The organism is Streptomyces canus, from assembly GCF_041435015.1.
GTDB classification, from domain to species: Bacteria; Actinomycetota; Actinomycetes; order Streptomycetales; family Streptomycetaceae; genus Streptomyces; species Streptomyces canus_G.
Genome location: NZ_CP107989.1, coordinates 10,102,753 through 10,218,095 on the forward strand (window position 1 = coordinate 10,102,753; position 115,343 = coordinate 10,218,095).

General features: G+C 69.2%; 97 protein-coding genes and 7 pseudogenes (2 of these 104 only partly in view). 58 read left to right on the forward strand and 46 right to left on the reverse strand.

The window, feature by feature from the left end:
* The 3 genes from OG841_RS46055 to OG841_RS46065 all read right to left on the reverse strand — a co-directional run.
* A protein-coding gene (locus tag OG841_RS46055) for a hypothetical protein (RefSeq protein ID WP_328635881.1) crosses the window boundary here: on the reverse strand, nt 1-36 show its start. The gene continues 504 nt to the left of window position 1, outside the view; 36 of the gene's 540 nt are visible here — the first part of the coding sequence; it begins with the start codon at nt 34-36; its stop codon lies beyond the left edge, outside the window.
* Between the two features lie 185 nt (nt 37-221).
* Complete coding sequence (locus tag OG841_RS46060) at nt 222-965, reverse strand: transposase (protein ID WP_371571022.1); 744 nt, start codon at nt 963-965, stop codon at nt 222-224.
* 207 nt (nt 966-1,172) lie between these two features.
* Entirely contained in the window at nt 1,173-1,676 is a 504-nt protein-coding gene (locus OG841_RS46065) for a GNAT family N-acetyltransferase (RefSeq protein ID WP_328635880.1), read from the reverse strand.
* A 248-nt stretch (nt 1,677-1,924) separates the two neighbouring features.
* Here OG841_RS46065 and OG841_RS46070 point away from each other — a divergent pair, with 248 nt between their 5' ends.
* Together OG841_RS46070 and OG841_RS46075 are read left to right on the forward strand one after the other, a co-directional pair.
* Nucleotides 1,925-2,785 carry an alpha/beta fold hydrolase gene (locus tag OG841_RS46070; RefSeq protein ID WP_371570280.1) on the forward strand — a complete coding sequence of 287 codons (861 nt, stop codon included), beginning with the start codon at nt 1,925-1,927 and terminating at the stop codon, nt 2,783-2,785.
* 180 nt (nt 2,786-2,965) lie between these two features.
* A pseudogene (locus tag OG841_RS46075) lies at nt 2,966-3,166 on the forward strand (NF041680 family putative transposase); the annotation flags it as partial.
* 436 nt (nt 3,167-3,602) lie between these two features.
* Here the strand turns inward: OG841_RS46075 and OG841_RS46080 are convergent.
* Complete coding sequence (locus OG841_RS46080; RefSeq protein ID WP_371570283.1) at nt 3,603-5,183, reverse strand: glycoside hydrolase family 43 protein; 1,581 nt, start codon at nt 5,181-5,183, stop codon at nt 3,603-3,605.
* A gap of 460 nt (nt 5,184-5,643) precedes the next feature.
* Entirely contained in the window at nt 5,644-7,644 is a 2,001-nt protein-coding gene (locus tag OG841_RS46085; protein ID WP_371570286.1) for an RICIN domain-containing protein, read from the reverse strand.
* Nucleotides 7,645-8,266: 622 nt separating this feature from the next.
* Between OG841_RS46085 and OG841_RS46090 the strand changes: the two genes are divergently transcribed.
* Entirely contained in the window at nt 8,267-8,620 is a 354-nt protein-coding gene (locus OG841_RS46090; RefSeq protein WP_371570289.1) for a transposase, read from the forward strand.
* An 82-nt stretch (nt 8,621-8,702) separates the two neighbouring features.
* Here OG841_RS46090 and OG841_RS46095 read toward each other — a convergent pair whose 3' ends face one another.
* Entirely contained in the window at nt 8,703-9,224 is a 522-nt protein-coding gene (locus tag OG841_RS46095; protein WP_365122932.1) for a hypothetical protein, read from the reverse strand.
* An 821-nt stretch (nt 9,225-10,045) separates the two neighbouring features.
* On the opposite strand from OG841_RS46095, the gene OG841_RS46100 reads away from it, so the two are divergent.
* From OG841_RS46100 to OG841_RS46115, 4 genes are all read left to right on the forward strand, one after another.
* On the forward strand, nt 10,046-12,070 hold the full coding sequence (locus OG841_RS46100; RefSeq protein ID WP_371570292.1) for a hypothetical protein: 2,025 nt from the start codon (nt 10,046-10,048) through the stop codon (nt 12,068-12,070).
* Between the two features lie 5 nt (nt 12,071-12,075).
* Complete coding sequence (locus OG841_RS46105; protein ID WP_328635873.1) at nt 12,076-13,713, forward strand: amino acid ABC transporter substrate-binding protein; 1,638 nt, start codon at nt 12,076-12,078, stop codon at nt 13,711-13,713.
* Between the two features lie 647 nt (nt 13,714-14,360).
* Nucleotides 14,361-17,585, forward strand: coding sequence for an FtsX-like permease family protein (locus tag OG841_RS46110; protein WP_371570294.1), 3,225 nt, complete (start codon nt 14,361-14,363; stop codon nt 17,583-17,585).
* Nucleotides 17,586-17,620: 35 nt separating this feature from the next.
* The gene (locus tag OG841_RS46115) at nt 17,621-20,455 is read left to right on the forward strand and encodes a hypothetical protein (RefSeq protein ID WP_371570297.1); all 2,835 of its coding nucleotides are present in this window, start codon (nt 17,621-17,623) and stop codon (nt 20,453-20,455) included.
* Between the two features lie 13 nt (nt 20,456-20,468).
* Here the strand turns inward: OG841_RS46115 and OG841_RS46120 are convergent, their stop codons facing one another.
* From OG841_RS46120 to OG841_RS46130, 3 genes are all read right to left on the reverse strand, one after another.
* Complete coding sequence (locus OG841_RS46120) at nt 20,469-21,437, reverse strand: ABC transporter ATP-binding protein (protein ID WP_371570300.1); 969 nt, start codon at nt 21,435-21,437, stop codon at nt 20,469-20,471.
* Nucleotides 21,438-21,924: 487 nt separating this feature from the next.
* Nucleotides 21,925-22,086, reverse strand: a complete 162-nt coding sequence (locus tag OG841_RS46125; RefSeq protein ID WP_328635869.1) for a hypothetical protein — start codon at nt 22,084-22,086, stop codon at nt 21,925-21,927.
* Nucleotides 22,087-22,127: 41 nt separating this feature from the next.
* Entirely contained in the window at nt 22,128-25,931 is a 3,804-nt protein-coding gene (locus tag OG841_RS46130; protein WP_371570303.1) for a family 78 glycoside hydrolase catalytic domain, read from the reverse strand.
* 487 nt (nt 25,932-26,418) lie between these two features.
* On the opposite strand from OG841_RS46130, the gene OG841_RS46135 reads away from it, so the two are divergent.
* Entirely contained in the window at nt 26,419-26,745 is a 327-nt protein-coding gene (locus tag OG841_RS46135; RefSeq protein WP_328635867.1) for a hypothetical protein, read from the forward strand.
* 56 nt (nt 26,746-26,801) lie between these two features.
* Here the strand turns inward: OG841_RS46135 and OG841_RS46140 are convergent, their stop codons facing one another.
* Both OG841_RS46140 and OG841_RS46145 read right to left on the reverse strand, forming a co-directional pair.
* Complete coding sequence (locus OG841_RS46140) at nt 26,802-26,963, reverse strand: hypothetical protein (protein WP_328635866.1); 162 nt, start codon at nt 26,961-26,963, stop codon at nt 26,802-26,804.
* A 38-nt stretch (nt 26,964-27,001) separates the two neighbouring features.
* Nucleotides 27,002-27,331 (reverse strand): hypothetical protein, encoded by a 330-nt coding sequence (locus tag OG841_RS46145; RefSeq protein ID WP_328635865.1) that lies wholly within the window; start codon nt 27,329-27,331, stop codon nt 27,002-27,004.
* A 272-nt stretch (nt 27,332-27,603) separates the two neighbouring features.
* On the opposite strand from OG841_RS46145, the gene OG841_RS46150 reads away from it, so the two are divergent.
* Together OG841_RS46150 and OG841_RS46155 are read left to right on the forward strand one after the other, a co-directional pair.
* Nucleotides 27,604-28,428, forward strand: a complete 825-nt coding sequence (locus OG841_RS46150) for a helix-turn-helix transcriptional regulator (RefSeq protein ID WP_328635864.1) — start codon at nt 27,604-27,606, stop codon at nt 28,426-28,428.
* A 465-nt stretch (nt 28,429-28,893) separates the two neighbouring features.
* Nucleotides 28,894-29,808, forward strand: a complete 915-nt coding sequence (locus OG841_RS46155; protein ID WP_365123608.1) for an NADP-dependent oxidoreductase — start codon at nt 28,894-28,896, stop codon at nt 29,806-29,808.
* 33 nt (nt 29,809-29,841) lie between these two features.
* Here OG841_RS46155 and OG841_RS46160 read toward each other — a convergent pair whose 3' ends face one another.
* Nucleotides 29,842-30,579: a TetR/AcrR family transcriptional regulator gene (locus tag OG841_RS46160; RefSeq protein ID WP_365123605.1), complete on the reverse strand. Its 738-nt coding sequence runs from the start codon at nt 30,577-30,579 to the stop codon at nt 29,842-29,844.
* Nucleotides 30,580-30,620: 41 nt separating this feature from the next.
* Here OG841_RS46160 and OG841_RS46165 point away from each other — a divergent pair, with 41 nt between their 5' ends.
* The 11 genes from OG841_RS46165 to OG841_RS46215 all read left to right on the forward strand — a co-directional run bounded on the left by OG841_RS46165 (nt 30,621) and on the right by OG841_RS46215 (nt 41,882).
* Entirely contained in the window at nt 30,621-31,265 is a 645-nt protein-coding gene (locus OG841_RS46165; protein WP_328635861.1) for an isochorismatase family protein, read from the forward strand.
* Between the two features lie 165 nt (nt 31,266-31,430).
* A complete protein-coding gene (locus tag OG841_RS46170) occupies nt 31,431-32,183 on the forward strand; it encodes an SDR family NAD(P)-dependent oxidoreductase (RefSeq protein WP_371570310.1) in 753 nt (250 codons plus the stop codon).
* Between the two features lie 47 nt (nt 32,184-32,230).
* Nucleotides 32,231-33,580 carry an FAD-binding oxidoreductase gene (locus OG841_RS46175; protein WP_371570313.1) on the forward strand — a complete coding sequence of 450 codons (1,350 nt, stop codon included), beginning with the start codon at nt 32,231-32,233 and terminating at the stop codon, nt 33,578-33,580.
* Nucleotides 33,581-33,601: 21 nt separating this feature from the next.
* Nucleotides 33,602-34,696 carry a hypothetical protein gene (locus OG841_RS46180; protein WP_328635858.1) on the forward strand — a complete coding sequence of 365 codons (1,095 nt, stop codon included), beginning with the start codon at nt 33,602-33,604 and terminating at the stop codon, nt 34,694-34,696.
* 50 nt (nt 34,697-34,746) lie between these two features.
* A complete protein-coding gene (locus OG841_RS46185; RefSeq protein WP_328635857.1) occupies nt 34,747-35,919 on the forward strand; it encodes a DUF5624 domain-containing protein in 1,173 nt (390 codons plus the stop codon).
* Between the two features lie 61 nt (nt 35,920-35,980).
* Nucleotides 35,981-36,841, forward strand: a complete 861-nt coding sequence (locus OG841_RS46190; RefSeq protein ID WP_328635856.1) for an alpha/beta fold hydrolase — start codon at nt 35,981-35,983, stop codon at nt 36,839-36,841.
* A gap of 312 nt (nt 36,842-37,153) precedes the next feature.
* A complete protein-coding gene (locus OG841_RS46195; protein WP_328635855.1) occupies nt 37,154-37,618 on the forward strand; it encodes a cupin domain-containing protein in 465 nt (154 codons plus the stop codon).
* 163 nt (nt 37,619-37,781) lie between these two features.
* The gene (locus tag OG841_RS46200) at nt 37,782-38,660 is read left to right on the forward strand and encodes an LLM class flavin-dependent oxidoreductase (RefSeq protein WP_328635854.1); all 879 of its coding nucleotides are present in this window, start codon (nt 37,782-37,784) and stop codon (nt 38,658-38,660) included.
* A gap of 487 nt (nt 38,661-39,147) precedes the next feature.
* On the forward strand, nt 39,148-40,092 hold the full coding sequence (locus tag OG841_RS46205; protein WP_328635853.1) for an NADP-dependent oxidoreductase: 945 nt from the start codon (nt 39,148-39,150) through the stop codon (nt 40,090-40,092).
* A 32-nt stretch (nt 40,093-40,124) separates the two neighbouring features.
* On the forward strand, nt 40,125-41,075 hold the full coding sequence (locus OG841_RS46210) for an alpha/beta hydrolase (protein ID WP_328635852.1): 951 nt from the start codon (nt 40,125-40,127) through the stop codon (nt 41,073-41,075).
* A 231-nt stretch (nt 41,076-41,306) separates the two neighbouring features.
* Complete coding sequence (locus OG841_RS46215) at nt 41,307-41,882, forward strand: SRPBCC family protein (RefSeq protein WP_328635851.1); 576 nt, start codon at nt 41,307-41,309, stop codon at nt 41,880-41,882.
* A gap of 123 nt (nt 41,883-42,005) precedes the next feature.
* Here the strand turns inward: OG841_RS46215 and OG841_RS46220 are convergent.
* The 4 genes and pseudogenes from OG841_RS46220 to OG841_RS46235 all read right to left on the reverse strand — a co-directional run.
* Nucleotides 42,006-42,751, reverse strand: a pseudogene (locus OG841_RS46220) (IS256 family transposase); the annotation flags it as partial.
* Nucleotides 42,748-43,212 carry a hypothetical protein gene (locus OG841_RS46225; RefSeq protein WP_328635850.1) on the reverse strand — a complete coding sequence of 155 codons (465 nt, stop codon included), beginning with the start codon at nt 43,210-43,212 and terminating at the stop codon, nt 42,748-42,750. The pseudogene OG841_RS46220 and the gene OG841_RS46225, both read right to left, overlap by 4 nt.
* A 127-nt stretch (nt 43,213-43,339) precedes the next feature.
* Nucleotides 43,340-43,465 (reverse strand): hypothetical protein, encoded by a 126-nt coding sequence (locus OG841_RS46230; RefSeq protein WP_328635849.1) that lies wholly within the window; start codon nt 43,463-43,465, stop codon nt 43,340-43,342.
* A 205-nt stretch (nt 43,466-43,670) separates the two neighbouring features.
* Nucleotides 43,671-43,796 (reverse strand): hypothetical protein, encoded by a 126-nt coding sequence (locus tag OG841_RS46235; RefSeq protein WP_328635848.1) that lies wholly within the window; start codon nt 43,794-43,796, stop codon nt 43,671-43,673.
* A 44-nt stretch (nt 43,797-43,840) separates the two neighbouring features.
* On the opposite strand from OG841_RS46235, the gene OG841_RS46240 reads away from it, so the two are divergent.
* Nucleotides 43,841-44,068, forward strand: coding sequence for a hypothetical protein (locus tag OG841_RS46240; RefSeq protein ID WP_328635847.1), 228 nt, complete (start codon nt 43,841-43,843; stop codon nt 44,066-44,068).
* Between the two features lie 546 nt (nt 44,069-44,614).
* Here the strand turns inward: OG841_RS46240 and OG841_RS46245 are convergent.
* Complete coding sequence (locus tag OG841_RS46245) at nt 44,615-44,740, reverse strand: hypothetical protein (protein ID WP_328635846.1); 126 nt, start codon at nt 44,738-44,740, stop codon at nt 44,615-44,617.
* 223 nt (nt 44,741-44,963) lie between these two features.
* Here OG841_RS46245 and OG841_RS46250 point away from each other — a divergent pair, with 223 nt between their 5' ends.
* On the forward strand, nt 44,964-46,148 hold the full coding sequence (locus OG841_RS46250) for a type III polyketide synthase (protein ID WP_365123813.1): 1,185 nt from the start codon (nt 44,964-44,966) through the stop codon (nt 46,146-46,148).
* A gap of 163 nt (nt 46,149-46,311) precedes the next feature.
* On the opposite strand, the gene OG841_RS46255 is transcribed toward OG841_RS46250, so the two are convergent.
* Nucleotides 46,312-48,474 (reverse strand): ATP-binding SpoIIE family protein phosphatase, encoded by a 2,163-nt coding sequence (locus OG841_RS46255; protein WP_371570321.1) that lies wholly within the window; start codon nt 48,472-48,474, stop codon nt 46,312-46,314.
* 228 nt (nt 48,475-48,702) lie between these two features.
* Here OG841_RS46255 and OG841_RS46260 point away from each other — a divergent pair.
* Together OG841_RS46260 and OG841_RS46265 are read left to right on the forward strand one after the other, a co-directional pair.
* Nucleotides 48,703-49,065 (forward strand): annotated as a pseudogene (locus OG841_RS46260) (hypothetical protein); the annotation flags it as partial.
* Nucleotides 49,066-49,192: 127 nt separating this feature from the next.
* Nucleotides 49,193-49,528, forward strand: coding sequence for a 3-oxoacyl-[acyl-carrier-protein] synthase III C-terminal domain-containing protein (locus tag OG841_RS46265; protein ID WP_328635843.1), 336 nt, complete (start codon nt 49,193-49,195; stop codon nt 49,526-49,528).
* Between the two features lie 268 nt (nt 49,529-49,796).
* Here the strand turns inward: OG841_RS46265 and OG841_RS46270 are convergent, their stop codons facing one another.
* Nucleotides 49,797-50,108 (reverse strand): hypothetical protein, encoded by a 312-nt coding sequence (locus OG841_RS46270; protein WP_371570325.1) that lies wholly within the window; start codon nt 50,106-50,108, stop codon nt 49,797-49,799.
* A gap of 56 nt (nt 50,109-50,164) precedes the next feature.
* Here OG841_RS46270 and OG841_RS46275 point away from each other — a divergent pair, with 56 nt between their 5' ends.
* From OG841_RS46275 to OG841_RS46290, 4 genes are all read left to right on the forward strand, one after another.
* The gene (locus OG841_RS46275; RefSeq protein ID WP_328635842.1) at nt 50,165-50,602 is read left to right on the forward strand and encodes a glutaredoxin domain-containing protein; all 438 of its coding nucleotides are present in this window, start codon (nt 50,165-50,167) and stop codon (nt 50,600-50,602) included.
* 174 nt (nt 50,603-50,776) lie between these two features.
* On the forward strand, nt 50,777-52,795 hold the full coding sequence (gene fxsT, locus OG841_RS46280; protein WP_365123817.1) for an FxSxx-COOH system tetratricopeptide repeat protein: 2,019 nt from the start codon (nt 50,777-50,779) through the stop codon (nt 52,793-52,795).
* A gap of 804 nt (nt 52,796-53,599) precedes the next feature.
* Nucleotides 53,600-54,406: an SDR family oxidoreductase gene (locus tag OG841_RS46285; RefSeq protein WP_328635840.1), complete on the forward strand. Its 807-nt coding sequence runs from the start codon at nt 53,600-53,602 to the stop codon at nt 54,404-54,406.
* Between the two features lie 36 nt (nt 54,407-54,442).
* On the forward strand, nt 54,443-55,327 hold the full coding sequence (locus OG841_RS46290) for a helix-turn-helix transcriptional regulator (RefSeq protein ID WP_365123819.1): 885 nt from the start codon (nt 54,443-54,445) through the stop codon (nt 55,325-55,327).
* Between the two features lie 350 nt (nt 55,328-55,677).
* On the opposite strand, the gene OG841_RS46295 is transcribed toward OG841_RS46290, so the two are convergent.
* The 3 genes and pseudogenes from OG841_RS46295 to OG841_RS46305 all read right to left on the reverse strand — a co-directional run.
* The gene (locus OG841_RS46295; protein ID WP_328635839.1) at nt 55,678-55,878 is read right to left on the reverse strand and encodes a helix-turn-helix domain-containing protein; all 201 of its coding nucleotides are present in this window, start codon (nt 55,876-55,878) and stop codon (nt 55,678-55,680) included.
* Between the two features lie 117 nt (nt 55,879-55,995).
* Nucleotides 55,996-56,559: a dihydrofolate reductase family protein gene (locus tag OG841_RS46300; RefSeq protein WP_365123346.1), complete on the reverse strand. Its 564-nt coding sequence runs from the start codon at nt 56,557-56,559 to the stop codon at nt 55,996-55,998.
* Nucleotides 56,560-56,592: 33 nt separating this feature from the next.
* Nucleotides 56,593-57,036, reverse strand: a pseudogene (locus OG841_RS46305) (transposase); the annotation flags it as partial.
* Nucleotides 57,037-57,096: 60 nt separating this feature from the next.
* Here OG841_RS46305 and OG841_RS48680 point away from each other — a divergent pair.
* Nucleotides 57,097-57,697, forward strand: a pseudogene (locus tag OG841_RS48680) (helix-turn-helix domain-containing protein); the annotation flags it as partial.
* On the opposite strand, the pseudogene OG841_RS46315 reads toward OG841_RS48680, so the two are convergent.
* From OG841_RS46315 to OG841_RS46330, 4 genes and pseudogenes are all read right to left on the reverse strand, one after another.
* A pseudogene (locus tag OG841_RS46315) lies at nt 57,617-58,153 on the reverse strand (alcohol dehydrogenase catalytic domain-containing protein); the annotation flags it as partial. The pseudogenes OG841_RS48680 and OG841_RS46315 overlap by 81 nt on opposite strands.
* A 115-nt stretch (nt 58,154-58,268) precedes the next feature.
* Complete coding sequence (locus OG841_RS46320; RefSeq protein ID WP_365123349.1) at nt 58,269-59,186, reverse strand: amidohydrolase family protein; 918 nt, start codon at nt 59,184-59,186, stop codon at nt 58,269-58,271.
* A gap of 33 nt (nt 59,187-59,219) precedes the next feature.
* Nucleotides 59,220-59,564 (reverse strand): L-rhamnose mutarotase, encoded by a 345-nt coding sequence (locus OG841_RS46325; RefSeq protein ID WP_328635835.1) that lies wholly within the window; start codon nt 59,562-59,564, stop codon nt 59,220-59,222.
* Complete coding sequence (locus OG841_RS46330) at nt 59,561-61,246, reverse strand: hypothetical protein (RefSeq protein WP_371570333.1); 1,686 nt, start codon at nt 61,244-61,246, stop codon at nt 59,561-59,563. Before OG841_RS46330 ends, OG841_RS46325 begins: the two co-directional genes overlap by 4 nt.
* A gap of 81 nt (nt 61,247-61,327) precedes the next feature.
* Between OG841_RS46330 and OG841_RS46335 the strand changes: the two genes are divergently transcribed.
* The gene (locus tag OG841_RS46335; RefSeq protein WP_328635833.1) at nt 61,328-62,149 is read left to right on the forward strand and encodes a hypothetical protein; all 822 of its coding nucleotides are present in this window, start codon (nt 61,328-61,330) and stop codon (nt 62,147-62,149) included.
* A gap of 538 nt (nt 62,150-62,687) precedes the next feature.
* Here the strand turns inward: OG841_RS46335 and OG841_RS46340 are convergent.
* The 4 genes from OG841_RS46340 to OG841_RS46355 form a co-directional block, all read right to left on the reverse strand.
* The gene (locus OG841_RS46340; protein ID WP_365123354.1) at nt 62,688-65,330 is read right to left on the reverse strand and encodes a family 78 glycoside hydrolase catalytic domain; all 2,643 of its coding nucleotides are present in this window, start codon (nt 65,328-65,330) and stop codon (nt 62,688-62,690) included.
* 110 nt (nt 65,331-65,440) lie between these two features.
* Nucleotides 65,441-66,367, reverse strand: a complete 927-nt coding sequence (locus tag OG841_RS46345) for an alpha/beta hydrolase (RefSeq protein WP_328635831.1) — start codon at nt 66,365-66,367, stop codon at nt 65,441-65,443.
* Between the two features lie 94 nt (nt 66,368-66,461).
* The gene (locus tag OG841_RS46350; protein WP_328635830.1) at nt 66,462-68,885 is read right to left on the reverse strand and encodes a glycoside hydrolase family 3 C-terminal domain-containing protein; all 2,424 of its coding nucleotides are present in this window, start codon (nt 68,883-68,885) and stop codon (nt 66,462-66,464) included.
* A 277-nt stretch (nt 68,886-69,162) separates the two neighbouring features.
* Complete coding sequence (locus tag OG841_RS46355; RefSeq protein WP_328635829.1) at nt 69,163-69,738, reverse strand: TetR/AcrR family transcriptional regulator; 576 nt, start codon at nt 69,736-69,738, stop codon at nt 69,163-69,165.
* A gap of 395 nt (nt 69,739-70,133) precedes the next feature.
* Between OG841_RS46355 and OG841_RS46360 the strand changes: the two genes are divergently transcribed.
* From OG841_RS46360 to OG841_RS46455, 20 genes are all read left to right on the forward strand, one after another.
* Nucleotides 70,134-72,281: an acetate--CoA ligase family protein gene (locus OG841_RS46360; protein ID WP_328635828.1), complete on the forward strand. Its 2,148-nt coding sequence runs from the start codon at nt 70,134-70,136 to the stop codon at nt 72,279-72,281.
* On the forward strand, nt 72,274-72,825 hold the full coding sequence (locus OG841_RS46365; protein ID WP_328635827.1) for a hypothetical protein: 552 nt from the start codon (nt 72,274-72,276) through the stop codon (nt 72,823-72,825). Before OG841_RS46360 ends, OG841_RS46365 begins: the two co-directional genes overlap by 8 nt.
* On the forward strand, nt 72,818-74,302 hold the full coding sequence (locus OG841_RS46370; RefSeq protein WP_328635826.1) for an amidase: 1,485 nt from the start codon (nt 72,818-72,820) through the stop codon (nt 74,300-74,302). Before OG841_RS46365 ends, OG841_RS46370 begins: the two co-directional genes overlap by 8 nt.
* Nucleotides 74,303-74,316: 14 nt before the next feature.
* Nucleotides 74,317-76,002 (forward strand): ABC transporter substrate-binding protein, encoded by a 1,686-nt coding sequence (locus tag OG841_RS46375; RefSeq protein WP_328635825.1) that lies wholly within the window; start codon nt 74,317-74,319, stop codon nt 76,000-76,002.
* 94 nt (nt 76,003-76,096) lie between these two features.
* Entirely contained in the window at nt 76,097-77,095 is a 999-nt protein-coding gene (locus OG841_RS46380) for an ABC transporter permease (protein WP_328635824.1), read from the forward strand.
* Nucleotides 77,092-77,958: an ABC transporter permease gene (locus tag OG841_RS46385; RefSeq protein WP_328635823.1), complete on the forward strand. Its 867-nt coding sequence runs from the start codon at nt 77,092-77,094 to the stop codon at nt 77,956-77,958. Before OG841_RS46380 ends, OG841_RS46385 begins: the two co-directional genes overlap by 4 nt.
* Entirely contained in the window at nt 77,955-79,007 is a 1,053-nt protein-coding gene (locus OG841_RS46390) for an ABC transporter ATP-binding protein (RefSeq protein WP_328635822.1), read from the forward strand. Before OG841_RS46385 ends, OG841_RS46390 begins: the two co-directional genes overlap by 4 nt.
* Nucleotides 79,004-79,855: an ATP-binding cassette domain-containing protein gene (locus tag OG841_RS46395; protein WP_328635821.1), complete on the forward strand. Its 852-nt coding sequence runs from the start codon at nt 79,004-79,006 to the stop codon at nt 79,853-79,855. Before OG841_RS46390 ends, OG841_RS46395 begins: the two co-directional genes overlap by 4 nt.
* Nucleotides 79,856-80,101: 246 nt before the next feature.
* The gene (locus tag OG841_RS46400) at nt 80,102-81,289 is read left to right on the forward strand and encodes a lipase (protein ID WP_328635820.1); all 1,188 of its coding nucleotides are present in this window, start codon (nt 80,102-80,104) and stop codon (nt 81,287-81,289) included.
* Between the two features lie 173 nt (nt 81,290-81,462).
* Nucleotides 81,463-83,142: a CocE/NonD family hydrolase gene (locus OG841_RS46405; RefSeq protein WP_328635819.1), complete on the forward strand. Its 1,680-nt coding sequence runs from the start codon at nt 81,463-81,465 to the stop codon at nt 83,140-83,142.
* A 63-nt stretch (nt 83,143-83,205) separates the two neighbouring features.
* Entirely contained in the window at nt 83,206-84,777 is a 1,572-nt protein-coding gene (locus OG841_RS46410; RefSeq protein ID WP_328635818.1) for an MOSC domain-containing protein, read from the forward strand.
* 35 nt (nt 84,778-84,812) lie between these two features.
* Nucleotides 84,813-85,145, forward strand: a complete 333-nt coding sequence (locus tag OG841_RS46415) for a cupin domain-containing protein (RefSeq protein WP_328643422.1) — start codon at nt 84,813-84,815, stop codon at nt 85,143-85,145.
* A 383-nt stretch (nt 85,146-85,528) separates the two neighbouring features.
* Complete coding sequence (locus OG841_RS46420; protein ID WP_328635817.1) at nt 85,529-86,017, forward strand: hypothetical protein; 489 nt, start codon at nt 85,529-85,531, stop codon at nt 86,015-86,017.
* 5 nt (nt 86,018-86,022) lie between these two features.
* The gene (locus OG841_RS46425; protein WP_328635816.1) at nt 86,023-86,538 is read left to right on the forward strand and encodes a DUF6262 family protein; all 516 of its coding nucleotides are present in this window, start codon (nt 86,023-86,025) and stop codon (nt 86,536-86,538) included.
* 770 nt (nt 86,539-87,308) lie between these two features.
* Nucleotides 87,309-88,316: a LacI family DNA-binding transcriptional regulator gene (locus OG841_RS46430; protein WP_328635815.1), complete on the forward strand. Its 1,008-nt coding sequence runs from the start codon at nt 87,309-87,311 to the stop codon at nt 88,314-88,316.
* A gap of 387 nt (nt 88,317-88,703) precedes the next feature.
* On the forward strand, nt 88,704-90,002 hold the full coding sequence (locus OG841_RS46435; RefSeq protein WP_328635814.1) for an extracellular solute-binding protein: 1,299 nt from the start codon (nt 88,704-88,706) through the stop codon (nt 90,000-90,002).
* Nucleotides 90,003-90,035: 33 nt separating this feature from the next.
* Nucleotides 90,036-91,022 (forward strand): carbohydrate ABC transporter permease, encoded by a 987-nt coding sequence (locus OG841_RS46440; protein ID WP_371570347.1) that lies wholly within the window; start codon nt 90,036-90,038, stop codon nt 91,020-91,022.
* A gap of 6 nt (nt 91,023-91,028) precedes the next feature.
* On the forward strand, nt 91,029-91,916 hold the full coding sequence (locus tag OG841_RS46445) for a carbohydrate ABC transporter permease (protein WP_328635812.1): 888 nt from the start codon (nt 91,029-91,031) through the stop codon (nt 91,914-91,916).
* Between the two features lie 186 nt (nt 91,917-92,102).
* On the forward strand, nt 92,103-94,400 hold the full coding sequence (locus OG841_RS46450; protein ID WP_328643421.1) for a glycoside hydrolase family 3 N-terminal domain-containing protein: 2,298 nt from the start codon (nt 92,103-92,105) through the stop codon (nt 94,398-94,400).
* A 122-nt stretch (nt 94,401-94,522) separates the two neighbouring features.
* Nucleotides 94,523-95,995, forward strand: coding sequence for a glycoside hydrolase family 32 protein (locus OG841_RS46455; RefSeq protein WP_328635811.1), 1,473 nt, complete (start codon nt 94,523-94,525; stop codon nt 95,993-95,995).
* 62 nt (nt 95,996-96,057) lie between these two features.
* Here OG841_RS46455 and OG841_RS48685 read toward each other — a convergent pair whose 3' ends face one another.
* Both OG841_RS48685 and OG841_RS48690 read right to left on the reverse strand, forming a co-directional pair.
* Nucleotides 96,058-96,207, reverse strand: coding sequence for a hypothetical protein (locus tag OG841_RS48685; RefSeq protein WP_419184345.1), 150 nt, complete (start codon nt 96,205-96,207; stop codon nt 96,058-96,060).
* A 27-nt stretch (nt 96,208-96,234) separates the two neighbouring features.
* Nucleotides 96,235-96,686 (reverse strand): annotated as a pseudogene (locus OG841_RS48690) (IS630 family transposase); the annotation flags it as partial.
* A gap of 669 nt (nt 96,687-97,355) precedes the next feature.
* Here OG841_RS48690 and OG841_RS46465 point away from each other — a divergent pair.
* On the forward strand, nt 97,356-97,871 hold the full coding sequence (locus OG841_RS46465) for a winged helix-turn-helix domain-containing protein (RefSeq protein WP_371570351.1): 516 nt from the start codon (nt 97,356-97,358) through the stop codon (nt 97,869-97,871).
* Nucleotides 97,868-98,458 carry a transposase gene (locus OG841_RS46470; protein ID WP_328635809.1) on the forward strand — a complete coding sequence of 197 codons (591 nt, stop codon included), beginning with the start codon at nt 97,868-97,870 and terminating at the stop codon, nt 98,456-98,458. Before OG841_RS46465 ends, OG841_RS46470 begins: the two co-directional genes overlap by 4 nt.
* Nucleotides 98,459-98,555: 97 nt before the next feature.
* On the opposite strand, the gene OG841_RS46475 is transcribed toward OG841_RS46470, so the two are convergent.
* The 5 genes from OG841_RS46475 to OG841_RS46495 all read right to left on the reverse strand — a co-directional run bounded on the left by OG841_RS46475 (nt 98,556) and on the right by OG841_RS46495 (nt 102,899).
* Nucleotides 98,556-99,314: a DUF2182 domain-containing protein gene (locus OG841_RS46475; RefSeq protein ID WP_328635808.1), complete on the reverse strand. Its 759-nt coding sequence runs from the start codon at nt 99,312-99,314 to the stop codon at nt 98,556-98,558.
* Entirely contained in the window at nt 99,311-99,925 is a 615-nt protein-coding gene (locus OG841_RS46480) for a DUF1326 domain-containing protein (protein WP_328635807.1), read from the reverse strand. Before OG841_RS46480 ends, OG841_RS46475 begins: the two co-directional genes overlap by 4 nt.
* A 237-nt stretch (nt 99,926-100,162) precedes the next feature.
* The gene (locus tag OG841_RS46485) at nt 100,163-100,708 is read right to left on the reverse strand and encodes a substrate-binding domain-containing protein (protein ID WP_328635806.1); all 546 of its coding nucleotides are present in this window, start codon (nt 100,706-100,708) and stop codon (nt 100,163-100,165) included.
* Between the two features lie 63 nt (nt 100,709-100,771).
* Complete coding sequence (locus tag OG841_RS46490; protein ID WP_328635805.1) at nt 100,772-101,329, reverse strand: LacI family DNA-binding transcriptional regulator; 558 nt, start codon at nt 101,327-101,329, stop codon at nt 100,772-100,774.
* A gap of 43 nt (nt 101,330-101,372) precedes the next feature.
* On the reverse strand, nt 101,373-102,899 hold the full coding sequence (locus OG841_RS46495; RefSeq protein ID WP_328635804.1) for an alpha-N-arabinofuranosidase: 1,527 nt from the start codon (nt 102,897-102,899) through the stop codon (nt 101,373-101,375).
* A gap of 364 nt (nt 102,900-103,263) precedes the next feature.
* Here OG841_RS46495 and OG841_RS46500 point away from each other — a divergent pair, with 364 nt between their 5' ends.
* A complete protein-coding gene (locus tag OG841_RS46500) occupies nt 103,264-103,458 on the forward strand; it encodes a beta-galactosidase (RefSeq protein ID WP_328635803.1) in 195 nt (64 codons plus the stop codon).
* 1,213 nt (nt 103,459-104,671) lie between these two features.
* On the opposite strand, the gene OG841_RS46505 is transcribed toward OG841_RS46500, so the two are convergent.
* Together OG841_RS46505 and OG841_RS46510 are read right to left on the reverse strand one after the other, a co-directional pair.
* Nucleotides 104,672-105,385, reverse strand: coding sequence for a SecDF P1 head subdomain-containing protein (locus OG841_RS46505; protein ID WP_328635802.1), 714 nt, complete (start codon nt 105,383-105,385; stop codon nt 104,672-104,674).
* Nucleotides 105,382-105,930, reverse strand: coding sequence for a SigE family RNA polymerase sigma factor (locus OG841_RS46510; protein WP_328635801.1), 549 nt, complete (start codon nt 105,928-105,930; stop codon nt 105,382-105,384). The genes OG841_RS46505 and OG841_RS46510 overlap by 4 nt, the downstream gene beginning before the upstream one ends.
* Nucleotides 105,931-106,148: 218 nt before the next feature.
* Here OG841_RS46510 and OG841_RS46515 point away from each other — a divergent pair, with 218 nt between their 5' ends.
* The 3 genes from OG841_RS46515 (at nt 106,149) to OG841_RS46525 (ending at nt 106,905) form a co-directional block, all read left to right on the forward strand.
* Entirely contained in the window at nt 106,149-106,307 is a 159-nt protein-coding gene (locus tag OG841_RS46515) for a hypothetical protein (protein ID WP_328635800.1), read from the forward strand.
* A 21-nt stretch (nt 106,308-106,328) separates the two neighbouring features.
* Complete coding sequence (locus OG841_RS46520; RefSeq protein ID WP_328635799.1) at nt 106,329-106,595, forward strand: alpha/beta hydrolase; 267 nt, start codon at nt 106,329-106,331, stop codon at nt 106,593-106,595.
* A 112-nt stretch (nt 106,596-106,707) separates the two neighbouring features.
* Nucleotides 106,708-106,905, forward strand: a complete 198-nt coding sequence (locus OG841_RS46525) for a hypothetical protein (RefSeq protein WP_328635798.1) — start codon at nt 106,708-106,710, stop codon at nt 106,903-106,905.
* A 527-nt stretch (nt 106,906-107,432) separates the two neighbouring features.
* Here the strand turns inward: OG841_RS46525 and OG841_RS46530 are convergent.
* Nucleotides 107,433-108,290 (reverse strand): GAF and ANTAR domain-containing protein, encoded by an 858-nt coding sequence (locus OG841_RS46530; RefSeq protein ID WP_328635797.1) that lies wholly within the window; start codon nt 108,288-108,290, stop codon nt 107,433-107,435.
* 810 nt (nt 108,291-109,100) lie between these two features.
* Here OG841_RS46530 and OG841_RS46535 point away from each other — a divergent pair.
* A complete protein-coding gene (locus OG841_RS46535) occupies nt 109,101-109,637 on the forward strand; it encodes a hypothetical protein (RefSeq protein ID WP_328635796.1) in 537 nt (178 codons plus the stop codon).
* Here the strand turns inward: OG841_RS46535 and OG841_RS46540 are convergent.
* From OG841_RS46540 to OG841_RS46565, 6 genes are all read right to left on the reverse strand, one after another.
* Nucleotides 109,594-110,511, reverse strand: coding sequence for an IS5 family transposase (locus OG841_RS46540; protein WP_328635795.1), 918 nt, complete (start codon nt 110,509-110,511; stop codon nt 109,594-109,596). The genes OG841_RS46535 and OG841_RS46540 overlap by 44 nt on opposite strands.
* 550 nt (nt 110,512-111,061) lie before the next feature.
* The gene (locus tag OG841_RS46545) at nt 111,062-111,202 is read right to left on the reverse strand and encodes a hypothetical protein (RefSeq protein ID WP_328635794.1); all 141 of its coding nucleotides are present in this window, start codon (nt 111,200-111,202) and stop codon (nt 111,062-111,064) included.
* A gap of 175 nt (nt 111,203-111,377) precedes the next feature.
* Nucleotides 111,378-113,438 carry an alpha-L-fucosidase gene (locus tag OG841_RS46550; protein WP_371570362.1) on the reverse strand — a complete coding sequence of 687 codons (2,061 nt, stop codon included), beginning with the start codon at nt 113,436-113,438 and terminating at the stop codon, nt 111,378-111,380.
* 320 nt (nt 113,439-113,758) lie between these two features.
* Nucleotides 113,759-114,151: a LutC/YkgG family protein gene (locus tag OG841_RS46555; RefSeq protein WP_371570364.1), complete on the reverse strand. Its 393-nt coding sequence runs from the start codon at nt 114,149-114,151 to the stop codon at nt 113,759-113,761.
* 98 nt (nt 114,152-114,249) lie between these two features.
* A complete protein-coding gene (locus OG841_RS46560; protein WP_328635791.1) occupies nt 114,250-114,870 on the reverse strand; it encodes a GH32 C-terminal domain-containing protein in 621 nt (206 codons plus the stop codon).
* 118 nt (nt 114,871-114,988) lie between these two features.
* A protein-coding gene (locus tag OG841_RS46565) for a TetR/AcrR family transcriptional regulator (RefSeq protein ID WP_328635790.1) crosses the window boundary here: on the reverse strand, nt 114,989-115,343 show its 3' portion. 272 nt of this gene lie beyond the right edge of the window; 355 of the gene's 627 nt are visible here — the last part of the coding sequence; the start codon falls outside the window, past its right edge; its stop codon occupies nt 114,989-114,991.

Sequence of the window (115,343 nt, forward strand, 5' to 3'; positions counted from 1 at the left end):
TTCGCCCTCGTCCACCTCGAACCAGTCGTCGTTCATGGCCGAATATTACGGCGAGGCCGAGAGCACCGTAGCTCCGGTCCGCACCACCGAGTCCCTCACCCGGCAGGCGGTCGCAGCTGCATGAACGCAGTCTGTCCGTCAGGTTCTGAGGCCGGGTAAGGGGCACAGACGCCTTCGGCAGGCGCAGGCCGGTGTCAGCTACAAGACGGGGGCGCTTGGTTTCACCCACCTGAACTGGTCAGTGAAACCTGGAAGCCGTATCTCAACCGAACCCGATCCGTTGAATTCTGCTGGTCAGGCATGGTGTGGCTCGGAATGAGAGAGGCATCCGGCGTCTTGTTTCCGCTCCGCGAGCGAAGGGTGCGCGATGGCGTCGGTGCGGGGAATGCTGGAGGAGCGGGAGACAGCGGCCCGTATACGGGTGGAAGGGCTACGGGAGGAAGCCGCTCGGCTGGCTGAGGTGTTGGAGGCCGCCGAGATCGGGCTGGCCAGCGGGTGATCGCGCGGGAAGAGCTGGTCGAAGCCCTGGCAGCCTCGGTTGCCGAGACCACCGCAGGGACCCAGGCCGAGGAGAAAGCGGTGCTGTCGCTCGCGCCGGCGCCAGGGCTCGACGGTGCCGCCCTGGCGGGAAGGGCTGCCGGTGACGGTTCTGGCGCCGGACCATCAGCGCATTCTGGGCGTGTGGGAACCGCGGCGATCCACGGGTCACGGACCGTGCCGCGCAGCCGGTCGTGGAACTCGGCGATCAGCCCGTGCTCGCGCCAGCGGCGGAAGAAGGTGTAGACCCGGGCCCATGCGGGGAAGTCGGCGGGCACGGCCCGCAATGAGATCCCGCCCGCGACCAGGTAGCGGATCGCGTCCAACTGCTGCCGGTGGCAGTAGCCCTCGGGCCGTCCACCCCGCCCCTGGAACCAGGCCGGCACCGGCAGCAACGGCCGGCCGGCCACCCACTCCGCGTCCGTCATGTCCGACGGACACTCGCGCACCCGGTCCGGATGGTCGGCCGTGTTGCCGTACACGTGCGCAAGGCAATCGCACGACACGGCGGGCGAGTTGAAGTCAACGTGCTCGGGCACGTACCGCCCTGCTTTCACGCGCGGATACCGCCGCAGTCACCCGATCGAGACTCCCGTTCGATCGACAGCCTTCGAGATCGGTACGGGCACAACCACTTACGTGTCGGGATGCTCCGGCAGGGCGAGCCAGTCCGACCAGGAGATCTCGCGGCCGAGGAAGCGCGGCTGCTCGAAGGGCCAGTCGGCGACGATCCACTGCGGCACCAGCGCGTCGAGGGCCTGCTCGACCTTGCTGCCCACCAGCTCGTCCACTACCCACCAGGAGATCTCGCCGTCCGCGTCGGCCCTCTCCGGTGGGTCGATGTAGACACAGCCGAGCAGAGCTGTCTCCGCCGCGTCGAACAGCGCGTAGTTGAAGGACTGGTGTGCGGCGATCTCCTTCTCGTGCCGCAACAGGTCGGCCTGGTCGGCCTCGTAGGTCATGGTGGCCGCGGGCCAGCCCCAGGCCGGGCCGAAGATGGTCCACAGCCGCTCGCGCGAACCCATCACAGCCGGATAGTCGAGCGGGGTGTCCGCCTCCCGGATCGGCCGCAGGTGATGACCACCGCCCGGCAGCGGTACCAGGACGGGGTGGACGAAGTCATCGGGAAGCCAGCTCATGGAGCCCGACCGTAGCAGCGCGCGGCCGTCCGCTCCCCTGGATTTTCCCCGCATACCGCCAGGCCCTGCTCTCATGCCGGGCAGGCGAGCGCGATCCCCGCAACTACCGGGCTTTTCTCGGACTGGCACCCGCCCTGTTTTGCTACAAAACGACGCGCCCGCCTCACCACGTAGGACACGGTCTTAGCACGCTCTTTAACCTTTGGCGGAGCCTCAATGACACCGGTAGGTTCTCCGCGGTGACCTTGATGGAGACGCAGGGCCTCGCGTCGATGACCGACGAGGCGCAGTTACGTTGGATGGCGTTGGGCGACACGACTCGGCAGCCGCCGGTGGTCATGCTCCACGGCGGTCCGGGGCTGCCGGACTATCTGGGCGATGTCGCCCCCATGGTCGCGGACCTCGCGCCCGTGTACCGATACGACCAGCGTGGCACAGGCCAATCCCCGTGGCAGGGCCGCCATTCCTTCGCCCGGCATGTCGACGATCTCGCCGAGCTGCTCGACGCATGGGACGTTCCCAAGGCCGTGCTGATCGGGCACTCCTACGGCACTGATCTGGCGAGCCGGTTCTGTCTGACACATCCTGACCGGGTTGCCGCGATGCTGCTGATGTGCGGGCCGTTCGTCGGTGATTGGCGTACCGGGGACCGAGCGGAGCGCGGACGCCGCATGTCCGCAGCCCAGCAGGAGCAGCTCCGCGCGTTGGAGGAGTTGCCGCACCGCACGGAGGAGCAGGAAGTCGAGCTGCTCACCCTGGCCTGGTTCACCGACCACGCCGATCCCGAACGCGGGTGGCACTGGGCAGCGCAGGGTGCCCGGCGGCGTCGCCCCATCAACTGGGCGATGAACAGCGAGCTCGGCAAGGAAGGCCGCGCGGACCCGCTCGATGAACATCTTGCCGAGCTCCGCGCATGCCTGCCCGCGCGGGCGGAGCTCCTCGGTGGAGCCGACGACCCCCGTCCTGTGGCGGCGCTTGAAGTACTCGCACTCAGGCTCGACATTCCGCTGACCCGGGTCGACGACGCCGGGCACGAGCCCTGGTTGGAGCAGCCCAACACCATGCGGGCGCACCTTCGGCGCTTCGTGCAACGCACGGTGGGCTCATAGGGCTTCGACCGGATTGCCGGCCGGCCTCATCCCCGGCTGTCGGCATCGCGGCAGGGCTGGCGTCGAAATGGTCCTCGAACCAGGCCGCTCACCTGGGTGTTCGCCGGACACCGAGGCGGCCTTCATCTGATCATGTGCTCCGACCAAGGACACACATGAGCACGACGAAGGCCGTTGAAGGTGAGTTTGCTGCCTGATCATGTTCCAGGGGAGGCGTTCGCGAAAGCGTCACGCTTCCGGGAGGGTTTACTCGACTGCCCGACCACGCGGGGGGACGAACTGTTCGACCTCGCCGACGCGTTGCTGCGCGCGGGCGGACCGGTGACGGCGCCGGTCGACCTGACGCTGGTGGCTGAGCACCCGCGCGGACACGGCGCGATGTAGGCATGTCCGTGTCGGCGAGTTGGGATCGTTGTTGTCGCTCGTTCTTGTGGTCGTCGTGACGCGAGCGGGAGCATGGTGCGCGAGGCGCGCAGCGCGGGGGCGCCTGGGCCCCCGTTGAGTTTGTTCCGCTTTTGACGGGCGCCATCGGTGTGGTGGCGGTGGCCAGGCCGCGAGTGCGGTCTCGTACTCGGCGGGACTGCGGTAGCCGAGGCTGCTGTGCAGTCGGTGCAAGGTGTACCAGCCCTATGGTGGCGAAGAACGACCCGGCCGCTGCCGTCCGCGAGAGCGTCGCCAGCCCGCGGGCCCTGGAGGAGCGCGCCGCGCGGGTGCCGCTGGACGAGCTGCGCGAGCGCAGTTCCGGCACGACGCGATGGCCGTGCAACGCATCGTGCGCACCGCGCTGTTCGGCTGGGGGCCGGACTGCATCGGATGGTCAGGGCGTGCTCAACTCGAAGCGTTCCACCAGCACTTCGCCGCCGAGGGCCTGGGTGGCGTGGTTGAAGACGGCGAAGCGGTAGCCCAGGAAGAACTCCCACGCGTTGGTCATGGTGAAGGCGGGGCCGAGCGGGGTGAAGGTGGTGCCGTCGGTGCTGTAGGAGAACGTCGCCTGGCGGCCCGATTCCGGGCTGATGTCGGCGGTGGCGCGCAGCCAGACGCGGCTGCCGGACGCGGGGAGGTCGGCGCGGGCCTGCTCGGTGCCGGTGCCGGTGGTGTTCCAGCTGGCGTCCATGGTCAGGCCGTCGAACATCACCAGCCTGCTGACGCCGTTTTGCCGCGTGACGCCGATCCAGGCGGAGGAGTCGCGCAGCATCGCCAGCCCGGCCCGGTCGCCGTCCGCCATCCCGGAGCAGTCGAGCACGACGGTCGCGGTGGAGGCGGGACCCTGGATGCGGCGGGTGAGGGTGTTACGGGCGTTGTAGAGGTCGTCGGTGACGGTGGCGGTCCTGAGGGTAAGCCCGTTGTCGACGGTGAACGCGGCGGTGTCGGGGTTGTGGTTCCACTCCCAGTACGGCGCCAGCGCCGTCCCCTCGAAGGTGTCGGAGCCGGTCATCGGCGGGAGCGGGTGCGGGGTGACCGGGTAGGGGTATGTCTCGCCCCACGCGCCGTCGACGAGCTGGAGCTCGGGCCAGCCCTCGGCGTCCCAGGTGACCGGGGCCAGGGCGGGGACGCGGCCGCCGGGATAGGCGTCGATGAAGCCCATGTAGTACCAGTCGCCGTTCGGGGTGTCGACCAGCGCGCCCTGGTGCGGCACGCCGCCGCCAGGGATCGGGCGGGGCAGGTCCCACAGCACCTCCCGCATCTCGTACGGGCCGAAGGGGCCTGAGGTGGACTGCCAGATGTACTGCCCGGCGGTGCCGTCGGCCGGGCGGGTGACGAAGATGTAGTAGTTCCCGTTGATCTTGTAGAAGCGGGAGCCCTCCATCAGGCCGAACTCGTCGGGCTTGGTGAGCACGTGCTCGGACCTGACCTCGGTGCGCATGTCCGGGGCGAGCTGCGCGACGTGGATCTCGTTCGCGCCGTACGCCACGTACGGGGTGTCGTCGTCGAAGAGCAGCCCCGCGTCGTAGTAGATGCTGCCGATCTCGGCGTGCCGGGTCCAGGGGCCCGCCGCGTCGGTGGCGCTGTATACGTACGACCGCTGGAAGCCGATCTGGCCCAGCCAGTAGAAGGTCTTGTCGCTGGGGCGGTAGCGCATCGAGGACGCCCAGATGCCCTGGACGTACGCCCGTCCGCCGTTGAGGTCGTATGCGTCGCCGAAGTCGAGGACCGGCACCGAGTGGCCGATGAACTCCCAGTTGACCAGGTCGTAGGAGCGCAGGACGGGCGCGCCCGGCGAGTAGTGCATGGTCGAGCCGGTGTAGTAGTACGTGTCGCCGACGCGGATGACCTCGAGGTCGGCGAAGTCCTGCCAGATCACCGGGTTGGTGAACTGCTCCTGCTGGGCCGTCGTGGCCGCCGCCGCGCGCATCGCCGGCAGTGTGGCGCCCGCGACCAGGCCGGCGGTGGCCGCCATGACTCTCCGGCGGCTGTGGGGGTGTTGGAGCCAGGACATGCGAGATCAGCTTCCTCACGTGTGGGGGACCGAGAGCGAAGTTCGAGATATCGGACATCATTCTGACTGTCGAACGGGAATATAGGAGGAGGCAGAAGGGGTGTCAACACCGGGCGATCAGCGGGTGGTTGGCGGCTCGCCCAGCCAGGGACATGGGCAAAAGTGGCCGCACGGTCGGACTGCGGAAATCGAACGCGGTGCTGACCCGCACCGCGAAAGAGCAGCCCTCGCCCGTCATGGTGAGAGCACGAGACCCCGGCCCTCTGCGGCCGGGGTCTCTCTGTGCTCTGTCACCCGGTCCGACGGCGGATGTCGTGATCTTCAGGGTCCGGACTCCCAGACCATGGACGACCTGCGCACGTGACCGGCGAGGGCGATGCCGTGCCCTCGCCGGTCATGCGTCACGCTCCTTCCGTGGACGTCAGTTGAGGGTCCACTTCTGGTTGTTCTGGCCGTTGCAGGTCCACAGGATCAGCTTGGTGCCGTTGGCGGTCGCCGCGTTCGAGGCGTCCAGGCACAGGCCCGACAGGTTGTTGGTGATGGTGCCGCCCGAGTTGACGGTCCATTTCTGGTTGGTGCCGCCGGTGCAGTCCCAGATGATGACCTTCGTGCCATTGACGGTGCCCTGGTTGTCGGCGTCAAGGCACTTGTTGCCGTAGACGACGAGTTCACCGCGCGAGGTCTGGGTGAAGGTCTCGTTGCGTCCGCCGGAGCAGTCCCAGATCTGTGCCTGAGTGCCGTTGGCGATGGTGTTCTTGTCAATGTCCGCGCAGCGGTTGGAGGCGGAGCCGACCAGGGCGACACCGTCGGTGCCGGGGATGCTCTGGACGCGGACGGCGTCGATGTCGGGTGCGGTGCCGGCGGAGACGGTGGCGAACTTGACCGTGTTCGCGCCCTTGGCCAGGTGCGCCAGTACGGAGACCGTCCGGTACGTGGTGGCCGAGCCGGTCGGCGGGAAGGCCACGACGTACTTGTACTGGCCGTTGACCTGGACGGTGGCCTTGCGGGTGGTGGTGCCGCCGTTGGCGTAGGTGATGTCCACCAGCTTGGTGCCCGCCGTGGTGGCGGTGACGCCGCTGAACGTCGGGGTGGTGGCGGTGGTGGTGTCCTCGAAGGTGGAGCCGGAGGCCTCGGTGCCGGAGACGGTCAGGAGTACCGCGTCGTTGGCGGGGACGGAGGTGGTGTAACCGGTGGCGGACGTTCCGGCATCGGTGCGGGTCCAGGCGTTGCGTACGGTGGCGGAGGCGGTGGTCAGACCGAGGTCGGCCCAGCGGACGGTGAGGTTCGCGGCGGAGCCGGTGCGGTTGAACAGCATCACCGCGCGCTTGCCGGTGCCGGACAGCACCTTGCCGTACACCTGCAGGCCCGGGGTGTCCTCGGCGACCTTGACGCCCTGGAGGCCGCGTGGGTCCTGGTCGATGGCGAGGACCTCGGGGTTGGTGAAGATGTCCCGGGTCTCCGTGGTCATCGTGGCCAGGTTGTTGCCGGCCAGGAGTGGAGCGCCCAGGATCGACCACAGGCTCATGTGGAGCCGGTTCTGTGCGGCGCTGAGGCCGTTGATACCGACCATGAGCATGTCGGGGTCGTTGGTGTAGCCGGTGTGCTGGGCCGCGGGCTGCTGGGCCTTGTCGAAGTTGGCGTACATGTTCGTCAGGCTTGGCGTCTGCCGGTAGAGCAGCACGTCGGAGCTGGTGCGCCACAGGTCGCCGTAGCCGGTCGCCCAGTTCCAGGGCAGTCCGGTGCCCCACTCGCAGAACGACAGCACCAGCTTGCGGCCGGTGACGGCGCTCGCCGCCTCGTTGGCGGCGGCGATCTGCTTGTACTGAGTCTCCTGGTCCAGGCCCTCCTTGTCGCCGCCGCACCAGTCGATCTTGACGTAGTCGAAGCCCCAGCGCTGGAAGGTCTCCAGGTCCTGCTGGTAGTGGCCCTCCATGCCGGTGTTGGGCGCGGCAGGGCGAGTGGTGGGGAAGTAGTAGCCGCAGCCCTGCTTGCCTGCGTCGGTGTAGATACCCGCCTTGAGGCCCTTGCCGTGGATGTAGTCGGCGATGGCCGACATGCCGCCGGGCCACAGGTTCTCGTCGACGACGATGTTGCCGTTCGCGTCGCGGGCGCCCTGCCACCAGCCGTCGTCGAGGTTGACGTACTTGTAACCGGCGGCCGCCATGCCGGAGGAGACCAGGGCGTCGGCCTGCTGCTTGATGACGGTGGAGTCGATGCTGCTGAAGAAGGTGTTCCAGGACGCCCAGCCCATCGGCGGCGGGGTGACACCTGTCTGGCTGGTGCTCACGGCGGCCGGTTCGGCGGACAGGGCTGCAGACGGCTCCGCCCGGTCGAGGCTCGCCAGACCGGCGACGGCGAGGCCGACGGCGAGGACCTGCGCGGTGACGCGTCGTATCCATCTGCGTGCAGGGGTGGGGGACATGCGGCTCTCCAGGGGAAGGGAGGGCTGACGGTCAGGTGCGGCCGGTCAGGGACATGCCTGCGCCATCGCCCGTCGCGTCCGGAATATCGGACCGAGGTTGGGAAGGCGATGAGAAAAGTACGAGGTAAGGCGACGAGTGGTCAATGTTTCTGTCGTTTCCCGTTTGATTTTGTGTGACTCCCCTTCCCGGTGGGGTCGGAGCTCTGGCGTGGTCGTGTTGGACTGGTCGAGATGCGCGATCGAATCCGTGAGCCCGGGGCGGCAAGGGGGGGGGCCACTGACAGGACCACGGTGTCCAACCGGTTCAAAGACCTGCCGACGGGATGTGTCGGGCCCACCGGAGATGCGTGGGCCCGGTGATCCCGTTTAGCGTGAACTGGCTGGCGATCGTCAGCCGCATGCGGTGAACACACTGGAGTACCGATGGCTCTGCCCGCATGGCTCACCGCCGCCCTGGGACAACACCCCGATCACCTCACCGAGGACGATCCGAACCGCGCGGTTGAAAGCCACGTGCCCGAGAGCGTCGACCTGACGGGAAGAAGGATTTCTCCCCGGACGCCGACGGGGGCAAGAAGGAACTCGCCAAGGACGTGTCCGCCAGGCCGACACCGCCGGCGGCATGGTCATCGGCGTCGACGACGGCCATCAGGGCCACGCCCAATCCGCGTCGCGGAGCGAGCAGCAGCCCCGGGAATGGCTCTCGCGTTACTCGCTGCGGGCCGCCATCGAAAGCACGATCAGCGAGTTCGTCAACGGTCACGGCATGCGGCAGCGCCGCTACCGCAGCGAAGAGAAGGCCCACGTCCAGCACGTTCTGACCGCCATCGCGGTCAACCTCGAACGCATCGGCGTCCACTTGCCGCCAGCACCTGCCCGGCAGCCCCGGAACCCAACCGCACTTCAGGGCTTCTTCGACTGGCAGCGCATCCCCCGCCCGCGGTACTGGCGCGTCGCCACTCACCCCGCGGGCTGAGGCGATCGTTCTCAAGGTGGTGCTCACCAACTTGCACCGGACTGTGCCCGAGCCGAAGCTGGCGAAGGAGCAGCACCCACCGTCAGTTCGTCAAATCTCCATGATCACTGGACAGGCCCGCTGCAGCCGCCCAGAAGAAGACGTGCCCGCACCTGGGGGACGGCATTCGCGAGCGTTCGGCGAGGACGTTCAGCGCACGGCGCACTTCTGCGCTCAGTTGGAAAAGCCGACGGCTGTACGGCCCATCCCTGTAGGTGTACAGCCGGAAGACCTTGACGGCCAGTTCGTCGCGGCCGTCGGCGAAGGTGTCCGGGAGCCCGGCGAGCAGCTCGAAGTCGCGTTTACGGGTTGCGGCGTCAGCCACCGAGCTCAAAGGCAGGACGTCAAATTCTGCGGCAGACACGGAAGTATCGACGGCGACGGCATGGGCGGCGAGGGCCACGAAGACCTCGATCAGTCGCTCGCCTTCCACGACGTCGATACCCCAGGCACCCAGGCGCTCATGACGACGGGCCCGGCGCCATTCCTCCTCGTCCACCACCGGCAGCAGGAGCCGACCCAGGTGCGCGCAACGACGCCACAGCATGTCGTGATCGGAGGTCACGGTCGACTCCCTGGAGCGAGAACACATGGGGGCCGAGGCTCAGCCCGCGCGGCGCAGGCCCTCCAACTTCCCACTGCGCACAGTTCACGTACAGAGCGGAAGGCAAGATCCCCGACAGCGTCAGGCACTTGATGTCCGAGGCCACTGTGGCTGCGTTCACGGAGGATGCGAGCTGGTAGACGGTGGTCCTGCACGGGCCGTGGACGGTCAGGCGTAACGGGTTCTCACCGGGATGAGCACCGATGATGCGGGCGAGTTCCTTCACGGTTCGCTCGTTGATGCGGTGATAGGGCAGCGCCAACTGCACCACATGCGCGCCGGCACCCTGGCTGACGACGACTGGACCCGCCTGGGCCGCCGCATTCCGGACGTCAGCGCTCTGCGCGTTCGACAGCCCGCAGCAGACGGCGCGATCTTGGGCAGAGCGTTCCCATCGCCGGACGCGATGGAAGCCGAGACTCCGTCACCTACGACGTCATGCCGAGCGCCGACCCCACGTGGCCGTTTTCATACCCTCCGGGCCTCCTGCCCATCGGCCCCCACCGCGCGCCATGAAGCAACGACATGAGACATCTGAATCCCCGCCACCAACTTCCCTTCACATAACAGCCGTTGTCCTGGCTGAAGGTCCCGTGTTCCACTAATCTCCATCCACCACTTCGATCACCCGCTCCCGGGCGGGAGAACATCCACGGGGGAGATGCGTGTATGAGGACTTGGGTTTCGAGAAACTCCTCGACGCGGACGGTTTCTTCGCACGCCTGTTAGGGCGCTCGCCAACGGGTGCCGCCTGTAAGGCGTTGTTCGGCCCTGACCTGCCCGTGGTGCTACTCACCGGCGGTCCGGGGATGGGCAAGGGGCGGCTGCTGCGGGCGGTGCACAACCGTTTCGCCCGCCACGTGCCGGTGATCCATCTGGACTGCGCCTCACCGGTGTACGCGGACCAGGCCAGGCCGGAGCCCGGTGCCCGCTCGGCGGTGACCGAGGCCCTTGTCGAAGCCGCCCTGCTGCTGCACACCTGGCGGGGAACGGGAGGCGCGTTCACCTTCCCTCGGTTCTTCGCAGGCTTGGCGGTGATCGCGACCGGCGTCGCCGACGGCACCCCTGCGGCGATCAGGACAGAGGTCGAGCGGTACGAGGAGCTGCTCCATCCGCCGCGCCTGCGCGGTCTGGGAGTACGCGACTTCTGGCGCAGCGTGCTCCTCGGGGCCGTACGGAAAATGCTGGAGGTCCTGGCCGGACAGACCATCGGCTCGTATGGAGCCGCCGCGCTCACAGCGCTGCTCGACGCCCTCTTCGAGCGCGTCACGCCCCGGGGCGAGGCGGAACTGACCCGGATCTACGGCGAGTATCCCGGCGCGGCCGGCCAGCCCAAGCACGGGCTGCGCAGGCTCGCCACCGACTTCCAGGCGGCCGGCGAGCGGCGGGAGGACGCGGAGCGCTTCCTGTTCCGGGCGCTGCGCGAGGATCTGGAGGCGGCGTACGGCGGTCTGGGGGGCTGGCTGGGCCGGGTCGGCCGCCCGGGACTGCTGCTGGACCACGCAGAAGAACCGCTGGGCGAGCGGCTGTTGCGCGCCGTACTCACCGACCGCCGGGACGGGCAGCGCGACCGCGTGGTGATCGTAGGCACGGCACGCCGGGCGGACGGCGGCGAATTCCTGCACGGGGGTCTGCCACCGAGGGAGGTCGCAGCGTTCCGGCCCGCTGACGGGGTGCCGGCCACCTGGTCCCGCCGCAGGGACCGAGAGGAGGACCGGGGCCCGCTGTCCGCCGGGGTGCTCATACTGCGGATGCCTTTCCTCACCGGCGACCAGCTCCGCAAAGCGACCGAGCGCATACAGCTGGGCGCGGAGCGGGAGGGCGGTGCGCACCGCCGGCGTATCACCGCCGCCGTGGCCCAACTGAGCGGCGGACGGCCGCACACGGTGATCCGGCTGGCCACCGCTGCCGCCGACCACCGGATGGAGACGGACGCCAACGACCGGGCCATCCTGGACGCGGGGCTGCACCACCCGGACGGCGCCCCCGAGCGGCCGGTGACGGACGTACTGCTTCAGGAGCTGATCCTCGGCCAACTGCCGGTGCGGCTGCCGGACGAGCACCATGACCAGTGGCTCGATCTCCTCACCCATCTGTCGGTGGCGCACGACCCGGAGTGCGCGGACGTCCTGCTGCGCCAACACCAGGCGGGCCGTGTCCTGCGCCTGACGGCACATGAGGTCGCGCGGCTGCTCAACGACACCGGGTGGCCCAGCTGCGAGCGGCACTTCATCGGGGACTTCGGCCTGCGCCAGCTGCTGGTGCACCGGCTGTACGGGCTGTCGCGCGACGGAGCCGCCTGGTACACCGACCACCATCTGCTGTGCGCCCACTATGCCGTGGGTGCGCCGAGCGGCGGTGCGTTCCATTCGGTGACCACCCACCAGATGAACCACCACCTTGTCTCCGGCGGCATCGACGACGTGGTACGCCACCTCACCGCCACCCTCCCCGGCCGCTCCCGGCAGTGGTGCGGGGAACTACTGGAGATCGCCCAGGCGCCGTATCCGGGCGGGGCGGACGAGCGCCGCAAGCGCGCCCAGGGTCTGGTACAGGTCGACGGACCACCACTGCGCCGCACCGTCGACCAACTTCTGCACGCCGTATGGCTGTGCGAGGAACGCACCAGACCGACCGGGGGTGAAATGGCCCGCACGCTGGAGCAGTTGCTGCGGCAACTGTCGACCATGGACTTCGACGGCGCCGGAGAACTCGGCCCGATAGCCACCGAATGGAGCCAACTGGCCGCGAACGAGCAGCCGTTGCTCCGCTGCGACTGCACCGATCAGCTCGGCCGGAGGAGGTGACGGGGATGCCCGGCTGGATACCCAGGTGGAACAGACTGCCCAGGTGGGGAAAGATCCTCTACGCGCTGGCGGGCGTGGCGGTGCTCGTGGCCGCCGGCGTATTCGGCGTTCCCGCCCTCCAGAAGCCGGACACCTGCCACCACGGTGTCGAGAAGATCGGCGGCGAGTGCATCGGCGTCGACGGCGCGGGCTACGACTTCGGCACACCGGAGATCAGCGCCGTGGCCAAAGCCATCTCGGAGGAGAACAAGAGGATCGCGAACCAGCCCCATGTCACCGTGGCGATGATGCTTCCGCTCCATTCGGACACGGCGGGGCTGAGGCGGCAGATGCGCAGCGATCTCCAGGGCGCGTATCTGGGACAGCGACAGGCCAACTCGGGCATGGGCCAAGTACCCAGGATCCGGCTGATGCTGGCCAATCCCGGGCTGAACTACGGCCATCAGGACAAGATCGTGAGCGCACTGCTCGACATGGCCGAATCCGACAAGGACAAGCTGCGAGCGGTCACGGGCTTCAACCTCACCCTCGACGCCACCGAGAAGGCCGTGGAACGTCTGACGGAGAACGGTGTCCCGGTGCTCGCCTCCCGGATCAGCGGAGACGGGATCGCGAACGTCGAGGGAAAGAAGCAACGATTCCCCGGCCTGGCCCGGATCATCCCCACCAACGGCAACGCGGCCGAGGCCCTGGCCAACTTCAACGGCGAGCGGGGCCGGGAGGACGCCAGGACGGTGCTGGTCTACGACGACCGCCCGGACGCCTACGTCCAGTCGCTGGCGAGCGCCTTCCATGGGATCAAGGAAACGGGTCCAGCCGGTCCCGACGATATGCCCTTCACATCCCCAGGCATCGACGAGGCCGGCTCGACCGGCAGCCAGTTCGAGCAGATCGCCAACAACATCTGCGGTTCCACGGCCGACACGGTCTACTTCGCAGGGCGCACGCTGCACCTGCGGATCTTCGCGCTCACGCTCGCCAGGCAGACCTGCGCGAACCGGCACTTCACCCTGGTCAGCGGCTCCGACGCCGCCTCGCTGCGGCAGGCCATGTCTGAAAGGGACTGGGCGCAGTTGCGCGGCGAGGACGGCGCGGCGAAGGTGACGGTCCAGTACGCCGCCCCTGCGCACCCGGCCGCCTGGGACACCGAACTGGCCGCCTGGACCAAGCAGTGGAAGGAGACCCACCACCGCGAGCCCACCGCGAACGAACTCCCGCAGTACCTCACGGAGCCCAAAGCGGCCCTGGACGGGCTCAGCGACCTGATCAAGAGCACGAGCAAGGCGGGCACGGACCTCGGCTCCACCCCGAACCTGGAGGACTCCCGCACCATGCTCGTCTACGACGGCCTCGTGACCATCGGCACCGCTCTGCACGCGGTACAGGGCAACGACGCCGAGCAGGCGCCCAGCCTCGCGGACGTCCGCCAGGAGTGGTCGAAACTCCAGTCGGTGCACCGGGTGCGGGGCACGAGTGGCCTGATCTGCCTGACCAGCGGCGGGAATCCGTACGACAAGCCGGTCGCGGTGGTCGAACTGAACCCGGGCCAGGGCGTGCGCGGCACACTGAAGTTCGTCGGTCTGGGCTGGCCCACCGGCAAGGAACAGCCGAAGAACTGCGTCATCCCGAGCGGCACTTCCTGAGGGACGTCCTCAAGGAGATCAACGACCGGCACTTCGGGGCCACGCCACCCAGCCGCGGCAAGGACGTCGCCACCGGGGTGCTCGTCACCCGGGCGGAAGCCACAGACGGCGCGATCATCCCCTTGCGGATCACCGTCCGCAACGTCTGCCCGACCTGCGGTGGGAGTTACTCGCTCCGCTCATACCGCAGGCTGCGACTGGCCGGCCGCGGGCGTCGGACCGGCAGGTCATTGGCGTGCCGGGTGCGCCGTCCCGCGCCGCCGTGTCGGGCCCCGTGTCCTACCCCTGTTCCTCCCCGCAGCTCGTCCCCCGCGGGCCTCGGCCCGATCGTCCCGGCTCGCCCGTCCACGCTCCCAAGGGGACAACGGTGTCGCGGCGACCGCCTGTCCGGCGGGGGAGCCGGGGGCGGGCGTCCGAGGCATCATCAGGAGGCGATCAGCGATTCTTGTGTGGTTGCGGGGACGCCTGGTAGGAATGTGACGCGCCGTCACCGTCACATGTTCGATTCTGCGGGGGTTCATGTGGTCGCCACGGCCTTACCGTCTTCGCCGCGGCGACGCCCGGGAGCTCCGCGCCCGGCTCGGCGGCGGCTTCCCGCCGTTGTCAGGCGGGCCACGCGGCACGGGCTGGTGCTGGGCGCTGTCGCGGTGACCGTGCTGCTGTGTGCGACGGCGCTGGCCGCGCTCGCGGCGCTGGCCGGGAGTTCGGTGCAGGCCGGGGCCGTACGGCGGCTGGCCGCCGACCTCGACGCGCAGGTGGACGTCAGCGCGTCCTTCCGGGCCGGGGGAATGGCCGCCGCCGATCGAGATGTGCGGGCCGCAGCCGAGCGGGTGTTCGCGGGGGTGCCACAGCGGACCTATGTGGGTCTGCTGGGCGTGTCGCCGGTCTCGGTGACAGGGATTGACGGGGTGGCCGGCCCGCCGCGCGGGCCTGGGAGCAGTGGGCTGCACCCGGTCGCGGTGCAGGACGGGGGCAGGTTCGGACAGTTGGTCGCCGGGCGGTGGCCCGCCGGCACGGCCGACGCCCCGGCCGACGCGTTCACCTCGCTCCCCGATGTCCGGGTGGCCACCGGATCCACCGCCCCGGTCGACGCGGCGGTGCCCGAGGTGTTGGCCAAGCGCCTGGACATCAAACCCGGTACCGGTCTTCAGGTGCAGGACGCCTTCGGGCGCGCCATGACCTTGCGGATCACCGGTGTCTTCCGGGCGAGTGGTGCCGTCGGGTTCTGGCCCGCCATGGCCGGTGACCTGGCCCGGGGCCAAACCGCCGACCAGCGTTTGCTGGTGGTGTCGGCGTCGGCCCTCAACGGCAGTGCCGTTCTGAACGGACAGCTGACGGCCCACTGGAGTGTGCAGCCGGACTTCTCCCCTATCGACGCGGACAGCCTCCCCGGGCTGCACGACCGGCTGCGTGCCTTCTCCGGCAGCCAGAGCCGCGTGTCGGTGTTCCGCGGGCGGCAGCCGTCACTGGACGACCTGAGGGTGGCCTCCGGCCTGCCGGACGCGATCGACGACCTGACGGTTCCGGTGGTGGCGGCCCGGTCCTCGCTGTACCTGCCGAGCGTGATGCTGGCGGCCCTCGCCCTGGCCACCCTGGTGCTGGCCGCCCGTCAGTTGACGGTGCGTCGGCGCGATGAGCTGGCCCTCCAGCGGGCCAGAGGCGCCGGCACCCTGCGGTTGCTGCGCGGGGCGGCGGCCGAGTGGGCGCTCACCGGCGTCCCGGCCGCCGTCGCCGCGCCCTTCCTGGCCGGACTGCTGCACCCCGGCAGCCGCGGTACCGGCGCGTGGGCGGCGGTGGGTCTGACCCTGCTGGTGCACGCCGCGGCGGTGCTGCTGCCCGTACTGCCGTCGCCGCGGACACTGCCGGCCCGCGGCGCACGGGCCGCCGCCGCGCAGCGGCTCGGCGCCGACCTGGCGCTGGCGGCGGTGGCCGTCCTGGGGTATCTGGAGTTACGGCGGCACCACTCACTGCTCGCCGGCCTGGGCAGTGGCAGCGCGTCAGCGGACCCGGTGCTGGTCCTGGTGCCGGCCCTGGTGGCGGGCACCGGAGCGCTCCTGCTGCTTCGACTGCTGCCGCTGACCTCTCTCCTGCTGGACGCGTTCGGCCGTCGCAGCCGGGGACTGGTCCTCGCGCTGGCCGGGTGGCAGTTGAGCCGACGAGCCGCCCGCAACGCGGGACCGGTGTCGCTGATGTGTCTGGCCGTGTCGGTGAGCGCCTTCGCCACCACCGCGCTTGCCTGCTTGGGCGGCCTGGCGTCCGCGGAGGCCGCGTTCACCGTCGGCGCCGACGTGCGGATCTCCCCGTCCGCAGCCGACAGTTACCCATCCTCCGCACTGGCCACCGCTTATCGCGCACTGCCCGCGGTGACCGCCGTGACACCGGTGACACGGTCGACGGTGAACCTGCCCGGCGGCGCCACCGAAGACCTGGTGGGCACCATCGGCGGGCCCGCCCCGCGCACCCCGTCACCGGACGTCTTCGGGATACGGCTCCCCGGGCGTCCGACCGCGCTGCTGCTGGACGAGCGGCTGAGCAGTGACGGCAGCCGGGCGGGGCCCAGCCTGGTCCTGACCGTGCAGGACGCGACCGGCCTCGTCAGCACCGTGACGACACCTCTGCCCGCCGCCGACGGAGCCAGGCACACCATCGTGGTCCCCCTTCATGTGGCGCTGAGTGGCGGCCATCCGCGGGAGTATCCGCTGACGGTGACCGCCGTCAGCGTCCTGCCGCAGCCGAACGTACGTCCCGCACGACTGGACCTGGAACTGATCCGGGTGGGCGCGCGCGGCACCGCCGACGCCTGGGGCCCCCGACTGCCCGGTGGGCAGGTCTGGGGCAATGGCACGGACCACGCCTCCGACTCCACCGCGGGGGCGTGCGAAGGAAAGTCGACCGGCGGCTACGAACTCGGCACTCCCGGGGTGTGCTCCATCAGCTCCGGCGGCTCCGAGGTGCTCCGGACCACCATCAGCACCGGCATCCGGGCCTCTCAGGCCGTCGATGACGCCTTTGGTGGCGACCTGCCCGACAGCGACTACGCCACCCGGCCCGGCAGCCAGGTGCGACTCGTGGCGGGCCCGGCCGGCCGGCCGGGCCCGCTGCCGGTGCGCGCCGACGCCCCGACGTTGCGCGATGCGCGCCTGGGCGTGGGCAGCACCACCACGCTCGATCTGGGCGGCGCCCGGATCATCGCCAAGGTGGTGGGCCGGGTCGACTCGCTGCCCGGACTGGGCCGCGGACAGGGGCATCTGATCGCCGACCAGCGCCAACTCGCCACCGCGATGACGCGGGCCGGTGCAGACCAGGAGGATCCCGCGTTCTGGTGGCTCAGCAGCACCGACAGCGCGCGCACGGCCTCCGCCGCCGAGGCGCAGCCCGCGCTGGGCCGCGTCACCACCACGGCGGGTACCGCCGCTTCCCTGCAGGCCGACCCGTTCCGCAGCGGGCTGCGCCGGGTGCTGGAACTGGTCCGGTATCTGGCCCCCGGTTTCGCGGTCATCGCCTTCACCGTGCACGCGGTGGTCTCCACCCGGCAGCGCCGCAAGGAGTTCGCCCTGCTGCGGGCCATCGGCGTCCGTGCCGGAAGCCTGTCCGCGCTGCTGGGCGCCGAGCAACTGGGTCTGGCGCTGTTCGCGATGGTCCCGGGAGCGCTGATGGGCATGGCCCTGGCGTCGGCGGTGCTGCCACTGGTCACCGTGGACGACAGCGGACAAACCCCCTATCCACCGCTGCCGCTGGTCATCCCCTGGGGCACGGTGGCGCTCACCGCGGTGGCGACCGCTGCTGCCATCAGCGCGGTCGTGCTGGCGCTGGCCCGGCTGCTGTCCCGAGTGGACCTGGCGCGTGTGCTGCGAGCAGGGGAGGACCGTTGAGACTGACGGCCGGACAGGACCGGAAAGGGCGGACGGTGACGCGAACCGTCGGCGCGGGCGCAGCGGTGACGCGGCGCCTGATACGCAAGGAGACCCGCGGCGATCTGCCGCTGCTGGCCTGCCTGGCGGTGGTCGTCCTGGGGCTGACAGCGCTCTGCGCGTGGGTCCCCGCCTTCGCGGGCGGTCAGGAGGACCAGGCACTGCGCCGGCGTGTCGACGCCTCGCAGGCCCAAGCGCCCCTGATCAGCCTGAGCACCACTCCTGAGGTCTTCGACACCGTGCCGCCCGCCATGGACGCGGCCGGCCTGCTCGACGCCGGCCGCACCCTCACCGAGCAGCTCAGCGGCCCCGCCGCGCGGCAGGTGACCGTCACCGGTGGCAGCTACGACTACGACAAGGCGTCCCTGATCTCACCGCGGTCGCCGGGGCCGGCGAACACCAGCACCCAACTGCAGGTCAGCTATCTGCCGTCCGCGCGTGCCCATCTGCACTACGTCAACGGCCATGCGCCGGCCGACCACACACCGCCGGGCACCGCGCCCCAGATCGGACTGTCGCAGGCCACCGCACAGGCGCTCGGCGTCCGGGCCGGCAGCCGGCTGACCCTCGAGTTCGCGAAGACGCTCGGGGTACAGAACGCACCGCCCCGCGCGGGGCTGCTGGTGAGCGGCGTCTACCGCACCACGGCCGCGACCGACGGCTTCTGGTCGGGCCGCGAGACGCTCGACCAGCCCTCCCGCTACCCGGCCGAGCACTCCGCCGGCACCGTGCTCGCCGTCCGCGGCCTCGTCGGCCTCGACGCGGCCGACCTGCTGGCCGGCGCCGGGGTGGGTGGCCCCCGGGTGACCTGGCAGTTGCGCGCCAACCTGTCCGGAGCGGCGCTCGACCAGGCCCGCGCATTGACCGGTCCGCTGTCCCACTACAGCGCGGACCTCAGCGACTCCCTGTGCCAGGGAGTCGACACGACCACCGGCGACCTCAGCTGCCATGTCGGCGGCCAGGCCACCGGGGACCTTCTGGTGATCGACTCCCTGACGCCCCTGCTCGCCGACTTCACCGCTCAGGACCAACAGGCCAGGGAACTGGCGACGTTCGCCGTCGACGCGCTGGCCGCGGTCGCAGTGGCCACCGTCACTGTCGCGGTACGGCTGCTGCTGGGCCGGAGAGAGGCGCACCTGCGGTTGCAGCGCGCGCGGGGCGCGTCCACCGTGCGGCTGGTGCTGCTGCGCTGCGCTGTGGCCTGCCCAGTGGTGCTGATCGCCGCACTGCTCGGCTGGGCGGCCGGAGGGGCCCTCGCTCCCACCGGCACGTCCGGATCACCGCAACCGATGCTCGCCGCCCTCGCCGCAGCGGTGGTGGCGCTGACGGTGCCGCTGCTGACCTGGCTCGCGGTCCGTGAGCCGCGCAGACCCGGCCGACTGCGGCGCTCACGCCGGAACATCGCCATCGGCCGGCGCGTGGTCCTGGAGCTGACGGTGCTGGTCACGACGGCGGCGGGCGTGGTCGCGCTGCGCTCGCAGGGACCGGACGGGATTCTGGGCGCGGTGCCGGTGCTGGTCGCGCTGACCGTCGTACTCATCCTGCTTCGGATCTACCCGCTCGTGCTGCGCCTGGTGCTGCGGGGGACCCGGCGCGGCCGGGGAGTGGTGGGCTTCGTCGGAGCGGCCCGGGCCGCCCACGACGCCCCGGCGACGGGGCTGGCCCTGTTCGTCCTGGTCCTGACCCTGGGGACGGCCGTGTTCGGCGGCCTCGTGCACCGTACGATTGACGACGGCCTGGCCACGGGGGCGGCCTGGGCCACCGGCGCCGACGCGAGCGCGACCGTGGCCGGGACCGTAACCTCAGCACCGGACACAGGCACGACCGGAACACGGACCGCCCTCCAGCATGTGTACACCCTCAGCATGGCAGGACAGGCCGACGGCGCGGAGATCTCCCCCGTCGCCGTGATCACCGTGAATCCCCGGCAACTGGCCGCCCTCGCCCCGAAGTCGCCGATGGCCGGAACTTTGCTGGCCCAGCTGACCACCCCGACGGGAGCCCGAGCCGACGCGAACACCCCGCTGCCGTCCCTCCTCTCGCCCGGCCTGCGGGAGAGCGAGCGCACCGGCGGATTCACCGCCACCGTTGTGCCCGACGGGCAGCGCCCAAGGGACCTGATCTTCAAGCCGGTCGGCACCCTCACCGCCGCGGAACTGCGCGACCCGCTCCTCGGGCCGGCCACGGCGCAGATCCCCGCCGGGACGCCGATGCTGATCACCACCACCACAGCCGAACAGCTGATGCCCCATCAGTCCTCGGGAAGCACCGTCCTGCTCCTCAAGGGCGACACTCCCACCACCGCCGAACCCGCCGCACTGCGGTCGGCGGCGGCCAAGGCGCTCGGGCCACTGGCCCGGATCCGCGTCCGCTCCGAGACGCTGAGCGCCCTGCGCACGGACGGCCTGACGCGGGGACTCGGCACGATCTACACCACCAGCTCGATCCTGGCCGCCCTGTCGGGCCTGCTCGCGCTCATCCTGGAACTGACCCTCACCTCCCACGAGCGCAGCCGCACCACCTCGTTCCTGCGCACCCTCGGACTCGGCGGCAGGGAAGCCGGAACACTGCACTGCCTGCAACTGCTGCCGCCGGCGGTCGCCTCAGCGGTGGGCGGCACGCTGCTCGGGCTGCTCGAACCGCGGCTCATGGCGCGGACACTGGACCTGCAGCAGTTCACCGGAGGCCCCGCCCAACCGGCACTGCACACCGACTACACACTGACCGTCGCCCTCGTCGCCGGCGTGACCGCGCTGATCCTGGCCGCCGCGGTCACCGAGGCCGTCCTCGCCCGTCGGCGCGGGCTGGGAGCCGTACTGCGCCTCGCGTGAAGCCTCGACGCGATCAGTGTTCGGGACCACCGTCGGCCGCATCCTGGGCGGCGGACCGTGCCCGGCGCGCGGCCTCGTCGGGCCACACACCGACGTGGTCGCTCTCCAGGACCAGCCGCACCCGCTTGCGCAGGTGCAGCCGCTCGGTGAACTCGCCCGGCAGCTGCAGCCGACCACTGCCGTCCAGTACCGCGTACTCCTCGGCGCTCAGCACCTCGACGCCGTCCTCGCCGGTGGCGACGCGGCGCACTACCTCCGTCGAGGTGCGGCCGTCGCGGATCCCTACGGTGCGCTGCACCTGCTCGGACACCAGCGCGTCGTGGGTGACCACGACCACGGTGACACCCAGGTCCTCGTTGGCCCGGCGCAGCGCCGCGAAGACCTCGTCGCTGGTGGCGGTGTCGAGTTGGCCGGTGGGTTCGTCGGCGAACAGCACCCGCGGGTCGTTGGCGTTGGCGACGGCGATGGCGACCCGCTGCTGCTCGCCACCGGAGAGCGTGTCGGGGGTGCGGTCCCGGCAGTGCCCGACGGACAGCAGATCGAGCAGTTCCTCCGCCCGGCCCCGGCGCCGGGACCGCTTGATCCCGGCGTACGTCATCGGAAGCATCACGTTCTCCGCCGCCGAGAGGTAGGGCAGCAGATTGCGGGAGGTCTGCTGCCAGACGAAGCCCACCGTGCGGCGCCGGTAGCTGAGCCGCTCGCGGCGCTTCATCGACAGTAGGTCGTATCCAGCGACCTCGGCGGCACCGGCGCTGGGCACGTCCTGGCCGGAGAGTATGCCCAGCAGGGTGGACTTGCCGGAACCGGAGGCCCCGATCACCGCGATCATCTCGCCCTGGGCCACGGCCAGGTCGAGACCCTGGAGAGCCTGTACTTCGACGCCCTCGGCCTGATAGATCCGCACAAGATTCTCGCAGACCACCAGCCCGGCCTCGCGTTGCGGGACGGCGGTGGCTGCCGCACGCCGACGCAGCTCGTCCAAGTCCGGTGCTGCAGAGGGCTGTTCGTGAACCGGCACACGGTCCCCCGAGGAGATGAGATCTGCGGACAACGCTGTCGGGCAGTCGCCAGGATAATGCGGAAGTCCGTACGAGGGCACGCTCGGCCGGGTCAGTGGAGGCACCGCGCTTTCGCCGAGCCGCTCGCACAACTGACCGCCCCGTACGTGCACTTCACCACACGATGACTCCTCTCCTCGGTGACCGCCACCGCCTTGGTCCGGTGAGGGCGGAGGTGCGCGAGTCCCTGGAGCTCTACGAACCGAGTACCTTTCGGGCCACCGTCCCCCCCGTTCTCCTATGGATCTAGGGTCCGTCTTCAAACGGATCTTGCCCAGAGCAGGAGTGCTGCGAGTGTGACCGCCGCTTCTCAGGAGGTGGCGGTCCTCGTATCGGGTGGCGATGCCGCGGAAGCCTTTGAGCCGGTTGAAGCAGCGTTCGACGCAGTTGCGTCGGCGGTAGACCTCTCGGTCAAAGCGTGGTGGCCGTCCACCGCGATCCGCTCAAGGAGCGGACGAGCCAGTCGATGTCCCCGGCCGCGTCCGCCTGGGCCTGGATCTGCTGCAGGGCCTGGGTGAACACGCCGTCGTAGTAGCGGCGCGAGTGGGTCTCGCCGCATCCGTAACGAGGCACCCCGCAAGGTGCGGGGTGCCTCGTTACGGGATGGGCATTGTCTAGCAGATGCCGGTGAGTTTGGTGTCGCTGTACGGGGTGCTGCTGGAGGAGGAGGTGATGATGTGGCAGCCCGGCTGGACGTCGTCGACGCGCATGAAGCCGTTGTCGTAGGTGGCGGCGACACTGTTGCCGTCCATGTAGACGCTGGTCGTGCCTGCCGAGCCGCCGGGCAGGTACACCAAGGCGGTCGTGTTGGCCGGGACGTTCACGCCGATGTCGACGCGTCCGCCGCTGGTGGTGTCGTAAGCGGCGCCGATGGTGCCCTGTGCGGTGGGAACCGTGGCGTTCGCCCAGGTGACCGAGGTTGGCTGCGGCTTGACCTGGAAGGTCCGGTAGCCCGGGGTGCTGGGCCGGATGCCGAACATGCTCTGGGGGATGGTGAAGGAGGGAGAGGCCGCCCACGGGTGGGAGTAGGTGGTGTTGGACTTCAGCGACAGGTCCCAGGCCTCCATGGTGGCGCCGGCCCCGTCGTTGATCATGTTCATCCAGCTGCGGGTGCCGGTCGACGTCAGCAGGGTGTGGGCGAGGTCGGGCCGGTTGCCGTCATACAGGGCCTGGATGACGAACGGGGCGCAGTACACGCTGCACGCCATTCCGCGGCTGCCCAGGTAGGAGGCCACCTGCGCGGCCTGCGAGGGACTGGCGATGCCGAATGCGGTGGCGAAGGCGCTGGCCTGAACGGCGTAGTGGTTGATCACCGTGCCGTCGTTGTTACGCCCGTCACGGTAGGCGCCCTTGGTGGAGTCCCACATCCTCAAGTTGACCGCATCCTTGATGGCGTCTGCCTTGGCCGTGTAGGTGGCGGCGTCCGAGCTCTTGCCCAGCGCGGTGGCGATGTCGGCCATGCTCTCGTAGGAACGGTAGGCGATGGCGTTGATGACGGTGTCGTAGGAGGTGAAGACGTAGCCGTCGCGCTCGGAGATGGGCCAGTCGACGATATCGCAGTCGTTGCAGCTGCTGGCACCCGTGCTACCGGTGGTCTTGTGGATCAGGCCGGTCGCGGACTCGTACCACTCGTCCGGCAGCTTGCCCTGCAGCGCGGTGTACGCGGCGGACAGCGGCGCGGTATTGCCGGTCGTCTCGTAACTGTCGTGCATGGCCAGGATGACGTACATCGGCCACTCGGTGGGCCAGGTGCGGTTGGACTTCAGGAAGTTCAGCGAGTAGTCGCCCAGTGCGGTGTCGCCGCCCGTGTAGAGGTTGCCCATGAGCTGGAGGTAGGTGTCGGCCTCGTAGATGTCGCGCTCGCGCTCCCACGAGTCGACGTACAGGTTCAGGTTGGTTGCCTCGATGGTGTTACGGGACAACGCCCAGACCTGGTTGAGCGTGTTGTCGGAGGAGTCGAAGGCGCCTGCCGACTCGTCGAACGGGTACAGGTACGCCTCGGCCTTGAAGTTGGCTGCGGTCAGGCCGGTGGGGGCGCCAATGACCTGGACGTAGCGGAAGACGCGCAGGCCCCAGGTTTCCAGCTGCTGGCTGCCGGATTTCAGGACCCACTTGTCCTGGTAGGTGTTGCCGGCGGAGGTCTGGTACTTGACCGTGTTGGTGCCGGTGGTGACCTCGCCGTAGCGGATGTCGACCACCTGCCCGGAGGCGCCGGTCAGGTTAAGGGACAGACCACCGACCCAGGTGCGGCCGTAGTCGATGAAGTAGTTGCCGGAGGAGTACTCGGTGACCGAGGCGGGCGTCTTGAACGTCTGCCGGACCTTTGCGGTGGGCGCGGGCTGGAGGTCGCTGAAGGCGCCCTTGGTGACCGCCGAGGGCCAGGCCGAGGCATCGAAACCAGGCGTGGCGAAGCCGAACGGGTAGCGGCGGGCGTCGTAGTTCTCTTTGGGCGCCGTGTAATAACTGGTGCCGATAGAGCCGACATTCGGCAGGACGCGGGTGCCGTCCAGGGACTTCCAGCTGGAACCGGTGCCGAAGGTCTTGGTGCTGCCGTCGGTGTACCGGACCACCAGTTTGGCGAGGAAGCGCTGGTCGCTGGTGGTGTAGGCGAGAGCGCCGACGGTGTTGGCGGCGCCTGCGTTCAGCAGGGAGGTGACGTCGTAGCCGTCGTAGCGGGCCTCGGAGCCGACTGGGCGGGTCGGGCCGACGCCGACGAAGCTGCCGTTGACCCACAGCTTGTAGACGAACTGCCGTGCCGGGGTGGTCGAGGCGCCCGTGGCGTACAGGTGGGCCCAGGCGATGCTCTTGCTGGAGGCCAGCGTGGTGGTGCCGCGGAGGAAGGTCCAGCTCGGAACCGTCAGCAGCCCGGTGCCGCAGTTCTTGCTCGTGCCTACGGCCAGGGCGCCGTTCGTGATGGTGCCGCAGGTGAAGTCGGCGTTGGTGGAGTCGTTGAAGTCGTTGCCATATAGGGGCCGGTTGTTGGGGTCGGTGACGCTGATGTCGTCGAAGGTGGCCTGCTCGGTGCTGCCGGTGCGGAACCCGATGCCGCCGACGGAGAACGTGGCGTCGGTGGTGGTGTCGACCTGCGTCCAGGTGGTGTCGGCATGCGCTTTCAGGGAGGTGGTGAAGGTCGGGCCGGAGGCCACGATCCGGAAGTCGTAGGTGGAGCCGGTGTTCAGGGCGAACGGGAGGGCGGCGGCGGTCTTCAGTGCGGTGAAGGTGCCGTTCTTCTGGACCTGGGGGGCGATGGTGTTCTCGCCGTTGCCCTTGAACTGCCACAGGTAGTAGTTGCTGGTGTCCTGCGCGCGGAAGGTGACGCTGGCGTACTTGGCGTTGATGACGAAGCTGCCCTGGAGGGTGTAGTTCGTCCAGGCGGTCGGGAACCCGGTGCCGCAGTTCTTCGCCTTGTCCACGAACAGCGCGCCGCTCGAGATGGTGCCGCAGGTGAAGTCGGCGTTGTCGGAGTCGCTGAAGTCGTTGCTGTACAGGGACTGGCCGGCGGTGCCCGTCACAGTGATGTCGTCGAAGGTGGCCTGCTCGGTCAGACCGGTGCGAAAGCCGATGCCGCCCGAGTCGAAGGTGGCGTCGGTGGTGGTGTCGATCTGGGTCCAGGTGCTGTCGGAGTGCGCCTTCAGGGACGTGGTGAACGTCGAGCCCAACGCGACGATCTTGAAGTCGTAGCTGGAACCGGTGGTGAGGGCGAAGGGAAGGGCTTGGGCGGTCTTCAGTGCGGTGAAGGTGCCGTTCTTCTGGACCTGGGGGGCAATGGTGTTCTCGCCGTTGCCCTTGAACTGCCACAGGTAGTAGTTGCTGGTGTCCTGCGCGCGGAAGGTGACGCCGGCGTACTTGGCGTTGATGACGAAGCTGCCCTGGAAGGTGTAGTTCGTCCACGCCGTGGGGTTGCCGCTCCAGACCGGGGTGGCCCCGGGCCAGGTGGTGCCCGGCCCGGTGCCGAAGGTGGCGGTGGTGGACCAGGGAGAGACCGCGCCCGAGGAGTCCCAGGTGCGGACCCGCCAGTAGTAGCCGGAGGAGGCGGTCACGGCCGGGCCGCCGTAGGAGACGTTGCTGTCGGCGGTGGAGGTGACCTGACCCGAATCCCACACATCAGGGGTGCCGGTCAGGGCCGAGGAGGTCGTGGCGACCTGGACCTGGTACGCCGTCTGGTGGTCGCCGCCGACGTGCCAGCCGAGCAGCGGGGTGGAGGCGGGGGCCACGTCGACGGGCGCGGTCAGGCCGTTCACGCTCAGCGCCGTGGGCGCGGCCTGGGCGGCGCTCGCCTGGGGCAGCTGCGCGGTCACGCCGCCAACGACCACGAACCACGTGGTGAGCAGAGCCAGGAAGAGGGCCCGTGGAGGTCTGACTTGGTGGGATCTTCTGTGTCCTCCGGCCATGCGGAAGAACAGGACGGGAGATGACACGAGGGCTCCTTGATACGTTTCAATCCGAGGGAGAGATCTCCCTGACCAAGGGCGGAGCGGAGTGGCTGAATCCTGCGGTGCTGCACGACGGGCTGTCAACACTTCTGACATGTGAATGAAACGAGGTGGGCAGTATGGCATGTGCATGCTGGATAGATTTTGACCTTGAGGTGTATGTCCGCCGACCGATTCAGATTTGAAATGTTTCAGTCCCTGGGTGGAGATGACTCGCATGCACCTGAGGAGAGGCGCTGATGGCCCTTCGATCGAGAACGTCGTCGCAAGCGGAAAGGCGCGGCAGGAGGCGCCGGGCTGCCGGCTCCCATGGGCTCAGGCACTGCTGTCCGACCAGGCGGAGCCCTGCTGACCGACACCGGCAGACCGTTCCCGCGTCAGATTTCGCCTGCCCAGTTCGGTACGGACACGAGCATGGCGGCATCGTGACAGTCGCAGCTTCGCGCGCCGAAGAGGAGGCACCGGCCTCCTCATGGCCGTCCTCGCCCCACTGCTCTCGGCGAGCCGGTCCGTGAAGTCGTGCAGCGCACCGACACCGTGGTGCGCACCGTCGTACTCCAGGATCCCGACCGGATCCCGCGCTGGACCCCGCGCGGCACAACGGCTGGGCGGGCAGCCCTACACCCTGCTCGAAGACGCCGTGGAATGGATCGAAGCGCTCGCCGCCCTGCGGAGGGCCGCGACCGATCCGAAGATCTACCCTTTCCGTGAACACGTCGCCCTCGCCTGCGAGAAGGCTGCGCAGACGTTGCGTAGGGGAATCACCGGGCCGGTGATGCCGCAACCGTGTGAACGATGAGGGGAGCCGTGCGCACTGCCCCGCGGCGCCGCCCCGGCCTTGCTGGCCACGGCCGGTCAGGCCCGAGGAGCGGCCCGTACGGCGGTGGTGATGGCGAGCGCGGGCAGCACGAGTGTGACTCCCGAGAGCGCGTAGGCGAGCCACGAATCCATCGATGTCCAGTGCTCCCAGGCAATGCCGACGACCCACCCTCCGGCGACGGCAAGAAGACCGCCCACCGTCACGGCAGTCCTGGCCGCGGCCTGGACGCGGCGGTTCAGAATGATCTCGTCGCGCCAGTACGCAGGCCACCCGTCCACGGTGTGTCCGCGGGGCAGGGGGCCGGGTACCGGCGGGGCCGGGGGAGGGGTTTCAACCAGACGAAGAGGATGACGAGCATGAAGGCGACGCCGACTCCGTACACGAGCGTGGTGGCCCATCCGGCAACGTGCCGCTCGAGCACGGAGTTGTTGAATCCGTCGGTGGACACGATGACCATGAGCATCGCGAACTGCGCCGTGAACTGAATCAGTCCGCGGAAGAAGCGGACTTCGCCGTGCTTGTTGCGATCGTAGGCCGGCAGGAGCCAAGCGAGCGCGACGATCACGATCAGAGCGTCCGCGGCGAGTAGGGCCCCGGAGAACAACTGCTCCGTGACGGCGCGGGTGCACACCAACTCCCCGGAGGTGCCGACTGAGCCGCCGACACCGTTGGAGGCGGAGAGCGCCGTTCTGTGCAAAGAGGCGTTGGGTGACGAGAAGCGACTCATCCCTCCCCATCGAGTGGTCTGCCACGGACAACTTGTCCGTGGATACATACGCCCTTCATCCCGCTTCTGATCCACGCCACGCTTGTTCAGTCGAAACAAGGGAGGCTGAGATGGATCGGGCATTGTTGGCCGACTTTCTCCGGGCGCGCCGGGAGGTGCTGCAGCCGGAGGACGTGGGGCTTCCCCGCGGTCCTCGGCGTCGTACCGGTGGGCTGAGGCGTGAGGAGGTGGCCGCGCTGGCCGGCATGTCGGTTGATTACTACAGCCGGATCGAGCGGCAGCGCGGTCCGGTGCCATCCGAGCAGCTGCTCGCCGGGCTCGCCCGGGGACTGCACCTCAGCCTGAGCGAGCGCGACCACCTCTTCGACCTCGCCGGGCACCCTGCGCCGCGGCGGGTACTGCGCGAGGATCACGTCAGCCCCACCATGATGCGCATCGTGGAGCGGCTCGCGGACACACCGGCGTTGGTGATGTCCCGGTTCGGTGAGACGGTGCTGCAGACCCGTCCGGCGGTCGCCCTGCTGGGCGACTACACCCGCTTCAGCGGACTGTCCCGCTACCTGGTCTACCGCTGGTTCACCGACCCGGCGCAACGCGCGCTCTACCCCGTCGAGGACCACGCCCTGCGGGGCAGGGTCTTCACCGTGGATCTCCGGGCGGCGTACACGGCGGAGCCCACGGGCAGGGCCGGCGAGATCGTCGCCGCACTGCTGGAGGTCAGTCCGGAATTCGCCGGCCTCTGGCAGCTGCACGAAATCGACGTCACCCACCACAACGACCTCAAACGCTACCTGCACGGGGAGTTGGGTGAGCTGGAGCTGTACTGCCAGCGGCTGGTGGACCCCGACCAGGCCCAGGAGCTGCTGGTCTTCTCCGCCGTACCCGGCTCGACCGACTACGAAAAACTCCAACTCCTGGCAGCCGTAGGCGCTTGAGCCTCGTCGGCTGTCGGTCGGCGCACACATCCAAGGTGTCCATACGTATGTACGGCAAATCGTGATCTAAAGGTGCTGCGAACAGGAATGAGAATCACATGACGCTCTGGACCCCGACTGCTGTCGGCGTTGCGGCCGGCACCCAGGCCGGACTGCGTATATGCCCCGGCGGCTGCCGCGTTCTCAACGGCACAGCTCCCGAGGCTGTCCTGCCCAGGCCCTCGTACGGAACCAGCATGGCCATTCGACCTGAGGCAGGTAGGGCCAGCAGATCTGGAATCCCGCCACCGAAGTCGCCCTCGTTGCCCGAGAGGCCATCTCGTGCGGGCGGCCCGAGGCTCCAGATCCAGATCGGGGCACGCGGCCATCCGGGCACTTGGCCGGCCATGTAATCGGTGCTGCGTTCTCCGTGCCCGGCCACTTGAACAGTGCCACCAGCTCAACCCATCGAAGGAGACAACAGTCATGAAGGCCATCGTTTTCGATACGTTCGGCGGCACCGAGGTCCTGCACGAGGCGGAGATCGAGGTGCCCCAGCCCGGGCCCGGTCAGGTCCGCGTCCGTGTCCGGGCCATAGGTGTCAACCCCGTCGACGGAAAGATCCGCTCCGGGATCATGGAGGCCATTTTCCCCACGACGCTGCCCGCCGTCCCCGGCGGGGAGATCGCCGGGGTCGTCGACGCCCTCGGCGAAGATGTCGACCTGTTCAAGGTGGGCGACGAGGTGCTGGGCTGGTCCGACACCGGCGCCTACGCCCAGTACGCACTGGCCGCCGCGGCCGTCCTCGCTCCCAAGCCGGCAGGCCTGGACTGGACGCACGCGGCCGCGTTGCCGGTGGCGAGCGACGGCGCAGACCGGGTCCTGGATCTGCTCGATGTCAAGGCCGGCGAGACCCTGCTGATCCACGGTGCGTCCGGCGCACTCGGCACCGTCGCCGTCCAACTCGCCGTCGCCCGCGGCGCCCACGTCATCGGCACCGCAGGCCCGGCCAACCAGGAGTACGTGACCTCGCTCGGCGCCACCGCGCTGGTCTACGGAGAAGACCTGGTCGAGCGGGTCCGCGCTCTCGCCCTGAGCGGCGTGGACGCGGTGTTCGACGCTGCGGGCAAGGGCGCGCTGGAGGACTCCATCACCCTGCGCGGCGGCACCGACCGGATCGTCACGACCGCCGACTTCCGGGCTCGTGAACTCGGTGTCGTCTTCGCCGAGGGCCCGGCGCGGCGCTCGGTCGCCCGGCTGGCCGAACTCGCCCAGCAGGCCGCCGACGGCGCACTGGTGACCACGGTCGGCGCGACCTATCCGCTCGCCGACGCGGCCAAGGCCCAGCAGACCAGCGACGCCGGCCACAACCGCGGAAAGCTCGTCCTCACCGTCGACTGACTCCCACGCTTACCGCAGCGTCATGACGGTGGGTCAGTCGATCAGAAGACTGCGGAGGTTGGGAACGAGATGGCGGGTGAGCTCTTCGTCCGACATCGAGGCCAGGGGGCCACTTCTGAAAATGAACCGAGAGAACGTCACACCGATGAGGTGAGCGCCCATGGAGACGACGCGCCCCTCCAGCTTGGGACCGGTGAGTATGTGGCGGTAGAACTCGACCCTGTCCTCCTGCATGGCGGCAAACAGTCGTTTGGCGGTCTCCTCCTCTGCGGCCACGGCACGGAGCAAAGCCACGAAGGAGTCGTTGCCGCCGCTGAGGGTCAGGCGTCGGACGTATGACCGGGCGATGCGCGTCGGCAACGACGTGGGATCGCCGGCCACCTCGGCCATCAGCGTGCGGGGACTGGGCACCGCGGCAAGGAACAACTGTTCCTTGGACCCGAAATTCCGTATCACCAGGCCGTGCGTCACCCCCGCCCGGCGTGTGACATCTCGGATGGTCGTCTTGCCGAAGCCCAGCTCGGCGAAGGCGCCCCGTGCGGCTGCGACGATCGCGGCCCTGCGTTCTTCAGGGGCCCGTCGGCGCTTCGCCGGCGGCTCGACGATCTCGCCGCTCGCGGTGTTGCTCCCTGTCGTCGATGGTCGGCCACTGTCTCCTTGAGTGTCCAGATTTAGGGATCGTCCGGAAATTGGACCCGGAGTCGGCGCCCCTTCGTCAGTGACCAAGCGGTCACCAGTGCGCCAAGGCACCTGCCCACGCTGCGCGATCAACGCGCCGCTGTCCTTCTCTTCGATCAGAAAGAAGTTTCGTCATGACTCCTGAACCCCTCACCCCCGTCAACACCACCGTCGTTCTCGTCGACTACGCAGTCGGTTTCGCGAACCTTCTGCGCTCCCACAACCTCGCCGAACACATCAACAACGTCGTGGGCCTGGCGAAGACGGCGAAGTGGTACGAAAGCGGTCTGGTCGTGACCAACGGCCAGTCGAGCAAGCCGTCCGGCCCGCTGTACCCGGAGCTGTTGGAGGCCATCGGTGACCAGCCGGTCATCGAGCGTGCCGTCGACTTCAACTCCTTCCTGGACGAGTCGTTCGCCCAGGCGGTCCGGGAGGAAGGCCGGGAGAACCTGGTGGTCGGCGGCATCGCCACCGACGGATGCGTGCTGCAGACGGTGCTGGGCGGCCTGCGCGAGGGCTACCGCGTGCACGTGGCCGTCGACGCCTGCGGCAGCCCCTCGCTCGAGGCACACAACGCGGCGGTGCAGCGCATGGTCCAAGCCGGCGCGGTACCGGTCACCTGGTTCGCCCTGGCCGCCGAGTTCCAGCTCGATCCCAAGTTCCACGACGCCCCGCACCGCATGCGGCTGATGCAGGAGAACGTGCCGTCCATGGGCATGAGTGCCCGGACCTTCTTTCACGCCCTCGAACTGGGCAAGCGCGCCGCCACGGCCGTCTGAACCCCTGGGGGGGGGCGGGCTCCGGCCCGCCCCCCCCACCGTGCGGGGCCGCAGCCCCCACCCCCACCGTGCGGGGCCGCAGCCCCCACCCCCACCGTGCGGGGCCGCAGCCCCCACCCCCACCCTGCGGGGCCCGCCCCCGCCTTCAGGAAAGGGACCTCGCCCGTGAACGACATACAGGCGAACTTGCCGCTGTCCGGACGGACCGTCGTGGTGGCGGGAGCGACCGGCGGCATCGGAGAGGGGATGACTCTCGCGCTGCTGCGTCAGGGAGCCACCGTCGTAGCTACCGGCCGCAGCGAGGAACGACTGGCCGGCCTCGTGGCTTACGCCAAGGACGCCGGTGACGGCACCTTGATCACCCACACGGTCGATGTCGGTGACGCGGACAGCGAGTCGGTGCGCGCCCACCTGTCCGCGTACGGTGCGCTGGACGGTGCCGTCATCACTATCGGCGACTGGGGGAGCCCGGAGCGCACCGGCATCCTCGAGACATCCGACGCCGAGTGGCAGTCGATGATCGCGTCGAACCTGACGAGTCATTTTCACGCGTTGCGAGCGCTCACCCCACTGCTGTCCCGGGACGGTGCCCTGGTGCATCTGAGCGGGTTCAGCGCGGAGATCCCCTACCCGTTCGCGGCACTCGTGGGCGCGACGAACGCGGCGAAGAAGTCGCTGGTGAGCTCCCTCACGGCGGAACTGGGCGGCGCCGGTCCCCGTGTCCACGAGCTGATCATCGGGCCCATCCGCACCCGCCCGCGTGCCGCGATCGGAGCGGACAGCCCCGGTTGGTTCAGTGCCGAGGACCTCGGCCGGCACGCGGGCCGCCTCATCGCCGGCGACGGCTCACACACCAAAGACCCGCTCCAGTACCTGGTGACCCGGGCCCACGGTGTACGGACCACACCGCCGAAGTGACGGATGCACGCAAGCCCCTTCATCCCCACGGACAACGCGGAGCATCGATGCAGACCACCTCCGGCCCACCGCCTGCACCCAAGCACACATGTCCCGAGAGCCTTGCCACGGTCACCATCCGGCCCGGCGACCGTGACTACGACGCCGTACGGCACACCTATACCCGCCTCGGATCCCCAGCTGCCGTGATCCGCGTCCGCGACCACCAAGACATAGCGGACACGCTGGCTCATGCCCGTACCACCGGGGTTCCCGTGACCGCCCGTAGCGGCGGCCACGGCATCAGCGGCCGTTCCACCAACGACCAAGGCATGGTCATCGACCTCTCCCGGCTCAACACCGTGGAAATCCTCGACAGCCGGTCCGGCCTGGTACGCGTGGAAGCGGGAGCCCGTTGGGGAGACGTCGCCGCAGCACTCGCACCCCACGGCCTGGGGCTGTCCTCCGGAGACACAGGAGACGTCGGGGTCGGCGGACTGGCCACCGCCGGCGGTATCGGCCTCATGTCCCGTCTGCACGGTCTGACCATCGATCACATGCGCGCCGCCGAACTCGTCCTGGCCGATGGATCTCTCATCCGCACCGACACCGAACACAGCCCGGACCTGTTCTGGGCCGTGCGCGGGGCGGGAACCAACTTCGGGGTGGCGACGGCCTTCGAGTTCCAGGCTCAGCCGGTGCGCGAGGTGATCGTCGCCATGACCGTCTACGACGCCGCCGACACCGCCGCGTTCCTCACCCGGTGGGCGGCAGCAGTGGAGGCGGCCCCCCGCTCGCTCACCAGTTTCCTGACGCTCGTCGCAGGTCCCGGCGGGAGAGCAGCTGCGGCCCAGGCGATGACCGTGTACGCCGGCACCGACGCGACGCAGGCCCGCGCGGCTCTCGCCCCCCTATTGTCGGCCGGGCCGGTCCTGCGCAACCACGCAACCGTCACTCCCTACCACCGGCTGCTGCCCGCCGGGCACGAGCCGCAGCACGCGCAGCAACCGCTGACCGTGTCGCGCTCCGGACTCCTGGACCACATCACCCCGCCCGCCGCCGAGAGCATGGCAGCGCTCATGAAGGCGGCCGGCATGGTGCAGCTGCGCTCGGTCGGCGCAGCGGTCAACGACACACCGCCCACCGCCATGGCCTCCTCGCATCGCACCCAGAACTTCTCGCTGATGGCCGCCACCGTGCCCGCACTGCGCGACGGCCTCGACGAGCACTGGGAACGGCTCCAGCCGCATCTGAACGGGCTCTACCTGAGCTTTGAAACGCGTACCGGGCGGAGGCAACTGCAGGACGCCTTTCCCGGCCCGGTACTCGACCGGCTTGTCTCACTCAAGGCGCAGTACGACCCCGACCACGTCTTCGACAACAACTTCGCCCTGCCGTCGGTGCCGTTCCCGCACTGAAGCCGAGGAGATGACCACCCGATGTCCAGCACACACCTGACCGAAATCCAGTCCGTCCCCACCTCTGGTGCACGAGGCGTCGAGCCCTTCGACCTGGACGGCATGCATCTGCTCGCCATACCGCAGCTCGCCTATGACATGCCGGACACCTCGGCGGACATGAACGGAGGAGACAGCGACACGGATCTGCTGTTGCTCAAGCGAGGCGAGCGAGGATACGAGCCGTTCCAGCGCGTACCGGCGCCTGGCGGCGAGGACGCGGAGTTCTTCCGTATCGGCGACCGTGCCTTCCTGGCCGTGGCCAGCATCCGTACGGGCAACGGCCCGTACCGGTATGCCACCTCGTCCCATGTCCTCGAATGGGACGGCACCTCCTTCGCCGAGTTCCAGTCCTTCGACAGTTTCGCCGCCAAGCAGTGGAGGCACTTCACGATCGAGGACCGGCACTTCCTGGCCCTCGCCCAAGGGGTCGTCCTTCCGGAACAGGAGGCCGACAACCGGCCTTCGCAGATCTTCCTCTGGGACGGTGAACGCTTCGCCCACTTCCAGGACATCGACTCGCGGTGGGCCTACAACTGGCACGCCTTCACCGTCGACGGTCACCATTTCCTGGCGCACGCCGAGCATGTGGGCCCGTCGGTGCTCTACCGCTTCGACGGTGAGGAGTTCCGGCCCCACCAGGAGCTGGCCGCCCGGCACGGCCGCGCGTTCGCACACTTCACCGCAGACGGCGACTTCTTCCTGCTGGTGGCCCGGCTGCAGAGCGACTCGCAGCTGCTGCGCTGGGACGGCACCCGTTTCGTCGTCCGTCAGACGCTGCACGGACCGGGAGCACGTGAGTTCGCCGTCGTGCCAGGTCCGGACGGGACCGTGTACGTCGTCCGCGTGAACTTCGTGCTGGGCACACCGGCAGAACCGACCACCGACCTCGACTCCGAGATCTACCAGTGGCGAGACGGGCAGCTGGTGCGGACGGCGTCCTTCCCCACGACGGGTGCCACCGACGTCGCCACCCTGCACGACGACGAAGGGGGTCTGCTCATCGCCGTCTCCCACAGCCTCACCGCCGACGTGCGCTTCGCCGCCCGCACGGTCCTCTACCGCTTCACCCTCTGAGTTCTCCGATTCCTGTGCCCCGCTCCTCCACCCAGCCACAAGGAACGTCCATGACCGCCAACGAAAGCCCTGAGCTCGTCGACCTGTTCAGCACCTACACGGCCGGTCCCACCAGCATCGGCTCCCACCTCACCCGTACCGCCGCCTCCGACACGGCCGACGCGCCACTGGTCGTCGCCACCGGCACCGACTTCGCGCTCTACCCCGGCGGCGGCAAGCCCCCCACGGTCGAGGGCTTCCGCTTCTCCACCAAGGGCTTCAAGGAACTCGCCGGGATCTCCCACCTCGGCCCCGCCCTCGCCACCCTGGTGCAGCTGCGGAAGAACTACGGCGCCCCCGGCTGGCGCGCGGACGCGGAGCGGCTTCTGGCCCAGGTGCGGCGCAGCCGGGAGGCGAACAGCACCGAGCTGTGGCGCGACACCATTGCGGTCGAGACCTACCGCGGCCGTGAGCAGGCCATCACCGAGATGGCCGACTACACCTTCGCCGTCACCGACCGCTTCCTCAGCGCGGCTCTCGATGACGAGAGCCGTCTCGACGCCGCCACCCTGCGCGGCGAGTACCTGGAAAAGGGCAGTGCCGAAGGGCACGGAACCATCATTCACATGATGATCGCCACGTTCTTCCTCACCGGGTTGGACATCTCACACCGGATCATCAGCTGGTTCCGGGAGCAGGAGATCGACTGGAGCCGGGCCATGGCGGTCATCGCCGGCAAGCAGGGGCGTCCCACCGCCGGTGTCACCTGGAACACCTCCAGCGTGGCCACCATGCTCCTGGGCGCCTCCGGCTACCAACTGCCTCTCGAACGCCTCTACATGGCACCCCACGCGCCCACCTTCACCACGCCGCCCAACGGTGACCTGTCCGAGGTGGCAGCTCTGGAGGAGCCGCTGCGTCAGATCTGGTCCAACACCCGCGCCACCGTGGAACTCGGCGATCTGATGTTTCCCGGACTGCCCCGCTACGCCCCCGGACACCTCACCCTCCCGGACATCTCCGACCCGTCCGTCAACGAGATAAGCGAGATGCCCGTCATTCACGGCGCGAACGACTGGCGCGCCATGACCACCCGCCTGCGCATGGTGCTGGAGGACCCGAGGCAGCTGCTGTCCGGCTCGGTGACCGACTTCGCCGTCAGCCGGCTCGTCGCCGCCGACAACGATCCGGCCAAGGTGACCGTACCCGGCCTGGACAACGTCACGTACCCGACCGGCCTGTGATCACCGCAAGCGGAAGGTCCCGTGCCGCGGCACCTTCCGCCCGAAGCCAGGAGCACCACACATGCCCCCGTTGACCTTCGACCAAGCCCACCGTCTCGACGTGGACGGCGGCCGGATCGCCTACTACGAGACGGGCACCGGCCACCACCCCGTCGTATGGGTGCACGGCCTGCCCCTGGACTCCCGCTCCTGGGCCGCCCAGCAGGAGTTCTTCGACCCTCACGCCCACAACGTCTTCCTCGATCTACGCGGCTACGGGGCTTCCGACAAACTGCCCCCCGCCGTGGACAGCGTCACCGCGCTGTACACCGCCGACCTCGCCGCCCTCATCACCCACCTCGGCCTGCAGAGCCCCACAGTGATCGGTTTCGCCTCCGCAGGGCACGTCGCGCTGAGATTCGCCGCTCAACACCCCCAGCTGCTGGGCAAGCTGGCCGTCCTCAACGGCTCACCCAAGTTCCGTCGCAGCGACGACTGGCCGTACGGCTTCGACGACATCGGCATCGCCCACTTCACCGATGCCGCCCGTGACAACGGAATCGCCGGACTCACCGACGCGGTCCTCGACCCGGGCCTGGTCTTCGCCGATATCGGCCCTGACCGCGCCGCGGAACTCGGCTCGTGGTTCCGCGACATGAGCTACAACGCAGGCGTTGCGACCCTGCTCGGCTTCTTCGACAACATCTCACTCGACGACGACCGTCACCTGCTGCCCGCCATCACGGTCCCCACCCTGGTGATGAGCAGCACGATCGGCCAGGAGGTACCTGCGAGCGTCTCCCTCTACCTCCGCCGGACCATCCCACACGCGCGTCTGGCCGAGCTCCCCGGCGCCGACCACTTCGCCTTCGCCACGCGCCCTGACCTCGTCAACTCCCTACTGCTCTCTTTCGTCGACGATCGCCCCGAACCCGGCCGATGATCAGTGACCGCTGGTCCGCCTGCGGTCTTCATCGAGGTCGGCTCCGCGCAGGCCTTCCGCAGCGAGGATCTTGCCTCCCGTCTGCGGGTTTGCGGCGTACCTGCCGAACTCCGCGTCGGGGCCGACGGTTTCCACATCTTCGACGGCGCCACCCCCGGCTGCTGCCCTTCCGGCAGCGGATCCTGCCGCCCGCTCCGTCTGGGGGCGCCGCACCCTGAGTGTCTGATTCCCGGACACTCGCCGGTGCCCATGCCCGCCTACGAGTGGCGGGCCGGACCAATGTCCCCGCCGACCTCCAAGAACGGAGTTCTCATGACGATGGCCTGTCTGGCGCAGCCCGAGCAGCAGCAGAAGCTCGAATGGCTCGACGGGGGAACGTTCTCGCTGCTTGACCAGGAGGCCACCGAGGGCAAGCTGACCGTGGGTCGCTTCGACGTCGCCAAGGGCGAAGCCCCGCCATTCCACCTGCACACCCGCGAGGACGAGGTGTTCATCCCGATCAAGGGCACGGCCCTGGTCTGGTCCGGGGAGGAGGAGCACGAACTGCGCGAGGGCGGGATCGTGTACCTGCCCCGCAACGTCCCTCACGCCTACCGCATCACCTCCGACCGCGCAGACCTCCTGATGATCGCCACACCCGGCGGCATCGAGGGCATGTTCCGCCACGCCGGACGCGACCTCACCACCCCACGCCCCGACGGCTTCGAGATCCCCACATCACTCCTGGCGGAGGCATCCGAACTCTACGGTGGCGTCATCCTCGGCTCGCCACGCTGAACCGCACCCCGCCCCCGAGTGCCTGTGCCGGAACAGCCGCCACACCTGGATGCCGCCCGGTCCCGAAGGCACCGCCTTCGAGGCGACCGCGGGCCTGTTTCCTTTCCCGCCCCCGACCACCGCGGCCGACGTCGAGCAAGCGCCGGTCGCCCAGGAGACTTTCATGCCCCTCCCTGTCCTGTTCGGCGCAAACGTAGAGCCGAATGCCCTCCCCGTCGGCCGCTCCAGTGAGCAGGCACTACTCATCGACAGTCTCGGCCTTGACCTTCTCACCATCCAGGACCATCCGTATCAAGCGGCGTTCGACGACACCTGGACACTGCTCACCTTCCTGGCCGCGCGGACGCGACATGTCACGCTCGTCCCGACGGTCAGTTCCCTGCCGTTGCGTCCGCCGGCGGTGCTGGCGAAGGCTGTGGCGACCTTGGACAGACTGACCGGCTCCCGGGTCCAGCTCGGCCTGGGTGCCGGCGCTTTCTGGGAAGCCATCGAGGCCATGGGCGGGTTCCGTCGCACGCCCAGAGAGGCCGTCGACGCACTGGAAGAGGCGATCACCGTCATCCGGGCCATGTGGAGCGGCGAGCGCAGTGTGCGGACGCACGGCGCGCACTACTCGCTGGCCGGCGTCCACCCCGGTCCGACGCCGAGCCCCGGTCTGGGGCTGTGGCTGGGCTCGTACGGGCCCCGCACGCTGGCTCTGACCGGTGCGAAGGCGGACGGCTGGCTTCCCTCGCATGCCTACCTCGGACTCGACGCACTGCCCACGGCTGTCCGCCGCATCGACGACGCAGCTCTGGCTGCGGGCCGTGATCCGGACACGATCCGCCGGGTCTACAACATCGCCGGTGTCATCCAACCGGAGTCGGCCGGCCCCTTCCAGGGGCCCGCCGCCCAGTGGGCCGAGCACCTTGTCGCGCTCGTGCGCACCGTCGGGATGAACGGTTTCGTCATCTGGCCCGAACGAGACCACACCCGACAGATCAGCGCCTTTGCTGCCGAAGTCGTACCCGCAGTCCGCGAAGCCCTCGCACGCAAGACCTGACCACTGCGTGCGCTCGGGCCGGGCAGCACTCCCGGTACGTGGAACGAACATTCGGTGCTGTGTGACGACAGGCGGGTCATCTCTCCTGCATCGCATGGTTTGCCACGGACAACTTGTCCGTGGATAAGTACGGCCTTCATCCGGGTTCTGTTTCACGCGATGCTTGATCAGTCGAGCACGGGAGGACGAGATGAATCGGGTACTGCCGGCCGACTTTCTTCGGGTACGCCGGGAGGTGCTGCAGCCGGAGTACGTCGGACCTCCCCGCGGCCGGACCACGCAAGTCGTACGGCCTGCGGCTGGTGGATCCGGAGCAGGGCCAGAACTGTCGATCTTCTCCGCCGTGCCCGGCTCACCGAGCCACAAAAAGCTGCGGTCCCTGGCACCCGCAAGCGCCTAGCCTCGCCGGCTGCCGGTCGGTTCACACATCGAAATTGGTGCTTCGAAAGCGCAGCACCTCACGTATATCGAGAGACAAGGGTTTCCCATGAAAGCAGTGCGTTTCCACGAGTACGGCGACCCGAGCGTCCTGCGCCACGAGGACGTCGAGCGGCCCGTACCCGGCGCCGGTCAGGTTCTGATCCGGGTCGCCGCGACGTCGTTCAACGGCGTCGACGGCAACATCCGCGGGGGCTTCATGCAGGGCCCCATCCCGGTGACGTTGCCGCACACCCCCGGCATCGACGTCTCCGGCACGGTCGACGGGCTGGGTGAGGGCGTGACCGGCCTCGAAATCGGCGATCAGGTCGTCGGCTTCCTGCCGATGGGCGGCGACGGCGCGGCCGCGGAGTACGTGGTGGCCCCGGCCGGGATTCTGACACCGGCGCCCCGGAGCATCCCGCTGCCCGACGCCGCCGCGCTGCCGTTGGTGGGTCTCACCGCCTGGCAGGCCCTGTTCGATCACGCGAAGCTGGTGCCGGGGCAGCGCGTGCTCATCAACGGTGCGGGCGGCGCGGTCGGCGGCTACGCCGTGCAGCTGGCCAAGAACGCCGGCGCGTACGTGATCGCCACGGCCGGCCCGCGCAGCAGCCAGCACGTCGGGACGGCGGGTGCCGACGAGGTCGTCGACCACACCGCCACCGAGGTGACCGTGGCGGTGACCGAGCCGGTCGACGTCGTGCTCAACCTCGCGCCGATCGAACCGGCGCAGCTGGCCGCGCTGCTCACGCTGATCCGTTCCGGTGGCGTGCTGGTGAACACCACGGTGTGGATGCCCGCGCCGAGCGACGAGGAACGCGGCGTGCGCGGCATCGACCTGTTCGTCAACAGCGACGCCGAACAGCTGTCGCGGCTGGTGGCGCTGGTCGACTCCGGCGAGCTGCGCGTCGACGTGGCGCGGCGAGTGCCGCTGGCGGAGCTGCCGGCAGTCCACGCCCAGGCCGCCACGGGCGAGCTGCACGGCAAGGCCGTCATCGTCGCGCCCGCCGCCTGACACCGATCGGCCGGCCTCGAAAGGAAAAGACCATGACACTGTCCCTGGACCCCGAAATCGCCGAGGCGCTGGCCCCGATGGCCGGCGCGATGGCCGAGGCCAAGCCGCCGGCTGTGGGCGACATCGCGGGCCGCCGCGCCATGTGGGAACCGATCATCGGCGCCGCGGGAGCCGCGCAGCCGATCCCGGCCGACGTGACGACCCACGAGCACTACGCGACCGCAGACGACGGCACACAGATCAAAATGCGCTGGTACGTCAAGGACGGCGCCGAGCCCGGCCCAGCCGTGCTGTTCTTCCACGGCGGCGGATACATCTTCGGCCACATCGACCTGTTCGACGGTCCGGTCTCCCGCTACGTATCCGCCAGCGGCGTGCCGATGCTGTCGGTCGAGTACCGCCGCGCCCCCGAGCACCCCTTCCCGACACCGCTGGAAGACGCCTACGCCGCACTGCGCTGGCTGCACGAACACGCCGCAGAGCTGGGCGTCGACGCCAACCGCATCGGTGTGATGGGCGACAGCGCCGGAGGCGGCATGGCAGCGGCGCTGACGATCCTCGTCCGCGAGCGCGGCGGCCCGCAGATCGCTCGGCAGATCCTGCTCATGCCGATGCTCGACGACCGCACCACCACGCCCGACCCTCACATCGAGCCCTACGTTCTGTGGTCCTACGACGACAGTCTCACCGCATGGCCGGCACTGCTCGGCAAGGCTGTCGGCGGCTCCGGCGTCCCGCCTACGGCGGCTCCCGCCCGTCTCGAGGACGCGACCGGCCTGCCGCCGGCCTACATCGAGGTCGGCCAACTCGACGTCTTCCGCGACGAGGACACGGCCTACGCGACCAAGCTCAGCCGCGCCGGCGTGCCGGTGGAGTTCCACCTTCACCCCGGCGCACCGCACGAGTTCGACTCCATCGCCTTCGGCGCCGACGTCGCTCAGCGTGCCATGGCCGACCGCATCCGAGTCCTCAAGTCGATCTGAGCCGTGACCAGCGACCTGCTGTCACTTACCAACCCACGGCTCCAGCCACATATCGCTGCACTACCTCAACGACTCTCAGGTGCTCGTCCACCCCGTACTGCGGCAGACACTCGATGTTCAGGCCGGTGGTCGGGTCACTCACATCACGAATCTGCTTGCTTCCCGTTCGAAGCATTTTATGTTCGTTAATGCTTCACAGTGGATACGCATCACCAAGACAGGAGAACAACGATGTCCGACAAGAAACCGATCGCGGCGAAGAAAACGACCGAGCCCCGGAGGGTCGCAGTGGTCCAGGCAATACCCCTCCTTATCGGCTCAGCCGACAACACTGTTCCGATCACAGTCCAGCGGCGAACTTCGGTGGCGCCCGCCAACGCGTTCCGACTGATCGTTCCCATCGACCTGTCGAGCGTTTTCCACCGGGTGGCACCGTTTCCCGGTGTCAAAGGTGTGGCAAACCAGACCGAAGCATGGGATCACGTCGGCCCTACCAGGAACCCGCAGTTCGACGACGGGTCGCAGGCAGACGAACAGTTGATCGAGTACACGGAAGGCTCTAGTTTTGCGTATCAACTGACGGGATTCACGAACATCCTCTCCCGACTTGCAGCCGGCGTTCGAGGTGAATGGAACTTCAACCCCGACGGCGATGGCACCCTCATTCGGTGGACCTACGAATTCAAGCCACTTCCGGGTCGTCGCTGGATTCTCGCCGGTCCATTCGCTCCCCTCTGGCGCCGATACATGGTGGCCGCCCTCGCGAGGTGCCTGCAAGTGATCGAATCGGAAGAAAACAACTCGTAGGCATGGTTTTTTGGCCCTGCGCAATCCAGGGTGTGGTCAGGGCCTCGGCGTAGTCGCAGAATTTCCGGTTCGTGATCGAACGTCGACGCCGAAGCTCTGCCGCGTGCGGGCTTGTGCCAGGCTTCTGACGCCGCGGTTCTTGACCACGGTGAGGATGTGCAGCCAGTGCTTGGCGCCCTCGCCGCCGTCACCGGCCCACAGACCGAGGATTTCCCGCCGGCCCTCGACCCTGACGGCCGGGGCCGCAATAGATGGGCCGGTTGGCGACCGCGCCGTCGCGGATCTTCACGTGGATGGCGTCGATGAAGACGACCGGGTTGACGGCGTCGAGGGGGCGGCTCTGCCATTCGGCCATGCCTTCGAGGACCTTGTCGGTGATGGTGGAGATGGTCTGGCGGGAGACTTCGGCGCCATAGACTTCGGCCAGGTGGGCCTGGACCTCGCCGGTGGTCAGGCCCTTCGCGGCCAGCGAGATGACCATCTCGTCGACGCCGGGTCAGGCGCTTCTGCCGCTTCCTGACGATCTTCGGTTCGAAGGAGCCGTCGCGGTCGCGGGGCACGGTTGTCTCCACTGGGCCGACGTCGGTCAGCACGGTCTTGGAGCGTTTGCCGTTGCGGGAGTTGCCGCCGTTCTTGCCCGCCGGATCGTGCGTGTCATAGCCGAGGTGGTCGGTGATCTCGCCTTCCAGGGCGGACTCCAGCAGCCGCTTGGTCAGCTGCTGCAGCAGCCCGCCCTCGCCGGTCAGTCGCAGACCCTCGGCCTGGGCGCGGCCCACCAAGTCGTCGATCAACTGGTCGTCCACGGTCTTCGGCGACGCAGCCTTCGTGGGCTCCACGGCCTTGGACTCGGACACGTTCTCACTGGTCATCGATGCACCTTCCGTGATCGGGAGTTACGCCGAACGTCATACAGTCCCCGGCTCGGGTGGAGCAGCCGTCGCGGTTGGCGTCGATCCAGTGCGGGAACGTGGTGCGCTCGTTGCGGTCCACCGCGGACGGCAACGAGCAGCGGAGCAGGCTGCTCGGCGTAAGCGCCCTCGGGCAGCACGAGCCAGCCGCGCAGCACGAACCCGTCGTCAGCCTCCGCGTGCACCTCGGTGAGTGTGCCCGGCAGCTCCCCGACGCCGCCCGGTGCGGGCACCACGGCCGGAGTCTGGTCGACGACGTCGGCGTCGATCCGGACGGGCGTCGGCGGCGCGCCGACCGCGTGACGCAGGGCGTAGAGCGTCCGCCCGTCGGGACCCACGGTCAGCGAGCCGTACGCACCCGAAGCGGTCAGACGTGTGACAACACCGTCCGGATCGCGCCGGAAGACAGGGGCGTGCCCCACTCGTCGGACGTGAAGAACAGTGTGTCGTCCACCGGCGAACAGGCGATACCACCAGGCCAGTTGTGAACCCGGCCAGCAGGTCCTCCACCGTGCCGTCGGTCAGGTCGACCCTGACGAAAGTCGCTTCTCAGGGGGCGTCGTACGTCGGGTAGCGCATCCGGCAGCACACGAGGGCCGAGCCGTCGTGGGTGAACCGCGGCGCCTCGTAGAGGTGCTCCAGATCGTCGACGACGTGGATCTCTGCACCGCTCACCGCGTTTGCCACCGCCACAGCGGTGCGATGGTCGTCCGGAACCCGCCCGGGCACGAACCGGCGGTACGCCAGCCGTGCCGTCCGGCGACAACGCCGTATCCCCCGGATCCTCCAGACCGATCCCCTGCCCACCGACGACGACCGGCTCCGCATCGACACCGGCACGGACGAAGGCACGCGGCGCCGCCGGGCCGAGGCTGTGGTCCTAGGTACGGGTCGGCCCGACCTCATGCAGGACCGCGGTGCCCTTCGCGTCCTTGCGCGCCGCACGCGGCTTGCCGTGCGTATCGGCGTCGGCGGCACCCGGCAGCAGCCCCGCTGTGTCGCACATTGCGCCGGAGTCCCGGGCGACGGTGACCGCGGCGATCCCCCTGGGTGACGGGTCACGACAACGGCATCTCCGCGCGGCGGCAGCGCCCAGAGCGCGGCCCCCTCGGCCTCGTGCTCGTCCACGGCGGCGCGTTCGGAAGTGCCGTCCGCGATACACAAGGACTGGGGCGGGCAGGAGCGCTCGCCTCGACAGAAGCCTCGGTCGTGGGCGCGCTCAGCACACTCGCGCACTGGCTCGGCCCGCTGGGCGACGGGGTGCTCGGCCTGCTGTGACGGAGTGAGAGAACTGCTTGGCTCTGCGACGAACCGACGTGTGCACTCGCGACAAGGCTTCTGAGTCAGGCAGCAGAGCGAGCCGATCCCGGCGCTGCAGGCAGCGCGCTCACCGACAACCCGCCGATCCGGTAGGCCGTGCCCACAGCATGCCCCTCAGGGCGGTCAACCACGGTGAGGTCAGGGATAAGGCGCTCATCCAAGCGCCGTCGCATCCCGAGCGGAGAGCGCGAGTTCGATCCTCGTCACAATGCGAACCCCAGGCCGGCGGCCCGGACTTCGCAAGCGGTCACGTCCCTGAGGCCATGCCTGACCGAAGCTGGACCGGGCGGCCCAGTTCTGGCCGCGGCACCGTGCCGGTGGTAGTCGGTCGGCAGGTCGCGGGCGGGCTCGCGCAGGTCCTGTTGGGACCGCGACCGCTGTCGGGGCCCTTCCCCGGCCCATGAGTTCGACGTACTTCTCGCCCCGCTCCTCGCGTTCCGTACCAGGGGCACCCTGGGCTCGACGAACTCGTACAACCGCGTTTCAGGACCCGGGACACCGCGCCTACGGGTGTGGGACGCTACGGATCGGCACCACCGGCTCCTCGTCGTGGAGGACAGCCAGGCCGTGGTGAGCCGCGGTGGCGGTGATGGCGAGGTCCACCGGCGGCATGTCAGGCAGGCGCGGCACCGCGCCGGCCCCCTCTGCAGCAGTGTGCGCCGTGTCACGCATCGCAGAACCTCCCAAGTTGCCCAGATCACAGCGCAAACGCCCCTGGGGCATCCATGCTCGAAAAGGACACGGAGTCCCAAAGCGGAGCGCACTGTCGTGGACTTGGATGAATCACTCCCAAGTGACCTATGACACAGCGCCCGTGACATTTCATCTCGTCCCCTGTAGAAAGGCGCCAATCATGGCCGCTTACCTGTGCCCGCCTGCCGTGATACACGGCAAGCACGCCGTGCGGACCAGCCAGATCGTGGACGAAGTGCGCGGTCGGCACCCGAACGCGGCGTGGGCGCCGCGGATCGACGGCATCGCGGCCAGTACCGGCATCGAAACCCGTGGCTGGATGCTGCCGTTGGAGGCCGCCGTCGCGCCCGGCAGCGGAAGCGGCCTGCCGGCCGCCGGCATCGGGCCGGCCCGAGAGGCGCTGGCTGGTGACGGGTTCACCGAGCAGGACGTGGATCGCGTGATCGCTGCCCTTGAGGCGATACCCGCGCCGCAGACCGTCCAGGAACGCACTGCGCCGGCCTGGTCGGCAGTGCAGTCCTACGGTGAGCGCGCGGCGCGCGGGGCCCTGCAGATCGCCGGGCTGGACGCCGCGGACGTCGACTGTCTGATCACCAGTCACTCCACCACCCCGGCGCTGCCGGGGCTGGACCTCTCCCTCGCCAACAGACTCCCGCTCCGGCGCGACGTGCTGCTGCTGCCGGCCACGCAGTGGGCGTGCATAGCCGGGACCCGCTCCCTGGCGCTGGCGGCGGATCTCGTGGCCGCGGACCCCGACCGGGTGGTCCTGGTCGTGATCGCGGAGGCACTGAGCACGACCTACCAGCCCGCGGACGACACTCTGGAATCCCTGATCGTCCGGTTGCTGTTCGCGGACACCGCCGTCGCCACGGTGGTCACGGGCCGCCCGAGGCCCGAGTCGACGCTGCGGCTGGACACCGCCTGGCACCACACGCTGCCCGGCACCCAGGACCTGCACCGCCTGGAGACACGGGAGGACGGCACCCACTTCGTGATGGACCGGCGCGGGCCGCGCGCCGTGCAGGAGACGGTCACCGCGATGTGGGAGTGGTTGCGCCTCCGATACCAGGACGACCCCGGCTCCTGGCACCCCGACGTTCTGCTCGCCCACCCCGGCGGGACGCGTGTGCTGGAGTACATGGAGCAGACGATGCCCGACGGGTGGCCGTCGGGGCTCCTGCGCTACAGCCGGGACAGCTACACCAGCGGCAACCGCGGAGGCGCCGCCGTGTTCGACATCATGCGGAGGGCGTACGACGCCGGGCAGAAGGCGGGCAGCCGTGCCGTCCTGTACGCGGCTGCCCCGGGCCTCACTGCCACCGCCCTGGAAGGGGAGTGGCTGTAGTGCGGACTCGCGCCCCTCGTCACGCCGGTGCCGCCGCCTGACGGACAGCTCCCGCGCCGCCCGGCCGGCGCCCTGTCACCACCCGGCCGAAGCTACGCCACCACCCGGCCGGAGTCACGCCACCAGCCCGCTGACACCTCATCACCGCCCAGCCGACACACCGTCACCGCTCGACCCAAGCCCACACCACCTTCCCGGTGTCCGTCCACCGGACCCCCCACCGGGTGGTGAGCCCATGCACTACGTGAAGGCCACGGCCGGCGTCGTCGAGGAGCCCGCCCGGGCCCAGCCGCGGCCTGCCGTTGCCGGTGTCGCCCACCTCGCACAGCAGCCCGTGGCCGGTCCTGATCAGCCGTACCGTGATGGGTCCGCCGGCGAAGCGGACCGCGTTGGCGACCAGTTCGTCGACCACCAGCAGCACGCTGTCCCTGGTGTGCTCTCTGGCGCTCCACTGCCCCAGCAGCTCGGAGACCAGTGTGCGGGCCCGGGCGGCCGCGTCGCCGCGGGCGGGTAGACGCCACGTCGCGGTGTCCTCCTTGCGGTAACCGATCATGCGGGCGATCAGCAGAGTCACGTCGTCGCGCCGACGCGTCGGCGCGACCGCCGAGACCACGCGCCGTGCGGCCTGGTCCAGGGTGTCCCACGGGTGCACCGAGGACACGGCGTCCGTCAGCCTGTCGATGCCCTCGTCGATCGACAGGGCGGGATCCTCCACCAGGCCGTCGGTGTAGAGGGCGAGCAGCGAGCCCGGGGGCGCACGGAACGCGTGCACGTCGTACGGCTCCCGCAGCGCGAACTCGGCGCCCAGTCCGGGGTGGGGGCGTATCGCGACCGGGCCGGCAGGTCCGTCCAGGGGTACCAGGACCGGGGGGAGGTGGCCGGCGCTGGCCACTGCCACGTGGTGGCTGACCGGGTCGTACACGGCGATGCAGCAGGTCGACCCGAGGGCGCTGTAACCGGCCGCCAGCCCGGAATCCGCATCGTCCAGCAGCGACACGGTCTCGTCCAGGTGCTCCAGCACCTCGTCGGGAGCCAGCCCCGCTGACAGCAGGGCGCGGGCCTCCATGCTCAGCTGTCCCATGGTCGCCGCGGCGCCCAGCCCGTGCCCGACGACGTCTCCGACCACCAGCGCGGTACGGCCGTCCGGCAGCGGAAAGCTGTTCACCCAGTCGCCGCCGACACCCGCGCTGTCGGGGGTGGCGGGCTGGTAGACGCTGGCCGTCTGGATGGTGTCGCCGCCGGACCGTGGCAGCAGTCGGCGCTGCAAGGCCAGTACCTGTGTGTGCTCGCGCTGGTGCTGACGGGCCAGGTCCACGTGGTGGGAGGTCCTGGCCACCAGTTCCTGCAGGTCGAAGAGCTCACTGTCCGCGAAGGGGCGGTCCGCCCGCCGCCAGACCTCCGCGACACCCAGGACGACGGGCGGCGTGCCGTCCAGGACCAGCGGTATGCACACCACGGCCGCCGCCTGGTCGCCGGGCACCAGGGCACGTACCAGCCGAGGACTGTCGAGCACCTGTTCGATCGCTTTTCGGTCGGGTATGACGATGGCCTGCGCGGCATCGTCACGCCGTATGGCCTGCGCCAGCAGTCGACTCGCATCGCCGGGAAGATCGTCGCCCGCGGTCACGTAGCCCTCGGGCCACGCCCGGTCCGGCACCAGGGCCGCCCGCCGCAGCCGGAGGCGCCCCTGCGGCTGCTCGGTGACCGCCTCACCCGTCCACACGGCGAAGTCGAGGTCGATGGCGGTCACGTCACCCCAGGCCAGCAGGGACTCCGCCAGCGACTGCGCGGTCTCGCCGATGTCCAACGAGGTGCCGATCGCGGTCTCGGCGGCATAGAGGTGCAGCCTCCTGGCCATGGCGATCAGGGAGACGGTCAGGCCCTCCTGAGGCGCCGCGGCGGCCAGGATGCTCATCGAGACCACCAGCTCCGACCCGTCGCCGCGTCGCAGGCGCTGGACCCGGGCGACGTGCGGCTCACCGGTCTCGAGGACCTGCCGCAGGCGCCGGGTGACCGTCGGTACGTCCGAGGGAGGCAGGAGATCGACGAAAGGGCTCCCGGCCGTGGCCTCCACCCCCGCGAAGACCGGGGCGTCGAGATTGCAGCGGGTGATTCTCAGATCCCGGTCCAGATTGACCGCGCCGAGGATTTGCTCCTGACCGGCGGGGGTCGGGTTGTCGGATACGTCTCGACGGGCGGCGTTGTCCCCCTGCGGGTCGGCGGAACCGGCGGCCGCTGCCGCTCCGTCGACTGGCATGTACTGCCCCAAAGCGCTGCTGACCATATCGAACGGTGACGCAGACGAGGGGGGTGGGGTGGAGTCCATGCGACTCTCTCAGCTCGCTTGCCGACCCCGGCACCACGTCGGAGCCGTACCAGAACCCGGGCGACAGAGTCCCGGGATTCGTGACCGCAAACCTCATTCAATAACACCCGGGGCCGCTTCGCCCACACCAGCGGGCCGCACGGTGACGCGGTGGCAGCCGACGACCGGTGTTCCCTCGCAGTCGTTCCATGGTCGTCGCCGCTCTGCACGTCGTCGAAGCCGAGTCGCATGGAGGCTGTGCACCCTCGGTGCGGGGCGGGCGGACGTCGAGGCCAGTCCGCGGTCGTCGTAGAGGGTTTCGGGGATCGAGTGCCAGCGCCCGGCCGCCGACGCGCGGCAGCAACCCGTCGGCCGTGTCCTGGCCCAGGCGGCCCTCGAACCGGCGAGGTCGACCTGCTGCTGTTCGCCGCCGTCAGCGCCGATGTCCAGGAACCCGCCAACGCCCACATCGTCGCCGCCCGGACCGGGCTGTCCTGTCCGGTCTTCGACGTCTCCAACGCCTGCAACAGCGTCCTGAACGCCCTGGAGGTCGCGGACGCCTTCATCCGCGCCGGCCGTTACCGGCGGATCCTGATCGCGTGCGGGGAAACCCTCAGCCGGTGGAGCCTGACTCCCACCACCTTGCGGACCGGGCTGGCGTCCCTACCGGCGGGGACGTGGGCGCCGCCCTGCTCGTCGAAGCCTCCCCCCCCAGCCGGGCATCATCGCTCACACGTTCATGGCGAACTCCGCGGGCTGGCCGACTGCCCCCCTCTTCAACCCCCACCACGCCCCCGGCGGCCCGCCGGGGCTGCACTTCGACTCCGAGAAGGTCCTCGCCTCCTTCCTCGGCATCGACACCCGCGCCGCACAGTGGATGAAGGAACAACACACCGACCCGAACGAATTCGGCCTCGGCTGTCTCCACCAGCCGTCCGTCCCGTTCGTCCGCACCTTCTGCGAACGCATGGGCATTCAGCCCGACGCGGTCGTGCCCACCTTCCACCGCACCGGCAATATGGGCGCAGCCACCCTCCTCCTCCAACTTGCCCACGCCGCTGGCCAAGGCCGGTGACGCCCGGGCATACAGGTGGTCCTGTTCGGCATGGCCAGCGGCGCCAGCGGCGGCGTGATACTGATCAGCTGCTAGGCACCCCGGCGCACGCGCTCGATGGTTCGCCGCTGGCCTCATTCGCCGCGCGCCGTAGCACCATCTGCGGCGGGCATGAACGAAGTGCGACGGGTGGGTCACCCGTGCCAGGACTGGTACCAGCTCACTCTGCTGTCGGGGTTCTGAACGGGGCGCCATACCCGTTCGGCTGGGACGTGCTGGAACAGGTCGGTCAGCGGGGCCACGAGGACCGGGACCTCGTGCAGGAAGGGCACCAAGTCCCGGGCGGCCGGCGTAAGGCGCTGATCCGGTTCTCCACGCCGGCAGGGTCGGTGCCGTCGAGGATGAACAGCAGCCGCGGGAAGAGCGGGTAGTGCCGCCGCCACTCCTCCAGCCCCTGCTGCTGGAAGGTCGGACGGCGCCCCGGGATGGTGGGCGCGTAGGAGTGGAGGCGGGCGTAGGCGGTCAGCTTGGTGGCGAGCCGTTCCGGGCCCATCGTGGCGCGATCCACTTCCACGAACGCCCGCAGCGTCGGGGTGAACACCCAGGTGAGCGGCCTGGTTCGAGGAGCACTTCGTCTCATCGATAGCCTGCATCACCATGATGCGCGCTTGGATCCTGCCGATGCTGCTTGTGCTCAGCGGCTCAGCCGTCGCGACTGGGCAGATCTTCAAGGGGAGCCCCGGCACAGCCGCAGCACTCCTGCTGGTGTTCCTGGCGCTCGCCGGCGTCAACTCACCCCTGATCTTCCCGAGGTCGATCGGTGCGCAGGAGGCACAATGCCGCAGCGCGGTCGACGGCCGACCGGTCGTCTTCTGGCGGCCGGGCTGCAAGTACTGCATACGACTGCGCATCCGGCTGGGCCGCAGTGGCCGCCAGTTGCACTGGGTCAACATCTGGCGCGACCCGGCAGGAGCCGCAGCGGTGAGAGCAGCCAACGACGGCAACGAGACCGTGCCGACCGTCGTCGTGGCGGGCCGGCCACACACCAACCCCGATCCCGCATGGGTACGCGAACAGCTCACCCCTTACGCGTGATCAGAATCCGCGCCCTTCGGAGAGGGACCCGCAGACACAAGCGCACAGAGATCAAAAGACAAGCTCAGCTCTGTCTCTTCGGCAGGCTCCTTCATCGGTTTCGTCAGCGGCTCCTGGGATAACATCACGCAGGCTGTTGGTCGTCGCGGCAGCGGTGATACTGAAGAGGGAGCCATGTGGCGAACGCTGGCCGGTGTGGTGTCCGGTCTACTCGTGCTGTTCGTCGGTAGTCTCGCTTTCAACGCGGCGTCCGGGCAAAGCCATTGGCCAGGACCGCTCGACCTCGTGCGGGTCCACCCGTGGCTGGTGCTCCTCCTCCTGATACCTGTGTCGCTGATCGGGCTGTGGCAGGCGCCGCGCCGCGACCGCGGGCAGAACCCGCCCGCGCCCATGACGTACCAACTGCCGCCGCGCAACACTGACTTCACTGCCCGCGACGCCACGCTGCGGGAACTGCGACAGCGCCTCACCTCGACGAGCGGTGTCGCGATGCTGGTCGTGCGTGGGATGGGCGGTGTCGGCAAGACCCAACTCGCGGTCGAATACGCCTACCGACATCTCGAGAAGTACCGGTTCGTCGCGTTCGTGCATGCCGGGGACGCCGATCGGGTGGCGTCGCAGTTCGTGTCTCTGGCCGGGGAACTGGGGCTGGCGGAAGCAAGCTTCGACCAGGTCATCCCGCGGGTGTACGGCAAGTTGGCGGACCGCAGGCCCTGGCTGATCATCTTCGACAACGGGGAGGAACAGAACACTCTCACGCACGCGCTGCCGTCGGGTGGCCTGGCGACCAATGGCCATGTCATCGTCACCACCAGGGTGAGGAACTGGTCGAGCAGTGCGGGCGTGATCGGCCTGGACGTGTTCGCCAGGCAGGAGTCGGTGAGCCTGCTGACGCATCGGGTGCCCGGCATGACCGCGGCGGTAGCGGACCGGATCGCCGAGGAACTGGGGGACCTGCCGCTGGCGTTGGAGCAGGCAGCCGGGTACATGGAGTACAACCAGACGGCGCCCGATGACTACGTGAGGCTGCTGACGTCCCGGCTGGAGGAGATGATCTCGCTGGGCGCACCGGGCGACCGGTCGGCGGTGATGGTCGGGGCCCTGTGGCAGCTCAGTGTGCGAAGGCTGGAGGCGGAGCGGCCGCAGGCAGTGCGGATGCTGAGGCTGTGTGCCCTACTGGCGCCGGAACCGATCCCGCTGGACCTGTTTACCCGTAGTCCCGAGATCCTGAACGTGGGCGCCGCCGATCCCCTGGTGTGGGACGGGACGGTCGGTGCCCTGGCCGGTCTGGGACTCGCGCGGCGCGGGAACGCGTCCCTGGTGGTGCACCGGCTGGTGCAGGCCGCCGTCCGGGCCGACATACCGGAGGAGGCGCATGCCGACGCCCGGGTCCAGCTGTGCCGGGCGCTGGTCGCGGCCGTGCCGCACGACGTCCACGGTGACCCGGACGCGCGGCCGCGCTGGCAGGAGTTGCTCTCGCATGTCCTGGCGGTGACCAAGGACGATCCACCGGCCGAGTGCGCTGCGGAGACGGCGGTGCTCCTCAGGCTGGCGTCGGAATTCCTCATCCAGCTCGGGGACTACCAGATGGCGTTGCCTCTGTGTGAGCGTGCCCTCGCGATCGACGAGTCGATCGAGGGCCGGGATGCGGAGACCGGCTTCGATCTGATCACTCTGGCGCAGATCCACCGGGAGCTCCACGCGCCGGAAAGAGCCCGCCCACTCGTGGAACGCGCGCTGCGGCTGCACGAGTCCTGCCTGCCGGCGAACGATCCCGCCATCGCAACGGACCTGGCCACGCTCGCGCGCACGCTGTGCCTCCTCGGTGAACACCGTGCGGCGCTGCCACTGGCCGAGCGGGCGCTGCAGATCGACGAGGCGGCGCTCGGGCCGAACGACCCGTACGTGAGCTTCGACCTGGTTGCACTGGCGAACGTCCATGTCGACCTCGGAGACCACGAGGCGGCCCTGCCGCTGATCTCACGGGCACTGCAGATCCGCGAGACCGTCTATGCGCCGGACCACCTGTACATCGGCTACGTCCTCATCCTCCAGGCCCAGGTACTGCACGCGATGAACAACCCGACCGCGGTGGATTTCGCGCGCCGGGGTGCACAGATCCTGCAGACCCGGCTGGGCCGGACCCACCCCAAAACCGAGGATGCCTTCGCTCTGGTCGACCGGCTGCGTTGACTGACGTGACGAGTGACACCGAGGCCGGCAAGGCCGCTGTGCGGCGGCCTCCTGCAGCAGCTGACCAGACGGGTGCTGGAGTCCGCGCTGGAGAGCGAGCTCACTGATCACCGGGCTCATGTCCCAGGTGATCAGTGAGCTCGCCGCATTTCATCCACCCCGTCGACGGGCAGGTCATGGTGCTCGCCGGACCGTACGAGTACCGTCAGCCCGGAGATCAAGAACGACCACGGCCCGGCCACCTGGCTGATGACCTGCACGATCATCGCGCCGGGCCGTGTCCACCCCCGCATGCCACTCGCCCCGGCCCCGCCCCTCTACGACGCCTGGCTCCATCCCCACCCGGAAGACCCCGACGACCTGCGTGCCCTGCTGATAACGTCCGCGGCGTCAACCCCGAAGTCTTTGCGGACACGTCGGGCGCGGGAGCCGGGTCCTGTCTGACGTTCCAGACCACGAGTCCGCGGTTCAGCAACCACGACCACGCTCCTGTCAGCGCCAGAACAGCCTCGGGCTTCTCGTAGTAGGCGACTCGTGCCTGTCTAGGCCAGTTTTGCCAATTCCACTCGTTGTTGTCCCGAGCGTCTTTGAGTGAGTCAGCACGGCAGGCAAGGGGGGCTCTCACAGTACCTGTATCACCAGGGTCTCCCAGACGTCCCAAACGCCTGTCAACCTGGTTGAGTCGAAGGCGCCGACAACACTCCATGGGCACGCACTGCAGCTTTACCCCCCCATTAGTTTCAGCTGCCCAGAATGCGCGACCGAGTCGGCGCATTCTTCCACGACAGAAGGGACGGAGACCAAATGGCGGACAACCAATTCACCACTCACACAGAACTTTTCGATCTGAGTGGGAAGTACGCCCTTGTCACTGGCGGCACCAGGGGCATCGGGATGATGATAGCGCGCGGCCTTCTCCAGGCGGGCGCCCGCGTCGTCATCAGCTCACGCAAGGCAGACGCGTGCGCGGAGGCACAGCATCTACTGTCCGAATTCGGCGACGTTCAAGCAATCCCCGCCGACCTGTCCAGGCACGACGAGTGTCAGCGCCTCGCTGATCTTGTCATGGCCGACTCGGAACGCCTGGACATCCTTGTCAACAACGCGGGAGCGATGCGGAGCGAGCCTCTGGCGACGTTCCCGGACGAGGCCTGGGACTCAGTGATCGACCTCAACCTCAAGTCGCCGTTCTGGCTGGTGCAGGCGCTGCTCCCCGCACTTCGCAGGGCGGGCACCGCCGATGATCCCGCGCGGATCATTAACATCGGCAGTATCGCCGCCATCCACGTCGCCCAGGCGCCCAACTACTCGTACGCCAGCAGTAAAGCGGCACTCCATCAACTCACCAGAGTGCTTGCCAGGGAGCTGGGCCCACAGCACGTCACGGTGAACGCGGTAGCACCGGGAGTGTTCCCGTCGCAGATGATGGGGGCCACGCTCGATGCCATCGGCGACAAGATCGCGGCGGCGGCCCCTCTGCGCCGGCTCGGCCGCGACGACGACATGGCGGGTATCGCCGTGTTTCTCGCCAGCCGGGCCGGATCCTACCTCACGGGCACCATCATCCCGGTGGACGGCGGCACCGCGACGACCGCAACGGGTACCCCCTAGACTGCGGGACGGGCTTACGGCAAGGGGATGGCCACGATGGATCTACGCACCGAGATCCGGGAGTTTCTCAGCTCGCGTCGCGCCCGCATCGCACCCGAGCAGGCGGGCCTGCCCGCTTACGGCGGCAACCGTCGGGTCAAAGGTCTGCGCCGCGAGGAGGTAGCGCTACTGGCGGGGGTATCGGTCGACTACTACGTGCGCATGGAGCGCGGCAGCCTCGCCGGTGCCTCCGATGGCGTGCTCGACGCGTTGGCCTCTGCCTTGCAACTCGACGAGGCCGAGCGCGACCACCTGTTCCACCTCGCGCGCCAATCCAGGAAGCCCAGCGGCCCACGCCGGCGTAGGCCTGCCGTGACGGTGCGCTCGACGCTGCAGCAGGTGCTCGACGCGATCTCCGATGCGCCGGCCTGGATCGGTAACGGCCGTTATGACGTGCTCGCCATGAATCAACTCGCTCGCGCGCTGTATTCACCGGTGCTGGCCGACCCTCGACGGCCCGCGAACACAGCGCGGTTCGTGTATCTCAACCCCGAGGCGGCCAGAGATTTCTTTGTCGACTACGACCAAATTGTCGGGGACGTGGCAGCGAAGCTACGCATGGAAGCCGGCCGCAATCCGCACGACGAGGAGCTGATCGCCCTAGTCGGCGAACTGTCAACGTGCAGTGAGCTGTTTCGGCAGCGGTGGGCATCTCAGGACGTGCGGCTGCACCGGTCCGGCCGCAAACGTGTGCGCCATCCGGTCGTGGGCCAGCTCGACTTGGACGTCGAGTCCCTGGAACTGCCCGCCGAACCCGGCCTACGCCTCAACGTCTACACCGCACCCGCGGGTACACCGACCGCTGACAATTTGGCGCTCCTGGCGTCGTGGGCGGCCACGCAACAGACGTTGGCGACCGAGCTCGAAGAACACAACGGATAGTCCAACCCCTTCAGCCGCACTAGCCAGCGGACCATGACGAGGGGCAACAATCTGCGGCAAAGTAAACGCGGGCGTCGGGCGCCGGAGGATACGTGGGCTGAGCTGGCTGTTTGGTGCTGCGCAGTGAGCTGAGTGGGGCGGCGGTTTTGCGCAGGGGGGTTGGCGCGCCTATAGGTACCGGTGCCGGTCGGTCTTCTGAGGGCTGGGTCTGCCAGGGGTGTGGTTTGGTTCAGCGGGTGGTCAGGCGTTGCCAGGGCAGGTCGTGGTCGGCCGGTGCGAGGCGGAGCTGGTGCACATCCTCGGACTGTTGGTGAAGAAGCCCCGCACGTTCTCGCCGACGTGGTCCGGCGTCAGATCGCCGAAGAAGCGGGGCTGACCAGGATCACGGTGCACCGCCGATCAGCCAACCGGCAGGCGCTGCTGGAGGCGTCTGCGATGGCGCGGCTGAGCGAGGACTGGGAGACGTGCATTACCGCGGCGGCCGTGGTGAAGCTCGCGGCCAGGGCGACGGCCGTGTACGCCGTCAGTTGTCGCAAGGCGGTGGCCTCCATGGCCGACGAGTGTAGGGGGCTTCCCCCTTGACCGTGGACACCGATTGTCATGCAGCCATGGTCAGCGTAATGGATCTCTGGTTGTAGGCGATCGGGCTGCTCTGCTGGGCGACCGGATCAGCGACGGACGCGGTAGCGGATGTGGGTGGCCTCCGGCGTGTCGATCACCTGGGCGATCTCCAGCTCGATCTCCGAGGGCAGGACGTCGAACAGTCGTCGTCCGCGGCCGAGCAGCACCGGGATCTGGTGGATCTGCACCTCGTCCAGGACTCCGGCTTCCAGCGCTCGTTGCCCCGTGTACGCACCGCGCACCTGCACGTCCTTGTCGCCGGCGGCGGCCTTGGCCTGGGCCATCGCGCTTTCGATCCCGTCGTTCACGTAGGTCACCAACGGATAGCCCCAGCGGGCGGCCGGGCCGGGTGGGCGGTGACTGGGCACGAAGATCGGGAGACCTCCATGATCACCGCCCCAGTGATCCATGAGTTCGGCGGTCCGCCGTCCCGCGAGTACCGCACCGGCCGCGTTCCATTCCTCCTGGAACCGCGCGGCGGTCCGAGCGGACTCGCCTTGGGCGTCGGCCCACTTGTGCAGCCGCTCGCCGTCCTCACCGCCGAGGAAGTCGTCGGGGTCGGCGATGTACCCGTCGAGAGACACCGACATATCGAGCACTGATGTAGACACTTCAATCTCCTGTTGTATCGATCCAGATCGGTTTCAATGCTGTAGACCTGGCATGGCTGCCTTACTCATCGGGCACAACGTATTGGATCTTTGCTCGTAGGCGATCGGGCTGATCTGACCGCTGCTGGAGTGTCTCCTTCTGGTGTTGTAGCGGGTGACCCACCGGAAGACCGCATGGCGGGCCTCTCGCGCCCCTGACCAGCTCTTTCGCCCCTGAAGGGTCTCTCTCTTCAGGCTCGCGTTGAACGTTTCCGCGGCGGCATTGTCCGCGCTGGTCCTCACCGCGCCGCGGGAGCGGACCACGCCCAGCTCCTCGCAGACTTGCTCGAAGTCCCTCGCGACGTATTGCGCTCCGTTGTCACTATGAAAGACCGCCCCGCCCAGGCGTCCGCCCCGCATCGCGGCGGCGGCCTTGAGCGCGTCGGTGACCAGCTCCGTGCGCATGTGGGTGGCGATGGACCAGCCCACTTGAGATCTCTAGCGGTGCGGGTTACGTCTGGTCGTGACGGTTGGCGTCGGCTGCGCTATGCCGGTGGGGTGAGGTATCCCGATGGTGGTGGGCTGACGGCCGAGGAGAGGATCGACGTGAGCAAGTCGGGCTCGCGGCAGCTGACTTGATCGAGACGGGGGCCAGCGGCCGGGAGGTGGCCCGGCGGTTCAGGGTGACCCGGATGTCGGCGACCGCCGGCGGCGGGCCCTGGCTTCGGGCGGCCGCCGGGCGCTGGTCTCCAAGGGTCCCGGTGGCGCTCGCTGCAAGCTCAGCGCGGGTCAACTGCATGCTCTGGAAGCGGTGTTGGAGGCCGGGCAGGCCGCGTGCGGCTGGAGTGACCAGTGCTGGACGCCGGCCCGCATCGGCGAGGTCGTGCGCCGCCGGTTCGGCGTCGATTACACCCTGGCCGGGCTGGATCTGCTGCTGCACCGCATCGGCTGGAGCGTGCAGGTCCCGGCCCGGAAGGCCAGCGAGCGCAACGAGACGCAGATCGCCGCCTGGAAGGACGAGCAGGGGCCCGTCCTGGGATACGGGTGAGGGGCGCGGTCAGCGTCTGACGTGGGCCGATCCGCCCTTCTCGGCGAGCAGCCGACGGTGGGCGCTCAGCTCCGCCCCCCCGGACCTCGGCGCGGCCCGACCCACGTCGTGCACGGCGACCGCCGTCGGCTCGACGGGCGCGGCCCGCTCCAGCGGGATCGAGTCGGGCAGCCGGATGAGCGTCGAGGCGGGTACGGTCCAGCGCTGCTGCATCGCGCCGGGGGAGTCGATGCCGATGAAGTCGAGGTGCTGGCGGACGTGTTGGTGGCCGGCGCGGCAGGCCGGGCAGGTGTCGTCCCAGCGCAGCGGCATCACGGTGACCGCGTCACCGGCCCGCCAGTCCTCGACGTCCGGGCCGACGCGTACGACTCTGCCGGACATCTCGTGCCCCAGGACGGCGGGCGCGGAGGCCCGGGCGTCCATGTCGCCGTGGAAGGTGTGCAGATCGGTGCCGCAGATGCCGACATAGGCGGGGGCCAGCTCCACCTCCCCGGGACCGGGCGGCCCGGTGAGTGCGGGAGCCGTGTCGAGGGTGCGGGCGGACATGTAGCGGACGACGAGTGTCATCGTGTGGTCAGGGTCCCTTCAGTGCGGACACCGATGGTCAGCAGACGTGGATGGACGTCCAGCGGGGGTTTGTCGGCGTACGCGATGGGTGCGCAAACCCGGATGGGCGCGACGGTCAGATGGTGTGCGTGGCGCCGTCCGCGGCGACGTCGCCTTCCTCCGGCGCGGGGAGGCGGTAGAAGGCGGTCGCGGTGTCGGCGAGGATCGCGTGGATCTCGTGTTCGGCACAGTCGGTGAGCAGTTCGTCCACGGTGGCGGCCCAGCGGTTCCAGCCGCCGGCGAGGTTGGCGACCGGCCAGTCGGAGCCGAACATCAGCCGGTCGGGGCCGAAGGCGGTGAGCAGGATGTCCCAGACCGGGCGGATGTCGGCGGTGGTCCAGTTGTCGTGGTCGGCCTCGGTGATCAGTCCCGACACCTTGCAGACCACGTGCGGGTGTGCGGCCAGCCGTTGCACCTGACGTCGCCAGTCCGCCAGTTCGCGCCGCGCGATGTCCGGCTTGCCCGCGTGGTTGAGGACCTGGGGCAGGTCGGGGAAGCGTTCCGCCAGCCGGATCGCCTGGTCGAACTGGTGGCTGCGGACCAGCACGTCATAGCAGAGCCCGCGGTCCCTCGCCGCCGCCAACCCACGCTCGACATCGGGGCGCTGCAGCCAGCCCGGGTCCGTCTCGCCCTGGACGAGATGGCGCAGGGAGCGCAGATACGCCCCTCCCGGTCCGGCGAGCAGCTGGTCCAGCGTCTCGCCGATCGCCGGCGACGTCAGGTCCGCCCAGCCGACCACCGCCTCGATCAGCGGCTCTTGCTCCGCGAGGGCGAGAAGGTCCTCCGTCTCGGGCACGTCCGGCATGCACTGCACGACCACCGTGCCGTGCAGACGGCGGCCAGCGATGGGGTGGGTGGCGGTGGTCCGCAGGTCGTCCGGGGTGAACGTGCGGCGGATCGTTACCACGGTGGGGTCGTCGAGCCAGGGCTGCGGGCGCTGGTCGAGGTCCCACAGGTGGTGGTGGGCGTCGATGAGGACGGGGGCGGGGGTCATGGCAGGTTCCAAGTCGGGTCGGCCCGGGCCGCGTCAGGCGGCGTCTTCTCCGGGTGGGTTCAGGTGCCAGATCTCGGGGAGCTCCGTCCACTGGCGGGAGCCGCCCCGGTCGGGCCAGGGCTCCTGGCAGGGGTCGGTGAGATTCCACCATTCCTGGGTCTCGGGGTCGGCCTCGATGGAGGCCATGTCGGCCTCGAAGTCGGCGCCGTGGTACTCCATGTAGGCGAACAGCACGTCGCCGTGGAGGAAGATGCTGTAGTTGCGGATGTTGGCCCGGTGCAGGGCGGCTTCGACGCCGGGCCACACCGCGGAGTGGAGCCTGAGGTACTCCTCGCGGTGTTCGGGGCGGAGCCGGATGGTCTGGGCGATGCGCTTCACGCCGATTCCCCTGTCGTCTCGGAGGAGTTGGCCTGCTCGGCCGCGGTGTCGAACGGGGTGCGGTAGCTGGGAGTGCGGGTGCGCAGCCCGAGCCGCAGGGTGAGCCGGATGCGCGTGTAGGCGGGCGGCCGGACCGTCAGGAAGGCGCTGTCGCAGACCTGCTCCGCTTCGCTGATGACGGGCTCGGTGTGGCCGTAGTCGTACATGTCACCGATCCAGGTGTCGTCCTGGCAGGTGGTGTAGCGGACGGCGGTGATGGTGTGCTCGGCGAAGGCGCCCGCCTGGACGATCACCGTGCGGTCGGTGCCGGGGGAGAGGTTGACGAGTTCGACGGTGGTCGCCTCGGGGGCGATGGAGGTGACCAGGGCGGCGACGTCCTGGGGCAGGCCGGCGCGGCGGGCGTCGGCGTCGTGGTAGCGCAGCCTCGCCTGCTGCAGACCGCCCTGATACAGCACCTGCGGGCCGCCCCAGGTCAGCTGAACGAGGGCCTCGGTGACCACCGGGTTGCACAGCTGCCACACGTGGATGTCGGCCTCGGGCACGTCCAGGTCGCGGTAGCGGTCGATGCGCCGCAGCCGGTGGCGGACCTGGGCCTGGGCAGTGGCGAGGATCCGCTCCGGATAGCCGGGGTCGTCGCCGGCGAGGAAGGCGAACCACGCCTTCTCGTGTCCGGAGTCCTCCTTGGACCGGAACGGCCGTACGGTGCGCCAGTCGATGCCGTCGGCCTCGCGCAGCCGCTCCAGCCGGGCGCGGTCGGCGTCGGAGGTGGTGTGGTGCCACAGGGCCACCGGTACGGGGGGTGTGGCCGGGTTGTAGTCGAACCAGCCGGAGTCGTTGTGCCGGAACGGCAGGTGCAGTGTGGGTGTGTGGCGGTCCGGACCGAGTTCCACCGCCCACTTGGAGGGCAGGCTGGAGTCGGCCTCCGTGTGGGGCATGACCTTGCCGCGTTCGATGAGGGCGTCGAGCGAGGTCGCGACCATGGAGAGGTAGTCGTCGTCCCCGGTGACCGTCGCGGCCGCGAGCGCCGCCACGCAGGCCGCGTGACCGAAGCTGTGCCAGCCGTGCGGCCAGGACCAGCCGTAGTGGCCGCCGTACCAGCGTCCTTCCAGGAGGCTGCCGACGACTCCGTCCGGGCCGACGTTGTCCGGGAGGAGGCCGCCCTGTTCGCGGGTGCGCTCGCGCCAGGCGCCGACGTACTCGACGATCCAGTCGCGGTAGCGCTCCTGGCCGGACAGGATCCAGGCGTTGAGGACCAGGCCGGCCGCGGCGAGGTTGACCGCGGTGTCGCCGACGCCCATCCGGTCGCGCATCTGGTCGCCCAGCCGCGGGTCCGCCGACAGGGGGAAGGGGCCGTTCGCGGCCTCGGGGATCCAGTCGAGGGGGAAGCCGTAGGTCTCCGCTTCCTTGAGCAGCCAGGGGTAGACGTCGCCGTCGAACAGGCCGGTGCGGTCGGGGTCGCTGCCGTTGTGGGGCCGGGTGATGATGCGGTGTTCGGGGTCGTAGTTGCCCTTGGCGGGGTCGACGTACAGCTCGGCGAAGCGCAGGGCGCGCTCACGCCAGCGGTCGGGGGCGGCCATGCACAGGAAGTAGAGCAGGAGCAGGCTTTCGCCCTGGTGGAACCAGTCGTAGCCGCGTTCGTACTCGTCGTGCAGCATGTCCAGTTCGGTGAGCTGGCGGGTCACGCCCTCCCAGTGCCTCTCGCTGGCGGGCAGGATGTCGTCGGCGCCGCCTCAGACGGCTCGCCGGGTTCAACCTCGGTCACGTTGTCGCTGGTCATCGATGCATCTTCCATGATCGGGAGTTACACCGAACGTTTTACAGTCCCGGTCGCGGCAGAGCGATGGATCGCCGCCGCTGTCGCTGCCATGGCAGATCTCTCCGATCGCCACACCATCCAGGCATTTGCCACCTGGACCCACCTGACTCGCCTGCGCAAGGACTCCCGTCGCAAGCCCATCACCGCCGGCCAGGCGGTGTCCGTCCGCCGCAGCGTCAAGGCAGCGATCGTCTTCCTGGCCTGGCTGCGAACCGAGGGCCTGAATCTTGAGACTGTCGGCCAGGGTGATCTCGACCGCTGGCTGGCAGACGGCCCCACCACACGGCAATATGCTCGTGACCTGGTTCTCTGGGCCGTCCGCACCAAACGAGCGACAAACATCAGCATCCCGGCGCGTCTCAAGAACTCTCCGACTCAAGCTCTTGACGAGGACGAACGAAGAGAGATCTCCCACCGGCTCCTCGGCGACGACCGTCTCGACGCACGCGACCGTGTCGCTGGTCTGTTGAATCTTCTCTACGCGCAGCCTTTCAGCGTGATCATCCGACTCACTGCCGATCACGTTGTCGTCCGCGAGAAGAACGTCCTCCTGCACCTCGGCAAGGAGCTCCTTGAACTACGCCCCGAACTGGGCAGCCTTCTTCAACAGATCGCCGCCGCGACGGCCAGATCGGGCAAATCGACGCTCCTTGGCTCTTCCCCGGAATCCGTCCGGGCCAGCACCTCAGCCATATCACTCTCGCTTCCCGACTCAAGCGGCTGGGTATCCGGTCCTTGCCCAGCCGCACGGCGGCCATCCGCGACCTGACCGCCGAAGTCCCAGCCGCAGTAGTTAATCGCCTTCTCGGCATCAGTACCTCAACCGCCACAAGCTGGTCGAAAAGATCGTCCAACGCCTCATACGCTGCTGAAGTGGCCCGCCGAAGTGACCTGGAAGAGTGATGCGGTGGAGGAGGGGTACACCGCGCTGGTGTGACCGATTGTCGAGGGCCTGGTGCTGAAGGGCGCCGACGCCAGCATTTGGACTGACGGCGCCCCGACATGGCCCTCGGCGGTCCACGGTCCACGTCCGTGTAAGGACATCGCAGACAGGTGAGGCAGGGCTGTCACGGGCCGTGGATCGCGGTCCTGCGTGAGCCGCCCGGACGCGGCGGATCGGTGTTCGTCCACGGCACGCTGTGCCCTGGCGACCGGCTTGGCGTCGGTGGACCGCGCAACCACTTCCCTCTTGTGCCTTCGAAGACGTACCTGTTCATCGCGGGCGGTACCGGCGTCACCCCGCTGCTGCCGATAGTCCGGCAGGTCGAACTGCTGTGCGCGGAGTGCCAGTTGCTGTACGGCGGAGTTCAGGGACTGGTGCCAGGGCGTAGGACCAGGTGGTGGCTTCCGGATCCGAGCAGGCGGGTGGCCTGTGTGGAGTGCCAGCCTTCGGGTGGGAGGAACCGTCCGGTCGTGCCGGGGGGCAGTACGGCGTTCACTGCGAGGGTGCTGTCACTGAGCGACCAGGCGACGGACGCCGGGCCGTACGGGGTGGTGATCGACGCCTCGGCGGAGGTGAGCGTGCCGCCCGGGCGGGGCGCGATCTCGATGGTCCGGTAGCCGGGGGTGCCGGGTCGCAGTCCGGCGACGGACTGGTAGAGCCAGGCGGCGACGGCGCCGTAGGCGTAGTGGTTGAACGACAGCATCATGCCCGCGTTCTCGACGTCGATGGTGCCGTCTGGCTGGATGGCGTCCCACCGTTCCCACATGGTGGTGGCGCCGCGTTCGACCTGGTAGAGCCAGCCCGGGCACTCCGGGTTGAGCAGGAGTTGGTACGCCTCGTCCGTGTGGCCGGTGCCGGTGAGGGCGGGCAGTACGAAGGGTGTGCCGAGGAAGCCGGTGGCGATGCGTCCGCGGTTGGCGCGTACCAGCGCGGCGAGGGCTTCGCCCACCGCGGCTCGTTCGGCGGTGGGCGCGATGTCGAACTGGAGGGCGAGGGCGCATCCGGTCTGGGTGGTGCGGGCGTGGTCGCCCCACTTGTGCCAGGCGGCGTCGGCGGTACGCCGGTGCAGGGCGGCGTACCGGTCGGCGTCGTCGGCATGGCCCAGTTCGCGGGCCGCGTCAGCGAGCAGGTGGGCGCTGTGCGCGACGAAGGCGGTGGCGACGAAGGAGGAGTCGGTGGTGGCGAGCGACGGGTCCTCCGGGGGAGCGGCCGGGTCGAGCCAGTCACCGAGTTGGAGGTTGCCGCTCCAGGTTCCGTCGGAGTCCAGGTGATCGACGGTGAACTCGACCCAGGCGCGCATCGCCTCGTAGTGGCGGCTCAGCCCGCTTCGTCGGCCGTAGGCGTCGTAGAGGGCAGCCGGTACGGCGGTTGCGGCGTCGCCCCAGCCCGCAACGCTGCCGGCGAACAGCGGCTCGCTCGTCAGCAGGTCGCCGAGCGGTACGTCGGGGATCAGCAGGGGGACCGCGCCGTCGTCTCGCTGTTCGATGCGCAGGTCGGTGAGCCAGCTGTCCAGGAAGGTGCCGCTGTCGAAGGTGGCGCACGCGGTGGGGGCGAAGGCCATGATGTCCCCGGTCCAGCCGAGGCGTTCGTCCCGTTGCGGGCAGTCCGTGGGTACGGCGAGGAAGTTGCCGCGCTGGGAGCGTACGACGTTGGCGTAGAGCGTGTTCACGCGGTCGTCGGAGCTGTGGAACTCGCCGATGCGGCGCAGGTCGCTGGACACGACGACGACTTCGACGGCCTCGATGGTGACTTCCGGGGAGGCGTCGATCTCGGCGTACCGGAAGCCGTGGAAGGTGAACTCCGGCTCCAGTTCGGCGGTGCCGCCGGCCAGGGTGTACTGGTCGGTGGCGCGCGCGCCTCGCAGGATGCTGGTCAGCAGGCGACCCTCACTGTCGAGGACCTCGGCGTGCCGGACGGTGACCGTGCTTCCCGGCGGACCGCCGGCGCGGAGGCGGAGCCAGCCGGTGGTGTTCTCGCCGGCGTCGACGGCGATCGTGCCGTCGGACAGGGTGCGCTGCCCGGGCTGGATGCGCTGTACGACGCGTACGGATGGGTGGGTCCGTTGGGCCAGTCCGGCGGGCAGGGGGAGTGTGGCGGCCTGCTCCCAGCCGTGATCGTCGAAGCCCGGCAGTTGCCAGCCGTGCGGCTCCTCGCGCAGGTCGTGTTCGCAGCCGTCGTACAGATCCGCCGCCAGCAGACCGCCGTAACCGCCCCTCCATTGGTTGTCGGTGGCGACGGTGACGGTGGTGCCGTCGGCCAGGGTGACTTCGAGCTGGGAGAGTAGAGCCGCGGTGTCACCGTAGACGTTGCGGTTCCCCTGCCAGGCGAGGTTGCCGCGGTACCAGCCGTCGCCGACCGCGGCGGACAGCGCGTTCGCGCCGGCGGTGAGCAGGTCGGTGACGTCGTAGGTGGCGTAGAGCAGTCGGCTGGGGTAGCTGGTCCAGCCGGGTTCCAGCAGGTCGTCGGAGACGGGCCGGCCGTTGATCGCGGTGCGGTGGACGCCCAGTGAGGTCACGTACAGCCGGGCGGACACCGGCTCAGCCGGAAGGTCGAACTCCCGGCGCAGCAGCGGCACAGGGCCGGGGGAGGTGCGGCCCCGGTCACTGGGGACGTGGACGGGACGGGCCGTCCAGTCCCCTTGATCGAGCAGGACTGCCTCCACCCGGGCGGGTTCGCTCCATGCCGTCCACCCGACGTCGGTGCGGACCCGGACACGCCAGTACCGGACCTCGCGGCTGCGCAGCGGCGTGGCCGGCCACGGGTGATCGGTCACCAGGTCGGACTCGCCCCCGCCACTGGATGCCGCGTCGCTGAAGGACAGGTCCGCCGACACCTGGATCTCGTAGGCGTGCTGGAGGACGTCCGGCCGTCCGCTCGCCAGCGACCACGACAGACGGGGTTCGGGATACGGGGTGGCCACGAGACCGGAGTCGTCCTCGGTGCGCAGCCCGGTGACCGTCGTTGCGGTGTCCGTCGCGGGGAGTGCCTCAATGCTCGGGGGGTTCATCGCGTCAGCTGCCTTCGGAGAATCGGAGTGGGGGAGCGGTGCATGTACGTTTCTGACAGCGCAGAGCTGCGCCTGCCCTGGAGCGGCCCTTTGGACGGTCGGTGCGGCTGTCAGTCCTCGCTCGTGAGGTGAGTCGTCAGGAAGGCGACCGATGTCTCGATGAGTGCGGGTACGTCGGTTGCGCCGAGGAAGATGTGATCGGCCCCGTTGACGAGGAGGAGCTCCGACTTTGCGCCGGCCTGCGTGAGTGCGTCATGTAGCAGCTCGCTGTGGGTGACGGGTACGACGGCATCGTGTGTGCCGTGCATCAGCAGGAACGGCGGGGCGTCGGCGGTGACGTAGGTGACGGGGCTCGCGGCCCGTTTCGCCTCGTGGGCGTGGCTCCCCAGGAGCATGCCGATGATGTCGTACGGGCGACCAGGTTCCGGGGATTCGAGGGGTATGGGTTCCTCGTCGGGCTGGGAGTCCAGGTCGGACAGTCCGTACCAGTCGACGCAGGCCCGCACCGAGCTGTCCGGACCGAGCACGCCCACCTCACCCTCCAGCTCCGGCAGCCCGCCGGTCAGGGCGGCGAGCGCGGCCAGGTGTCCGCCGGCCGACTCGCCCCAGACGCCGATCCGGTGCGGATCGAGGTTGAGCTGGTCCGCGTGGTGGCGCAGGTAGCGGATGGCGGCCTTGGTGTCGTGCAACTGTGCGGGAAAGGGGGCTTCGGCGGACAGCCGGTAGTCGATCGAGGCGACGGCCGTGCCGGTGTTCAGGAGAGCGTCGAAGAGGCCGTTGGGTTCTATGGTCGGTGGCAGGTCACGCCTGTCGCCGAAGAACCAGGCGCCTCCGTGGATCCACACGACGCACGGCGGCCGGTCGGCGTCGGCAGGCGTCCACAGGTCCATCTGGAGCGGTCGGTATCCCGGCGGCACCGCGTAGCTGATTCCGGAGTAGTGCGAGGTGCCGTCCGCGCGGCGGAGCGGTTCGACCGGTGACAGGTACTGCGGGAGTGCCCATTCGGCGGGCGGAGCCGATTCCTGCTGGGTGGACATCGCGAGGGTCCTCACTGTGACGGGGCCGGCTGCGGCCGAGCTGACGGTGACGGGCGGGCTGGGGCGGTGGCGGGACGGGCATCGGCCTGGATGGTCACTCCTCCTGCGTGACCAGCACGGTTCCGCGCAGCCGCAGGTCACGCGACGAGGAGCCGACCGCCACGTCCCGTTCCCCGCCGCCGAGCACCCAGCGATGGGCGTCGGCCGACCAGCTCGACAGTTGCCGCGGGCTCAGGTGGAGCACCACGTCCTGCGCCTCGCCGGGCTCCAGCGTCAGGCGCTGACAGGCGGCCAGTGACCGCACTGCCTGTGGCAGATCAAGGCGCGGGGACGGACCGACGTAGACCTGGGCCACCTCGGTGCCCCGGCGGCTTCCGGTGTTGCGGACGGTGAAGGAGACGTCGAACCCGTGGCCGGCCGGTGTGGTGCGCAGGCCCTCGTAGGCGAACTCGGTGTACGACAGTCCGTGTCCGAAGGGGAACAGGGGCTCCACGCCGTGGGCGTCGTACCACCGGTAGCCGACGTGGATGCCCTCCTTGTACGTGACCTTGTCGTCCACTCCCGGATAGCTCTCGGGGTCACCCGCGACGGGGTGGCCGTCCTCGTCGGCGGGGAAGGTCAGCGGGAGTTTGCCGCCGGGTGCCTCGTCGCCGAAGAGCAGCGCGGACGTTGCCTCCGCGCCCTGCTGGCCGGGGTACCACATCTGCAGTACGGCGGCGACGTCCTCCAGCCAGGGCATGGTCACGCACGTCGAGGAGTTGAGGACCACCACGGTGCGGGGATTGGCGGCGGCGACGGCCTTGATCAGTTCGTTCTGGGCGGCGGGCAGGGAGAGGGTGGCGAGGTCCTGGCCCTCGGTGGTGTCCTGCCAGGCGAAGACCACGGCGGTGTCGGCCGCTTGTGCGGCCCGGACCGCCTCAGTCCTGTGGGCGGCCCGGGTGGCCGAGGTGAGCAGGCGGAGCCGGAAGCTCAGCCCGTCCGTGCCTCCTCGCGCCTCGACGGAGAGGGAGTGAGCACCGGCCGCCACCGGCACGGTGACGGCCCGTGCCCGCAGTCCGTCGACGGTCTCGCCGGTCAGTCCTCCGGCGAACCACTCCTCCATTTCCGGCAGTTCGGGGAAGAGGTCGGTGCCGTCCAGGACGATCCGGGGGCGGGTGACCGGACCGAACAGATCCCGCTGCGACCAGTGGACGACGAACGTCCACTCGTCGTCCTGCTCGACGGTGAGCGTGCCGTCGTACCGCCACGAGTCGTCGCGAGTGAGGGCGTCCGGGCCGGTCCGGTCCAGGGAGACGGCCGGGTTCAGGGCCGAGACGGGCACGGGTCCGCCGAAGTGGTCCGCCCCGAGCGAGTAGGTGACGGAGGCGTCGTCGCCCGCTCGCTGACGGATCGCGTCGACCGGAGCGGTGGCACGGTCGGGCAGCACATGGGAGCTGCCGCCGCCGCTGACGAACGGCACCGCGCCGGTCAGGCCGATGACGGCGAGGGAGCGGGTGGCGTCGCCCGTCAGCGGCAGCACGTCTTTGTCGTTGCGCAGCAGCACGGCGCCGGCGATCGCGATCTCCTGGGCCGTGCGCGCACCGGCGGCGGAGTCCCGGACCGGGCGCGGCGGGGCCGAGCCGTCCAGCAGGCCGAAGCGGTCCAGCACCGTCAGGATGCGGCGCACCGCCCGGTTGAGGTGGGCCTCGGAGACGTCCCCGTCGAGCACCGCCTTCTTCAGCCGCGCTCCGAAGTACTCACCTGTCGGCATCTCCATGTCGAGCCCCGCCAGCAGCGAGGCCCCGGTGCTGTGCGTCGCCCCCCAGTCGGACATCACCCAGCCGGTGAAACCCCATTCGTCCCGGAGCAGCGTGGTGAGCAGGTCGGTGTTCTCGCACGAGAAGGCCCCGTTGACCGAGTTGTAGGCGGCCATCACGGTGCCGGCCCCGGCCTGTACGGCCGCCTCGAAGGGAGGAAGCTCCATCTCCCGCAGGGTCTGCTCGTCCACGCGCGCGTCGACCGAGGTGCGCCGGTGCTCCTGGTTGTTCACGGCGAGGTGCTTGACCGTGGCGATCGTGCCCTGATCCTGGACGCCCCGGATCTGTGCCGCGGCCATCTCGGCGGTGAGGAAGGGGTCCTCACTGAACGTCTCGAAGTTCCGGCCGCCGTAGGGCGTGCGGATCTGGTTGACCATGGGGGTCAGCAGCACGTCCTGCCCCAGGGCTCGGGCCTCGTGGCCGATGACGCCGCCGAAGGCTTCGGCGAACTCAGGCGCGAAGGTCGCGGCGAGCGCGATGGGTGCGGGCATGGCGGTCGCGGGGATGGTCAGGCGGGGGCCCACCGGTCCGTCGGCGAGCCGCAGGGAGGGGATGCCGAGTCTCGGCACCCCGGGTACGTAGCCGGCTTCCCCCAGATGGTCGCCCTCGGCGTCGCCGCCGTGCACCAGGGAGATCTTCTCGTCGAGGGTGAGCCGGTCGAGCAGGACGGAGACACGGTCCGGTTCGGCGGCGCCGAGCGGCGCGCTGGAGACATCGGGCATGGCAGCACCTGTCTGAGGGTCGGAAGAGAGCAGTGGCACGTGCGAAGCGCCGCCGGGAGAGCGACGTGAACGGCCGACAGCGACGGGCCGTCGTGGGGAGCCGCCGCGGGCGACGACGCCCGGTGGCAGAGGGCGTCCGTGAGTCTCCTCGGCCGAATGCCGAGAACATTTCCTCATAAGACGGGGCGAACCTAGTCACACCTCGTGACTCGCGTCAATGGATTGAACCGATTCAATGCGGCATCGAGTCCATGGGCGGAACGTCTTCCGGGTCGGCCTACCGGAGGTCGAAGGCCGTCAAAGCCTCTTCCAGTACGGCGAGTTGGCGCTTGGCCGGCCAGTCGTCGTGGTGCTCGACGGCTGCGAGCACGATGCCGTTGACGGTCACCCGCAGCAGATCGACGTAGGTCTCCACCCGGTCCTCGGGAACCAGCGGCTCCAGGTGCCGCCGCAGCAGGTCCCGCATCCTGGCGTCCGTGGAGTTGGCGAACTCCTCGAAGCTCGCGTCCTTGCCGCGCTGGCTGAGCAGCTGGACCCTGCCGCTCTCGTTCACCCACTCCTGATCGGTGAGCGGCAGCATCCACTCCAGGAGGATGCGCAGCCGGCCGTGCGCGTCGGCGCCGGTCTCCAGGTCGGCGAGCTCCGTGTCGTAGCCCTCGTTCATGGCGGTGACCACGGCCCGCATCAGCTCGGGCCGTGTCGGATAGAAGTGTGTGACCAGGGTGATGGAGCCGCCGAGCCGCTTGGCCACGGAACGGATGGTCAGTTCGGCGGGGCCGCCGTTGGCGAGCACATGCTTGGCCGCCTCGACGATGTCCGCCCGGCGCTGGTCGTGGTCTACGTAGCGGGGCACAGCTTCTCGCTTTCGGCAGCAGGTGGGGCGGCCCGTGTGACTCTCGCCGGGTGGGACGCCTCGAAAATACTCGGCGCGTAAACGACAGGTAACGCATGGGAGTGGTGTCGTCGACACTCTTGCCGAAGAATATCCCTCGATATACATTCCTGAAAACACAACGGGGGATCCCTTTCGAAACCCCCCGCGTCCCAGTCGTCTCGCGAGCTCCAGCTCGTCGGCGCCCCCTCCGCAGAGCGGCACACCCTGCCCGTACGCGGAGCCGAGCCCGGTCCCTGCTCCGGCGATCAACGCCGAGCCGGCCGGGAGCAACCGCACCCACGATCCTGCGAGGTCCGACCGCCGTCAGCGGCGTCGGCCACTGCCGCGCATCCCCTGTCACCCGGAGTCGCCCGATGCCCGAGTACCCTTCCCGCCCCGATGGTCTGACGGCCCTGCTGCGCCCCAGATCCGTCGTCGTCCTGGGCGCCTCGGCCAAGAAGCGGGCCAGCGGCAATGACGTCCTGCGCAACCTGCGGCAGGCCGGTTACGACGGAGACCTGCACGTCGTGCACCCGGTGGCATCCTCGGTCGAGGGGCTGGAGGCGGTCCCGGACATCGGTGCACTGCCGACCGGTATCGACGCCGCCGTCGTGTCGCTGCCGACCCCGGCCGTCCTGGACGCCCTGCGCGGTCTGGAGAAGGCGGGCTGCCGTTCCGCGCTGGTGCCGACGGCCGGTCTCGACGCCGCCACGGCCCTGGAGGTCGCCCGGTTCGCCGCGGCGAGCGACATGATGGTCCACGGCCCGAACTGCATGGGCGTCATCAACCTCACCGACCGGGTACCCCTGTGGATCAGTGACAGCGGAATCACCCGGCTACCGGCGGGCAACGTGGCCCTGGTCGCGCAGTCGGGATCCGCCGCCATCTTCATCGCCCACTCGACCGGTCCGGTCCGCTACTCGAAGATCGTCTCGACCGGCGGGGAATACGGCGCCACCACCGCGGCCTACCTTTCGTGGCTGGCCCGCGACCCGGCCACGACCGCCGCCGGGGTGCTCCTGGAGTCCATCAAGGACGTGCCCTCCTTCGTCGAGGGCGTGGCCGCGATGCGCGCCGCACGCAAGCCCGTAGTGGTCCTCAAGGTGGGCCGCAGCAGTGTCGGATCCGCCGCGACGACAGCACACACCGGAGCCCTGATCGGCAGTGGCGCGGCCTACCAGGCACTGTTCGATCAGCTGGATCTGCCGGTGGTGACGGACTACGACGAGATGGCGGCGGTACTTCAGTGCCTGGCCGTACCGGAGCTTCCCGCGGCGACCGGCACCAGGGTGGGCGTGATCACCATCTCGGGCGGTCAGGCCGCGCTGACCGCCGACCTCGCGGCCGACCGGGGCCTGACGATCCCGCGTTTCGCCGAGGCGACGGCGCGTGGCCTGGAGTCCGCGATGCCGGGTGCGCTGGGCCACAACCCCTTTGACGCTGGTGGGAGCGTGGAATACCCCGACGGTGGCTTCCGGCGGTCCGTCGAGCTGATCGCCGCCGATGACGCCGTGGACTCCGTGCTGGTCGTCCTGGACGCGCAGGCGACGATGACCGATGCCGAGACCGACTACGAGGCCGACGAGTTCCGCGCCGCGAGAGCGGTCGCCGAGAGTGCGCCGGGCAAGCCGGTCGTCGTGGCGTCGAGCTCCGCGCTCAGCGTGCAGCCGCGGTGCGAGGAACAGGCCGGTCCGGCCGTCCCCGTGCTGCGCGGGATCGGAAATGCCCTGGTCGCGCTCCAGGCACTGGCCCGCAACCGGCAGCCGGTGGCGGACGGTGTCCGGCCCGGAGCACGGTGGCACCCCGAGGCCGAGGCCGTGGAGGCCTTGAAGGAAGAGGTCGCACAGCACCGGGGCGCACTGTCGGCGGACCTCACCCGGCGGCTGCTCGCGCTGTACGGCCTGCCGCTCGTGGAGTCCGCCGTCGTCCCGGACGCCGACGCGGCCGTGCGGTGGGCGGACGAGCACGGCTACCCCCTGGTGGTGAAGGTCTCCTCACCGGACGTGCCGCACCGCTCGGACGTCGGGGGAGTGGTCCTCGGAGTAGCCGACGAAGCGGCGCTCAGGCAGGCCGTCGAGGACATCGCCGCCCGGGTGGGCGCCGCCCACCCCGAGGCCGTCATCGAGGGCTTCGAGATCCAGCAGCAGGTGGCCGCGGACAGCACCGAGGCGCTGCTCGGATTCGTCGCCGACCCTGTCTTCGGCGCCGTCACCACCGTCGGCACAGGTGGCACACTCGTGGAGCTGTACGCCGACACCGCCTCCGCGCTCTCGCCGGTCGGCCCGGACGAGGCCGCCGCACTGATCAACCGCACCCGGCTGGGCACCCTCCTCGGCGGCTACCGCAACCTCCTGCCCAAGACGGACACGAGCCCGCTCGCCGACGCCGCCCACCGGCTCTCGCTCCTCGGCACCGACTTCGCCGGCCTGCTCACGGAGGCCGACCTCAATCCCGCGTTCGTGCAGCACGGCACCGGACGCGTCCTGATCGCCGACTCCCTCCTGGTGGCCCGCAATGACTGACCTCGCTTCCACGCTTCCTCCCGACTCCTCGCGGGCCTCCGGTGCCGTCCGGGTGCGGCTCGCGGAGGTGCCCGCGCTGCGAGGCCGTACCTTTGTCGGCGACTGGTTCGCCGTCGACCAGGACCGGCTGCCCGCGTTCGAGCACGCCACCTACCTCGACCACGACGAGGACCAGGGCGAGGCCACCTTCGCCGAGGACTTCTACCCCGACGGTCTGATCGAGGGCTTCCATCTGCTCGGCCTGCTCGACCGCCTGATGAGCGACACCTTCGGGCCGGAACCCGGCACCGTCGAGGGCTGGAACTACGGCCTGGACCGGGTGCGGTTCGTCTCCCCGGTGCTCGTCGGCGAGCGCATGCGGCTGCACGCCACCGTCGAGGAGGTCGAGCCGAAGGGCGAGGGCCATGTGCTGTTGCTGAAGTGTGTGGTGGAGGTCGAAGGACGCGAGCGTCCCGGGTTCACCGCCGACTGGCGTGTCCTGTGGCTGCCCGCTGACACCGCGGACGCGTCCGCGTCCCAGGAGAAGGAGGCGACGGATGACTGACCGACTGTGGGAGATGTCCGCGACCGAGCTCGCGGCCGCCTACCGGAGCCGTGCGGTGTCCCCGGTGGAGGCGGTCGAGGCGGTGCTGGCGCGCATCGAGGCCGTTGAGCCGGTCATCAACGCCTTCGTGACCACCGTCCCCGAGCAGGCGCTGGCCGCCGCCCGTGCGGCGGAACGCAGGCTGCTGAGCGAACCGGCCGAGGACCTGCCCGCCCTGCTGGGTGTGCCGGTCTCGGTGAAGGACCTGACCGACACCGCCGGGGTCCGCACGACGTACGGCTCTGTGCACTACAAGGACCACGTGCCGGACAAGGACGCGCTCGGCTGGGCGCGGCTGAAGGCCGCCGGAGCCGTGCTCGTGGGCAAGACCTGCACTCCTGAGTTCGGGATGCTGGGCGTCACCGAGAGCCCGCTGACCGGGGTCACCAACAATCCCTGGAACCCCGCGATGACCGCGGGCGGCTCCAGCGGTGGTGCGGCGGCCGCGGTGGCCGCGGGCTGCGCTCCACTGGCCTGGGGCAGCGACGGCGGCGGGTCGATCCGTATCCCCGCCTCCTGCTGCGGCGTCGTCGGCCTGAAGGCGTCGATGGGCCGTATCCCGGTCTACGGCGAAGCCGACGTCTACGGCTCCGTCGACACCGCGGGCCCTCTCACCCGCACGGTCGCCGACTGCGTCCTGATGCTCCAGGCCACGGCCGGTCCCGACCCGCACGACCCGCTCTCCCTGCCGGCCTCGCCCGCCCCCTTCACGGACGCCCTGCGCGATCTGTCGCTGCGGGGTCTGCGCATCGCCTACAGCCCCGACCTCGGCCACGGTCACGTTGCCTCGCAGGTGCTGCGGCTGGTCGAGGAGGCGGGCGCGGTCCTCACCGACGTGCTGGGGGCGTCGGTGTGGCCGGTGGAGGTCGACCTGCCCGACCCGGTCCAGTACTTCCAGGACTTCTGGGCGCCGGCGTTCGCGGTGGGCCTGCGGGATCTGGTCGAGGCTCACGGCTGGGACCCCGCCTCCTCCCACCCGATGATCTCGGAGATCGCGTCACTCGCGTCCACGAGGTCGGCGGTCGACTACTGGCGGACCTCGGTCCAGACCAGAGGACGCATCGCTGAGGGGTTCGCCGCCGTCTTCGCCGAGTACGACCTGCTGATCACCCCCACCATGCCGAACACCGTCTTTCCCCACCCCGGCCCCGCCGGAGGACCGGCGCAGAACGAGGGCCACCTGGTCGCGGTCCCCGGTATCGACTTCCACCGTCTGACGGAGCCCGCCAGCCACGCGGGCCTGCCCGCCATCTCCGTGCCCTGTGGCTTCGACTCCGACGGCCTTCCCGTCGGTCTCCAGATCATCGGCCCCCACCACGCCGATGCCGCCGTACTCCAGGCAGCCGTCGCCTTCGAGCAGGCGACCGCCTGGCACACCCGCCGCCCCCCGCTCCCCGCCCCCTCCGCCACTCCGTCGGCCTCAGACGGCGCCCTGTAAGGAGCACGCTTGTTATGGACACCACCCCTCCCGCCGCGGTCGCGGCACCCCCCGCCGCCAGACGCCGTACGACCGCCCTGGTCGGCGTCGTCTGTACCAGCGCCCTGCTCGCCACCGCCTGCGGGGGCGCCGGTGACAACGCCAAGGGATCGTCGGACGCCGCGAAGCCCAAGCTGACCAGCCAGCTCCCCGCCGCGGCCGCGAAGGATGTCGACGGTGTCACCATCGCCCTGCCGAAGGGCGAGCCCGGCTCCATCGACCCGCTCCAGGCCATCGACTACAGCCCGGACCTGGTCATCTCCAACCTGTGCGACCCGATCCTGCGGCTGACCCCGGACTTCGACCTGAAGCCCAACGTGGCCACGTCCTGGAAGTGGACCGACCAGAAGACGTTCGTCCTGAACATCAGGAAGGGCATCAAGTTCTGGGACGGCAAGGACCTCACCGCCGATGACGTCGCCTACAGCATGGGGCGGGCCATCGGTCCGGGATCCCTCACCGGCGGTCTGCTCCAGACGGCCAGGTCGGTGAAGGCGACGGGCCGCTACGAGGTGACCGTCACGTTCTCCTCCCACGACGAGCAGTTCGTGAAGCAGCTGGCGGCACCAGGCTGGGCGGTGATCGAGAAGTCATGGGCGGAGAAGGCCGGGAAGGACATCGGAACCGCCAAGGGCGGGCTGATGTGCAGCGGCCCGTTCAAGTTCGCCTCGTGGAAGTCGGGCTCCGCCATAGAGCTGGACCGCAACGACGCCTACTGGAACCCGGACTACCGGGCGCACGCCAAGCACGTCACGCTTAAGTTCCTCACCGACTCCACCGCCCTCAGCCAGGCCCTGGCCTCCGGCGAGGTCGACGGCGCCTGGGAGATCCCGCCCGCGGTCGTCTCCAGCCTGAAGTCCTCCACCAGTGGCTCCCTGCACTACGGCCCCTCCTTCCAGTATCTGGAGCTTTCCGTCGCCCGTCCCGACGGACCGCTGGCGGACAAGAACCTGCGCGAGGCGCTGTTCAAGGCCGTCGACCGCAAGGGCATCGCCGACGTCGTCTTCAAGGGCGCTGCCACCGCCAACTACACCGCGCTTCCCCCGAGTTCGCGTGACAAGGGAGCCGAGGACCTCTACGAGAAGGCCGCCCGCCAGTACGAGAAGGCCAACGCCTACGACCTCGACGCCGCCAAGAAGCTCGTGGCGTCGAGCAAGGCGACGGGCGAGAGGCTGAAGCTGGTCACGATGGCCGGCGACGAGACCCAGTCCCAGGTCGCCCAGCTGATCCAGCAGCAGGCCAAGGAGATCGGCCTCACCGTCGACATCGAGGCCATGCAGCCCCTGCAGTACGGCGACGCCTTCGTCAACCCGTCGGCCAGGAAGGACATCGACCTGATGATCGCGGTCGGGTACAACCAGACGACCGACCCGCAGGAACTGCTCGGATTCTTCGCCCTGCCGGGATCGCCCTACAACTTCACCGGGTTCGACGACCCGGTGGCCACCAAGGCGTACACCACGGCCCGGGGCATCGAGGATCCCCGTGAACGCGCCTCGCACGTCCTGACGCTGCAGAAGCGATTCGAGAGCAGCTACAGCGTGACCTCACTGGTCGCGCCGTACGAGATCTCCTACTTCAGCGACAAGCTGACCGGGGCCACCACGTCGATGGCCTACATGTTCACGCCCTCGCTGGCAACGCTGGGCTCGTCGAGCTAGACCTCGCCGGGATCCGGGGCGTCCGTGCTCCGGATCCCGGCCCTCGCTGGAAAGGAGGAGGTACGCGGCCCAGGCCGGACGTATCGCATGGATCATGACGCTTACTCTGCAACCCTCTCTGTCCCGGGTCTCCGGCCGCGCCCTGTGGTGGACGCGCGTCGTGGCCCGCCGCCTGGCCGGCGCGGCGCTCACCATCGGGGTGGCCACCTTCGCCGTCTACGCGGCCCTGGCCGCCGCCCCGGGAGACCCCGCGCTGGCCCTCGCCGGCCGACACCCGACGCCGGAACGTCTCGCCCAGCTCCACCACGAACTGGGACTCGACCGCCCTCTCGTCGTGCGGTACTTCGACTGGCTGTCCGGGCTTCCCCGGGGGGACTTCGGCCAGTCCCTCGTCTACCGCAACAGCAGCGTCACCGACCTCCTCGGGCCCCGGCTCGGCACCACCGTCTTCCTCGTCGTGTACTCCGCACTGCTCATCCTGGCGCTCGGCCTGTTCCTGGGCGTGCTCGGCGGGGCCTTCCGCAGGCTGAACGGCCCCGTGGCCGCACTCACCTCCGTCGCCATCGCGGTGCCCGGATTCGTCGCCGCGCCGATCCTGATCAGTGTCTTCGCGCTGGGGCTCGGCTGGTTCCCGGCCGTCGGAGCGGGCAGCGGCTTCACCGACCAGCTCCGGCACATGACTCTGCCCGCCGCGGCCCTCGCCATCGGCTGGTGGGCCTGGCTCGCCCAGATGACCCGCACGTCCCTGCGTACGGAGAAGGCGCGCGAGCATGTCGAGACGGCCCAGGGGCGGGGCCTGCCACCGGTCACCGTCTTCCGTCGCCATGTGATGCGCAACGCGGCCATCCCGATCTCCACCGTCTTCGGCCTCACTGTCGCCGGCCTGCTCGCCGGCGCCGCCGTCGTGGAACAGGCCTTCGGCATCGACGGCCTGGGCTCACTGATGCTGCGCAGCGTCAGCGCCAAGGACTACAACGTGGTCCTCGCCGTCGCCTCGCTGATCATCGTCGTCTTCGTCGTCACCACCCAACTGGTCGACGCTCTGCACACCGTCCTCGATCCCCGACTGCGCACGAAGGGCGGCCGCCCATGACCACCGTGACGAGCACGCGGGCCACGGTCCCGTTGCTGTCCCGCCTTCCGCGCTGGAGGAAGGCCGACCCGGTTCTGATCCTGTCCGCGGTCTGGTGCGCCCTGGTGGTCCTGGTGGCCGTGGCCGCCCCGCTGCTGGCACCGTACGACCCGAGCCAGACGGACATCCTGGCCGCCAACCAGGGAAGCTCCGGGCAGCACTGGTTCGGCACGGACTCCGTGGGGCGCGACATCTTCTCCCGCGTGCTGTACGGCGCACGGCTGAGCCTGATGGGCCCGGCACTCATCGTCGTCATCGCGACGACGGCGGGCACCGCCCTGGCCGTCGCGGCCGTATGGTTCGGCGGCTGGTTCGACCGGATCCTCACCCGCGTCTTCGACATCGTCTTCGCCTTCCCCGCGCTCCTCCTCGCCGTGCTCAGCGTCGTACTGTTCGGGCCCGGACTCACCGCGCCCGTGACCGCGCTGGCGGTCGCCTACACGCCCTACATCGCACGAGTGGTTCGCTCGGCGGCGTTGCGGGAGCGGAACCTGCCCTACATCGAGTCCTGCACCATCGCCGGACTGTCCGGGCGCAGGATCTGCGTACGCCACATCCTGCCCAACGTGCTGCCGGTGGTCCGGGCCCAGGCGGTCATCTCGCTCGGAACCAGCCTGCTCGACCTCGGTGCCATCTCCTTCGTAGGCCTCGGCATCCAGCCACCCAGCGCGGAATGGGGCCTGATGGTCTCGGACGGCCGTACGTCGCTGCTGAACGGCAATCCGCAGCAGTCGCTGGCCGCGGGTTTCATGATCATCTTCACGGTCGTCGCCTTCAACATGATGGGCGAGCGACTGGCCGAACGCGCGGAGGTCAAGGCATGAGCAGCCGGCCGAATCCCACCGGAGCCGATCCCCTCGTGCGGGTCAGCCACCTCAGCCTGGACATCCCGGTGCGCGGTGAACCTCGCCGGGTGCTGCACGACGTGAGCTTCGAGGTGGGCGCCGGTGAGGCGCTCGGACTGGTCGGAGAGTCGGGCTCGGGCAAGTCGATGACGACCCGCGTCCTGATGCGCCTGCTCCCGTACGGATCGGCCACGGGCGGCGACGTCCTGTTCGACGGTACGTCCGTCACCGCGATGGACCGTCGCGCGCTGAGGAGCTACCGCGCCTCGGAAGTGGCCATGATCTACCAGGACCCCCGCGCGGCGATCAACCCGATCCGTACCGTGGGCGACTTCCTCACCGAAGCCCTGCGCGAGGCCAAGGTGCCGCGCAGGGAGGCCGAGGAACGCGCCGTCACCCTCCTGCGCGAGGTCGGCATCACCGACGCGCCCCGCAGAATGAGGCAGTACCCGCACCAACTCTCCGGCGGCCTCCTGCAACGCGTCATGATCGCCTCCGCGATGCTGACGCGCCCGCGCCTGCTCATCGCGGACGAACCCACCACCGCCCTGGACGTCACCACGCAGGAGGAGGTGATGGCCATCCTCGACGAGCAGCGCCGTGAACGCGGCCTCGCCCTGGTCTTCATCACTCACGACCTAGACCTGGCGGCAGCGGTCACCGACCGCATCGCCGTCATGTACGCGGGAACCATCCTGGAGACCGCGGCCTCCAAGACCCTGCACGAAACCGCCCTGCACCCCTACACGGTCGGCCTGCTCGCCTCCCGCCCCAGCACCGTCGACGTCAAGCGGCTGTGGGCCATCCCCGGCCGCCCCGTGTCCGCCTTCGAGGCGGGCCCCGGCTGCGTCTTCGCCGACCGATGTCCCTTCGCGCAGGACCGCTGCCGCGAGGAGAGGCCGACGCTGCGCACGGTCGACGACCACCAGGTGGCCTGCCACCGGGCCGAGGAACTACGGGGCCGGATCACCTACGAGCCGGGCGGCCACGCCGACCACCAGCACGACGAACAGACGGAGACGGTATGAGCGAGCTGCTGCGCCTGGACAGCCTCCGCAAGGTCTTCCATGTCCGCGCCTCCGCCGGCGAGCCCGCTGGTGAGCTGGTGGCCGTGGACGACGTCAGCTTCGCCCTGCCGCCCGGGGGATCGCTGGCCGTGGTGGGGGAGTCGGGGTCGGGCAAGACCACGGTCGCCCGCATGGTCGCCGGTCTGGAGGCCTCCACGTCCGGCCGCATCATCCTGGACGGCGATCCCGTCGAGGCGTCCCGTGCCGGACGCGGAGCCCGCAGGACCCGGGCACGCCAGGTACAGATGGTCTTCCAGGACCCCTACACCTCCCTCGACCCCAAGCAGACCATCGAGGCGGCCATCGAGGAACTCCTGCGCGCCCACTTCCCCTGGGACGCCGACCGCCGACGCGAACGAGTCGCCCAACTCCTCGACCAGGTCGGCCTGGACAAGCGTCAGGGCGGCGCCCGCCCCCGCGCCCTGTCCGGCGGCCAGCGCCAACGCGCCGCCATCGCCCGGGCCCTCGCACTCGAACCGCGGCTGCTCATCCTCGACGAGGCGGTCGCCGCCCTCGACGTCAGCGTCCAGGCACAGATCATCAACCTGCTCGCCGACCTGCGGATCGAGACCGGCGTGGCGTACCTCTTCATCTCCCACGACCTGGGCGTCGTACGCCAGATCAGCGACGACTGCGTCGTCATGCACCGGGGACGGGTCGTCGAAGCGGGAGGGACCGCCGCCATCCTCGACGACCCGCAGGACCCCTACACCCGGACCCTCCTGTCGGCGGTGCCGCGCCCGGGCTGGGTACCCCGCCGCCGGGCCGACGCCCAGCACGCCATCGCGCCCCAAGAGGCGGGCGGCTGACGGCACTCCCCGGGAGTTCGCTGTCCCACCGCGCGCCGAGGGCGCACCTGCCGCCGGAGGACTCATCAAACACCGGGCGCGCCAACTGACACCTCCTCGACGCCTTCAACGCGAGCGGCATCACCCAAGGCCCGCTCATCAAGGCCGACGCCGGCAGCGCGGTAGCCACCGTCGACCACCGCGCGGCCACGACCTGACAGACCGGACGACAACGGGCCGCCCCCTCATCCACAGGAGCAACAAGCAATGGGCACCGAACCTCAGTGGATCACCATCCCCGTGACTGCGGACCTTCTCCGTGGCGCCCTTGACCTGGAGCGCACCAATCAGGGCGTGCTGCCCCACCGGCTGCCGGCCCACGCCCGCGCCCAGTGCGCCGACCCGGGCTTCCTCCTGGCCGAGGGCCAGCCCACCGGCGTACGGCTGGTCTTCCGTACCCGTGCCACCGTCGTCGAACTCGACGCACTGCCCACGAAATGCGTCCATGCGGGCTCTCCGTTGCCTCCTGACGACGGCGTCTATGACCTGTTCATCGATGGCCGCCCCGCCGGGCGGGGCAGCATCGCAGGAGGCAACACGCTGACCCTCGACCTGGACGCCGGAACCACCCAGCAGCAGCCTGGCCCGGCCGGCACCCTCCGCTTCGCCGACCTGCCCGACCGCGCCAAGGACGTCGAGATCTGGCTGCCGTACAACGAGACCACCGAACTGATCGCCCTGCGCACCGACGCCCCCGTCGAGCCCGCCCCGCAGTCCGACCGGAAAGTGTGGTCGCACCACGGAAGTTCCATCAGCCACGGCTCCGACGCCGCGAGCTCCAGCACCACCTGGCCCGCGACCGCCGCCGCCCTCGCCGGCGTGGAGCTGATCAACCTGAGCCTGGCCGGCAGCGCCCTGCTCGACCCGTTCACCGCCCGTGCGATGCGTGACACCCCCGCCGATTTCATCAGCTTCAAGATCGGTATCAACCTCGTCAACCATGACCTGATGCGCCTGCGTGCCTTCGCCCCGGCCGTGCACGGCTTCCTCGACACCATCCGCGACGGTCACCCCGTCACACCGCTGCTGGTCGTCTCACCCCTCCTGTGCCCCATCTTCGAAGACACACCCGGTCCCGTCGACATCGACCACACCGCCCTCAGTACTGGGCAGATCCGCTTCCGGGCCCTGGGAGACCCGGCCGATGTCGTGAGCGGCAAACTGACCCTGCGTATCATCCGTGACGAACTAGCCCGCATCGTGACACAGCGAGCGGCCGAAGACCCCCACCTCTACTACATGGACGGCCGTGACCTCTACGGCGAGGCCGACGCCGTCGAACTCCCGATGCCGGACGACCTGCACCCGGACGCCGCCGCCCACCGCCGCATCGGCGAACGCTTCGCGAAACTGGCCTTCGCGCCCAGCGGCCTCTTCGGCGAACAGCGCGAATGAAGCCGCCTCCTGTGAACCGGATGACGCGCGGGGGCGCAGAAGGAACCGGGGCACCGCCCGCATCTCGGACGACCCGCAGGACCCGTACACGCAGCGCCTGCTGTCCGCCGTCCCCCGGCCCGGCTGGGGCCCGCGCCGCCTCCAACACGCCAGCCTGACAAGGACCTTCCGCGATGCCCATAGCCACCGAACGCATCGGCCCCGCCCCCTTGAGCGCGGCGGCCGAGCAGTACATGGTCCCCATGCGGGACGGCGTCGAACTCGCCACCGACGTCTACCTCCCGGCGTCCCCGGGCCGTCACCCCGCGGTGCTGGTCCGCCTGCCGTACGACAAGAACAGCCGCTACTGCTACATGGAACAGATCGCCGCGGAACTCACCGCGCACGGCTATGCCACGGTCGTCCAGGACGTCCGCGGCAAGTTCCGCTCCCAGGGCGAGACCGTCCCCTTCGTCCACGAGGCCGAGGACGGCTACGACACCATCGAGTGGATCACCCGGCAGAAGTGGTCGGACGCCGTCGTGGGCATGTGCGGCGACTCCTACTTCGGCTTCACCCAGTGGGCCGCCGTCACCTCCGGCCACCCCGCCCTCAAGGCGATCGTGCCCCGCGTCACATCCATGGAACTGGCCGTGGCGGTGCCCCGCTGGGATCCGGAGCGAATCGTCACGCTCTACGGGGCGGAGTACCTCGCCGACTACTGGGCCTCCCGCGACATCGTCCACGTCCACGTCGACTACGATCGCCGCCCCCTCCTGGAGACCTTCGAGGAGGCGTTCAAAGCCTCGGGAGCCAGGTCGGCGGCCTTCGACAGCTGGGTACCGCATCCCCAGCCGGTCGACCCGTTCCCCCTCGGGCACCCGTTCCAGGCAAGGCCGGTGCCGACGCTGCACGGGGTCGGCTGGTTCGACAACCTGCTCGGCGAGTCCATGCGCGACTACACGGCCATGGCGGCACACCCCGCATGGGGCCCGCTGACCTATCTCCACGCGGACTCCATCGACCACGAGAACCACCGCCTCGCCCACTCACCTGTACAACCGGAGAACGACCACAACACCGACGACGATGCCCTGCGACGGACCGTCGCCCGCTACGTCGCACCGGTACTGGAGTTCTTCGACGTGTTCCTCAAGGGCGAGCGGCCCGCCGAGTCGCTTCCCCGGGTGCGCTGGCACCTGGGCCACGTGGGCTCCCGTACCGCCACGACCTGGCCGCCGCCCCAGGCCCACGAGCTGGTGCTGCACCTCGCCGAACCCGAACTGGCGGTACGGGACGCGGATGGCGGCTCACTGCACGAGAACCCGGAGCTCCCCGCCGACGCACCGCGCACGGTGCGCTGGACACACGACCCGCACGACCTGGTGCCCAGCATCACCGGAGACCCCTTCTCCGCGCTGCGTGAATGGGTCGACGAGAGCGGACTCCAGTCCCGTCCCGACGTACTGACCTTCACCGCGGCTCCGGTCTCCACACCGCTCGACCTGGCGGGTCCGGTACGGGCGGAGCTCACCGTCGACTCCACCGCACCCGGTATGCATCTGTTCGCCAAGCTCTTCGATGTCTTTCCGGACGGTACGGCCCACCTGCTCGTCCGTGGACAGACGGTGCTCCCGCCCCGGCGCGGCGAAGCCGTCGAGATCGACCTCGCTTACACGGGCTACCGGCTCCGCCCCGGTCACCGCCTGCGACTCCAACTGTCGTGCAGCGACTTCCCGTACTACCTCTGGCATCCCGGTACGGAGGAGAACCCGTGGCTCGCGGCACGGGGAGAGACCAGCACACAGACGATCTCGGTCGGCGGCGGCCTCGCCGGTCAGGTGCGGCTGACCGTGCTCGGAGCGGAGGAATGACGACCACGCAGCCTCCGCTGCTGTTGGCCGGCATCGGACGCTACCCGCGAGGACGCCGAACTCGTGCTCACCGCCCGGGACGGCGAAGAACTGAGAGTCCGGCTCCGTGAAGACGGGCGCCTCGACGACCAGTTCGTCGCCTCCCGAATACAGCACTGGTTCGGCTCCCCGGGCCGGACCGCGCGCCTGGTCTCCTCGGGCAGCCACCTGTGGGACTTCGCCGATGCCCCGATATCGATCATCAACCTCGCCACCGTCCGCGACATCGCACGCGTCGCGAAGACCCCGCTCGATCCACGGCGGTTCAGAGCCAACCTGTACGTCGACGGTCTCCCCCCGTGGGCGGAGTTCGGTCTCCTGGGCGGGCGACTGCGCATCGGCGAGGTCGACCTGGAGGTGCTGCGCCCCATAGAGAGGTGCAGGGCCACGTCCGTCGACCCGGCCACCGGCACCACCGAGGTCAACGTCCCGGGAATCCTCGCGGGTCACTTCGGACACCTCTACTGCGGGGTCTACGCCCAGGTCAGGACACCGGGAAGCCTCCAGGTCGGCGACCATGCGTACATGGGTCCACGCTGCGCGCTCACCTACGAGAGCCAGCAACTGAGTCAGGCGGAGATGGCGTCGGCGCCACGGATGGCCAGGGTGACCTCGGTCCTCCGGCCGGCCGCCGCTGTAACGAGCGTCGAGTTGGAGGACCCGAGCCCCGCTCTCGCGGCGGCGCGTCCAGGCCAGTACCTGCGGGTCCACCGCACGGACCTGGACGTTCCGGGATGGCGCAACTACACGATCAGCCGTGCTGGCGAGGGACCCGTACGCATCACCGCGCAGTACCGCGAGGGCGGCGTCGTGTCACCGTGGCTGGCCGCGCTGCACGGGGACGAACAGGTCCTCGTCACCGGTCCATTCGGAGATGCCGTCGTCGACGCGGCGGACGCGCGCCCGCTCCTGGTCCTGACCGCCGGCATCGGCATCACTCCGGCGCTCGCCATGGCCCACGCGCTGGCGGCCGTCCGCAGCGAACGTCCGGTGGATTTCGTACACGTCGTCCGCGACATCGAGAGCCTGCCGCACTGGGAGGAGCTCCAGCAAGCCGCTGTGCAGTTGAGTCGAGCCCGACTGCACCTGTACGTGACCGGGCCACGGCCCGAGGACACAGCGGTAGACCACAACCCCGGACGCCCTGACGGCACTCGCATCACCGGCATCCTGACCGATCCGGCCTCCACCGAGGTCCACCTGTGCGGGCCGGCCCCGTTCGTGACGGACATGAGGGCGGCCGTACAAGCGGCAGGCGTACCTGCGAGCTCGATCGGGTACGACGTCTTCTACTCACCGAGGACCGTGGACATCACCCCCCGACCGGCACCGCACGCGGGACCGTTCCAGGTGACGTACAAGTCATCGGGGGTGACCGCCAAGTGGAGCCCCGAATCGGGAGCACTCCTTGAACTGGCGGAGGCCCAGGGACTCACACTCCCCGCCAGTTGTCGTGCCGGGGTGTGCGGGACCTGCGCGGCAACGGTCCATGGCCGCACGGCCTACCTCGTCGACCCGCTCGTGGAACCCCGGGACGGACAGGTTCTGCTCTGCTGTTCGGTCCCGGCGTCGGATCTCGTAGTCGACGAGAACTGACGGATCTTGTACCCAAGGACAAGGATGGTGTCGTGATGGACCGTTGCGTCAACGCACACGAGGTTGAGCTCGACCCGCTGGCACTCGAAGAGCACGACATCCTCGCGGGACGCCCGGCGGCAACCGCGAAGACTCTGGCCGAGTTCAGGGGCACCGAACTCGGACTGTGGACACTGACGGCCGGTACGGTCCGCGACGTCGAGGTCGACGAGGTCTTCGTCGTGCTCGCCGGAGACGCGACCGTGCGATTTGAGACCGGGAAGAGCATCGAACTGGCCCCCGGTGTCGTCGTACGCCTGCACGCGGGGGAGCGGACCGAATGGCAGGTCAGCTCCACCCTGCGAAAGGTCTACGTCGCAGCCGGCTGAGACGCTGTCCGGCGCCGACGGTCATAGAGGCTCCGTCCAGACCACCGGCCTGGGGCCACTGCGCGTTGGAAGGAGAATCCGCTGCACCATGCTTCAACCGCGCCCGCTGAGCTGGAGCGACGTCCGGTACGCCGTATGGGGCGGACTTTCAAGGAGCGTCAGGGGCAATTGAGGGGGCACAGGGGTTGGAACAGATTGACAAGCACTGCGGGTCGACACCACTCACCGCCTCTGAACTGCTGAAACGTCATCGATGAGCGTTGATCGGCAAGGGCCGCCAAGATCCTCAAAGGGGGCCTGCCCTACTTCCGACTCCTGAATATCGGCCCCTACCAATAGTCGGCGAGAAACGCCGCCGCGAAGCTGTCGAGCGGGTCACGACCATGCAGTTCGACCGGCACGGCACACGCGTCTGGCGCCAGGCAAAAACCCTGCTCGACTCCGAACACGCCCGCCGCGCCATCGGCTCCGTCCAAGTCCCCTACGGCACCTGCACTGAGCCTTCCAACGTTGCGGCCGGTGGCCACGACTGCCCCGTGCGCTTCCGCTGCGTGGGCTGCGGACACTTCCGCACCGACGTCTCCTACCTCCCCGACCTTGAGGCATACCTGGCCGACCTGCTGCGCAACCGTGAACGTCTGGCCGCCTTGGCCAACGCCGACCCCTGGGCCAAGGCCGAGGCCACACCGTCGGACGACGAGATTGCCCGTGTCCGCCGCCTGGTTCAGCGGGTGCGCCAGGACCTCGACGAGCTCACCGACGAGGACCAAGCCCAGATTCGCGAGGCAGTCGCGCTGGTCCGCCGCAGCCGCGGCGTGTCCTTGGGCATGCCGCGCGTCCGCCGGCCCCTGCCCGACCTTCGCCCGGAGTGAACCGGATGACCAGCATGACCGACGGGCGGCGGGCCGACTCGGCCCGCCGCCGCGAACGCGTTCTCAAAGCCCTCGATGTCCTGCTGCGAAGCGACCAGGACATCACGGTCTCCGGGCTGGCTCGCGCCGCACGAGTGGACCGCCCCTACCTCTACCGGCACCGCGACCTCCTCGAACGCGTCCACGCCGCCGCAGCAGCCCCACCAGAAGAAGGCCGGATCGCGGCCGTCAGCCGGGCCTCGCTGCGGGCAGACCTGACCAACGCGCTGGAGCGGAACAGGCGGCTGACAGTCCGGGTCCGGCAGTTGGAGAAGCGTCTGTCCGAGAGCCTCGGTGAAACCGCATGGCAGGAATCCGGCCTTGGCGCATCCGCAGACATCGACCAGCTTCAATGCCGCACCACGTTGCTCGAACAAGAACTGGCCGGCATAAGGGGCCAGCTCGATGAGCGGACCGAGGAACTTGATGCCGCGCGGGCGGCTAACCGGGAACTGACCCGGGCACTGAACCAGGCCCGCTGACGCCATCTGCGGCAGAGCGTCGGCGGATCACTCAGTTGCTCTCAGAGTTCGACCACGACTGGCTGAGCTGTACGAGCCCGAGGTGCACACCACTACGACAGCCTCGCTTCCCCAGAGAAGTCGGGGAAGTCGTACGTTGTCGCCACGGCCCCCACAGTAGCTCGACCAGGCGGCGCCGCGCCGTGTCATCGTTTCGCGGTTCAGCGTCCTGGGACGGGGAGAATCCCGTGAACGACTAGTGTCCTGCGGCTCGTCGGCGTAGCACTGACTGCGGCCCCGGCGCGGACGGACCGAAAGTGACATCCCAGCGGCGTCGACGTCCACGCAGCCGACTGGGGTTGTCAGCGACGACCCATGTCATCACTGACAGCAATTATCCGATCATGAAGGGTAATTCGGCCAGCGCCTCAACGGTTCGGGCGCGATTGCTCCGGGACGGGCCTGCGGTCCGTCGGGCGTCGGCGGCGGCCGGCAGTCGCGCCAACGAGCCCGGCCATGGCGGGTTGGAGTCGACAACTGTGCAGGTCAGAGCGTGATGTGGGTGGCGACCGGCAGGCTTCCGCGGCCTCGTGTGAGACCGGGATCGGCCGCGTTAACGAGTTGTTTCCGGGGTGTTGACCGGTGGGGCCTCTCGATGCTTCACTTCCGGAACCGGTACCGAAACCGGTTCCGGGACTGCTTCCGGTACCGGTTACACGGGTCTCTGTACGATCGTCCCTTCGGTGCGGGAGGGAAGTCTTCCGCCTCTGCAGAAAGGGAGGGGAGGTGACATGGGAGTCACTATCGCCGACGTGGCCACGCGGGCCGGCGTCAGCAAGACGACGGTCTCGCGGGTGCTGAACGCCAAGGGCGAGATCAGCGAAGACACCGTCGTGAAGGTCCGCGAGGCGATCTCGGAGCTCGGCTATGTGCCGAGCGCGGGGGCCGTGGGGCTGGCACGCGGCACGACACAGATGATCGGCATGCTGGTCCCTGACCTGGCCTGGGTCTGGGCCGGCATCGTGCAGGCGGTCGTCGAGACGCTGGAGACCGAGGGCTTCGGGCTGCGGATGCTGACCGTGAACGGCGGTGAGGAGTCACTGCGCAGGCTGGGCCTGCAGGTCGCTGCCAAGTCGTTCGACGGGCTGCTGGTGATAGAGCCCGAGGGGACACTGGCGGCCATCACGGAACTGCACGAGGCCGGACTGCCGGTGGTGCTGATAGACGACCGCTTCCAGCGGCCGGGATTCCCCTATGTGGCCACCACCAACCGGGAGGGCGGTGAGCAGGCGGCGCGCCACCTGCTGGACCTCGGTCGCCGTCGCCCTCTGGTGGTGACCGGTCCTGATGAGTACGGCTGTACTCAGGAACGGTTGGACGGCTTCGTCGACGTCTATGCGCAGGCCGGAATCGAGCTCGAACCGCGCAGCATCATCTGCGGCGACTTCTTGTTCGACAGCAGCCGGAGCGCGGTGGCGCAAGCTCTCGCGGACGGCGTGGGGTTCGACGCAGTCTTCGGGCACAACGACCCCTCGGCGGCCGGCGCGCTCGCGGCCTTGCACGAGGCCGGCCTCAAGATTCCGCGGGATGTCGCCGTGGTGGGGTTCGACGACGTCGAGGTGGCGTCGTACACCTATCCGGCCTTGACCACCGTCCGCCAGCCGATGCGGGAGATGGGTGAGGCAGCGGCGCGTCTGCTGCTCGACCACGTGCGCAGATCGCCCGAGGCCGCCCCCTCGCGCATCATTCCCACCAGCCTCGTGATCCGTGGCTCGACGTTAGAGCCGAGCTCGAACTGACGTAATGGCGTCGCGATGCGCACGTGATGGCGCCTCGCGGTCGGGCGGTGTGTCGCTGGTGAGTGACGCACCGCCCTGTCTCCCCGAAACCCCGGCGGACCATCGGCCCCGCCCCCTGTAGCGGCTGCGCCCGCGTTCACACGGCGCCGCCCACCAGCACCTTTTCCGCTCGCGCGTTCCCGATCCGGGACACCGAACGGTGCGCCTGGCACACCCTGCCCGGCCCTTACCCACTCCGCGTCGGATGCTCCAGCCGCGCCCTGCGGCTGACCGCCGATGCCGCTGTCACCGCAGTCGGTCCCCACCTGCGCCGGCCCATCCGGGCGTCCGCCCGCTCTCACCCTTAGCCCCCCGCGCCTGTATCGCTCAACGGCAAGGAGCCGCATCATGCGTATCACCACTCGTCATGCTGTCAGAACCGTCCAGGCCCTGTGCGTCACCGTCACGGCCGCCCTGGTGGCCACCGGCTGCGGCCGGAGCGAGGATTCCGGCCCCGGCAAGGACGCACCCGCCGAGATCGCCGCGGGCAAGGCCAAGGGGACGGTGGTCATGTGGTCCATGGGTGACACCGACCCCGCCCTGAAGGACCTGGCCGAGAAGTTCGAGCAGGAGAACCCGGACGCGACCGTCAAGATCACAGCGGTCCCGTGGGACGCCGCCCACGACAAGCTGACCACCTCGATCGCCGGTGGCAACACACCGGACATGTCCGTGGTCGGCACCACCTGGATGGCCGAGATGGCCGCCATGAACGGCTTCCAGGCCACCCCGGCGTCGATCAAGTCGTCGGACTTCTACCCCGGCCAATGGGACACCACCAAGTACAAGGACACGTCCTACGGTGTGCCGTTCATCGCGAACACCATGGTGGTCTACTACCGCACCGACCTGACCGAGAAGGCCGGCGTCAAGGGCGCCCCGGCCGCGGACTGGAGCGGGTACCTGAAGGACCTCAAGGCCATCCAGGCCACCGTCGGCAAGCAGAATCCCAAGCTGCGCTACTCAACTGGGTGGAACATCGGCTTCAACTCCTGGATCTTCTGGCTGCCGCTGGTCTGGCAGCAGGGCGGTGACATCTATGACGCCAAGACCGGGAAGTTCACCTTCGACTCGCCCGAGGTCGCCAAGGCTCTGGAGTACTACGCGAGCATCCCCCAGCAGGGCCTGGCACCAACCGACAAGACGGAAAGCATGCCGGCGTTCCAGGCCGGCCAGATCGCCACCTACCAGGAGGGGCCGGGGGTCGGCGGCAGCCTCCACAACGACACCCCGAAGCTGGACGGCAAGTGGAAGACCGCGCCGCTGCCGTACTCCAAGCAGCCCGCCGGGCTCGCCGGCGGCAGCGACCTGGCGGTGTTCAAGGACGCCAAGAACGCCGACGCGGCATGGAAGTTCACCCGGTTCCTCACCGAGCCCGCCAACCTCGCGGCCTATGCCAAGGCCACCGGCAACATTCCGCCGTCGCCCAGCGCGTGGGACCAGGCGAAGCTGAGCGAGGACGAGACGATGAACGCGTTCGCCGAGCAGCTCAAGGTCAGCAAGGCGCCGCCCGCCATCAGCACCTGGCAGCAGATCGCCGACGCCGTCGACTCCCAGCTGGAGAGGCTGTCCCTCGGCAAGGCCACGGTCGCTCAGGTGCAGCAGGCACTGCAGTCCAAGGCCACATCCATCGGCACCGGCCGCTGAGCGCCGCCGCGTGAGTACCCCTCGTAGGGACGGATGACATCCATGTCCACGAAAACGCTTCCCGGGCGGGGCGACACCCACGAGCCGAGCACCGCAGGGCCGCAGCGAAGTGCCGGTCGCCGGCCCTTCGCGCTCCGAAGCACGGCGCGCGGCAGGCAGACCCGGGCCGCCTGGATTCTCGCCGCCCCCTTCCTCGCCCTGTTCCTGGCCTTCATGCTGCTGCCGGTCGTCTGGTCGCTGCTGATGAGCCTGACCGACACCCAGAGCGCAGACCTGCGCACGCCGCTGAACGTGTCGTTCACCGGCTTCGACAACTACGTGCGGCTCTTCCAGGACGATCAGTTCGTTCACGCCCTGCGCAACACGGCCGTGTTCGTCGTGGTGGGTCTGCCTCTGACGCTGGCCGCCGGACTCGCCGCGGCAGTTGCCCTCGACCGCGGCATCCGCCGCTTCCGAGCCGTCTTCCGGGTCGGCTTCTACCTCCCGGTCATCACCAGCATCGTGGCCATCGCCGTGGTCTGGAAGACGCTCCTGGACCCACGGGCGGGACTGGTGAACACCGTCCTGGGCTGGTTCGGGATCGACGGCCCGGCCTGGCTGGCCGACACCCGCTTCGCCCTGCCCGTCATGATCCTCATGGCCGTGTGGCGCAACCTCGGCACCGTCATGATCATCATGCTGGCCGGACTGCAGTCCGTGCCCCAGTCCCTGATGGAGGCAGCCGAACTCGACGGCGCCGGCGCCTGGCAGCGCTTTTGGGGGGTCAGCTTCCCGCTGCTGCGCCCCGCCCTCTTGCTGACCGCCGTGACCACAGGCATCGGCTATCTGCAGTTCTTCGACGAACCCTTCGTGATGACCCAGGGCGGACCGCTGGACTCCACCCTCTCGGCCACGATGTACGCCTACAACCAGTTCGGCAACGGCAACTACGACGTGGCCTCGGCCGCCGGCTACGTCATCTTCGTCCTCATCGTCGCGCTGACCGTCCTGCAGTTCCGGGTACTGCGAGACAAGGACTGATACCCCATGAGCACCCTCTCCACCCTCCGAACAGCACCATCCGACGCGGACCGGGCTCTGCGGCGCCGCCACATCCGGCAGACCTGGGGCCAGCCCTGGCTGTACGTACCACTTGCCGGCGCTCTCCTGCTGATGATCGCGCCGTTCTTGTGGATGCTCTCCGGTTCCTTCAAACCCGAGGCCGACATCCGCGCCGTACCGCCCGTGCTGATCCCCACCGCACCCACCACCGCCAACTTCCACGAACTGTTCAGCAGGCTCGACTTCACGAGCATGTTCGCCAACTCCGTGATCGTGGCCGTGGCCGTCACCGCGGGCAACCTGGTCTTCTGCTCGATGCTCGGCTACGCCCTGGCCAAGCTGGAGTTCCGCGGCCAGCGCGCCGTGTTCATGCTGGTCATCGGCACCCTCATGATCCCCGGCCTGGTCACCTTCGTCCCGCTGTACGTGCTGGTGGCCAACATGAAGCTGTCCGGCTCCCTGCTCGGGCTGATCCTGCCCTTCCTTGCCACCCCCTTCGGGGTGTTCCTGATGCGGCAGTTCATCTCCTCCCTGCCCGATGAGCTGATCGACGCGGCCCGCGTCGACGGCTGCCGCGAACTGGCCATCTTCTGGAAGATCATCCTGCCGCTGACCCGGCCGGCCCTGGCCACCCTCGGGATCATCACCTTCCTCGGCTCCTGGAACAACTTCCTGTGGCCGCTGGTCGTGGCCCAGAACGAGAGCCAGTACACCCTCCCCGTCGGCCTCGCCCTGGCCAGCAGCGGACAGGACTTCACCCGCTACGGCATCCTCCTCGCCGGCAGCGTCGTCGTCCTACTCCCGGTAATGATCGTCTTCCTCCTCTTCCAGCGGCACTTCGTCGCCGGCATCGCCACCACCGGCCTGAAGTGACACCTCTGCTCCCACCGCGCCGCCCCCTGCCGCACCGGTTCCGCCCAGGGCGGCTGGCGGGCAGCGCGCGAGCCCCGCCGCGCCAGTCCGAGCTCCACCACGGCCGCCGGCAGCGTCCTTGCGACGAAGCGCTCGAAGCCGCCAACCAACTCTCGACCTGTGACAACTTATCTCTTGGAGAACACCGTGGGACAGCCGGTCCGCTCTGCCGTGTACCTGGATCCGGAAGCGTCCGTGGAAGCGAGAATCGACGACTTGCTGTCCCGGATGACCCTGCCGGAGAAGGTCGGGCAGTTGCTGATGCTCGACGCACAACACGGGGACCTGGTGGACATCCTGTCGACCAAGCTGGCCGGGTCCGTTCTGCATGTGGCTCCCGAACGGATGCCCGAGGCCATGAAAATGGCCCAGCGGACACGGCTCGGCATTCCGCTTCTGACAGCCGACGACGCCATCCACGGCCACTCGTTCTGGCCCGGCGCGACCATCTTCCCGACCCAGCTGGCCATGGCCTGCACCTGGGACCCCGCCCTGCTCCACCGGGTGGCCCGCGCGTCCGCGACCGAAATCGCGACGACCGGAATCCACGGGACGTTCTCCCCGGTGCTGTGCATCACCCGGGAGCTGCGCTGGGGCCGGATCAACGAGACGTTCGGCGAGGACCCCTTCCTGATCGGCGAACTCGGCGCGGCAATGGTGCGCGGATACCAGGGCGAGGGCCTCAACGACCCGACAGCCGTGCTGGCATACGCCAAGCACTTCGCGGGCTACTCCGAAACCCTGGGCGGCCGCGACGCGAGCGAAGCCGAGCTCAGCCCGCGCAAGCTGCGCTCGTGGTTCCTGCCCCCGTTCGAGCAGGCGGCCCGGGCCGGCTGCCGCGGCTTCATGCTCGGCTACCAGTCGATCGACGGCGTGCCCATCACCGCGAATCAGTGGCTGATCAACGATGTACTCAAGGGCGAGTGGGGCTTCACCGGCACGCTGGTGACCGACTGGGACAACGTCGGCCGGATGGTCTACGACCAGCGGACCTGCGCCGACTACGCCGAGGCGGCGGCGGTCGCCGTCAACTCCGGGAACGACCTCATCATGGCCACGCCGCAGTTCTTCGAGGGCGCGCAGGAGGCGGTCGCCCGCGGCCTGGTCGACGAGAAACAGATCGATGACGCGGTACGGCGGGTTCTGCGGCTGAAGTTCGAGCTCGGGCTCTTCGAGGACCCCCGCACCCCCGATCCCGAGCGGCAGGCGCAGGTGATCGGCTGCCGCGCACACGCCGACCTCAACCTCGAGACCGCCCGGCGCTCCCTGGTGCTGCTGCGCAACGAGGGGATCCTGCCCCTCGAAGGCGGGCTGGCCTCGGACGGAACCGGCCGCGCCGCGAGCCAGGGCGCACCGCGGACGATCGCGGTCATCGGCCCCAACGCCGACAGCCCGGAAGCCATGCTCGGCGACTGGGCAGGCGCCACCGGTCAGGTCCCGTGGATGCCCGAAGGCCATCCCCGCGAGACGGTGGAGACGGTGCTCGACGGCCTTCGCGCCGTCGCACCCGCCGACTGGACCGTCACGCACGCCCGCGGAGCCGACATAGCAAGCCCCACCCATGCCCCCGAGTGGTCCACGGGGCCCGACGGCCAGCCACTGCCGCCCGTTTTCACCCCCGCCCCGGTCGACCATGCGCAGCTTCGGGAGGCTGTCGCCGCAGCAGAGGCCGCCGACTACGCCGTCGTGGTCGTGGGGGACAGCATCGCCCTCACAGGCGAGACGCGCTCGACGGCCACGCTCGACCTTCAAGGAAGCCAGATCGCTCTGCTGGACGCGGTCGCTGCCACCGGCACCCCCGTGATTGTCGTACTGGTCCAGTCGAAGCCGAGCACGCTCCCGGAGTCGGCACTGAACGCGGCAGCACTCATCGAGGCGTTCAACCCGGGCATGCGCGGTGGCCGCGCGATCGCCGAACTCCTCCTCGGACTCATCGAACCCGGCGGCCGGCTCCCGGTCTCCTTCGCACGCCACGTCGGACAGCAACCGGTCTTCTACAACCAGGTGCGAGGCCAGCACGGAAGCCGCTACGCGGACCTCACCCAAGACCCCCTGTTCGCGTTCGGCGAGGGCCTCACCTACACCACCGTCACCTACTCCGACCTCGTCGTGCACGACCCGGACGTCCGCGCCGACGGCACCGTCGACGCCACGGTACGGCTCACCAACAGCGGCAGCCGCCGGGCCCTGGAAACGGTCCAGGCGTACATCAGCGACCTGACCGCCAGCGTCACCTGGGCCGAGCAGGAGCTGAAGGGTTTCACCCAGGTCGAGATCCCTCCCGGCGAAAGCCTGGACGTCCGCCTCGGCATCCCCGCCGCGCAGTGCTCACTCGTCACGGCCGACAGCCGGCGAGTGGTCGAACCGGGTGAGTTCATGCTCCGTGTCGGCCCCAGCTCGCGGCGGGAGCAGCAGCTGAGCGCGGAATTCCGTATCCGGACCTGAAGCCCGTATCTGGACCTGTAGACCGCATACGGGCTCGAAGACCCCCGTCCCGCCGGCCTGCCGCCCCGCCAAATCGAGGGCCGGCGGGGCGGGTTCCATCTGAAACACCGAAAGGCACGCGTGTGTCCACCACACCCCGCGATCCGCACCGCCCCGTGGCGCACCTGCGGCCGCCCCGCAACTGGATCAACGACCCCAACGGGCTGGTCTTCCACGACGGCCACTACCACGTGTGCTACCAGTACAACCCGTACGGCGCGACCCACGCGAACATGCACTGGGGCCACTTCCGCAGCCCCGACCTGCTGACCTGGGAGCCGCTGCCGATCGCCCTGTCCCCGACCCCCGATGGCGTGGACGCCGACGGCTGCTTCTCCGGCAACGCCGTCTCCGACGGCGACCGACTGGTCGCCTTCTACTCCGCGCACCGCGAGGACCGCTCGCCCCAGCACCAGCCGGTCACCTGCGCCGCCTCCCACGACGGCGGCAACAGCTTCCGCCCGCGAGGCGAACTACTCATCCCCGAGCTGCCCGAGGGCTGCACCATGTACCGCGACCCGTACGTCTGGCAGGACGGCGACGGCTGGCGGATGCTGGTCGGCGCCGCCCTCGCGGACGGTCGCGCCGCCGCCCTTCTCTACGACTCACCCGACCTGGAGAACTGGACCTACCGGGGGCCCTTCGCAGCCCGCCGTCCGGAGCCCGTCGGCGGCACCGAGGAGCTCACCGGCGATGGCTGGGAATGCCCCCAATACCTCCCGGCAGCCGACGGACCCGGCGCCCTCCTCTTCAGTACCTGGACCGAACCCACCGGTCCGCAGAGGGTCGCGGCCCTGATCGGCGAAGAGCATGACGGCCACTTCGAGGCCGGCCCAGCGGTACTCGCCGACCACGGCCCCGATTGCTACGCGCCCGCCCTGCTGCGGGCACCGGGCGACCGGTGGCTGCTGTGGGGCTGGTCGTGGGAAGCCCGCGACGAAGCCTGGGCCGTCGCGGACGGATGGGCCGGGGTCCTCACCCTGCCCCGCGAGATCCACGTCCACGACGACGGCACACTGCGCCAGCAGCCCACCACCGAACTGCTCGCCCTGCGCGGCGAGCACACCATCCACGCCGAAGGCACGACGCACGGCCCGCAGCCGGTGGACCTCGGCAGCGTGAGCCGCGCTTTCGACCTGACGGCCCGTCTGGAGCCGACCGGAAACGCCGGTCTGCGGCTGCTCACCACCCCGGACGGCTCCGAGTACCTCGACATCCGCGTCGATACCGATGCGGGCGAACTGGTCGTCGACCGCGACCACGCCTCACTGGACTCCCGGGCCCGCAGCGGCTCCTACCGGATGCCCTGCCCCTCTGGTCAGGCGGTCGACCTGCGCGTGGTCGTCGACCACTCCATCGCCGAAATCTTCCTGACCACCACCGGCCAGGTCCTCACCCTGCGCTTCTACCCCACAGGGCAGGGCACGTGGCGACTTGAGGCCCGCAGCGCACCGGGTACGCGCCTCGGCTTCGCGGTCGACGCGTGGGAACTGCACCCCCTCGTGATCAAGGAGCCGAGCACCAGCGCCGCAGAGCCGGCACCGACGTCGCCGTAGAACCGACTCCAACCGGTCGATCCCCCACCTCGGCAATGTGTCCCCACCCCCTCTCCTATTGATCAGAAACTCAAAGGGTTCTTTTCGAGGGTGTAGCGGACGTGGGGGCCGCCGAAGTAGCCGCGGATGATGTGTGGCTGGCGTTGACGCCGGTGGAAGAACCTGCGGGTCTCGGCGGCGAGTTGGGCCTGGTTGCAGGCCCGGTGGTGCATGGGAAGGCTCCGCTTGACGTCGGCGTTGACCAGCTCGTCCGGGTTCAGCTCGGGCGAGCACGACGGCAGGAAGTGCAGTTCGATGCGGTCGGGGTGATCGGCGACCCAGGCGCGGACCTTGCGGGAGCGATGTGCGGAGTGGCCGTCCAGGACGAGGTGGACTTGCGGTCGAAGTGTCCGGCGAGGCGGTCCAGGAAGCGGCACATGACGTCGGCGTCGAAGGTCTCGGTGAACACCATGAAGTGCATCCGGCCCTTCGTACTGATCGCGGACAGCGCGTTGACGGAGAAGCGGTTGCCCGTGCGGCGGACGACCGGTGTGCACCCCTTGGCACCCCAGGTGCGGCCGGTGACCTGGTCGGAGCGGATGCCGACCTGGTCGGCGAAGAGCACCTCACGACCCTCGGCTTTCGCCTTCGCGTGGATCGCCGGCCAGGTCTCCTCCCGCCAGACACGGACCGCTTCCGCGTCCTGCTCCACGGCCCGCTAGTCCGGGCGCTGGAAGAACAGGCCCCAGCGGCGCAGGTACTTGCCCACGCCCTGCTCGGTCAGCCGCACCCGGTACACCTTCGATCGCGCCGGTGGCGATCGGCCAGCCCGCTGCCAAGGCCCTGTCGTAGCCAAGCGAGCAGTAACACACGATCGGCCACTACCCAGCATCCGTCGGCGCCGACTCAGTTGCCCTCAGAGACACTCCAACCAGTGATAGCACCACAGCTGTTGCACTAGCTAGAGTTCGACCATGAGTGGCTGAGCTGCACAAACCTGAGGTGCACACCACTACGACAGCCTCACTCCCCCAGAGAAGCCGGGATAGGGCTGTGAGGGCTTCATGGTGTCTGCGTACGTGGTGGCAGCCGGCCTGAGCAGGGCGTGTGTGGGGGTGCCGGGTGCACTGGGGCGCGCGTTCTCAACTCGCTGCGAACCGGTAGTTTTCTAAATGAGACAGGAGCTCTTGCAAGGAAAACGGCGCATTACTGCTCTGCTGATTGCCGCATAAGCCGTGTTTTCGGCGAATCGCTTCGCTGAGCGCGCGATCTGGTTCATGAAATTCATCATGAACCACCCAATATGAGAATCAAACGCTCACTACTGATCTTTTCGTAAGTTCGGTGGGTGTGGTGGCTGTGTGGGTGTGAGGCTGTCTGGGTGGCTTATCAACCTTCCCCTTCGGTTGCCGGCTCCTCCCTTCCTCCTTTGTCACGGCCTCAGTTGGCGGAGGCACGTCGTGTTCGGGCAGTCGAGTTGTTCGAGGACAGCGTTTCGAATGCGGACATCGCGAGGGCGGTAGGGGTGTGTGCCGAGAGCGTGCGGCGTTGGCGGCGGGTGTGGGAGCAAGGCGGTGCTTCGGCCCTGCGGCGACGGGCGGCTACCGGACGCCCACCCAAGCTGGACGACGCCCAAGTCGAGATGGTCCGGGCCGCGTTGGAGCAAGGCGCCCAGGCTCATGGTTTCGAGGCCGACCTGTGGACCCTGGAACGAGTCGGCGCGGTCGTCACCCGGGCAACGGGGGTGGTGTTGTCGAGGGCATCGGTGTGGCGGCTGCTGACCGGCCGGCTCGGATGGAGCCTGCAACGGCCCGAGCGGAGGGCTGTCGAGCGGGACGATTCGGAGATCGCCCGCTGGATCGCGCACGAGTGGCCGCGCATCAAAAAGAGGCCGTGAACACACGTGCCTGGATCGTCTTCCTCGACGAATCAGGCGTCTTCCTGCTCCCTCAGATCCGCCGCACCTACTCGCCCCGTGGGCGGACTCCGCTCCTGCGGCACCGCCTGAACTGGAAGCGCGCGTCGATGGCGGGGGCCTTGGGCTACCACTCCACCGACCCCGATCGCGGGGCCCGCCTGTGCTTCCACCTCAAGCCCGGCAGCTACGACACCGCCGGACTCATCGAGGTCCTGGAGCAGATGAAGGTGTTCTACCGCGGCGAGCGAGTGGTCCTGGTCTGGGACGGCCTGTCCGCCCACTGGAGCCGGGCGATGCGGGCCTGGGTCGCCGAACAGGACTGGCTCACCCTGGAACGATTACCCGCCTACGCTCCCGAACTGAACCCGGTGGAACTCCTGTGGTCCTCGCTCAAGAAACGTGAACTCGCCAACCTCGCCGGCGACCACCTCGCCGATGTCGCCGACGCCACCGAGCAAGGCATCCACCGCATCAACGCCAACCCCCGACTGCCATGGTCATTCCTCGCCCATACCGGCCTGACCATCCGCCCACCACACCCACCGAACTTACGAAAAGATCAGTAAGACGTCGTTTCTTATGGCGTGATGGTTCGTTGAACCCGAGCGACGTACCCTCACGTACCCGCCCGGCTTGTGATTTCTCGGTGGGCGCGGCCCGTCCTCACATCCCGGCCATACCACCGCCGGTGAGACCCGGAGCCAGCGCCGGGACCCAGAAGACGGCGACGGCCAGGACGATCGAGGCGATCCCCACGGCACGGGCCACCAGGCGACCAACCGGAGCGAGTTTCTCGGCGGTGATCACGGCGGCCAGGACCACCATGGCCCACAGGTTCATCACACCGAACGCCGCCAGCAGCACCATCAGCGACCAGCAGCAGCCCAGGCAGAAAGCCCCGTGGTGGGCTCCGGCACGCAGATCGCGCGAGGTGGCCGGGTACGAGGCGTAGCGCAGCATCAGGCCGATCGGCGAACGGCACCTCGCCAGACAACGGTCTTTGAGAGGCGTGAGCTGATAGACGCCGCTGACCGCGAACACGGCCGCGGCCACTGCTGTCCCCGCCACGGGGGGGAGCCGCGCCGCCCGGCCAAGGCCGACAGCCAGCGCATACGCCGGCAGCCCGGCCGCGGCCCAGACGAGCAGGTAGGAGACCGTGAAAACGACCATGCGCGACGCCCGGTGCACGGTGATGGTGCGGGCGTACAAGGCGGCGACGGGTGCCGTGGCGGGCAGCATCATCGCAGTCATCATCAGCGTCCACACGGCCAGGAAAGCGGCCAGGCCCAGGCCCATGGTGCCGGGCATCGCCTGCATGCTGCCCCAGCGCGTCACCATCCAGACCCAGGCGGCTGCTGCCGCGACCAGCAGCAGCCCGGCGGGGGCCACCCGGATGCGGACGGTAACCGGCCCGCCGGTCATCCGGACCATGTGAAGGGCGCCGAGTGTCCGTTGCCGCCCGTGAAGTCCCAGGACCGGCCGTACACGCCGTCGCCCGTCGCCCGGGTGGACCGGGCGATCGTCAGTGTGCTGTTCACCGGGTGGAACATGCCCGTCAGGCCCATCACCGGACCGTCTTCGCCGAACTGCGGGGCGACCTGGTCCTCGATCTCGATGTCGATGGCATCGCCCACCCGCGCGGTGTGGTGGCGACCGTCGTCGCGGTAGTCGATGGGGACGCGCTCCACGCCGAGGACCTCGCCGATGAGCGGAGCGAGCCCCGCCATCGGACCGCCCACCTGGCCCGAGAAGACCTTGCCCAGCGCATCCGCCTGGCCGTCGTCGGCTGAAGCGTCGACGTACAGCGCCACCTGCCAGCCGCCCTCGGCCATCACCCGCGGCCCGTCGATGAAGACGGCCACGCTGCGGTCGGAGACGTCGACGTCGTCCACGTTCCCGCTGTCCACGTGGAATGCGAAGGTCACCTGGCAGCGCTCGTGGTCGGCCGGTGCGGTGAGGCCCGAGGTGGTGCAGGGGCACACCACGTCACAGTTACAGCTCTCCAGGTACGTGCCGTTCAGATTCCAGGGCATGACTCTTCCTCCCTGTTTTGCGGCCCCCCGGGGTCAAGGGGATGCATCGAGAGAGTCCGTTCCGCCCCGGTGCCGCTCTTCTCCAGGCTATTCCTGACGACCCCCATCGCGCAGATCCGCTGTCAGTGCAGCCCACCGGCCTGGTACCGAGTCCGTGGCGGCTCCCACGACCTCGGATGCGTCATCGATGCGGACAATGCGCTGTTCTTCCCTGGCGCAGCACGTCGACAGTCCTGTTCACCCCCGACTCGGCATGGGACGCCTTGACGCAGTTGCGCATGTCCTGTGTTCAGGCATAAGACGTCGTTTCTTTGGGCGCTCTCGGGTCGAGCAACCTCGACGCGTGGCTGTGGCTGCTGGCGCTGTCGGGCCATACGGTACGGCGCCGGGCCGCTGCCGGGTCAGCCGCTGGTCGACTCCCGTACCACCAGGGAGAAGTGGCTGACCGAACTCCTCCCGGTCTTGCGGGAGTTCGGCCTGGCCGATCCGCCGGGCGAGGAGCGCGACCGCCCGTTCGGCCATGGCGCCGTGATCCGGATCGATGGTGGACAGTGAGGGGACGAGGAACTCGCTGCTCTCGACGTTGTCGAAGCCGATCACCTTGACCTGCTCCGGGACCCGTACGCCGGCGTCGGCGAGGCCGCGCAGCACGCCCATCGCCACGGTGTCCGTCACGCAGAACACACCGTCGAAGCCGAGCCCGCTCTCCACCATCTCCCGGGCGCGCCGCGCACCCGCCCGCATAGTGAACGCCTCCACGCTCTGGGTCAGACCGGGATCCACCCGCAGACCGGCACCCTCCAGTGCCGGTACCCGGTGTGGCGCAGGCTGGACACGTCCACCTCTTCACCCACGCCCGCACAGGATCGCGATGCGCCGGCAGCCCCGCTCGATCAGGTGGCGCGTGGCCGCCCGCGACGCATCGACATTGGGCAGGGCGACGTGGTCCACCGGGCCCCCGAAGATCCGCTCACCAAGGGTGACCACCGGGTAGTCCACCTTGAGCCACTCGACATCGGCCGAGCCCATGCCCACGGGGCAGAGGAGGAGTCCGTCGTACAACCGGTTGCGCGACAGGGACAGCGCCTCCAGTTCGTTCTCGCGCAGCGCACCGGTCTGCTCGATGCTCACTCTCAGGTCGTACCGCACGGCCGCGGCGATGATGGCGACATCCAACTCGCCGTAGTACGCACTGTTCACCCCCGGAACGGCGAGACCGATGGTGCCGGTCCGGCCCTTGCGCAGGTTACGGGCGGCCACGTTGACGCGGTAGTCGAGCCGGGCCATCGCTTGGAGGACCCTCTCCCGCGTCGCCCTGCGCACGTTCGGGTGATCATTGATGACATGGGAGACGGTCATCGCCGAGACCCCGGCGGCCTTCGCCACGTCCTGGATGGTTGCCACGTCTACCTCCGGTCCAGGGTTGGCGCAGACGGCGCGGCGGGCCTCAGCGCATGTGGGCCACGGGCGCCCGGACGGTGAGGAACGAGTGCGGGGGAATCGTCAGCACCAGCCCCTGGCCGGTTGCCTTCACCGCATCGAACGGGCGCGGGACCACCGCCTCGGGCGTCTCCGGGGTGTTGTGGACCTGGAGCCGGTCCGCGGTCAGCAGGCGGGCGGTCGGCTCGCCGACGGAGCCGCCGCGCAGGTCGAGTGTCACCTCGGCGGGCTCCTCGGCGTCCAGATTGGTCAGTGAGATCAGCACGGTGCCGTCCTTGACGCTGGCGGAGGCGGAGAGCGTGTCGAGTTCGGTGTCCCCCACCCGGCGCCGGGCGTCCTGGGCACGCAGGTGCACGGCGAGCGAGGTGGCGTCCTGATGGCCCTTGTTCATTTCGAAGACATGGTACGTCGGGGTCAGGACCAGCGCGTCGCCGTCGGTGAGCAGCATGGCCTGCAGGACGTTGACGGTCTGGGCGATGTTGGCCATGTACAGGCGTGCCGCATGTCGGTGGAAGATGTCGAAGTGGGTGCTGGCCACGAGCGCGTCACGCAGGGCGTTCTGCTGGAACAGGAAGCCCGGGTTGGTGCCGGGCTCCGCGTCCCACCAGGTGCCCCACTCGTCCAGGACCAGCCCGACCCTGCGGCCCGGGTCATAGCAGTCCATGACCGAGGAATGGCCGGTGAGGATACGGTCGACCCGCTTGGCCGACAGCATCGTCCGGTAGTAGTCGTCCGTGTCGAAGACGGTGGCGCTTCCCTTCGATTCCCACGAGCCGCACACCGTGTACTGGTGAACGGACAGGCCCTGGAAGAAGGTGCGGGGCGTGGCCTCGCAGCCGAAGCAGCTGATCTGCTGCATCAGCGTCTCGGTCCACTTGTAGTCGTCACCGTTCGCGCCGGAGGCGATGCGGTACAGCGTGTTGCCGCCGTGGTCACGGCAGTACGTGGCGTACTGCCGGGCCAGATCGGCGGAATACTCCGCGCGCATGTTGCCGCCGCAGCCCCACGTCTCGTTACCGATGCCCCAGAACTTCACCCGCCACGGCTCCTCCCGGCCGTTGGCCTTGCGCAGCCGCACCATCGGGCTGTCGCCGTCACGGGTCAGGTACTCCACCCAATCGCTCATCTCCTGCACCGTGCCGGAGCCGACGTTGCCGCTGATGTACGGCTCCGCGCCGAGCAGCTCACACAGGGCCATGAACTCGTGGGTGCCGAAGTGGTTGTTCTCCTCCACGTTGCCCCAGTGGGTATTGACCATGCGGGGGCGCTGGTCCCGGGGGCCGATGCCGTCCTTCCAGTGGTACTCGTCGGCGAAACAGCCGCCCGGCCAGCGCAGGTTCGGAATGTTCAGCGCGCGCAGAGCCCGCACGACATCCAGGCGGATACCCCCCTCGTTGGGTATCGGCGAGTCCTCCCCGACCCAGAAGCCGCCGTAGACACAGCGGCCGAGGTGTTCGGCGAAGTGACCATAGAGGTGGCGGCTGATCATCGGGCCTTCGATGTCGAGGTTGATGACCGCGGTGACAGTGGGCACGGGAGTACTCCAGCGTGTGGGGTTTGTATCGATAAAAATGTCAAGAGGCAGGTCATGGAAGCCGACCGGGCGATGAGCGCGACGCTGAGCGTTACGCGGTGCTGCACACCACCCGGTCGTAGCCGTATGAGGAGCGGTTCCGTAGCGAATGTCGAAGCGCTTCGACGCTGCCATTTCCCCCGGCGACTGTCAATGGACCCAGCAGAAGAAAGTGTCTTGCGGCAGAATCCCTTGCTTCAGACGAAACTTGCCCCTTACTTTGGCGCCCTGCAAGTGAAGCGCTTCGATACCACCCGCAGGAAAGCCGCGCCCTGAGTCATGAGTTGAACCGCAGAAGCTTCGTCAGCGCAGCAGCCGCGGTCACGTGAGAGGCCGCACCGACCCCGCTGCTGTCCGGCCTGCGGGGGGCCTGTGTCCGGAGCAGTGCGATCCGATCCGCGAGCTCAGCGACCGACCGGTGACGACGAACCTCATGCTGCCCTACTACGAGAGGCTGGACCTGTGGGCCTTCGCCCGTGAGCTCGACGTCGTCACCTCCGACCAGTATCGGTCCGTATAGGGCATGGGCTCCTCTGCCCACCTCGCCTTCTACGCCGACCGCTCCCGCTCGCCGGCGGCCGCCCCAATCACACCCCGAGGCTGTGCCTTGCCGGAGCCCGCCGTGACCTGTTGGAAGGGATCCTCATGGTCGTCCTGAAGGCGGTCAGCGCCGAGCAGCAGGAGGGCTACGTAGGGCAGTTGGAGGCCTTCGCCGACACCCGCCGTGACCGCCTCGGGCAGCTGTAAGAACTCGGCTGGTCGAGGTCCGCGGCAACGGCGCCTCAGGGACACGCACACCGCTGGGATGGCGCTCGTATACGCGAAGGAAAATCACCCACCCGGGAGCCACTGCGAGCGCCCACCGAGCCGCCATGGTCGGGGCGACCACGGACCCCCTGCCATCAGGCCGTCCATGACCCGCGGCCGCACCCCCCCCGGTCCACGGCTGGTCAGCACGGTGCGGAGTGCTCCCTCCTGGTGCCTCCACCCGACCGAGTAGCGTCCGGCACGTGGCGACCATCAACGAGGTGCTGGCGGCGCTGCGCAGCGATCTGGAAATCCACGCCTGGCAGCCCGATGAGCGCGAACTCGACCTGGTGACAGGGGTGTGGGTGGAAGGTTGGGCCGGCGCTCGTGTGGTGTGTGTCGGGTTGCGCGTGGCTGGCTGCGGGGTTTTTCAGGGGTGGCTGGCTGGGGTCTGTGGTGTGGTGCGCCGCGATCGTGGGCTTCCTGACTGGTGTCTGGACGGGCGCGCATTGTGGTTCGTCCTTGGACGTCGTGTTGGGCCTGGTTGTGTGCGGGACGGGGGAGTTGCTTCAGATGCTGGGCGCTCGGATCGTGGGGCGACACTGTGGCCGGGCTGCCCGGCCGTCCCCTAAAGCTCGGTTGTGGTGGGGTGTTGCGTCTGTCTCCACTGTGTCCCGGAGTCTGTCCGGGTCTCCAGGGGTGTGGGGGTGGTCGGGTTGCTGGCAGCCCGGTTGCGGTGGTTTTTGCCCGTGTGCTGGCTGGTGTTGAGGATGGGGGAGGGTGGGCTGGGCGGCGCGGGCGCGGCCGGGGATCGGGGCGCGCTGTATTGGTTGCGGGTCGGCGTGGCCGCTGTGCCGGCCGCTGTCAGGGGGGCGGTGATGTCAGGCGGGGGACGTCGGCGGGGGAGAGGTCGGGGCGGGCGCGGTGGCGGTGTGTGGGGTGTCGCCGCCGGCGGCTCCGGGTGGCTCAGTGACCTGTACCGGCGGTCAGTTCGGGTCCAGCCGGTGGGCGAGGTCGTGGGCGGTGGCGCCGGTGAGGTCTCCGGCGTAGGGTCCGACGATCTCGATACGGCCGCCGGTGATGGACGAGGTCACGAAGGGGGTGCCCCAGAGCTTGCCGTCGATGATGATGGCGATTTCGTTGCGTGGGGGCGGGGTTGGGGCGATGGAGCCGGTGAGGGCGGCGAAACGGGTTCGGTCGGCGGGGTCGAGGGTGACCTCGACCCGCCAGGTGCCGTCGGCGCCGCTCTGGTCGGCCTTCGCGGAGGCGGCCTGGACGTCGGTCATGCCTGTGGCCCGGTCGGCCTGGACGCAGAACTCCGGGTGGGTCGCGCTCGCGGGTACGGGGTAGCCGCTGCTGCCCTGGGTGCAGGCGTGCTCGTTGGACGAGGTGACCGGCAGGAAGGAGATCAGGGCTGCCTTCGCGGTGTTCGTGGTGTCGCCTCCTGCGGCGGGCTGGCCCACGTGGGCGCGCAGGGTCGCGCTGTCCGTGACGGTCACCCAGGCGGTGGCGACCGTGACGGCGGCGACGATGCCGACGCCGGCACGGGCCAGCCGCTGCCGCCGCCGGGCGATTCGCAGCGCGCCGTCGGCCAGGCCGGCCAGGTGGGCACCGGCGGCGTCACCGCTGCCGCGGACCTGGGAGTGCAGGGCGTGGTGCAACGACGTTTCGTGCAGCGGGTGTTCGGTCGAGTCGTTCATGCGACGACGCCCCTTCCGGAGGCGGTGGAGGAGGCGGCCGGCTGTCCCGCCCCGGCCAAGGCGGTACGGAGAGAGGCGAGGGCCTTGTGGGTCTGGCTGCGGACCGTCCCCTGGGCGATGCCCAGAATGGCGGCGATCTCCGCGTCCGGCCGGTCCTCGAAGTAGCGCAGCACGACCACCGCGCGCTGGCGCTTGGGCAGCCGCCGCAGCGCGGCCATGATGTCCTGCCGCTGGACCACGGTGTCGGCCCAGTCGACACCCTGCGCGGACGGCCGGTCCGGCAGGGTGTCGGTGACCGTCTCCCGTCCCCAGCTGAGCAGTCGGAAGCGGTCCACCTGGGCGTGGTAAAGCGCCCGGCGCACATAGATCTCCGGCTGCTCCCGGTCGCGCAGCTTCGACCAGCGCCGAGCGGTGGCGGCAAGCGCGGTCTGGAGCAGGTCCCGGCCCTGCTCCCAGTCCCCGGTGAGCAGGTAGGCCGTGTGCAGCAGCGATCTCGACCGTGCCGCCACGAACTCGCGGAACTGGTGTTCCTCGTCGGCGTTCAATGCGCCCTCCCTCGTTTCTCTGTAAAGACGGGCGCGGAAGGAGGTTCGACTGCCCCGCCGGCCAGACTTTCTCGCCCGCAAGCCCGCCGGGCTCCTCGCGGGGCGGCGTGATGGCCGCATAGGTCAGAGCATGGACATGATCGTCGGCGTCGTCGGCATCGCGTACGCGCACTTCTCCGTCAGCGAGCGTGTCGAGCCGGGCCGGCACTCTCGCGGTGATGCTGCCGCTGCGTCTGCTCGCGAGGGGTGAGGCGACCCCGGGCGCGATCGCCTGCGTTTCGCCGTGGACCGACCTGACCCTTCAGAACGCGTCGGTGGACGCGAACGAAGACCACGACAAGATGCTCAGCAGGAAGACCCTCGAACTCTTCCGCTGAGCCTGGCTGCAGGACCCCGCGGTGGACTTCACCGACCCCCGGATCAGCTTCGTGAATGCCGATCTGACCGGCGCGCCGCCCACGATCGTCCACTACGGCGGGTACGAGACTCTCGCCGACGACGGCGCCCAGCTCGGCCGCCGCCTCACGGACTTCAAGGTCACCTCCGAAGTCCCTCCGATGCCCCGGGGACAGCACTCCTTCGTCCTGGCCGCCGGGCGGGTAGCCGAGGTGGGCCAGGCCATCGGGCAGATGGGTCAGTGGCTGCGTGAGCCCCTCGGCGCCTGATCAGAGGAACCCTCATGATCGTCGGTGGTCCTCCGCAGTAAGGGGCGGGAGGTGGCGGGGCGGCCGGCCACGCAGGACCTGGACCGGCGCACCGGCATCGGAGCAGCAGACATTGAAGGAGTACCGCTGCTTCCGCGGCATCGCCGGCGCCCGGGTCGAAGACCACGAGGGCATCGCGGCGACCGGTCATCCGGCCTTCGCGGGCATGCCCCGCGAGGAGGCCACCTTCAACGGCACCTGCGGCACGGTGGAAACCACCACCCCGGCTACGAGCCCTGGCATGGGCTCGATCAGCGCCCGGCGCGTCTGAGAGGTCGCTGGGATCGGGGCCGTGCGGGGTCATGTGTGCGACGTAGCCGACCGCGGTCGGCTACTGCCAGCGGTCAAAAGGCGGCGTTCGGGGGCGTGTGGGGAGCAGGCTGGAGCAGTCAGGCACGCAGCTCGGCAAGCTGGACGTCCTTGGATGTGACGCGAACGAGGAGTTTCCCGCCCTGTATTCCCGAGGAGTGCGGAAAGCAACGGGTCGCAGAACGGTTGAGGACCGCGCTGTGGCGGGGACCGGTGTGGGTGCGCGGGGGCGAGGGCCTCGGTGCCGCGGTGGGTGGGGATGCATCTGCGGGGCCGGCACTGGGCACGGCCGAGCGGACACACAGCCGTCCACCTCGAAAGAGTTGACGGCTCTCGCCGTTTTTCTGAGCGAGCCCCGTTTGCGGGGGCCCGTCTCTGTTTCGACCAGAGTCTGCACCCGGTTGCCCACACTGTCATCGCAAGCGGCGTCTTGGCCAGTGTGACCGGCTTACGCCCGGGCATGCCTTCCTCCCTGGCCCGACGCGAAGGTCAGCGGTGATTGCGCGCGGTGGTGTGGATGTGTTCCAGGGCGTCGAGGACGATGGTGTGGCGGTGCCAGTGCAGCCATCGGCCCACGGTGGTGCCGGTCTTCTCCAAGGCGGTGAGCTGTGTCTGGCTGAGGCCTGCCAGGGGTTGTTCGTGGTGGGAGGAGATCATGCCGAGCACCTGGCCACGACTGGTCAGGGGAAGGCTGTGAGCGGCGCGGCTGCCGGCCTGGAGGATGGCGTGGCGGGAATCGTCATCGAAGATGTCGGCTGATTCGACGTCTTTCACGGTGATCTGCTGACGCTGCTCGGCGGCCTGCGCGCACGCGGTGGTCGAATCCTTGACGAAGGCGAAGAAGTCGGTGAAATGCCGGTTCAGGCCGGTGTGCTTCTCCAGGCGCAGCATCCCGTGTTCGGCGAGCTGGACGTTGCCCATATCGGTTTCGGTGACGTGCAGGACTCGCCGCAGCGCCGTCCGGAGAACCACTGCTTGACTTTCGACATCCGCCCCTTGCAGCGCCAGATCCGGCAGCGCAGGGGCGACGAAGCGGGCCCGGCGCGGAAACCACTGCCCGGCCCCGGCGTCCGGGCCGGCGATGCGCACCACGGCGTCAGCGAGCGTGTGCAGCTTGATGTTGAAGCGCTGAGACGTCTGCTTCAGCAGTTCGAACCCTTCGGCGGGACGGGCCAGACGGTAGCGGTGGACCAGGATTCGCTGCGCCGGTTCGACCGCGGCCCGCGCGAGCTGCCGGTTGCGCACCTCGAGTGCGCCCGCCGAAGCGGTGGGTACGTCCTCACAAGGGCCGTCCGTGCGGGGACCGGCTGGCAAGGGGCCGGACATCTCTTGGCTTCCGTCGATCACAACGGCACCTCCTGAGGGCATAAGGACACGAAAGGACCGCAGGAGCGCACGCCTGCTCGCGACGCGTCCCGCGGTGTGCCTGTGGCCTAAGCACTCGCCCTCAGCCTAAACACACGACCTTCCGGCCCGGTACAGGGCCTCACCTGCCAGAAGTTCGAAATCGCGGGCTCGCGGAGTCGTCGGGCTCCAGCCTTGGCTGTCGTGTGCGGCGAAGAGTTCGAGAGTTCCCGGACAGGCGTGTGTGCTCCTGAATGGACGGCGGAGGGTGCGGAGGCTGGATCCGAACATCGCACGGGAGGCAGTACGGATCCTGGTGGCGACGCTCGAGACTGAGGACTGGACGGTGGAGCCGACCACCACCACCGCCGTCGACGAGTGGCGTGTGCGGTACCGGAGGGAAGAACCGCTGCCCATCGATGCTCATCGTCCCCGGCCAAGGGGCGCCAGTACACACGGTGGCGCGACGACCACGACGGACACCAGGACGACCAGACACTGCACCAGTGTGGTGGAGATTCTCTGCTGCTCTCTCGGCTCTGGCCCCTGTCCGGGGAGGAGATCGATCTTGCTTCGTAGACGGCGAAACGGGACCCGGAACGGCACGCAACGAGCAGCAGCTACGACGATGGCTCGGACCGGCCTGACCGCAGCCGCTCCGAGCCGTCCCTCGTCCAAGGCCGCCGGATCGCGAGCTCTTAGAAGCTGTTGTCTTTTCGGGCGTGATCGGTGCGTTTCCGCTGGTCGGGGATAGCAGTGGTGATTCCGTGGGAGTCGTGGCCTGTCGGGTCGTCGCTCCCCGGGAGGTCACGAATGCCGTCCGTCGTCGGACTGCTGGAACAGCACGAGGTCGCCGCTCGCCGTCGAGTCGACGGGCTGCGGGAGGAGGCCGACCGCATCCAGGCCGAACTGGCCGCGGCCGAGCAGGAATGGCAGGAGTGGGCGATTGCCCGCAGGCGGGTCGACACGGTGCTGGCTCCGGACGGCGGCAACACCGCCGGCACAGAGGTCACTGAGGAAGCGCGGGATGCGGACGCGCCGCCGGAACCCCGGGACGCGGCGAAGCCGAAGTCGCAGGTTCCGGTGTGGCGCCAGGGGCTGGCCTGGTCGGTGCTGTCGGTCGACTACCAGCGCATCCTCACGACGCTCGCAGACCGGGACCGGCTCCATCAAGGGCCGCTGACCTGCCAGGAGATGGCCCAAGCGTTCGGCATGGACGTGGTGCCGGCACGAGTGGAGGCACTGCGGTCGAAGGCGAAACGCCTGGTCGCGCGGGGCTGGCTGGCCGAGCGGCAGCCGGGCCGGTTCACCCTCGCGGCAGGCGTGACCGGGCCAGGCGGCGCGTCATGAGCAGGGTCATCGACCAGTAGACCATCGCCTCGGCGCTGGCCGTGCGCCGCTCGAAGTCGCGCACCAGACGGCGGCTTCGCATCAGGTGGGCGAAGAACCGCTCGACGATCCACCGCTTGGGCAGCACCACGAAGCCGCGCATGTCGTCGCTGCGTTTCACGATCGCCAGGACCAGCGCGAGCGTGGCCAGGCAGTGCTCGACCAGGCTGCCGGTGTAGCCGCCGTCGGCCCAGACCAGTTCCAGCCGGTGGTGCACGTCGGCGACCTGCCCAAGCAGGCCCTGGGCGGCGATGCGGTCACCGGTGTCCGCGGCGGTGACCATCACACCCAACAGCAGGCCGAGCGTGTCGACCACGACATGCCGCTTGCGCCCGTTGACCAGCTTGCCGCCGTCGAAGCCCCGGCTGTCCGCGCCGACCACCGCGTCCGCTTTGACGGACTGCGAGTCGATCACCGCGGCCGTCGGCTCCGCATCCCGCCCCAGTTCCTCGCGGGCCCTCGCGCGCAACCGGTCGTGGAACTCCTTGACCAGAGCGTTGTCCCGCCAGCGGCGGAAGAATGCGTAGACGCGGTCCCACGGAGGGAAGTCGGCGGGCATCGCCCGCCACTTGATCCCGTTGTCCACGAGATACCGGATCGCATCGAGCATCGCCCGGTGGCAGTACCCCTCCGGCCGGCCTCCCCGGCCGCGCATCCAGCCCGGCACCGGCAGCAGCGGGCAGACCGCGGCCCACTCTCCGTCCGTCATGTCGGTCGGGTAGCGAGGCTGCCGCTTCCCGTTGTCGGCGGCGTTTCCGAACCGGTGAGCCAGGCAGTCACACTCCCAGGTGACCGCGCTGGACTGCCCGGCCATCGGCACGCAAGACTGCTGCACCAGGGCCTCCTGCTGCTCGGTGATTCGACACCAACGAGCTGTTCAGGAGGCCCTGTTCGTATGCGCCCAGCGTCCCGCGACCACCCGATCGGGACTCCCGTTCGACGCGCATCCCTCAAGATCGAAAAGACAACAGTTTCTTACTCCAACAGCGCGGCTCGGCCGCTGCCCATCAGCTCCGGTACGCGCTTGCAGATCGTGTTCTTGTTGACATCTGGGTGTCCACGATCTCGTCATCGCCCCGGCCGCCGCCGCTCGCCACACCGTGCTCCGCGCCGCTTTGCCCATGAGACACGCCTACCGGTACAGGGCGCTGCGGGTCGCGAGGAGGATCGGGATCGAGAGGCGGTGTGCTCGCCAAGCCGCCCGAGCTCTCTGCTCACGTTGGCTCGGCGCTCTCCATGACGGCCTTGAGGAGCGGTATGCCTTGGCCGTCATCGTGGGGCAGCAGTTGCCCGCAGGCGCACGGATGACGCCCGTTCCGTCCGGTGCCCCGTACGCGGAGAGGGGGCGCCGAACGGAACTACGGCGTCCGGGAGGTGGGTACCGCTCAGGAGGTGAGCAGCGCGAGGTTCACCGTGTTGGCCATGGCTTGCATGCCGGCGCTGTTGGGGTGCAGATGGTCGCCGCTGAGGCAGGTGGCGGATGCCGTGGCCGTGAGTCTGGCGGCGAGTCTTGGGGAGGTGTGCATGGGCGGCCCTTCTTTGCTGGGTGGGGACGTGCGGCTCTTCCGTGTGGGGACGTGCCTTCGTGGAGACTGCGGGCCGGAGGGGCCCCGGCCCGCAGCGGCCACGCAGGAGGCTGGTCGTGGCGCTGTGGCCCTGTGGCCCGGGAAGAGGTTCGGGCGGCGCGGCGATGACGGGTGGTCAGGAGGTGGGCTGGAACGTCCACAGCAGGTTGTTGTTGGTCACCCAGGTCCACTGCTTGGTCACGGACCCGGAGGGGACCTGTCCGCCGCCGTCGAGGACGAGTCCGGTGGTGCGGTTGGCGATCGAGTACTGGCCGTTGCCGCGGTCGGTTATCTTCCACTGCTGGTGGGGGCCGCCGTTCCAGGCCTCTTGCTGAGCTGGAGCGCCGTTGCTGGTCGAGCCCCAGCCGTCGGCGACCATGCCGTTGGCGCGGTTGACCAGCCTGTAGTAGCCGTCGCCGAGGTCGACGGCCTGCCACTGGAGGTTGGGGCTGTCGACCGGGGTCCACTGCTTGAGGTTCGAGCCGCCGGCGACGTTGCCGCCGCTGTCCAGGGCCAGACCGTCCGTGACGTTGATCAGACGGAAGTACGTGGCCGGATTGAAGGTGACCTTCAGCGAGACGATGGCGTCGTTGTTGCCGGTCACCCGCAGGTCGGGATTGTCCGCGGTGAACGTCCAGGCCGTGCCGGTGAAGTTGTCGCCGGAGTAGCCCGTCACCCGGTAGCCCTGGGGCACCCTGAGCGAGGAGATGGTCGCGGAGCCAACTCCCGCGGCCGACAGCTGGGAGGAGGTGTAGTTGCCCAGCGTCAGGACGGCGCTCGCCGAGGAGTAACTGACGTCCTGGAACACGGTCACCCGGGCTCCGCCGGCGGCCGTGGGGACGCCGCTGACCTCGACGCAGACCACGGAGTCATTGGCGTCCGGGGCGGTAGCCGGCACGGTGACGCTGATCTGGCCGCCGCTGACGGTGTAGGTGAGCGAGGCCGAGGGGTTGTTCATCAGGTAGACGCGGCTGATCGTGTTGGTGATCGCCGGGATCTGCAGCACGCCGTCCGTGGGCCAGGTGAAGACGTGGGCGAACAGCTTGCCGTCCTTCTTGGTGGCCCTGCCCCAGGTGGGGTCGGTGGTGAAGGGGCTTGCCGTGGCTCCGTGCACGCTGTCGCCGTACGTCGCCATCCAGGAGGCCAGGCCGCGCAGGATGGTCACGGATCCGGCGGTGACCGAGCCGTCGCCCTTGGGGCCGATGTTCAGCAGGAAGTTGCCGTCCCGCGAGACGCAGGTGACGAGCTCCTGAACGAAGTCCCTGACGGGGCGGTAGGAGTTCTCTCGGCCCGACTGGTAGCCCCAGGCGCCGTTCATGGTGTCGCATCTCTCCCACTGGCGGTCCAGCGGCGCGTTGGGGACACCGAACTCCGCGACCGTGTAGTCGCCCAGGCCGAGGTCCCGCTTGACCCGTTCGTTGACGACGAGTTGGGGCTTGCGGGCGATCAGCCAGTTGTAGAGGTCGACACCGTCCGACCGCAGCCACCAGTCCTCGAGGGTGGGGCTGGAGGGTTCGCCGAACCAGTCGCCGTCGAACCACAGGAGCGCCGGGTCGTAGCGGTCCAGCAGCTCCTGCAGTTGGGCTTTCATGTCCGCGATATAACCCGTGCGGGCGGCCTGCGAGGCCATCGTCGTGAGACCGCTTCGGATGGTCTGGGAGGGGTGGTTCCAGTCCAGGATCGAGTAGTAGAGCCCGAACTTGACGCCGCGTGCCTCGCACTCGGTCTTGAGCGCCGCCAGCAGATCACCCTGGACACCGGCGTAGTCGTGCAGGTTGTACAGCTTCGTGCCGGTGGTGTCGGTGAAGCCGGGGACGTTGGAGTCCCACATGGCGAAGCCTTCATGGTGTTTGGCAGTGATGACCAGGTACTTCATGCCGGCGTCCGCCGCCAGTTGGGCGATGGCTGCCGCGTTGAACGCGGTGGGGTTGAAGTGCGCGGACACCTGGGTCTGGTAGTTGGCCTTGGACCAGCTCTCGGAGCTGAAGGCCCATTCGCCGTGGCCGAGGTAGGAGTAGGACCCGAAGTGGATGAACATCCCGAACCGGGCCTGGTACCACCAGTCCATCTTCGAGGAGACCGAGTACGCCTCGGCGGCGGTGGGCCACAGGGCCTGCGGCAGTCCGAAGGCCACGGTGCCGCCGGCGAGCGCGGCGGCCTTGATGAGGGAGCGCCTGCTGAGGGGAGCGGAGGTCATGTGCGGCTCCAGAAGGGGTGAAGGACACGGGGCGTGTCGCCAGTGGTTTGTCCGTGACTCAGCCCGGACGGCGGGGAAACGGCGGCTCGTGTCCGCTCAGGCCACATCCTTCTCGGACATCGGATGTATTAAGGGGTACGCCCCCACGTCTTGTCTAGAGCTAAGGACGGAAATCAGGAATCTTCTCCTCGTCACTGCCCCACGATCAGGTCAACACGCAAGAATAGATAGGATCTATCAAGGTCGATGCGTGAAATGCACACGGCTTCGCAGCGCGGCCACCTGACCGCACGGCGAAACCGTGATGTCCGCTCCGGCGGCTACGCGTCCCCCAGCACGATGATGTCGAGGGTCCTGGGCCCGTGTACGCCCTCCACCCGCTCCAGCTCGATGCCGCCGGTCGCCGAGGGGCCTGACATGAGTGTCAGCGGCCGCGACGGGTCGAGGCGGCGGAGCGCATCGGGCACGTCGGGTGTGATCTGATCGGCCCGGACCAGGCAGATGTGCTGGTCCGGGAGCAGCGCCAGGGCCCGCCGTCCCTGGCCCAGACCGTGGTCGAGGACCACGGTGACGGTGACGGCGATGGCCGCGGCGACCGTCGTGACGACGGCGTCCGCCGTGTCGAGCTGTCCGATAGTCAGCGGCGGGACGTCCGCCGGCAGCGACCAGGGGCCGTCCGGGACCAGGCCCTCGGGGAATCCGGACGGCCCCACGAGGCAAAGCGCTCCGGTGCAACGCTTCGACGGGCACGGCGTCCCGGATCGGGCCGGGTCGCCCGATCAACTGGGCGGGGGGACGCGGGTGTTCGGGTTCAGCATGCCCGCGGCGCGCAGCTCGTCCCGCGGCGCGGGGGAAGGGGCGGCGCAGCTGCGCCACTGTGTCGTGCACCTCCTGCAGCGACCGTGCGTCGGTCAGGACGCTCGCGACCGCAAGATGGCCGAACGGGAAGCGCAGCGCGGCGGCTTCCTTGCACCGGCAGGGGCGGGCGTGGCTGCGGCTGTCCGGCAGCGGGTTGTCGGGGGAGCTCCGACGTCTCACCCGACAACGGCCCAGGGGGGCTTGATCCGCACCGAGGCTCCACGCCAGCCACTGCTCGACGGCGGCGACATCGTTGAGAACCCTTATGGGGATGAGTGGCTCCGACGGTCACTTCCAGATGGATGCCCGTTGCCACGCTTGAAGGCGGGTGTATGGCGGTTCCGTTGTCGGCGAAGACGTCGACGCCGGTGCTGGAGGGGTCGGGGAAGATCTGGTCGGTGAGGACGACCTGCTGGCCTGAGGCGTTCTCTGCGTAGACCTCGACGGAGGACGCGTCGGCCAGGATGTGCAGGCTGGGGGCTTGCCGTCGAGTGCGGCGGGGCGCGCTCGGTGCTGGAGAAGCTGGGGTCGAAGTCGGTCGTACCCGAGGCGGTGCGGTCCAGGTAGACCTCACTCGTCACCAGATGGCCGGTCGTACCGGAGGTGACGCAGACTCATCGCGCCGCGAGACGGCCGGGGCAAGCCCGCACCCCGGCACCTCGCCGACGGCCCTCTGTCGTGGCATGGGGAGATCAGGCTTCCGGTCCCTGTGCGTAGGCAGCGGACCCGGGGAACTCCCGTGCCGGGGGAGGGGGCAGGGGGGTCGGCGAGATGCGCAGCCCATCGACGACCAGGGCGAGGTAGCGCCTGCGGCCCGCGCCGTCGGGATCGCCTAGACGCACCGTGGCCAGAACCATGACGATGACCGCCGCCAGGTCACGAATCTCCAGCTCCGGTCGCACCACCCCCGCCTCGACGGCACGTCGTAGCAGCCGTTCAAGGGAGCGCAGGTAGCGGTGCACGCTTTCGACATCGAACGCGTCGGACTCCCGGGCAAGGGAGAGGATGACCTGCCGTTGAGCCAGTACATCGATGCTGGCCCCGAGC

Coding starts and splice junctions, on each gene's coding strand:
- OG841_RS46060 (WP_371571022.1), bottom strand. CDS start 965: ATGACGGACGCGGAGTGGGTGGCCGGCCGGCCGTTGCTGCCGGTGCCG.
- OG841_RS46065 (WP_328635880.1), bottom strand. CDS start 1,676: ATGAGCTGGCTTCCCGATGACTTCGTCCACCCCGTCCTGGTACCGCTG.
- OG841_RS46070 (WP_371570280.1), top strand. CDS start 1,925: ATGGAGACGCAGGGCCTCGCGTCGATGACCGACGAGGCGCAGTTACGT.
- OG841_RS46080 (WP_371570283.1), bottom strand. CDS start 5,183: ATGGCGGCCACCGCCGGCCTGGTCGCGGGCGCCACACTGCCGGCGATG.
- OG841_RS46085 (WP_371570286.1), bottom strand. CDS start 7,644: ATGTCCCCCACCCCTGCACGCAGATGGATACGACGCGTCACCGCGCAG.
- OG841_RS46090 (WP_371570289.1), top strand. CDS start 8,267: ATGGTCATCGGCGTCGACGACGGCCATCAGGGCCACGCCCAATCCGCG.
- OG841_RS46105 (WP_328635873.1), top strand. CDS start 12,076: ATGCCCGGCTGGATACCCAGGTGGAACAGACTGCCCAGGTGGGGAAAG.
- OG841_RS46135 (WP_328635867.1), top strand. CDS start 26,419: ATGGCCGTCCTCGCCCCACTGCTCTCGGCGAGCCGGTCCGTGAAGTCG.
- OG841_RS46150 (WP_328635864.1), top strand. CDS start 27,604: ATGGATCGGGCATTGTTGGCCGACTTTCTCCGGGCGCGCCGGGAGGTG.
- OG841_RS46155 (WP_365123608.1), top strand. CDS start 28,894: ATGAAGGCCATCGTTTTCGATACGTTCGGCGGCACCGAGGTCCTGCAC.
- OG841_RS46165 (WP_328635861.1), top strand. CDS start 30,621: ATGACTCCTGAACCCCTCACCCCCGTCAACACCACCGTCGTTCTCGTC.
- OG841_RS46175 (WP_371570313.1), top strand. CDS start 32,231: ATGCAGACCACCTCCGGCCCACCGCCTGCACCCAAGCACACATGTCCC.
- OG841_RS46180 (WP_328635858.1), top strand. CDS start 33,602: ATGTCCAGCACACACCTGACCGAAATCCAGTCCGTCCCCACCTCTGGT.
- OG841_RS46185 (WP_328635857.1), top strand. CDS start 34,747: ATGACCGCCAACGAAAGCCCTGAGCTCGTCGACCTGTTCAGCACCTAC.
- OG841_RS46190 (WP_328635856.1), top strand. CDS start 35,981: ATGCCCCCGTTGACCTTCGACCAAGCCCACCGTCTCGACGTGGACGGC.
- OG841_RS46195 (WP_328635855.1), top strand. CDS start 37,154: ATGACGATGGCCTGTCTGGCGCAGCCCGAGCAGCAGCAGAAGCTCGAA.
- OG841_RS46200 (WP_328635854.1), top strand. CDS start 37,782: ATGCCCCTCCCTGTCCTGTTCGGCGCAAACGTAGAGCCGAATGCCCTC.
- OG841_RS46205 (WP_328635853.1), top strand. CDS start 39,148: ATGAAAGCAGTGCGTTTCCACGAGTACGGCGACCCGAGCGTCCTGCGC.
- OG841_RS46210 (WP_328635852.1), top strand. CDS start 40,125: ATGACACTGTCCCTGGACCCCGAAATCGCCGAGGCGCTGGCCCCGATG.
- OG841_RS46215 (WP_328635851.1), top strand. CDS start 41,307: ATGTCCGACAAGAAACCGATCGCGGCGAAGAAAACGACCGAGCCCCGG.
- OG841_RS46235 (WP_328635848.1), bottom strand. CDS start 43,796: ATGTGCGACACAGCGGGGCTGCTGCCGGGTGCCGCCGACGCCGATACG.
- OG841_RS46250 (WP_365123813.1), top strand. CDS start 44,964: ATGGCCGCTTACCTGTGCCCGCCTGCCGTGATACACGGCAAGCACGCC.
- OG841_RS46255 (WP_371570321.1), bottom strand. CDS start 48,474: ATGGACTCCACCCCACCCCCCTCGTCTGCGTCACCGTTCGATATGGTC.
- OG841_RS46265 (WP_328635843.1), top strand. CDS start 49,193: ATGGCGAACTCCGCGGGCTGGCCGACTGCCCCCCTCTTCAACCCCCAC.
- OG841_RS46275 (WP_328635842.1), top strand. CDS start 50,165: ATGATGCGCGCTTGGATCCTGCCGATGCTGCTTGTGCTCAGCGGCTCA.
- fxsT (WP_365123817.1), top strand. CDS start 50,777: ATGTGGCGAACGCTGGCCGGTGTGGTGTCCGGTCTACTCGTGCTGTTC.
- OG841_RS46285 (WP_328635840.1), top strand. CDS start 53,600: ATGGCGGACAACCAATTCACCACTCACACAGAACTTTTCGATCTGAGT.
- OG841_RS46290 (WP_365123819.1), top strand. CDS start 54,443: ATGGATCTACGCACCGAGATCCGGGAGTTTCTCAGCTCGCGTCGCGCC.
- OG841_RS46295 (WP_328635839.1), bottom strand. CDS start 55,878: ATGGAGGCCACCGCCTTGCGACAACTGACGGCGTACACGGCCGTCGCC.
- OG841_RS46320 (WP_365123349.1), bottom strand. CDS start 59,186: ATGACCCCCGCCCCCGTCCTCATCGACGCCCACCACCACCTGTGGGAC.
- OG841_RS46340 (WP_365123354.1), bottom strand. CDS start 65,330: ATGAACCCCCCGAGCATTGAGGCACTCCCCGCGACGGACACCGCAACG.
- OG841_RS46345 (WP_328635831.1), bottom strand. CDS start 66,367: ATGTCCACCCAGCAGGAATCGGCTCCGCCCGCCGAATGGGCACTCCCG.
- OG841_RS46350 (WP_328635830.1), bottom strand. CDS start 68,885: ATGCCCGATGTCTCCAGCGCGCCGCTCGGCGCCGCCGAACCGGACCGT.
- OG841_RS46360 (WP_328635828.1), top strand. CDS start 70,134: ATGCCCGAGTACCCTTCCCGCCCCGATGGTCTGACGGCCCTGCTGCGC.
- OG841_RS46365 (WP_328635827.1), top strand. CDS start 72,274: ATGACTGACCTCGCTTCCACGCTTCCTCCCGACTCCTCGCGGGCCTCC.
- OG841_RS46370 (WP_328635826.1), top strand. CDS start 72,818: ATGACTGACCGACTGTGGGAGATGTCCGCGACCGAGCTCGCGGCCGCC.
- OG841_RS46375 (WP_328635825.1), top strand. CDS start 74,317: ATGGACACCACCCCTCCCGCCGCGGTCGCGGCACCCCCCGCCGCCAGA.
- OG841_RS46380 (WP_328635824.1), top strand. CDS start 76,097: ATGACGCTTACTCTGCAACCCTCTCTGTCCCGGGTCTCCGGCCGCGCC.
- OG841_RS46385 (WP_328635823.1), top strand. CDS start 77,092: ATGACCACCGTGACGAGCACGCGGGCCACGGTCCCGTTGCTGTCCCGC.
- OG841_RS46390 (WP_328635822.1), top strand. CDS start 77,955: ATGAGCAGCCGGCCGAATCCCACCGGAGCCGATCCCCTCGTGCGGGTC.
- OG841_RS46395 (WP_328635821.1), top strand. CDS start 79,004: ATGAGCGAGCTGCTGCGCCTGGACAGCCTCCGCAAGGTCTTCCATGTC.
- OG841_RS46400 (WP_328635820.1), top strand. CDS start 80,102: ATGGGCACCGAACCTCAGTGGATCACCATCCCCGTGACTGCGGACCTT.
- OG841_RS46405 (WP_328635819.1), top strand. CDS start 81,463: ATGCCCATAGCCACCGAACGCATCGGCCCCGCCCCCTTGAGCGCGGCG.
- OG841_RS46415 (WP_328643422.1), top strand. CDS start 84,813: ATGGACCGTTGCGTCAACGCACACGAGGTTGAGCTCGACCCGCTGGCA.
- OG841_RS46420 (WP_328635817.1), top strand. CDS start 85,529: ATGCAGTTCGACCGGCACGGCACACGCGTCTGGCGCCAGGCAAAAACC.
- OG841_RS46425 (WP_328635816.1), top strand. CDS start 86,023: ATGACCAGCATGACCGACGGGCGGCGGGCCGACTCGGCCCGCCGCCGC.
- OG841_RS46430 (WP_328635815.1), top strand. CDS start 87,309: ATGGGAGTCACTATCGCCGACGTGGCCACGCGGGCCGGCGTCAGCAAG.
- OG841_RS46435 (WP_328635814.1), top strand. CDS start 88,704: ATGCGTATCACCACTCGTCATGCTGTCAGAACCGTCCAGGCCCTGTGC.
- OG841_RS46440 (WP_371570347.1), top strand. CDS start 90,036: ATGACATCCATGTCCACGAAAACGCTTCCCGGGCGGGGCGACACCCAC.
- OG841_RS46445 (WP_328635812.1), top strand. CDS start 91,029: ATGAGCACCCTCTCCACCCTCCGAACAGCACCATCCGACGCGGACCGG.
- OG841_RS48685 (WP_419184345.1), bottom strand. CDS start 96,207: ATGCACCACCGGGCCTGCAACCAGGCCCAACTCGCCGCCGAGACCCGC.
- OG841_RS46475 (WP_328635808.1), bottom strand. CDS start 99,314: ATGACCGGCGGGCCGGTTACCGTCCGCATCCGGGTGGCCCCCGCCGGG.
- OG841_RS46480 (WP_328635807.1), bottom strand. CDS start 99,925: ATGCCCTGGAATCTGAACGGCACGTACCTGGAGAGCTGTAACTGTGAC.
- OG841_RS46505 (WP_328635802.1), bottom strand. CDS start 105,385: ATGAACGACTCGACCGAACACCCGCTGCACGAAACGTCGTTGCACCAC.
- OG841_RS46515 (WP_328635800.1), top strand. CDS start 106,149: ATGCTGCCGCTGCGTCTGCTCGCGAGGGGTGAGGCGACCCCGGGCGCG.
- OG841_RS46535 (WP_328635796.1), top strand. CDS start 109,101: ATGCCGTCCGTCGTCGGACTGCTGGAACAGCACGAGGTCGCCGCTCGC.
- OG841_RS46545 (WP_328635794.1), bottom strand. CDS start 111,202: ATGCACACCTCCCCAAGACTCGCCGCCAGACTCACGGCCACGGCATCC.
- OG841_RS46550 (WP_371570362.1), bottom strand. CDS start 113,438: ATGACCTCCGCTCCCCTCAGCAGGCGCTCCCTCATCAAGGCCGCCGCG.